Source organism: Brevundimonas intermedia (genome assembly GCF_027922165.1).
Classification (GTDB): Bacteria; Pseudomonadota; Alphaproteobacteria; order Caulobacterales; family Caulobacteraceae; genus Brevundimonas; species Brevundimonas intermedia.
The window spans coordinates 227,628-342,970 of the sequence record NZ_BSFD01000011.1 but is presented as its reverse complement, the minus strand read 5'-3'; the positions used below and the strand labels follow the sequence as shown (position 1 = coordinate 342,970).

Genomic DNA, 115,343 nt, shown 5'->3' with positions numbered 1-115,343 from the left:
GCCGCCTTCGCTTCACCGAAAAAACAACTGTTCGACAACGATCCGGAGATAGGCGGACGAAGCAATGCTTTTGTGAAGCTTATCTAAAGTGTTTCTGTCATGAAGTGGCGCACGCACGAGGATGCGCGGATAACGCGCGTTCTATCTCGTGAAGCGTGCGACCAACTGATTTGCGCCCGCTACGAGCTCTGTCGGCGACACCGGAATTCCCGTCGCGGAGGATATCAGCGCGCGTCCCTTGATCCAGAGTGCGAAGCGGGTTGCGGCCAGGCGTGTCAGGTCGAAGTCTGCAGGCCAGACGCCGAGGCTGTTGTAATAGGTGCCGCCGCCCTCCGGACCACGGAGCAGCATGGCCAGGTCGCGCAGTGACGGATCGCGCCGCGCCTCGACGCAAATGCTGGCGATCAGGCGGGCGTATCGGATGTAAAAGCCCTCCGTATCGGGCGGGATGGAGACCGTGGGCGCCATAAGCCGCGTCCACCGCTCCATATCTGCGCTTTCAGCGTCGCCTTCGGGGCGCTGGCCAGCCATATAGCGGGGCATGTCCCGGAACACGCTGTGCCAGACCGCGTCGAGAACGAAGCGACGCATATCGGGCCAATGATAGGCGATCGTTGAGGTGGAGGTGCCCGCAACGGCGCTGACGGAGCGATTGGTTATGGCCGTCACGCCGCCCGCAAGGATCTGGTCCGCCGCGATGTCCAGCAGTTTGCGTTGGATCGAGTCCGCCTCGAGCCCCTCGGCGGGGGCTTGAGGCAGGATCAGGTTCTCGCGATACCAAAATGTCGCCGTCGCCGGCCTTTCAGGCAGGCCAAGGCCATGGTCGATCAGCCCGCCGAGACCCTCTGCGGCGATGATTTCATATTCGGTCCGACCCTGAAGCGCGCCGGCGTAGAATTGTTCGATCGTCGTCCAGGCGATCAGGGGGGCGGCGTAGCGCTCCAGCCGAGGAATGGCCGCCAGATGCTCGCTCCAGGCCGTCTTGAGCATGGCGTCCCATCGGCGCATCAGGTCGAACCGCTCCGACGAAGAATCGCTTTCAAGCAAAAGGGCTTCCCAAACACGCGCAAAGCCGGCTTTGTCCGAGGCGCGCAGGCGTACATAGTGCTGGATCAAGGTCAGAAGGGTGTCGCGGTTCAACTCCAGTCCCGCGGCCGACTGGAAGAAGCGAACATGGAAGTCCGTATCCAGCCTCAGCGCTTCTTCGCCGACCGCCTGGATCAGGCCTGACTTTGTCCCAAACAGATTGACGATGACTGTCGTGCTCTTTTCGACCGCCTGGGCCAAGTCTCGCATCGTCAGGCTATGAAGTCCGTTCGCCGCAGCCTGGGCAATGGCCGCATCGACAATCTGCTGTGCGTCGCTGGTGCGGCTGGTCGCTTGGGATCTGAGCATGGGCTTAAATGCAGCCCTGTAGAATGGCTGTCGAGTGATCGAATGCGATACCTCCAGCATTCCTAGCCGTCGGCGATAGGGCAGGGTCGGCGTGTGACGCCTAACGAACTGGTATTTACAGCGGTCACAACCATCTCAGCTGCAAACTTGTTAGATCAACCCCTGAAATTGGCGGGGTAGGCCGCACGAAGCCCCGACGCTGCGGGATTTGGATCTCCGCTTTGGCCTTCGCGCTGCGCCGGCTGCATGTCAGCGTTCCTGAATCGTAAGACTCCAACTTGCTGAATTCTAAAGAACTGCAGGTTCCTGTTTCGTTGGAATCCAAGCTCAGCCAGAAGTCGCTGCCGCTGTTTCTTGGAGAGAGAAATGGCTGCCCGCATCTTCAGCGTTCCTAGTCCTAGGACGGGGATGTTCAGGATTCGCTTCACGTCACCCGTGTTCGACAGCAGCCAGGGATTGGCTCGCGCCAAGCGCCGTAACGACAAAATCGGTCATAGACGTCAGGGCTTCGAGCGGAGGAGCCGATACAATGTGCTGCGGATACGCCCAAGTTCGCTGCGATCTCACCCACCGTCTGATTGGACCGGCTCGACCGTTGGCAGGCCTACTTTGAGGGCGAGCGCTTCACATTCCATCAGCATCGGTGCGTTAGAAGGAATGGGTGACGCCGAATATGATCAAGCTCGTCAACGGCCTGACGACGCGAGTGCTAGACACACGCGGCGACAAGCCGACGTTGGTGCTGATCCACGGCCTCGCCAATTCGATCGAAATCTGGGGCCGGGTGCTGCCTCGGCTGACCGACCGCTTCCGGGTGGTCGCCTTCGACCTGCCGGGGTTCGGTCAAGCTGACCGGCCCGTCGCAGCCTATGATGCACCGTTCTTCGTGGAACAGCTGAAAGCCTTGCTAGATACGCTGGAGATCGCCAGGGCGCACCTCGTGGGAAGCTCGCTCGGAGCCAGTGTGATCGTGCGCTTCTCCGCCGCAAATCTGAAGCGAATCGACAGGGCGGTGCTCACCGCGCCTGGCGGTTTCGGCCGGGCGACTCATCCGTTGATGCGGCTTCCGGCCCTGCCCGTCGTCGGCGACTGGCTGGGCCGGCCCACGCCCGTCAACAATCAGCTTGCCTTGCGTCTGGCGATCCACGACCGGCGCAACGTGACGCCTGAGCTGGTCGAGCAAACCAACCGATATGCTCGCGCGCCGGGGAGTGATCTGTCGTTCGTGCGGACGCTCCAGACGGGCGTGGGTTTGCTGGGGGTGAGGGAGCGCGACAGTTTCGAGCGCCTGGCCCGTAAGTTCGATCGTCCGGCCCTGGTCGTTTGGGGACGCCAGGACAGGGTCTTTCCGTCGCCGCAGAGCGAGCGCGCCGCTGCGCTGTTGCCCCTGTCCGAGCGGATACTGATAGACGAATGCGGTCATTACCCGCAGTGGGAACAGCCCGATGTCTTTGCAACGGTTGTCGATCACTTCCTTATCCAAGGTTCGCAAACATGAAGGCGCGCATCGGTCTGGGTCTGTGCGTCCTGCTCTTGGCAGCGTCTGCACCCCTAGCGAGGGCGCCGGTCAGCGGGGCTGAAACCTTCGCTCTGGACGATTTCGGGGCCGTGAACTTCGGGTCGTTGAATACGGTGGCGGTGCCGTGGAAATTGGTCGCGGCGGCCTTGGTGCTGGACGATCCTCAAGGCGGAGATGTCAGCCAGGCGCGCCTCAAGGCGCGGCTTCAGACGTTCGGCTTCCTTTGGCCGGATCGGATCGACGGCGCTGACGTGCCGATCATGCCCAGCCGGGATCATCCGCTGGGGATAAGCGTCGGCGAAGTCACACCGGGCCTGCCGCCCGTAAAGGTGACGGTCGGCAATCTGGGTTGCGCTTCATGCCATGCGGGGCCTGCCTACGCCGCCGACGGCATGCCGCGGCCGGAGATCGCTTGGCTGGGCGCGCCGAACACCAGTCTGGATCTGGAAGCCTACACCCGGGCCGTGACCTCAGCCCTCAAACGCCGGACGGGCGATAAGGCCGAGCTTCTCAGGGCCGTTCGGACGCTCTTTCCAGAGACCGACACGTGGGAGATGGCCAGCCTGCGCTGGGCGGTCGTTCCGCTGGCCCGCCATCGACTGGCCGCAGTAAAGGATGGCGGCAGTCCCCTCCCGTTCGTCAACGGGTCGCCGGGTCTGACGAACGGCGTCGCCGCGCTGAAGCTGCAGGGCCACGCGCCATCCCACGCGGTCGAGGCGGGCTTTACTTCGATCCCGGACCTCGCGGACCGGAGTTTCCGCTCAGCGTTGCTCTATGACGGAGCCTATGCGCCACGGGGGCAGCCGCGCTGGCGGCCGATGGGGCGCGAGGATCTGACGCCGGCGCATCGGGATCGGCTTGCGGCCATCACCAGTTTCTTCACCGTGCCCAGCATGGGGCAGACTCCGCGAGCGGCCCATCGCGAGATTCCGACCGCGGAGCGCGCCTTCATGTGGCTGGAGACGCGGCGACCACAGGTATTTCCAGGTTTGATCGATCGCGTTGGCGCAGCCAGGGGAGCGGTGGTCTATGCGCGTGCTTGTTCCTCTTGCCACGGCGCCTATTCGGGGCCAGCAGAACGCCCGCGTCTTACACGTTTTCCGAACTGGCATGGAAAGGTGGGGTCCGACCCGGCGCGCGCGGCCGCCTTCACGACCGATCTCACGCGCTATGCCTCCACGGGTGGTTATGGCGAGGTCATGGACGCTAGGCCGACCGGCGAATACGCCGCCACGCTCCTTTCCGGCATCTGGGCGACCGCACCCTATATGCACAACGGCTCTGTCCCCACCTTGGCGCAGTTCCTGTTGCTGGAACCTCGCTCCGAACGGTTCCTCGTCGGCGGTCATCGGCTGGACTTCGAGGCCGTGGGCATCGCCGGGCAGGAGCAAGGCGGGGTTCGCGCCTATCCTGCAGGCTACCAGCCGTGGTCGCAGCCGGCCCTGTTCGACACCCGCATGCCCGGCCGATCCAATCGCGGCCATGAAGCCCAGGTCGAAGGCCTGACGGTCGCGGAGCGCCGGGACCTGATCGAGTATCTGAAGGGCCTCTAGCTCAAACGATCAGGGCATCCAGTCCAAGGCGGGGCTTGGGCGCCAGGTCGTGAGCCGGCGCGATCCCCAGCCGGAAGGCGGTGATCAGGCGACGGTGGCCGCCAATGCCGAAATCCGCCTGCAGGCGTTCGCGAGCCTCGACGTCGTCCGCCAGAACCGCCATTGGCGCAGCCGACAGTCCGGCCTGGGTGAAGCCGAGCCAGGCGCGATGAAACCGTCGTCCTGTGTCGAACGGCGCCTCGTCCGCAGGACGATGGAACAGGACGATGGCCGAGGCGCTGCACACGACCGCCGCTTCGGCGACCAGGGCGCCGGCCAGGCCGACCCGATCGAGCGTCTCGAACACGCCAGGCCTCAGCACGACGCCGGCTCCGACGGCCTCGATCCCTGACATTTCCATGGCCTCTGCGTTCAGCCCATCGAGCGACCAGGACGGATGGCGTCTCGACAGCCGCATCCATGACACCAGCTCCGCACGATAGGGGGCGTTGCGGAACCAGCGCAGGCTGGCCTCATCGTAAAGGCGCGCCAGTTCGGCGATGGGCTCCGGGGTTTTGACGATGATCAGGTCTTCGCTCCCCTCCAAACGGGCCAGCGCAGCGCGAGCAACCTCGCCGCCTTCAAACTTTCCGCGATAGGTGCGCCGCTGCGTCAAGAACACCGCCAGCGGATCGGAAATCCCGCCAGTATAAACGGTCAGTTCCGCAACGTTGACGCCGTCATGTCTGACATCGACGACCAAGCCGCGCCGTCCAGCGGCGAGACAGAAGCCCTCTACCGCCGAGCCATGGCTGACGTTCAGGTCGCGGCCTTCGGGATCGCCGATGGGCAGCCTGCGGCCGTCGTCCTCCAGCACCTGGACCCGTCCGTCGGGCGTCAGCCGCCACCGCGTCGGTTGAGTATTGTGGACGCTGGGCGAAAGGGCGGTTTCGGCCACGAGCGCCCGGAACGTGTCTGCATCCAGCGTCATCGCAGGTCTTTCCTGAACAGGTTCAGCCGCTGCAGCCGCCGCGCGAACAGCTTCTCCATCTGGCGCAATGAGGCGGAGTTCTCATCCGCGATCCACGTCACGCCGCATTGTCTGTAGCCGCCTGCGAACAGGGCCTTGATCACCTGATGCAGCATGGCGCCGTTCAGCCCTTGTCCGTGCAGGGCTCGCTTGACCGAATAGAAGATGATCACCGCGCGTCGCCGCCTCAGCCGCTCGCGGATGAAATGGACCAGGGCCATCGGTCCGATCCGACCGCGCGTCGCCTTCTGGAATGGGTTCAGATCCGGGATGCAGATCACCACCCCGGCAGGCTCGCCCCTGTAGTGGACGACGCAGGCGATGCGGGGATCCACGATCCACATCATCTCGCCGGCTTGGAAGTCGAACTCGGCCGGGGTCAGGGGCACAAACATCGGATTGTCGCTGAAACCGTCGTTGAGGCATTGTCGGGCCTCCTCGAACCGGGCCTTGAAGGCGCTGCGGCTGATGGGTTTCCACGTCCAGTCGGGATCCGACAGCACCGCCCGCTGTTTGTCGCCCAGCAGGGCGTCGGCGGTCTCCGGCCCGACATCGAACTCGAAAGTCGACATCGGAAACACGGGCGCATAGCCGCAGGCCTCCAGCAGGCGCGGCAGATGCGGGGCGCCCCAGATCATGTCGGTGTAGGGCTGGTTCTCGAACCCCTCAGTCAGGATGCCGGCCTGTTGCATGGCCGTCAGGTTGAAGGCGCCGACCAGTTCATCGCAGCCTTCGGCGTGCGCGAAGGTCTCAGCCGCGTCGAACAGAAGCCGCGCGGTTTCGACATTGTCCTCGCAGTCGAAATAGCCGAACTGACAGCGTTTTACGCCGTGGCGCGCATTCGACGACGGGTGGGTGTGGGCCGTCAGTCGCCCGATTGGACGCCCGTTTCGCCAGGCGGTGAAAAAGGTCAGGCGCCCGCCGTCGTCGCGCATCAGGGGGTTGCGAGCCGGATCCAGATACCGTTCCAGATCGGCGCGCATCGGCGTCACGTAGGGGCTGTCGGGGGGGTAGAGTTCGAACGGAACCTGGAAGAAGCCTTCCAGATCGCCCGCGCGAAGCTCTACGGCGGCAGCGGTCATGGGCGGCTCTCCGTCGTCAGCCGCGCCATTCGGAAGGCGAGCGCGAGATCGATCTCTGCCTCGGTGTTGCGCAACAGATCCGGCAACCGGACCAGACCGATCTGAACCGGCGACCGGCTCAGCAGCCCGACGTGGGTGGCGTCCGATCGCGCCAGAAGATCCAGCAGCGGCTCGCGCTCGGCCTCGTCGATCATCTCCGCACCGGCTTGCAGGGCGGCGGCGCTCCACAGAGGCTGACGATCCAGCGTCTGCGCCATCGCCTCGGGGCGGTAGTCGGCAAGATCATGTTCCGACAGGACCAACAGGTCCTTCAGCATCGGCTCCTTGGTCAGGTCGCCCAGAAAGCCGTCGAGGGATCGGGTGTTCGCCGAGGTCATGCGCTGACGAAGACGGGTGCGCCGACCGGCGGCGCCGAACGGCTGGATGCGGACCACCAGGGCCATGGTGATTAGCGCGGCGCCCACCAGGGCGAACAGGCGAACCCGGTCGTCGAGCGCACCGACATCCAACTGTTCGATCAGGCCGCAGGTCAGGGCCAGGGTCGTCGCCACGATCACGACGGCGTCGATCCAGACGTCGCGCGCATCGCTGACCCCGTTCGACAGGGCCAGCAGAACGATCACGAGGGCGGCGATGGGGCTGAAACCGATGGGCGAGGCCACCAGTTCAGAAAAGTCGGTGCCGATCAGTGGAATGACGATGGCCAAGCCGACGGCGAGGCGGCGAACGGCGCCGTTCTCTGCGCGGGACAGGGCCTTGCGATCCCTCGCCCACAACAGGATCAGGATGGCGACCAGAGATGATAGAATGATGGCGGCCAGTGCGAGGCGCGACCCGAAGGCGACGTGGCTGGTCGTGAACAGGGCGAAACCCAAACCCAGGGCGGAGGCCGCGAAGATGGCGATCTTCATCGCGCGCGGCGCATGACGGCGAAGAAGCCCTTCGGCCAGTAGGAGGGCCGCAAGGGGGGCGAGCGATATGGCGGCGTATGTCGCGCCCTCGAAGATCGGCAGGCCTGTCCGGACGGCCAGACTGCGAACGCCGTAGAATACGGACATGACGCCGAATAGAAACACCAGCCTCGGCGTCAAGGGACCGCCGACACGGCGCACGAGCAGAGCCGCGACATAGGCCGCCAGACCTGCCGCCGCAAAGCCGTCGAGCAGGGCCTGGGTCTCGACGCGGATCATGCGGCGGCCTTCAGAAGTCGGGCCATAAAGGCGCGCACGACCAGGCCCTTTATGGCGGCGACGGGCGCCCACAACGGCCTTTCGGTCCGGCCAGCGAACGCATTGAGGAACCAGCCTCGGCAGTCGGTTCTGGATCGGCGGCCCATAAGCAGCCACAGGGCTTCATAGGCCATCAGGCAGCCGGTCGAGATCACCATCGGCGCAAAAGACATCCGCTTGGCCGTTCCGGCGGCTAGGGCGGCGGCGGCGTCCAGATCGACGTGACGGGCCGACGACGAATGGACCATGACGTATTCAAGTTCCTTCATGAAGCATGCCCGCAGGTCTTCCGGTCGGACCGCGCCCAGCGCCTTGCCGCGCGTCGGATACCTGAGGCGGTCTTCGGGACGCGGGTCGGAGGGGCGCACCACGGTCACTGAGGGCAGGGGAGAGGCATAGGCGTCGATCACGGTCGCCCCCGCCGCCTTGGCGGCGCGATACAGGGCGATGCCGGCGGCGATGTCATCCGTTCCGTTGACGATTACCGGATAGCGCGCCGCCAGGTCCGCGATTTGATCCACCCACTCTGCGCCCAGGCGCTCGATCTCGACCTCGGGATTTATGCGCCGCGCCGCCGCGCAGGCGGCCGATGCCTTGTCGTGCCCGACGGTGTCGGTGAAAGCGAACACCTGACGGTTCATGTTGGAGGTTTCGAAAACGTCTATGTCGCAGACCGCGAACCGTCCGACGCCAGCGCGGACCAGGGCCAGGAAACAGGCGCCGCCCATGCCGCCGACGCCCGCGACAAACACGGCGCCAACTCTCAGGGCCGCCTGCTCCGCCTCGGTGACGAAGCCCAGATTGCGGGTGGTGAATTCAGCGTAGTCGAAGGCCGTCACGTCTTCCATGCGCGCAAACTTCCCCAGGGTTGAGAGTGGTCGAGCCAGTGCACCAGCGGCAGCAGGGCCGCCTGGATCATCAGCAGGGCGAACCGACCGAGCAGGCCGGTAACTGTATCGGGTGCGGCCACCTTGCCGAGATAGCGGCTGGCGGCGCGCATATCGATCTGGCCGATCTGCAGCAGATCGTCGCCGCGGCCATAGTCCAGCGCCGTGGCGCAGAGATCGTTGTAGATCGCGTCGCGATGTTTGGCGGCGGTCTCGAAGGTCTTCTTCAACTCGTCCGAACCGCCGGTATAGGCGTCGGTGATCACGAACCGATCCACGTCGAAACCGGCCTCCTCGCCGACGCCGAAGGCATGACGCCAACGCCCCATGATCTGTCGCGCCAATCTTTCGTGCTGGAAAGATCGTCTTGCAGCCGGCCTGCCGGGATAGACGTCGGAAAAGGTCTCGGCGACCATGCCGACGACGGCCGGCACCTGGGTCACGCTGGACACCCAGACGGCTCGGCATTGCCGACGCACAAACAGCAGGACGCAGGTCAAGCCATAGAGGGTGGCGGAAAGGCCGCTTCCACGCACATCTGGGCGCACCATGACCAGGCCCAGGTGCAGGATCTCCACCGACCGCCCGCCAAGGTCGGCGTCCAGAATGGCCAGGGCGTTGAACGCGACCGGACGTCCGCCGCGCTTCTCATAGACGACGGTCAGCACTGTCCGAGACAGGGTCTCTGGATCGCCAGAGAATATTCCATAGGTCAGGTCTCGATCACCCAGTACGCTGCGGGCGATGGATCTCACGTCCTCGACCAGGGCGACGAGATCGGCCTCCGCCAGGCCTATGCCCGGCCGCTCGACAATACGCGAGCGCAGGCCCGCGCCAGCTCCAACGGTCGTGTCCAGCAATCGGAGCGTCACAGGCTTGCTCATGGGGGCGATCTCGCTTCAGAACTCCACTACTAAGTACGTGCGACCTTCGCCTTTATGAACATCGAACGGATTAGCGACCGCCAACCAGTCCTGTTCGCGACTGTCTCGTCTAAGCTTCGCTACGTGATGCTGCATCAGATGCCACGCTTGGGTCAGTTGTCTCTGCTATGGGGCAGGGGGCCGCCCGCCCTTCCGGCCTCATTGATATCATTGAACGTGATTGTTCCAGGTCCTTTGGATTTCCAAGAGCTGAGCGCGGATCGATAGATCAGAAAATGCGGATCATATCAGTAGCGGCCGATGCGCCGATGCGCGGCCGCAAATAGCTCCGCTCTACAAAATCTATCTTGCGGTTCAACTCTGCTGAGAGTTCCCGCCTAATGCGCGCTTGATCAATCAGAGAGAACTTCATTTCGAACTCGGGCAGCACGTCAAACGCGAGGTCGATATCCGAAAGCTCGGTAGCCTCATCTCGGGCGAACGAGCCAAACAAATACATATGCTCAATGCCCTCGCGCGCCAGCTAAAGATAACGAGTTGGCGGAGCGAGATGGCCGTTTAGAACGTCGATCCATATCGTCGAGCAGTATCGAGGTAAGCCGAGATGATCGGCGCAGAATGGGCCCGTGAGGGTCTCGGGAAGATTGGGATGCATCGACAGAAGACACGCTGGGGAGGAGCAGGCGTGTCCCGTAAGGTAGACCTTGAATCAAGCCAAAATCGGTGAATGCGGACCGCTCAAAGCCCCGCTGCTGCGCGTTTTGATAGCTGCGCTGCGGGGGCTTTGCGCTCCAGAGCGATCGACCCCTGCAACTGTGAGCGCTCCATAATCCCAAGACTCTAACTGGTTGAATTTCCAACAGTGCCATGTTCCATAATCCCGAGAATCCCATAGTTCACCGCAAGCGATAGTGCTGCATTATTGGGATTCAATGCATGGCCATAGTCGGTGCAACGCCACGCTAGTGGCTAGTGCCACCACGCAGGATCGCGGGCCGCTGAGCGATAGTGATAGCTAGCGGAGCGGATTGCGGAAGCGTTTGCCTGATCGTCAGCCGGCACCGACGCGAGCTGTCCAGCAACATGTTCTTTAGGGCGACAGATATCGCAACAGTCGCATGCTGACCCAAAACAATAACACGCCCGCGATCACCCCGATTTTGATCTGGTGATCCATGAACCGAACGCCCAACACGGCGAAGAATGCGCCGGCCAGGCAAAGCACGGACAGGTTTCCCATCAACCTGGCGGTCATCTTGAGCCAGATGTCGTTTTGGTAAGGCGTCATTGGCGCGTTTCCATTCAAATCGCAGCCTACACCGTATCGACGGGATGGGAAGATGCATGAAATACATCCACGACCACCCGTAACTGGTGGACTGCAAGCCGCCTTCTCGGGACGGCAGGAGTGCCAGAACTATTTGCCGATCTGATCCGAAGTCCGGGCCAAAGCGCGATACAAAGTGCTGCGAGAAATCCCGAAAGTGGTCGCCACGGCCCCCATCGTCTGATCGGGATGCTGAAGTAAGAGACGTGCCTGCTCAAGCTGGCGAGCTGATAGGGCCCGCTTACGTCCGCCGGTTCGTCCTCTCGCTCGGCCGCCGTTTATCGGCGTCCCCTGCGTTGGCCCTGCGCGTTGACGTGGGCGACTCCGACGTCAACTTCCATTCCGGGGCGCGAGCGGGCCTCACGCGGGCCGGTCGCATGCCAGCTTCCCGACCTGCTGCGCCGATCAAGCTAGTGTCAGTAGCACCAGGCGGGCAAGGCAATCGCGCTACCTCCCCACGTTGGCAGGTTCGGGTCAGGTTCGTGTAAGCGGACTCGGATAATTGACTTTGCGAGCGGAGTGGGAATGCGACGATGCGCACAAGAAGCGGCACGGAGTGAGGCATGGCGGCTGTCTGTATAGCCATCGCCCTCGGTCTTGGCTCGACATCCGCGCTCTCAGGGGCAGAGCGCAGGGAAGTTGCTCCGTCAACAGAAGCGATTGAGGAAGCACGGGTATTGCCGAATGCTCCCGGCCAGACGAAACCGGCGGACGCATCTTCAACGGATGAGGTCGTGGTCCTTGACGACATCGAGGTAGTAGGCCGGCGCGGTGACACCGGGATCCTGCCGGAATTCGAGTATGACGCCGATCTCATCGACAGTCAGGCCGCCTCGAGCATCGGCGAGGTGATGGATAGGGCGCGCGACACGTTCAGCCCCGACGAAGCTCCGGTGATCATCATCAACGGCATGCGCGTCGCCGATCCGTCAATATACTATGCTCTGCCGCCCGACGCCCTATCCCGGTTGGAAGTCCTGCCGCCGGGATCTGCCGCAGGATTCGGGGGAACCGCGTCGGGCCGCGTGCTGAACCTCGTCACCGTACCTCGGTTCGTGGGCAAGGACGGTGAGTTCATGGGCCGGGCCCCGACCTCCGGTGGATTTACCCAGGCTCGCGTCGAACTGAGCCGTGCTCAAATGAATGGTCGGGACTTGGTCAATCTCAACCTCGGCCTCGATTCGTCTTCGGCGTTAAACGCTTCGGATCGGCCGGACTACTTGGTTGTTCACCCCGAAAGCACGGCGACGACGTTGCGCCCCGAGACGCGCAATCTGACGGTCAGATCGTCTATCGCTAAAGGACACGGCGACTGGTTCTCAAGCCTGAACTTCGACGGTCGACGCGGCAGCAACCTGATCTTCGCTCGAGGCATTGACGATGCCGTACGTCTGCGTTCACGCAACACCACTCTTCGGCTAGATGGCGGTCTGACCGGCACGGTCTCGGGCTGGAACGTTCGGCTCAGCCTATCTGGCGGACTCGATCGCTCTGCTATGTCGGGGCTGCAGACATCGACGGTCCACGTGCGGAACTTGTCTGGCGGGTTCGATCTGGACCGATCAACACCTGGCCTGCCCGCGGGGCCGATCCGGGTCAGCCTCTCCGGTTCAATGTCAAACGTCGCGTCGCAGATCGAGAGCGAAGGTGCCCGACGTCGGTTCTCACAGATGAGCCACATCGTTCGTGGGCAGCTTTCGATCCCCCTCCTGACTTCTGCGTCTGGTGTCGACAACGCTTCCGACGGAACGGGAAGGCGCTGGCCCGCGCCGCTCGGTGGTCTGGATTTGTCTTTAGGAGGAAGTTTTCAGGGCGGCGAGGACGCCGGGGGCAACAGCTCCGACATTGGCTTGAGCTGGGCCCCATGGCGGCTGTTGAGGGTGAACGGCGCCTGGGCGCACAACGAGACTGCTCCGAGCGATCGCGACCGGTTCGCCCCTATCGCTTTTGGCGCGCCTATCATCGTGTATGATTTCAGACGAGAAGAATCCATCGAGGTGTTGCCGTTGACTGGCGGCAACCCGGACCTGCAAGCGTCGCGATCCGACGTAAAACAAATCAACGCTGCTTTGGGCCCGTTTACCAAGCTGCGGCTGTTGGCCACCGTCGGACTTTCTCGTTCGGAGGCCCACGATGCGCCAGGAACACTGGCGCCGACTCTAGAGAACGAAGCTGCCTTTCCCGAGCGCTTCGTGCGCGATCAGGCCGGGCGTTTGATCCAGGTCGACCAGCGCTCGTTCAACCTTCGGTCCAGCCGCATCGACCGGATGACGTCGCGGCTTTCGCTGACCCGGCCATCGGGCATTGGCGCGCGCGCACTTAGCCTCAGCCTCAACCATTCTTGGCTACTCGCTGATCAAACAGAACCGGGCGGGGGATTGCCGGAACAGGACAGGCTCTCTGGCGACGGCGGGGGCGTCTCACCACAAACCCTAACCTTCCAGGCTAATGGTCGGCGCGGCCCGTGGGGGCTGGACGTTTCGGCGCGTTGGGCTGCACCGTACCGAATCCGAAGGACGAGTCGGGTCGATGATGGGGCGGACCTCAAGATCGCCGGATTCGGCGCCTTGGACTTCCGGCTCAATTACGCATTTCTTGGTGCGGTCTCGGCTGGCGCAGACGGCACCCCGGCTCGACGGGGCGCGGCGGCAAGCCTAGTGTTTGCAGTGGATAATCTGTTCGACACCCGGCCAAAAGCGCAGTTGGCAGACGGCCGACCGGCGCCCGGCTATGGCCGCAGCGAGCGAGACCCCGTTGGACGTACCGTCAGCCTGACGTTGAGGCGTCGCTTTTAGCATGAGGTCACGACCGAAGCCCACGCACTGGCTCTTCACGCCTAGCAGGGCGAAGGGCATTGACGTCATCCTATGACTGACCGTCATGAAGTCGATGCGGCAACCAACGTCGGTAGGCGATAACGCAACTGTTATCTTCGGCGACCATCATGCCAGCTTCGTGCAAGGTTTCCATGCCAGTTTCACTTGGTGGTTGCGCCGTCGCCCTGTCGGCACGCCATCGTCGGGGGACAATCCATTGGCATTCAGGTGCGGTCGCCTCACGTCCGAAGTAGGACACCCGGCTCAGAAGCGCCTCATGGCAGCTCTCGTCGCTCTGGTTGTTCTTTCTAGTGGTCCTGCGCTTGCCTTTCCGCAAACCGGATACACGATCGAGAATGGACAACTCCGCACACGGATCGAGTTGGAAAGCGACGCTTTCAAAGCGTCACCGTTTGAAGTCAGGAACAACGCCATCCTTCTGCAGGCGCAGATTGACGGACATCCGGTCACCGCCATGGTCGATAATGGCGCAGACATCAGCGTGATCGACGAGGCGACCGCACGCGCATTGGGCATTCGCCTATCCGAATGGACCGAGCAAGTTATCACTCCAACCTCATCCGAAGGAATAGTCAGACGTGCGCATGACGTTACGCTCGCAGTGCCAGGTCAGTTCTCCATCAATACTGAAACCATGGCCACCGACCTTTCGGCGCTCTCGGCACTTGTCGGCAAGAAGGTCGATCTCGTCCTTGGGGCTGAAATCGTATCTAATTTGACTGTTGTTCTCGACACCGGCAAAGGAAGCGAAATGTCAGAGCCTAGCATTAATATCAGATTTGCGGAAGCGCCGCCGAGTACGCTGATAGAAGTGGAGGTCGATATAGATAACCTTCGCACTTTCGGCGTTGTAGGTGACATCGCCACTTGGAAACTTACGAAAGCATACTTCAAGCTTTACGAGAATGCGACCGGAAATGTATTCCATGGGGAGGTCGATCTGCCGGGCGGAGCAGGATCTAGCTGGTCGTACACTTGGAATGGACGGATGTACAAAGAAGGCGGCGGTCAACAGATTCAGGTGCAAGTCCGGTTTGACACCACGGGCCCCGGCGTCAGGGTTCGATTTAATCTGTACTGGTAAGCAATCACGCGGCTCTTTTCCAAGGAGGGGATGAGCCGCGCGTGTCTGCGAGAGACAATGATGCAGTGGTTACTACAGCAACTGCAAGGCAATCAATTTCTGATGGCCGCACTGGTGGCGGTCGCGGGATTGGCCTTGCGAAATCTGCCCCTTCGCCTTGCTCGTTCGCTGCGCAATCTTGGAACCACAAGCCTCACACTCCAGAACGCCGATCAAATCTACGCTCAGGTCGATGTCGTTATGGCGCGTGCGGCCATGGGACACCGCGTTCAACGTCTCAGCATGGTGGAGGGCTACGATCAGGCGCGCGATGAGTGGGATTGGGAGTTTGCGCTCGGAGAAGGCCATCATTTCCTCTGGATTGACGGCGCGCTCGTGATCGTCACGCGCACGACGAATGAGCAGGGCGGCGAAGGCGGGAGAAGCCTTCGCCGCCCTGCCACCTTAACGATAACGACCTTGGGACGTTCGCGCGCCGTCATCGCGAAGATCATAGACGCGGCGCGCGCTATAAATAGGGATGAGACCCACCAGAGGATATTTTATTGGACCAAGGGGTGCTTTGTGGTCGCGGACCGAAAAAAGCGACGGAGCCTCGACACGGTCTTCGTGCCTCAGAAAATCAAGCAACGATTGCTGACGGACATGACCGACTTTCTTGAAGGGCGCGCGGAGTATCACCGTAGGGGAGACCCTTACCGTAGGACCTACGCCTTTGAGGGGCCGCCGGGGACGGGAAAGACGACATTGGTTCAGACTCTGGCCGCCCATTTTGATCGGGATGTTTATGTTATCAATCTATCTGGCGCGGACAGTGACGAGACACTTCAGTCCGCGCTTAACCAGATCGACAAATCCGGCGTCGGATTGATTGAGGACATAGACGCCAGCGACGTCACGCATCACCGGCAACCTTTTAGCGGGGAACTTCGTCCATCAGACGCTTATGGAATGCGCGACAGCTCAGGGCTGACGCTCAGCGGGATCCTAAATGCGCTTGATGGTGCCGTCGCGCGCGAAGGGCGGATTATGTTTGTGACGAGCAATCACATAGCCCATCTTGACGAGGCCCTCGTACGACCGGGTCGAATTGACGTGATCGAGCACATCGGCCTGATGCAGCCTTCGGAGGCATTGGCGATGAGCCGTCATTATTGGCCGTCGGATCCATCAATCGATGCTTGGTTTAGCGACCGCGTCCTGCCAATGCTCCCGATGGCACCGAGCCGTCTTCGTGAGATGTTGTTGTCGCGGAAAGCAACGCTGGAGTCGGAGCACCGCACGCATTCCGTACCGGTTGGGCCAAACCCCACCGCGCTGGCCACATTCCTGGGGTGATGTGGACATCCACGCCCACCCGTAACTGGTGGACTGCAAGCCGCCCTCTCGGGACGGCAGGAGTGCCAGAACTATTTGCCGATCTGATCCGAAGTCCGGGCCAAAGCGCGATACAAAGTGCTGCGAGAAATCCCGAAAGTGGTCGCCACGGCCCCCATCGTCTGATCGGGATGCTGAAGTAAGAGACGTACCTGCTCAAGCTGGCGAGCCGATAGGGCCCGCTTACGCCCGCCAGTTCGTCCTCTCGCTCGAGCGGCTGCCAAGCCTGCCATGGTCCGCTCGCGGATCAAGTCTCGCTCCATTTCGGCTAGAGCCGCCATCATATGGAAGAAGAACCGTCCTGCCGGTGTTGTGGTGTCGATGCCATCAGTCAGGCTTCGAAATTCAACGCCACGGCTCTTTAGCGCACTGACGAAATCAACAAGCTGGCCGACTGTGCGGCCTAGGCGGTCAAGCTTCCAAACGACGAAGACATCTTTCTCTCGGGCAAAGCTCAAAGCCTCGCCCAATGCCTTGCGATCTACCCGCGCGCCGGACGCAGCTTCAGAGAAGATCCGCTCGCAGCCCGCCTGTTTGAGCGCGTCAATCTGGAGATCGAGGTTTTGGTCCGCAGTCGAGACCCGCGCGTATCCGATCACGGCACGCCGGAGGTGTCGTAGCGACTGCAGATTGCGCTAACGCCGGAGGAGGGCGATGAGTCAGTCCAATTCCGTTTTTCAAAGCGGCCTGACGACCTGGAACCTGCCCGAAGGTGACAGCGCCCGGCAAGCCGTCGCTCCGTTGCGGGGCTACGTATATCAACTCGAGGCATCCCTGGCGCGCTGGCTGGTTCTGCCCACCGGAAGTGAACTGCTGCTCGAAGTCGCGGAAGACTACGCCGAGGTTGCCCGCAATCCGGGCTCGCTCGACGCGGTTCTGAAAGCAACCCAGATCAAGGACACTCGCGAGTCGGGGGCGGTGACCCTGGTCGTGCCGATATATCGCTCGATCAAGGCGCCATACCGCGGCTCCCTCACCGGTCGATGCTCTGAACCATTATCGGCGTGGACGAGCTCAGGAAACCCGTGACACGGCCAGTCCCAGTTCTGTCCGGCGTCCTCGAGCAGAGCCTCTTTGGGCAAAAAAGCTCTGAGCAGCGCCATTGCAGACTGGATTCGGGAAGGTTTACCGAGGCTCACATAACATCCGACGCACATGCGACTGAAAGCGTCGATGATAAGCGTGACCGTCGGTCGCCCAATCGGCTGGCGGAACCGCCGATCCACCAGAATGATATCTCCTTCGGTGTGATCAATCAGCCAAACCTGATTGGGGCGCTCGACGACGAACTCCCCCGGGCGCGACGTCGCAATTTCTGCGGCGTTCTTGCCATGACGGGCCTTCAGCCGGTCGTAAAGATCCAAGGCCTGGATGCGTGTTTTGACGCCCTTTCGGCCAGGGGGATTTAGACCGGCCCTCCTACACCGGGCGCGAACTGTGTTGAGTACCGCCGTTTCGCTTGGGCGCTGTTCGGCAACATAGTCCCGCTCCAAGACCTCGCGGATGATCTCGTCTATGTCCGCTGCATACATCGAAAGCCCGGCGGGACGGCCTGACTTGGCGGGCAAGAGAGCTGAAGTGCGCTCATCCTCTTTGAGCCGCGCAATTAGGCGGTATGCCTTTGTCGTGGATATGTTGAGCGCAGCGGCGGCCGCATTGACGTCCGCACGGCGCTTCTTTTCCATTTGGGCCAGTGGAAGAAGGACTCGCCTCGCCGCTGTCGCAGCACGCCACGCAGCGTCCGGCTCCTCGGGGTCTTCCGCATCATGCTGGCCGACCGACATTTCAGTAATCCTAGGAACCTGAAACCTAAGAAAATGAAAGTTTGCTCTTTATCTCCAGCGCGGCAAGCAATTTTTTGGAGCAGTTCATGTCGTCGATCGACATCAGTTTCCTAGGACGAAACGCGCAACTTCGAACCGTTGGAACCAATACCTACAATGACCTCGAGACTATCGTCATGACGAGACGAGATGTGCGAGCCGTCGCCGGACGGGAACCGATAGCCAGATTTCAGATGCTGATTGGGCGCACTGCCTACCGAATTTTTACAGATGCGCCGTCCAATGTTCTTCAGATACGATCGAAATCGCACTGCCATCGTCGCGCCATGCCGACGCCTGGATCCGCGCGTACAGAGTACGGATGACCGGTTGGTCGCTGACGACCGTATTGGCCGCCAACCACTTTTGCAGGAACTCAACCTCGGCCTGGTTCAAGTCGCCGTCTGCGGCGATCCCCCGCGCCAAACCTACCAGTTCGTCGATCTGACGTGCGGTGATCCGGTCGCTACCTAGCTGGTTGATCAGACTGTCCATATTCGTGTCCTATGTTGAGAGGCGCTGGAGGGACGGCGCCATGTCGATCAGCCGCACCGCCTGTAAGGCGACTTCGGGGAGTTGCGTGACATAAGCCTCGTGGCGGCGTTCCCACAGTCGGCGCAGCACCGCCTGCGGCGCATAGGCGTCGAACTTGGCCTCGCTGAGATTGACTACGAAGGCGCTGAGCTCGGCCGCCGAAGGAGCCCGAGCTGCGACCGTCTCCAGCAGAATCCGCGCGTGATCGGTCGTCGTATTGGTTAGGGTGACGCCCAGGTCGTGAACCTCCGTCTCGGCCCCCATAGCCAGAAGCGCGACGGCCATGACGCCGTTCATCTCTCCGCCCCGCCACAGCAGCACGTGAGTGTCTGGGCCGTCAGCTAAGACCGCACGGCGAGACAGGTCGAAAGCGGCAAAGGCGTCACTCCCCTCCTGCAGCAACGCGGTCGCGGCAGGATCCGCATAGGCAGGCAGATCCTGCGCGAGATAGACCGCTCGCATTTCTTGAGCGAGGCGATCGCCTAGAGGTTCGACCGCTTGTCGTTCGAACAGGGGAAGTCGTCCGGACCGATGAGGCTCAACGTTCAGCACCTTCGCCCGATCATCGACGGCGATTACGCGCCACCGGCGTCCCGCAAAAGCGAGGATACTGCCGACAAAGAGGACATTGGAGATCGGAATCTGCCCAAGCGGGCGCGCGCCATGCCGCAGGGACCATTCCTCGTCGGTTTCGAAAATGGCGTAAAACTCTCGATCTGAAGTCAGCCGCTCCCCAAGTACTCCCAGCATGATCTGTCCGTCCGGCGCCTGTTCGATCAGTCCAACCGCCGGGTCGCCCATTGCGCGCAGCAAGCCGAGAAACATCTCCTGATCCAGAGCGACGAGAGGTCCCGCGCCGAAGAGGGCGTTGAAGAGCCCACCCGCCGACATGCCCCCGCGCTCCACGATTAAGGACAGAATCTGATGGATCGCTACTGTGGCCAAGCCAACACCGTGTCGCGGCGACTCCACATACCGCTCAAGCAGCAACCGGACGGCGGCCACAGCGCGAATGGTTTCGGGACGAAGCGCGTCAAGGGGGCCGGAGGTGCCGGTCAGGGGCTGCTCGCGCACATAGACCCGCAGAACAGCTGGCGCGCCCTTGCGCCGACCGCTTCGTCCGCGCCTCTGTCTCAGGCTGGCGAGGGAGCGCGGTGCACCCAACTGCGCAACTGATTTTACCCCGCCGAGGTCGATGCCCAGTTCCAGGGTGGTCGTGGCCACGGCTGTTGTTGGCAGGGTTGCCGCCTTCAGCAACCATGGCGCTATGCCTGCGATAGCCGATTTCGTGACGCCAGTGTCGCCGTATCAGAACTCGAATCTCAGGTTTAAGGCACCGAAGCGCTCGAAAACTCTGGAATCCCAGGGTTAGAGACAGCTCACACAACAGCGCGGATATGTCTTCGTTTCGCATAATATATCTTAGGCGAAGAACGGGCATCTTCGACCAAAGTCGCCCTGACGCTTGTTCGCCCGCTGCGCCACTGTCTCCCGTCAACAAGCGCCGTTCTGCGGTGTGAAAACGGTCGGAAAGACCTGATAGCTGGGAGGCTACGCAATGACGGACAGCGCCACGGGTGCGCCGGTCGATGAGTATGTGGTGGGTAAGAACGACAAGCTGGTGATCCTGGCGTCGTCGGTCGGCACCGTTATCGAGTGGTATGATTTCTATCTTTACGGGTCGCTGGCCGCGATCATCACGGTTCAGTTCTTTTCAGGCGTCAACGAGACGACCGGCTACATCTTCGCCCTCATGGCCTTCGCCGCCGGGTTCGCAGTGCGTCCCTTCGGGGCCATCGTGTTCGGGCGTCTGGGCGATCTTTGGGGCCGCAAGAACACCTTCCTGGTGACCATGCTGCTGATGGGGCTTTCGACCTTCGTGGTCGGTCTATTGCCGCCCTATGCGGCGATCGGCATCGCCGCGCCGATCATTCTGGTGCTGATGCGCCTGATCCAGGGCCTGGCCTTGGGCGGTGAATACGGCGGCGCCGCCACCTATGTGGCCGAACATGCGCCGCATGGTAAACGCGGCTTCTACACCTCCTTCATCCAGATCACCGCGACTGCGGGGCTGGTGCTGAGCCTGGTGGTCATCCTGGGCGTTCGCGTCGCTGTGGGTGAAGACGCCTTTGCGGAATGGGGCTGGCGTATTCCGTTCCTGGTCTCGATCCTGCTGCTGGCGGTATCGTTGTGGATCCGTCTGAAACTGTCCGAAAGCCCGTCGTTCAAGCGGATGAAGGCCGAGGGCAAGGGTTCCAAGACCCCGCTGAAGGACTCGTTCGGCAAATGGCCCAATCTGAAGCTGGTGCTGATCGCCCTGCTGGGTCTGACTGCGGGCCAGGCGGTCATCTGGTACACGGGCCAGTTCTACGCCCTGTTCTTCCTGGAACGGGTGATGAAGGTGGATGCGACCCTGGTCTATGTGATGCTGACCATCGCTCTGGTCGCGGCCTCGCCCTTCTTCATCTTCTGGGGCTGGCTGTCGGACAAGGTGGGACGCAAGCCGGTCATCCTGGCCGGGTGCCTGATCGCCGCCCTCACCTATTTCCCGCTGTTCAACGCCCTGACCCAGGCCGCCAATCCGCGCCTGGCTGCGGCCGCCGCCTCGGCGCCGGTCGTGGTCTACGCCGACCCGGCGGACTGCAATGTCCAGTTCGACCCCATCGGCAAGACCGTGTTCAACCAGTCCTGCGACGTGGCCAAGTCGCACCTGGCCAAGGCCGGCGTCACCTATACCAATATTGAGGCGCCTGCCGGCACGGTGGCCGAGGTGCGGATCGGTGATCAGGCGGTCGTCCAGAGTTTCCGCGGCGACGCCATGACGACGGCCGACTTCGCGGCCCAGAAGAAGACCTGGGACAAGGACATGAGCGCCGCCCTGACCGCCGCCGGTTATCCGGCCAAGGCGGACAGCGCCCTGGTCAACAAGCCGATGGTGGTGCTGATCCTGTTCATCCTCGGCTTCTATGTGACCATGGTCTACGGACCGATCGCGGCGGCCCTGGTCGAGATGTTCCCGACCAATATCCGCTACACCTCCATGTCCCTGCCCTATCATATCGGCAACGGCTGGTTCGGCGGCTTCCTGCCCACAACGGCCTTCGCCATCGTGGCGGCGACGGGGAATATCTACTCCGGCCTCTGGTATCCGATCATCGTGGCGCTCGCGACGGTCGTGCTGGGCGTCCTGCTGGTCAAGGAAGGCAAGGACGTCGATCTGAACGCCTGATCCTGCTTTCGGGCGTGAATGAGGGGCGGGTCGTCGCGAGGCGGCCCGCCTTTCGCTTGTTAAAGCCCCCCTGCCCGGTTCAGATGCCGCCATGTTCAGCCTGATGATCCTCGGCCTGGTGGTCGCCTATATGGCGGTTCTGTTCGCCGTAGCCTGGCATCAGGAACGGCCAGCGGCGCGGGCGCGGGGACGCGGACTGGGGGCGTCGGTCTATGCCCTGTCGCTGGCCATCTATTGCACCTCCTGGACCTATTATGGCGCGGTCGGCACGGCGGCGCGGGACGGTTGGGAGTATCTGCCCATCTACATCGGGCCGGTTCTGGGCCTGACGGTCCTGTTTCCCCTGTGGCGTCGGATCGCCGCGGCGGCCCGGCGCGAGAATGTCGGCTCAATGGCCGATTTCGTCGCCTCGCGGTATGGCAAGAGCCAGACCTTGGGCGCAGCGGTCACCCTGGTCGCCATCCTGGGGTCGCTGCCCTATATCGCGCTTCAGCTGAAATCCTTGTCGATGGCCGGAGCGTTGCTGACGGCCGGGACGCCGGTGGCGGGGTCGGAGAGTTTGACCGTCCTGGTTCTGGCAGGGGTTCTGGCGGGTTTCGCCATCCTGTTCGGGGCGCGGCGGCCCGACCTGACCGAGCACAACCGAGGACTGATCCAGGCGATCGGCCTGGAATCCCTGGTCAAGCTGGGCGCCCTGCTGCTGGTGGCGGTCTTTGCGCTCGTTCTTCTGGTTCAGGACGGATCTCCGGCGCGCAGTCTGGAAGGCCTGGGCGCCCTCGCCGCCCCGCCTGAGCTGACGCCCCGGTTCTTGGCCATCGCCTTGATCGCGACCCTGGCCATCTTCTGCCTGCCCCGTCAGTTCCATGTGGCGTTCGTCGAGGGGGCAGACCCCAGCCATGTCCGGCGCGCGCGCTGGATTTTTCCGGCCTATCTCGTGCTGACCAGTCTGGCGGTCCTGCCGTTGGTGGCTGCGGGCGCCCTGTTCGCGCCGTCGACCAATCCCGATCTGCTGGTCCTGGCCCTGCCGTTCGGGCGGGGCGAATCCCTGCTGACCGCCGTCGTCTTCGTCGGCGGATTCTCCGCCGCGACGGCCATGGTCATCGTCGAGGCGGTGGCTCTGTCGGCCATGGTGTCCAACAGCCTGATCCTGCCCTTCCTGGCGCGGGACCGCTGGCGGCTGCGCGGCGACGCCTCGGACATGTCGGGCGTAATCCTGCAGGTGCGGCGCGGGGCCATCGTCGCCGTTCTGCTGCTGGCCTGGCTCTATTATCAGGCGACCGATCAGTCGCGTGGCTTGGCGGCCATGGGCCTGGTGTCGTTCGCCGCCATGGCGCAGCTGGCGCCGGCGCTGTTCGGGGCCGTGCTGTGGCGCGGCGGCCATGCCCACGGGGCGCTGGCGGGGATGACGGTCGGGATCGCGGTCTGGATCGTCATGCTGGCCCTGCCCCAGCTGGCGCCCGGCGCGCCCTGGCATCCGCATGTGATGCTGGGGGTCAAGGATCCGCTGGCTCTGGGCGTGTTCGTCAGCCTGGGTCTGAATCTGGCAGCCTATGTCGGGGTGTCGCGCTTCGCTCAGCCCAGGCTGATCGACCGGGTGCAGGCGCGGGCCTTTGTCGATCGGCTGGGTCCGGACTGGCTGGATGCCAAGCCGTCGCCGTCCGGCGCCTCGGTCGGCGATCTGCGCGCCCTCGTCGCCCGGTTCATCGGCGACGAGCGGGCCGAGCGGGCCTTCGCAGCCTGGAGCGCAGAAACCGATATTCGACTGCGTGACGCCGATCCGGCCGACGCCGGGCTGGCGCGGGCGGCGGAACGGATGCTGGCCGGCGCCATCGGCGCGGCCTCGGCGCGCCGGGTCATCGCTGCGGCTCTGGCGGGGGGCGGCCGCGCGCCCGAGGATGTGGTGCGGATGCTCGACGAGGCGTCCCAGGCCGTCCAGTTCAGCCGCGATCTGTTGCAAACGACCCTGGACAACATCGATCAAGGAGTGATCGTGGTCGATGAGGATCTACGCGTAACGGCATGGAATAGAAGATGTGTTTCCATGTTCGACTTGCCGCTCGGCTTTGTTCATGTCGGCCTGCCCATCGCCAGCATCTATCGGCTGAACGCAGAACGCGGCGAGAGCCCCGACGATATCGACGCTTGGGTCGAGCGCCGGCTGGAAGCGCTCAGCCGCCGCATTCCGCATGATCACGAGCGGCTTCAGCCGGATGGACGCGTGTTGCGGTCGTCCGGCGCCCCTATTCCCGGCGGGGGCTATGTCACCAGCTATACGGACATCACCGCCCTGCGGCGGGCGGCCAGTCAATTGGAAGAGGCCAACGAGAGGCTGGAGGCGCGGGTCGCCGATCGCACCGCCCGGCTTGAGGAAGCCCGGCGCGTGGCCGAGGATGCGACGGCTTCGAAGACCCGCTTCCTGGCCGCCGCCAGTCACGACCTGCTGCAACCGTTGCACGCCGCCCGGCTGTTCATCGCCGCGCTTAAGGAGGAGCCGGCCGTGTCCGGTCCGGACGCCGGACCGGCCAGCCGCACCCTCGCCGTCAACGCCGACCGCGCTATCGACAGCGCCCACCGCCTGCTGACCGCCCTGCTGAACTTGTCGAAACTGGAGGCCGGCGGGGTCAAGGCGGCGGTCACGCGCCTATCGCTGGACGGTCTCTTCGACGAGTTGAGGCGCGAATACGCCCCCGTGGCCGAGGCCAAGGGTCTGGCCTTGACCCTCGTACCCAGCGGCCTATGGGTGAGATCTGACCGCGATCTGTTGCGGTCCATGCTACAGAACCTGATCGCCAACGCCATCAGATACACCGACAAGGGCCGGGTTCTGGTGGGCGCGCGACGGCAGGGCGAGAGGGTGCGGCTGCTGGTGTGCGACACCGGGCGCGGCATTCCCGACGCGGACCAGGAGACGGTCTTCGGGGAGTTCGTACGGTTGCCCGGCGCGCCGGTCGATGAACCGGGCGCCGGTCTTGGGTTGGCTATCGTGCGGCGTCTGTCCAGCCTGCTGGATCACCCGCTGGAGCTGAACTCGCGTGTCGGACGCGGCTCCATCTTCCGCATCACCGTGCCGCGCGGCGTCGCGGACGCGGTTGTTGAAGTCGTTTCGACCCATGAGGTGCGACTGCCCCTGGCGGGTCTGCGGGTGCTGTGCGTGGACAACGAACCGGTGATCCTGGAAGCCCTCGACGCCCTGCTGACGCGATGGGGCGCACGGCCGACGCTTGTGTCCGGGGTGGATGCGGCCCTGGATGCGGCGGGACCATTTGACGCCGCCGTCGTGGACCTGCACCTGGGCGACGGGGCCGACGGATTTGCGGTCATCGACGGCTTGAGACCGCGCGGCGTGCGCCGGATCGCCCTGGTCACCGCCGACACCCGCGATGGTCTGAACGAAAAGGCCAATGCGGCAGGGGCCGTGCTGCTGCCCAAGCCGATCAAACCGGCTGCGCTGAAGGCCTTTCTGTCGAGCTAGGCGGGATCAAGCTGTTTCGCCAGGATCACCGCCTGGGTGCGGTTGTGGACGCCCAATTTGCGGAAGACGCTGGTCAGGTGGGCCTTGATCGTCGCCTCGGATACGCCGAGGTCGAAGGCGATCTGCTTGTTCAGCCGTCCGGCCTTCAGGCCCTCTAGAATCCGTAGTTGCGACGGCGTCAGGCTGGCGACCCGGGCGGGTAGATCATCATCGACGTCGCCCTCCGCCGTCTCCGGGGCCCAGCCGTCGCCGGCGAGAATGGCGGTGATGGCCTCGACCATCTGCGGCAGGCTGGCCGATTTGGGGATGAAGCCCGCCGCGCCCAGGCCCAGCGCATGTCGAACGACCGACGCGTCCTCGCTGGCAGAAACCACGGCGACCGGCACGGCCGGATGTTCGGCGCGGATGGCGGCGAGGCCGGCCATCCCTTCGCTGTCCGACAGTTTCAGATCTAACAGCAGCAGATCGACCGCCGCCGCCGCCAAGGCCAGCCGGGCCTCGGCCAGGCTGGCGCACTCATCAATCACAGCGCCGGGGGCCGCCTTGTCGACCGCAGACCGCAGAGCGGCGCGAAACAGCGGGTGATCGTCGGCGACGACGATACGGTCCATCAGGCGTCCTTCCCTTGCGCGGCATGCTTTTCGGCCCCGTCGGCGACAGCATGGCGCGGTTCGACTTTCGTCGAAACTAGACGAATGGCTAATGGCCGCATACGCCCCTTGGGGAAAAGGTTCACCCGGACGCTCGCATCAGACGAGCGCGGGAGGTACCATGATGATCAAGTCCAGCCTGGCGGCGGGATGCGCGGCTGCGGCCCTGCTTCTGGCCCCCGGCGTCGCCTCGGCGCAAGACGCCCAGGCCGCCCTCGAAGCTCGTATCGCTCAACTCGAAGCCGAGTTGAACGCCCTCAAATCCGAAGTCATCGCCGCCCGCACCCAGCAGGCGGCGCAGCAGCAGGACATCATCCGGCTGGAGACCCGCCCTGCCCCGCCGCCCCCGGTGCAGCAGGCCGCCGCGCCCAGCGACGGTTTCCGCATCGGCGATCACACGGTGAAGTTCGGCGGCTTCGTCAAGGTCGACGCCTCGGCCTCCAGCTATTCCGGGGGCGATCCGATCAACGGCGACGCCCTGCGCGAATTCCATATCCCCGGCTCCATTCCCATCGGCGGCGCGGACGAGGATACGGCGACCGACTTCAATGCGCGCCAGACCCGGTTCTGGTTGACGACCGACGGTCTGGTCGGCGGCCGCAAGGTCGGCACCCGGTTGGAGATGGACTTCCAGACCCTGCCCGGCACGGCGGACCAACGCACCACCAGCCCTGCCAATCCCGCCCTGCGCCGCGCCTTCGTCACCATCGACAACTGGCTGATCGGTCAGGAGTGGACCAACTTCCAGAACACCGCCGTCTTGCCGGAATCCGCCGACTTCATCGGTGCGGCCGAGGGCACGGTCTTCGCCCGTCAGGTCCAGGTCCGCTACACGCGTGGTCCCTTCTCGGTCTCGGTGGAAAATCCCGAAACGACCGTCACCCCGTTCGGCGGCGGCGCCCGGGTCATCGCCGACGACAACAGCCTGCCGGACTTCACCGCTCGTTACGCCGTGTCGCGACCCTGGGGGGATCTGCAGTTCGCCGGCCTGCTGCGCCAGCTGAAATACCAGAACCCGGCGACGGACATCGATTCCAGCGCCACCGGCTGGGGGCTGTCGGCCTCGACCAAGATCAAGGTCGGGTCCAAGGACGACGTCCGCCTGATGGTGACCGGCGGCGAAGGCATCGGCCGCTATGTCGGGCTGAACTTCTCGAACGACGCGGTGCTGGACGCCTCCGGCGAGCTGGAGGCGATCGGCGTCGTCGCCGGCTTCGCCGCCTATCGCCACGTCTGGGCGCCCGGCTGGCGCTCCAGCCTGATCTGGTCGGCCCAGAAGGTGGACAACGACACGACTGTGACCGGCCTGGCCGTCAATCGGTCTGCCCAGAGCATCCACGCCAACTTGATCTGGTCGCCCGTTACGGCGTTTGATGTAGGCGCCGAACTGATGTTCGCTGATCGCGAAATCGAATCCGGCGCGAGCGGCGACATGACCCGACTGATCCTGTTCGCCAAATACGGATTCTAAAAATGCTGGAGACGTCTCGCGTGCCCGATTCCGACCTTTACCCCGTTCCCTCAGACTTCTCCGCCAGGGCCCATATGGACCGGCGAGCCTATGAGGCGGCGCGGGTCGCGGCGCGCGAGACGCCCGAGGCCTTCTGGTCCGAACAGGCCAAGCGGCTCGACTGGATCAAGGCGCCGACGAAGATCAAGGACGTCTCTTTCAAGAAGGAAGATTTCCGCATTCGCTGGTTCGAGGACGGCGTCCTGAACGTCGCCGCCAACTGTATCGACCGGCACCTGCCCCATCGCCGGGACGAGACGGCCATCATCTGGGAAGGCGACGACCCGGCCGACAGCCAGCACATCAGCTTTGGCCGCCTGCACGAAGAAGTCGGCCGCATGGCCAATGTGCTGAAATCCCATGGCGCCAAGAAGGGCGATCGGATCACCATCTATATGCCGATGATCCCCGAGGCGGCCTACGCCATGCTGGCCTGCGCCCGCATCGGGGCGGTCCATTCCGTGGTCTTCGGCGGCTTCTCGCCCGACAGCCTGAGCGGCCGGATCGAGGACTGCGGCTCCAACCTGGTCATCACCGCCGACGAGGGCGTGCGCGGCGGCAAGGTCGTGCCGCTGAAGGCCAATGTCGATGCGGCCCTGGAGAAGGTCAAGGTCGACACCGTCCTGGTCATCCGCCGCACCGGCGCAGATGTTCCGATGATCGAAGGTCGGGACGTGGACTATGCGATCGAGGCGGCCAAGGCCTCGACCGACTGCCCGCCTGAGCCAATGAACGCGGAAGATCCGTTGTTTATCCTCTACACCTCAGGTTCCACTGGAAAGCCGAAAGGCGTCCTTCACACGACCGGCGGCTATCTGTTCTGGGCCGCCTGGACGCATGAGCTGACGTTCGACTATCGCCCCGGCGAGGTCTTCTGGTGCACCGCTGACGTGGGCTGGGTCACGGGCCATTCGTATCTGGTCTATGGGCCGCTGGCGAATGCGGCGACCACCCTGATGTTCGAGGGCGTGCCCAACTATCCCGACGCCAGCCGGTTCTGGCAGGTGGTGGACAAGCACAAGGTCGAGGTCTTCTACACCGCCCCCACGGCCCTGCGCGCCCTGATGCGTGAAGGCGACGCGCCGGTGAAGGCGACGTCGCGCAAGTCTCTGCGGGTGCTCGGCACGGTCGGCGAGCCGATCAATCCGGAGGCCTGGCGTTGGTATCATGAAGTCGTTGGGGACAGCCGCTGCCCCATCGTGGACACCTGGTGGCAGACCGAGACCGGCGGGCATCTGATCACTCCCCTGCCCGGCGCGACGGACCTGAAGCCCGGCTCGGCCACCCTGCCCCTGCCCGGCGTCGAACTCCAGATCGTCGATGCGGAGGGCCAGGAACTGGTCGGCGCGGTCTCGGGCAATCTGTGCATCACCGACAGCTGGCCGGGGCAGATGCGCACCGTCTATGGCGACGACCAGCGGTTCTTCGAGACCTATTTCTCGACCTATCCAGGGCGGTATTTCACCGGCGACGGCTGCCGCCGGGACGCGGACGGCTACTACTGGATCACCGGCCGGGTCGACGACGTCATCAATGTCTCGGGCCATCGGATGGGCACGGCCGAGATCGAGAGCGCTCTGGTGCTGCACGACGACGTCGCGGAAGCGGCCGTCGTCGGATATCCTCATGATATCAAGGGTCAAGGCATCTATGCTTATGTGACGCTGAACAAGGGGGTCGAGGCGACCGAGGATCTGCGCAAGGCCCTGGGCGCCCATGTCCGGCGCGAGATCGGCCCCATCGCAGCGCCCGACGTGATCCAGTGGGCTCCCGGCCTGCCCAAGACCCGATCGGGCAAGATCATGCGCCGCATCCTGCGCAAGATCGCCGAGAACGAGATCGGGGCTCTGGGCGACACCTCCACCCTGGCCGATCCGTCCGTCGTCGAGGATCTGGTCAAGAACCGCGCGGGCTGATCAGGACCGACTTGTGCGCCGCCTCGAGCCTCGTCAAAACCGGATGAAGGGGCCGGCCGTGAAGCCGTAGGCCTCAGTCCTTGGGTGGAGACGACGAGATGACGATCCGGTTTGACGGTCAGGTGGCCATTGTGACGGGCGCGGGCGGCGGTCTGGGGCGGGAGCATGCGCTGTCCCTGGCGGCGCGCGGGGCCAAGGTGGTGGTCAATGATCTGGGCGGCGCCCGCGACGGTTCAGGCGGTTCCGCAACCGCCGCCGAGGCCGTCGTAGCCGAGATCGAGGCGGCGGGCGGAGAGGCCATGGCCAATGCGGCCTCGGTGACCGACTTCGTCGCCGTCCAGGCCATGGTCGATGCGGCCATGGCGAAATGGGGCCGGGTCGACCTGCTGGTGAACAACGCCGGAGTGCTGCGCGATCGCACCTTCGCCAAGATGGAGATCGAGGATTTCCGCTTCGTCGTCGATGTGCACCTGATGGGCGCGGTCAACTGCACCAAGGCGGTGTGGGAGATCATGCGGGGCCAGAACTACGGCCGGATCGTCATGACCACCTCGTCCTCGGGCCTGTACGGAAACTTCGGCCAGTCGAACTATGGCGCAGCCAAGATGGCCCTGGTGGGCCTGATGCAGACCTTGGCGATCGAAGGGGGCAAGAACGACATCCGCGTCAACTGCCTGGCCCCGACCGCCCATACGCGCATGACGGAAGACCTGGGCGCAGCCTTGCCGCTGGAGGCTCTGGCGCCGGAACTGGTGACGCCGGGCCTGCTGTATCTGCTGAGCCGTGACGCGCCCAGCCGCTGTATCCTGGCGGCGGGCGCCGGCGGGTTCGAACGCGCCTATGTCACCTTGACCGAAGGCGTCCACATCTCGGGCGAGGATGCGCCGGAACAGGTGGCGGCCCAGTTCGACGCCATCTCCGACCGGGCAAAAGAAATCGTGCCGGAGATGGGCGCCGCCCAGGGGATGATCGAACTGACGAAGGCTCAGAAGGCTCACGCCTCCTGATCGAAAACCGTCGGCGCGGTCAGCCGATCGCCCCGACGCAGCCTTCCGCCTCGCCGGGGGTCAATTCCGCCTCGGTCAGGGCGATGGTCCAGCCGTGGTGGGTGTTCAGGCCCCAGCGCCGCGCGCCGCCGCCGTCGCCGGCGTCCCCGCCGGCCGTCACCACGACGCGGCGGCCCGTCGGCAGGGCGGGCGGATCGATCTTGCCCACGGCGAGAGACGTCGGCGTCTCGCCGCCGTAACCGTCGAACACGCTCAACATCGACCATTCGCGACGCAGGCCCATCCACCAAGCGTCCTCGGTGTTGATGGCCAGGACGGCGACGCCGTGCCCCTCGGCCGCGAAGGCCAGGGCCTTTTGCGGGTCTCGCACCATCTTGATATCAGCGGCGGCGCCGAAGCGCAGGCGGGCGCCGTCATAGGCCCGGGTCGGTTCGATCGGCGCCCAGACCTGGACCTGGAGCCGCCCTTGGCGCGCTAGGCCCCAGCCGACGATCTCGCGCCACAGGTGTTCAACGGCTTCGGCGTTCTCGGGTTGGGCCTTGGACAGCATGCGCGAGAGGACCGTCTGTTCGCGGTCGGGGCGCAGCTTGGTGTGGGGGCCGGTGGGGGCGTCCTTGGCGCGGCCGACGGTGGCGGCGACGGCGAGGCGTTGCTCGAACAGGGCCAGGATCTGATCGTCTATGGCGTCGATCTCGGCGCGCAGGGCGGCCAGGGCCTGTTGTTCGGGGGTCAGTTCGGCCACGTCAGGCCACACTTTCTGGACGTTGGAATTGGGCATGGGATTAGGCTTTCGGCAAAGGGGGATTTCGATGTGCAGGGGCGGACAGCCGCTCTGGTCCAGAGCGGTCGCCGGCGAGACAGTCAGGGACGGAAAGCGCCCGACGCCTCAGCCGGCGTATCGAAAGCCGTAAAAGCCGTAGCCGAAATAGAGGCCGGAAACCGCGCGCGAACGGTCGAAAGAAACAGAAAGAACGCGCTGGCGGGACATGGGTCCGGGTCCGGTTATGCGGATCGATTGCGATCCGTGGGGCCTTAAAGCACGCAATGACCGTGCGCCGTCAACCCCTTCAGGCGGACAACAAGACGAAACGCGTCCGGTTATCGCTGGAATCCTGAAGATCGTTGCGCAGGATCGACAGGCCATAGACCTCCGCCGCACCCACCGGCGCTATGGCCGCCTGGGTCGGATCGCCCGCTTCGGCGACGTCGCGGGCGGCGCCGGCGGTGTCGAAATGCTCGACGACGTTCAGCCTCAGGCCTTTCAGCGTCTGCTCGCACTGGGCCAGGGCGATGGGGTGGCTGAGCACCTGCTTCAGATCGGCGATCCGCGCTCCATCCAGGCCCATCAGCGCGTGTCGGATCGGCCGCCAGGCCTCGGCGACCACCTTGAGGCCCGACTCGCGCACCAGGGTCGCCGCCGGCTCCACCACCCCGATGGAGGAGTTTTCGACCGGGATCAGGGCGCAGTCGCAATCGCCGGTCCTCAAAGCATCGAGCGCCGCCGCAAAGGTCTCGAACGGCACAGCCGTGTCCCAGGGCCGCAGAACGGCGCAGGCCTCATGGCTGAACGCGCCCGGCGCGCCCTGATAGGCGACCCGGCCGGGCTTTTCGTCTTGGTGCGGTTGGTTCATGTCCGTCACTTCCGGCGTCTCGGCCGAAAGCCTTCCTTGTCGTTCTCGACCGATCAGACGGAACGTCCTTGTCCGAGCCGTGACCGTTTCGAAGCGTATCTGCGGCGCCGCTCCTTTTCCGACAAGCCGAATGTGACGGGCGCCCGCTATCGAACGGCCTGTGGTCGCGCTAGCCTGATTGTTCTCATCGCCTTCGGAGGCCCCATGTCCGTTGTCTCGAACGCCAGCCGTCGCGCGGTCCTGACCGGCCTGGCGGGAACCGTGGCGGGGTGCGCCGTGACGCCGGCGACGCCTGTGACGGGATTCGCCCCACGCCGGATCGCGCCGATCTTGATGGCCCCCGAGCGGATCATCCGCATCACCGTCTGCACCCGTCCTTTCCGCGCCACGGGGCCGCGCCTTGATGTGGAATCGGTCGGCGAGACCAAGGTGGTGCACAACTACGGCCATGGCGGCAGCGGCTGGTCGCTGTCGTGGGGTTCCAGCGCCATAGCGGGGCGCAAGGCCATGGCTCTGGCCGGCCTGGCGGGTGGGCCGCCTGTCATCGCCGTGATCGGCAGCGGCGCCCTGGGCCTGACCTCGGCGCTCCAGCTTCAGCGGATGGGCGCGCGGGTGACCATCTATGCCCGTGAACGCGCCGCCTTTACCCGGTCGATGCGTGCGACCGGTAGCTGGACGCCGGACAGCAGAATCGCCGACGCCGACCGCGTCTCCGCCGAATTTCCGGCGCTGTGGGAACAGATGGCGCGCGAGACCTATGCGACCCACCAGACCTATCTAGGAACAGAGGGCGACCCCGTCGTCTTCAGCGACCGTTACATGCTGTCCGGCGGCGCGGACCTGCCCCGTTCGCTAGAGCCGCCGCCGATCCGCACCGGCCCCGGCGTGAAGCCGATCCGCTTCGCCGAATACAGGCTGGACGGGCTGGCGCCGCGATCCTTCCCCCTCCCCGCCTCAGCCTCGCCGTTCCCGGTCGGGGAGACCCGGATGGTCAGCGCCATGCAGTTCAACGTCGCCGAACTGGCGCACCGGCTGGAGACTGAGTTCCTGGCCCATGGCGGGCGGATCGAGACCCGCACCTTCAACACGCCGGCGGATATGATGACCTTGCCCGAAAAGGTCGTCGTCAACTGCACCGGCTATGGAGCCAAGGCCTTGTTCGAAGACAAGGAGCTGATCCCGGTGCGCGGTCAGATCGCCTGGCTCGCGCCCCAGCCGGAGGCGAACTACGGCCTGCATTTCCGGGGCGTGACCGTCCTGTCGCGCCCGGACGGAATCGTGGTTCAGGCCACGCGCAACGACATGAACGGCGTCGGCATCGACGACGAGACGCCGGACCGCGGCGAGGCGAACGCGACCATCGGCCTCGTCGCCCCGTTGTTCCCGCCGATCAGGCGGCTTCCGAGCGGCTGATCCGGCCCGACTTCAACCGCTCAGCCACCAGGAAGGCCAGCTCCAGCGCCTGGTCGGCGTTCAGGCGCGGGTCGCAGTGGGTGTGATAGCGGTTGGACAGGTCGTCCTCGGTCACGGCCTGGGCCCCGCCGATACATTCGGTGACGTTCTGGCCGGTCATCTCCAGGTGAACGCCGCCGGGGTGGACGCCCTCGGCCTCCGCAACATCAATAAATGTCCGCACCTCGCCCAGGATCCGGTCAAACGGCCGGGTCTTGTAGCCGTTGCCGGCCTTCAGCGTATTGCCGTGCATCGGGTCGATGGACCAGATCACCTTGCGGCCCGACGCCTTCACTTCCCGCATCAGCCTGGGCAGGCGTTCGCCCACCTTGTCGTGACCGAAACGGCCGATCAGGGTCAGGCGGCCCGAGATATTGTCGGGGTTCAGGGCGTCGATCAACGGCAGCAGGTCGTCGGCCGTCATGGTCGGTCCGCATTTCACGCCGATGGGGTTCTTGATCCCCTTCATGAACTCGACGTGGGCGCCGTCCAGCTGGCGCGTGCGCTCGCCGATCCACAGCATATGGGCCGAGGTGTCGAACCATTCGCCAGAACCGCCGTCAAGCCGCGTCAGGGCGCTCTCGACGTTCAGCAGCAGGGCCTCGTGGCTGGTGAAGACCTCGACCCGGCTCAGGTCCGGATGGGTCTCGGGCGTGACGCCGACTGCCTCCATGAAGGCCAGGGCCTCCGTGATCTTGTCCGCCAGCTCGCGGTACTGGGCCCCGGCGGCGTTATCGCCCGCGAAGCCCAGGGTCCAGCGATGGATATTGTACAGGTCAGCATAGCCCCCACCGGCGAAGGCCCGCAGCAGGTTCAGGGTCGAGGCCGACTGGTTATAGGCCCGGATCAGACGCTGCGGATCGGGCGCGCGCTCTTCCGGCGTGAACCCCATGCCGTTGATGATGTCGCCGCGGTAGCTGGGCAGTTCGACGCCGTCGATCTCCTCCAGCGGCGACGAGCGCGGCTTGGCGAATTGGCCGGCGATCCGGCCTACCTTCACGACCGGCTTGCGCCCGGCGAAGGTCAGGACGACCGCCATCTGCAGGATCAGGCGGAAGGTGTCGCGGATATTGTCGGTCGAGAACTCCTTGAAGCTCTCGGCGCAGTCGCCGCCCTGGAGCAGGAAGGCCTCGCCGCGCTCCACCTGGGCCAGTTTAGACGTCAGGCGCCGCGCCTCGCCGGCGAAGACGAGCGGCGGCAAGGCGCGCAACTCGTCTTCGACGAGGGCGAGGGCGTTGGGATCCGGATAGTCCGCCGGCATGTGCAGGGCGGTCTTGGTTCTCCAGCTTTCGGGGGTCCAGCGTGTCATCGCGCAAGAATAGGGCTTTGTGACCGCTCAAACAACGAAAACACGAATAGATTTTGCCGTTCAGCCTCAGTCCTCGTCGGACGGCGCCTTTTCAGCCGCCTCGGCAGCCTTGCGTTCGGCCTTGGCGGCCGCCTTCTCCGCCGCCTTGATGGCCGCCGCGCGCTCCCGTTCCTGACGTTCGAAACTATAGTTGGGTTTGCGGGCCATCGGCATCCTCGTCTGATCTGTCTTGGCGGCGAAGGTGGCGCTCCGCCGCGCATGACGCAATCGGCAATTCGCTCAGCCTGCGGATTACGCCCTTCAGTGGGAGCGATTGGGGCGTGAAATTTCTACGACACCCCGATCGCGAGACTGGCGCCTTAGGCGCCCCTCCCCATCTCCTTGGTCGGGGGCCGAAACCAAGAGCTGGAGCTGTATTATGGCGCCGTGCGACCTGACCCTTGACGAGATTTTGGCCGATCCCATCGTGCGTCGTCTGATGGAGCGCGACGGGGTCGATGAGGCCGAAGTGCGCGGTCTGTCCAACTATGTGCGGCGACGGCGGGGGCCGCAGATCAACCATCGCGATCGCGACCGGCTCGGCGAGGAGTCGCATAGTTTCATGCGGTGAGCCTGTCGCCGCTCGCAAGCTTCTTGCTTTGACAGGGCTGGACCGGTGATGCGCCACAAGTTTTCGCCATTTATCGGCGTCAGCCCTCATCTTTCTGTTTCGCAGAGCCTGCATCGGTGGCATCGCTGGCGCCCCGCAATCCTCAAGCCACGAAAATCGAGATGTCCGAAGAATTCTATCGCATGAAGCGCCTGCCTCCGTATGTCATCGCGGAGACCAACGCCATGCGAGCCGCCGCCCGTCAGGCCGGCGAGGACGTCATTGATCTCGGCATGGGGAACCCCGACCTGCCTCCGCCGCCGCACGTGATCGACAAGCTTTGCGAGGTGGCGCGCAAGCCCGACGCCCACGGCTATTCGGCCTCCAGGGGCATCCCCGGCCTGCGCCGCGCCCAGGCCAATTATTATGGCCGTCGCTTCGGCGTCGAACTGGACCCCGAGACCGAGGTGATCGTCACCATGGGCTCGAAGGAGGGTCTGGCCAGCCTGGCCACCGCCATCACCGAACCGGGCGACGTCGTCCTGGCGCCCAATCCGTCCTATCCGATCCACACCTTCGGCTTTATCATCGCCGGCGCCGCGATCCGCAGCGTGCCGACCACACCGGACGAGCGCTATTTCGAGAGCCTCGAGCGGGCCATGGCCTACACCGTGCCGCGACCGAAGGTCCTGGTGATGAACTATCCGTCGAACCCGACGGCGGAGACGGTCGATCTGGCCTTCTATGAGCGGGTCGTCGCCTTCGCCAAGGCCAACGACCTGTGGATCATCAGCGACCTCGCCTATTCTGAACTCTACTATGACGGCAAACCGACCGTCTCCATCCTTCAGGTGCCGGGCGCCAAGGATGTGGCGATCGAATTCACCTCGCTGAGCAAGACCTACAGCATGGCGGGCTGGCGGATCGGCTTCGCCGTGGGCAATCCCAAGCTGATCGCCGCCATGGCGCGGGTGAAGTCCTATCTCGACTACGGCGCCTATACGCCCATCCAGGCCGCCGCCGTCGCGGCGTTGAACGGGCCGCAGGACATCGTCGATCAGAACCGCGCCCTGTATCATCGTCGCCGCGACGTTCTGGTCGACAGTTTCGCCCGCGCCGGCTGGGAGATTCCCAAGCCCGCCGCCTCAATGTTCGCCTGGGCGCCTCTGCCCCCGGCCTTGGCGCATCTGGGCAGTCTCGAGTTCTCGAAGCAACTATTGACCCACGCCAAGGTCGCAGTCGCTGCTGGCGTCGGTTACGGCGAGAACGGCGAGGGCTTCGTCCGCATCGCCCTGGTCGAAAACGAGCAGCGCATTCGTCAGGCCGCACGCAATATCCGCGCCTATCTGAAATCGATGGGCGTCAACGTGCCGCCTGGGCGCGAAGTGCCTGACGTGTGATCGTTGGCGAGATCGCCAAATCTGGATCCATCGGGGCAACAGAGACGATAGATGAGACCACCACTTCTCTTGGCCTTGGCCTTGGCCTTGTTGGTCATGGCCTTCCCCGCCTATGGCCAGACGCCGGTCCAGGCCCACGGGGCGTTGGCCGTCGAGGCGGGGCGGGTCGTCGACTCAAGCCGGCGTCCGGTCGTGCTGCGAGGCATGTCTCTGTTCTGGAGCCAGTGGCAGCCGCAGTTCTATAATCACGACGTGGTACGGTGGCTGAAGGACGACTGGAAGATCTCGGTGATCCGCGCCGCCGTCGCCGTCGAGCACGGCGGCTATCTGGATCATCCCGAGCGGGAGACCGCCAAGGCCGAGGCCGTGATCGACGCGGCCATAGCCGAGGGCCTCTATGTGGTTGTGGACTGGCATGCGCATCAACCGCATCCAGAGGAAGCAATCACCTTCTTCACCCATATCGCCCAGAAATACGGCGCGTATCCGAACCTGATCTACGAGATCTACAACGAACCCCTGCCCGAACACGGCTGGGCCGAGGTGGTTCGGCCGTACCATATGCAGGTCGCCGCAGCGATCCGGGCCATAGACCCCGACAACCTGATCGTTGCCGGAACGCCAAGTTGGTCGCAGGACGTCGATATAGCCGCAGCGGATCCCCTGCCCTTCTCCAACCTGGCCTATACGCTGCACTTCTACGCGGCGTCGCATCGCCAGGAACTGCGGGACAAGGCCCAGGTCGCTCTGGATCGCGGCGCCGCCCTGTTCGTCACCGAATGGGGGACGAGCGAGGCCGACGGCGCCGGGGCCTTCGATCCCGACGAGACCCGCCTGTGGTGGGCGTTCATGGAGAAGAACGGGCTCAGCTCGCTGAACTGGACTATCGCCGACAAGCCCGAAACATCAGTCGCCTTGCGGCCAGGCGCCTCGGCGCATGGCGGTTGGTCAGAGACTTGGCTCACACCGTCAGGTCAACTGGTGCGCGATCATCTGCGCGAGATGAACCGATAATCGCTGCGCCCTATTCGGCGTGGATCGACAGCCGGAAAGGTCCCAGGGGCAGGCCTGCTGCGTTGAACAGGTTCAACACCGGCGCATCGTCCCAACCGTATCGCACCACGGCGTCGGACGAACCGAGACCCGCGATCATCAACGCGTCGCCTGTGACCCGCCCTTGCGCATAGCGACAGTCGCTCTCGTCGGCGTTGCACAGTTCCAGACCGATCGCCTGATCGGAACCCACGCTCCTCAAGCCCAAAGCGTCGCGCAACCGGATCTGCAGTCTGTCGCCAACCCGAACGGCGGTCTCGGCCGCCGGCCCCGCCTTCGAACCCCTGCTCGCGTCGGCGTCGCGATAGATCACCGCCTGCGCCGCTTGCGCCAGACGCCGCCCCACCTCACGCTTCTGCGCCGGGTGGATGTCGTGTCGATCACCCAGGTCGATGGTCACCGCCATCCCGGCGTTCGCATCGGCCTCGACCGCACGGCGCTGGGCGTCGCGAATCTCGGCCCAGCCGGACGGCCCCCCTTCATCCGGCAGGGCGCCGAAATCGGCCAGTTGCGCCACAAGGAACGGCAGGTCCGCTCGACCGAAGCGGGCGCGCCAGTCGGCTATTAACTCGGCAAGGTAGTCCTGATAACGGTCTTGCCCGTAACCGACGTTTGACTCGCCCTGATACCAAAGCACGCCCCGCAGGCCGTAGTCATGGAGGGGTGCGATCATGGCGTTCGATAGGGTCGAAAGGCCGAACAGGGCTTCCCATGGCGCGCGAGGCGGTTGGCCGACGCCGGCGTCGACGGGACGGTAACGCCAGCCGAAACCGTCCAACGCCACTTCGGCGCCGTCGCCCAACCGCAGGACGCGCGTGTCCGCCGATCCGAACACGCCCCCGTCGCCCCAGCTGTCGAGAACATTGATCATCAGTTGGTTCCGGCCAGGCTTCAGCACACCCGCCGGTATGGCGTAGGTCTGGTTTCCCGCCTCGCCGACACCGATGATCTGGCCGTTCAGCCAGGTCAGGTTGATCTGATCGACCATGCCCAGCGAAATTGCCGCGGCGCCGCTTCGGGCTTGGGCGGAGGTAAGTTCGAAGTCCAGTCTATACCACACCATGCCGTCGAAGGCGGCCAGCGAGGGCACGCCCCACTGTTCCCAGGGCGTCATGGCCGGAACCGGGATCCAGTCGCCGCCTCGCTCCAACCATGGCCGATCGCCGGACGCCTGCGTCCACCAGTCCTGCCAGACGCGGCTCCAGAGCTGAACACCCTCGCGCCGGTCGCGCGCATAGACGGTCAGCGCATCCAGCGCCGCCTCGTTTCCGCCCAAGCGGCGCAGGTGGTCTGAATCAATCCAAGCCTGGATCGAAGACCCGCCCCAGGAATCCGCGATCAGTCCAACCGGCACGCCTTCGGCCTCTCGTACGGCTTGGCCGAAGAAGAAGCAGACTGCGGAAAATTCCTCGACCGTCTGAGGGGTCGCCGGGGTCCAGCGGACAGGATGGGCTAGGGCGTCCAGCGGCGCAGGCGCCCTGTCCTTGGTCACGGTCAGAAGACGTATGATCTTATCCTTGTCTCCGGCCACGGGATCCCAGGCTCGCTGCGCATAGCGAACGGGCTGCTCCATGTTGGACTGGCCGGAACAGAGGTAGACGTCGCCGACCATGACGTCCTGAAGCGCCTGCACCGCGCCGTCGCTGCTTTTGGCGGAAAGCACATAGGGACCGCCCGCCGGCGCGGACGGCAGCAGCGCGCGCCAACTACCGTCGGGACCAGCCTGCCCGTGGGTCTTTAGCGCGCCCAATGAAACCTCGACTGCGACGCCGGGCGAGGCTTGTCCCCAGACAGAGATCGGATGATCGCGCTGGAGCACCCCATGATCAGTGAACAGGCTGGCCATCAGCGGCCGAGCCTGCCCGGGGCTCGCGACCTGCCCTTGGCCCTCGCTCTGGACGTTGGGCGTCGCCGACGCGACCGAGCCGCCGCCCAAGCCTGCCAAGATCGCACTGGCTGCGGCGCAGAGACGAACCTTTCTCATCGGACTTCTCATCGCCTATTCCAACGTCAGCACGACCAGCGACTTGGCGGGAAGCGTGGTCGTTAGGCGACGGCCGGACACGCGTGCATCGCGGAAAGGCGCCGGTTGGACGACCGGCGCCGTATCGAATCCATTGTGACCATCCATCTGGCCCGCCGTCAGGACCTGACCGGTGACCGCGCCCAGCTGTGCGCCGTCCAGATCGATAGACACCGGTTGGGCGTTGCGAGGATCGAGGTTGACCAGAGCGAGGTGAACCTTTCCGTCCGTTCCACGCGCCGCCGTCCCGTCCACCACCTTCACCGTCCCATAGGATGGCGCCTCGAGGCTGAGCGGCAGCACCGTCGCGCCCTGGAACGGGCGATACATCTGGAAGGCGTAATAGGTGGGAGTCAGCACCATCTTTTCGCCGTCCGTCAGGATCATGGCCTGAAGCACATTGACCATCTGGGCCACATTGGCCAGCCGCACCCGGTCGGCATGGCGATGGAACATGTTGAAGTTGACCGCCGCCAGCAGGGCGTCGCGCAGGCTGTTCTGCTGTTGCAACCAGCCGCCGGGCGACCCCGGCGTGGGGTCATACCAGGCGCCCCATTCATCGACGGCGAGGATCTTGGCGCCCGCTGGATCCGTCTCGTCCATGATGGCGTCGTGCTCGCGGAGCATGTCGGCCATGCGATAGGTCTGCTCGAAGGTGGCGCGCCATTGCGCCTCGTCGAAGCCCAGCGCCGGCCCTTTCGTCGTCCAGTCGCCCGTCGGCAAGGTGTAATAGTGCAGGGACAGGGCGTCGAAGTCCTTGCCCGCAACCGTCATCAGGGTGCGCGTCCAGTCATAGTTGGTCGCGTCCGGTCCTGCGGCGACCACGATCGAGTCGTTGGGTTTGACGAAGCCGACATACTGTCGGAACAGGTCGGCGTAATAGGCGGGGCGCATCCGCCCGCCGCATCCCCAGGGCTCATTGCCGACGCCCAGATAATCGATCTTCCACGGCTTTTCGCGGCCGTTGGCGCGCCGCTCCTGAGCCAGTCGAGAGCCGCTGGGCGAGGTAATGTATTCGATCCAGTCGGCTGCTTCGCCCGGCGTGCCCGTACCCAAATTGATGCTGAGATAGGTCTTGGCCCCGATCAGCTCGGCGAATTCGAAGAATTCATGTGTGCCGAAGGCGTTGTTCTCTTCCTTGTTGCCCCACCAGCGGTTCAGCGTGACGGGGCGCTCCGCCCGCGGGCCGACGCCGTTGCGCCAATGATAGATGTCTGCGTAACAACCGCCCGGCCAGCGAACGACCGGCACGTCCAGCGCCTTCAGCGCGGCGACCACGTCGTTGCGGAAGCCGTGGGTATTAGGGATGGCGGAGTCCGGACCCACCCATACGCCTTCGTCGATGCCGGTCCCCAGTTGTTCCATGAACTGGCCGTAGACCTCGGGCGCAATAACCGGGCCGGATTGATCCATTTGCAGACGCCCAGCGGTCTGCGCCGAGGCCGCTGTCGCGCCAAGGACCAGCAAGGCCGCACAGGCCGTTGTTATCGCCTTGAATCCCATACCCGTTCCTCCATGCGCGTTAAGCCGCATTTGGTTAGCCTTGAACCACTCCCGCCTTCGCAGGCGTAAGCCGGATTCATCGACCGGCCCATAGGTCGGCGTCCATATCCAGTATGGCGGCTACAGCGGCTGCGACGGCCCGGTCGTCGGCTAGGTCGGGATGCCAGTGACAAGCGGTCAGCCCCATCCCCGCAACAGGCGCAAAGACGATGCGCGCGTCCCCCTCTGCTCTCAGACGCGCCACCACGCGCTGGGAGGCCGCCGCCATTTCGCTGCCCTCCCCGCCCCACGCCACGATGTGCGCATCGGGCGACCTCAGCCGGAGCCCACGCAGGAAGGCGGCGTAGGCGATCTCATAATCATTCGTCAGGGCCTCTCGGCTTTTCCACCGCTCGTCAGACGTCAATTCGGTTGAGAAGTCATTGGTGCCCAGGGCTACGACGATGACCTGTGGCCGCCACGCTGCGTCGGCGTACCAGACCTGCTTGTCGAACAAGGTGAAGGGATAGGCTTGCGGCAGGGTGTCCCGCGCCACGCCGCCATAGTTGCGCACCACGCCTCGGCCCGAAATGGCGTTCACCTGGTAGTCGGCGTCATATCGCCTGGCCAGAACGCCTGCGATCCCGGCGCCGGTGTCCGTGGTCTCCCACACGGCCTCATCGGAGCAGTCGCGCACCGATGAGGTGTTGGCGTAACCCACCGTGTGGGAATCACCGATGAATTCGATCTGCCGAGCGCGGGGGGCGACGACCTTGGCACGGGCCGGAACGCCGAAGACCCCTTCGAAATTGATAGGGGCGGTCTGGTTCTCGCTGACGATTTCGATGCGCAGACGGTGGTCGCCGTCGGCCAAGCCGCCGATTCGATGCAGGCCGTGGCCCGGCCTCAGGACCGAGACCGCCTGGCCATCTACCGTCACACGCAGATGAACATCGCCCTCCCCTGTGCGGAAAAACACCTCCCGGCCGCTGAAGGCGGCTTCGAAATAGGCGCCGGGCCATTGGCTCAAGTAAGCTCCGCCTCGCTGCTGCACTCTACCGCCGACATGTAGAGGAAGGGACGCACTGCCCGCCTGAACCTCGATCGCCGGGGAAACCTTCAGGGTCTGGGCGCAGGCTGCGACGGGCACGCTCAAGGCGACCGAGAGCAAGGTCGCGCACCAAAGCCTTTTCACCGTGTCCATTCACCACTCCCTCGTCAGCGTCTGCGCGCCATACGTCCAAGCTTGAATTGCTTGGAAAGGGCAAGAAGCACGATGCGGCAAAAAGTAAAATTGAAATATCAATTCTTGACGCAGCCCTTCCCCTCCCGTTGGTTGCGCTCAATCACAAAGGTCGAATGGGAGAGGCCGAATGCACATCAATGCGATTATTGGGGCCAGTTTGATGGTTCTTGCACAGGCGGCGACACCGGCCTTGGCTCAAAACGCCGCCGCGCCTTCCGCCACCGCCCACCCTGACCAGTGGCCGGCCTTGCCTCCAGCCAGAGCCCGCGACGCCGCCGTAGAGGCTCGCATCGATGCGCTGATGTCGCGTATGGCGATGGAGGACAAGGTCGGCCAACTGATCCAGGTCGATATCGCCAGCATCACCCCCAAGGACCTGGAAACCTACAAGTTCGGTTCGGTGCTCAACGGCGGCAACTCGGCCCCTAACAATGATGAATATGCACCGCCGGCCGAGTGGCTGGCTCTGTTTGACGCTTTCTACGACGCCTCCATGAAGCGATCGGACGACCGTCCAAAAATTCCCGTCATCTGGGGTACGGATGCAGTGCACGGCCACAACAACATCGTCGGCGCGACCCTGTTTCCGCACAACATCGGCCTGGGTGCCGCACGCAATCCCGACCTGATCGAACAGATCGGCGCCGCCACCGCGCTGGAGACGTCGGCGACTGGATTGGACTGGAGCTTCGCCCCCACTGTCGCGGTGGTTCAGGATGACCGCTGGGGCCGCACCTACGAAAGCTACTCCGAAGACCCGGCCGTCGTCGCGAGCTACGCCGGTCGAATGGTTCAAGGCCTACAGGGGCGAGTGGGCGTAGATTTCCTGGCTCCGGGCAAGGTGATCTCGTCCGTCAAACACTTTCTGGCCGACGGCGGCACCGGCGGTCGCGACCAAGGGGATGCGCGCATCGACGAAGCCACCCTGCGCGACGTCCATGCGGCCGGCTACACAACCGCCCTTCCCGCAGGGGCGTTGACCGTGATGCCGAGCTTCTCGAGCTGGAACGGGGTCAAGATGACCGGCAACGCCAGCCTTCTGACGGGCGTGCTCAAGGATCGCTGGGCGTTCGACGGCTTCACTATCGGCGACTGGAATGCGCACGGCCAGGTGCCGGGATGCACCAATGAAGACTGTCCTGCGGCCATCAACGCCGGTCTCGACATGTTCATGTATTCCGGCCCGAACTGGCGGCAGCTCTACGACAACACCCTGGCGGCCGCCCGCGACGGTCGCATCCCGGAGGCGCGGCTCGACGACGCGGTTCGTCGCATACTGCGTGTGAAGATCCTGGCGGGGACGTTCGAAGCGGGCCGCCCCTCTTTCCGCCCTATGGCGGGTCGTTTCGAGGTTCTGGGTTCTGCCGCACACCGCGCCCTGGCGCGCCAGGCTGTGCGCGAATCTCTGGTGCTCCTGAAGAACGACGGCGGCGTCCTGCCCGTTCGCGCCGATGCCCGCATCCTGGTCGCCGGGCGCGGCGCTGACGATATCGGGCAGCAGGCCGGCGGCTGGTCGATCACCTGGCAAGGCACGGACGTGACCAACAGCCATTTCCCCAATGGTCAGTCGATCTGGGCCGGGATCGAGCAGGCCGTCGCGGCGGGCGGCGGCCAAGCCGTTTTATCGATCGACGGCCGTTTTGATCAGAAGCCGGACGTCGCCATCGTCGTCTTCGGCGAGACGCCCTATGCCGAATTTACCGGCGATCGACAGACCCTGGAGTATAGCGCCGACGACAAGTCCGACCTCGCCCTTCTGCAGCGGCTGAAGGCCGAGGGCGTGCCGGTCGTCGCCGTCTTCCTTTCCGGTCGTCCCCTGTGGGTCAACCCCGAGCTCAACGCCGCCGATGCCTTTGTCGCCGCCTGGTTGCCGGGCACGGAAGGGGGCGGGGTCGCTGATGTGCTGATCGCGGGGGCTGACGGCAAGCCTGCGCACGACTTCAAGGGCAAACTCAGCTTCTCTTGGCCGAAACGGCTGGATCAGTTCGTGCTGAATGCGCGAGATGCGAACTATGACCCGCTGTTCCCCTTCGGTTACGGCCTCACCTACGCCGACGGGCCCAGCCGCCTTGGCGCTCTTGATGAGACACGGCCCGAGGTCGTCGCCAACGATAGAACCGCCGTTTTCGTGCGGGGGCGCACCGCCGCCGGCGCGACATTTGATCGTGAAGGCGCCATACGCTTGGCCCGCACCGACCGTACCGCACAGGAAGATTCGTTGCGTCTCACCTGGACGGGGCCGGGCGGTCTGTCGGTCAGGGAAAACGGCTCGGCCGATTTCACGCGCGAGAGCAATGGGCAACTCAGCCTGATCGTCGATTATCGTGTCATGGAGGGGGCTGCGGGAACGGTCACCCTGGGCATGGCCAGTGCAGAGCGGCAGGTCGATCTGCCGCTGACAGGCGCTGTCAGAACCACGGGAGACTGGACGACGGTGGCGACGCCGCTGCGCTGCTTTGCGGACGGCGGGGTGGACATGGCCGCCGTGACCCGTCCCTTCATCATCGCCGCGACGGGACCGATGGCGGTGGACATTTCGTCGATCCGCATCGCCAGCGCCCCGCCTGGCCCCGTGCAGTGCGGCGTAAGGTGAGAACTCAATCGCGCAGGACGGCGATGTCCGTCCTGCGTCCTTCGCCGTATCGTAATCCAACGGCGCGGCCGCTGATTACGACCAGAGCCGTGCAGCGCCGCGGACCCCTGACGAGTCGCCCCAACGCGCCTTGACCACACGTCCCTGCCACAAACCGCCGAACGCATACTGGGCGATTACAGGGGGCAGAAGATCATAGATTTCATCGACGTTCGACATGCCCCCGCCCAGGACGAAGACGTCGGGATCCACGATATTGGCGATCATGGCGAGGGCGCGCCCCAGGCGGCTGATGTAGGCGTCCAAGGTGGAGACAGCATCCGGCTCCCCGGCCCTCGCCGCTTCTACGATCAGCGGCGGATCCATGGCGACGCCGGTTCTGCGTTCGTGATCCAGCCGAACGCCAGTTCCCGAAACCAGCACGTCCAGGCAACCGCGCTTGCCGCACCAGCAGGCGGGTCCGGGGAATTCGTCCTGAGTCATCCACGGCAGAGGAACATGGCCCAACTCGCCTCCCATGCCATTGGCGCCCTCCACGATCCGGCCATCGACCACAAGACCGCCGCCGACACCGGTTCCGACGATGACGCCGAAGGCCGACCGCGCGCCTCCAGCGGCGCCGTCGAAAGCTTCGGACAAGGCCATGCAGTTCGCGTCGTTGGCCAGGCGGATAGGGCGACCGAGCGCCGCCTCAAGGTCGGATTGGAAGGGGCGGCCATTCAAGAACGTGGCGTTGGCGTTGCGCATCATGCCGTCCCGAGGCGATGGCGAACCCGGTGCGCCGATGCCGACCGTGCCCTTTCGCCCCGATTCCTGCTCGACGCCCTGAATCAGGTCGCGAACGGCGCGAATAGCCTGCTCGTATCCGCCTGGATTCGGCGTTCGCAGACGCGACAAGAATGCGCCGGACGGATCGAGCGCCGCCGCCTCGATCTTAGTCCCGCCAAAATCGATACCGATCTGGATCATTGCCTACTCCTTGGGCCGCCCAATATAATACCTGACGCCCTTCCCAAACCTTATCGTTCGGGTAAAAGTCAATTTCATTTATTTATTCGATTTTCTTGTTTGTCGATCACGGGCGCGCCAGACAGTTCCGGATCAAACGTCGTGCGGAATCATGACCCTCAAAACCGCGGCCCAGAAGAAACGCGTGTCCAAGACGCCCCCCAAGGACCCGAACGACTCTCGGTCGCCGCGAACCCTGTCGGGCACTCTTTCGGGCACCAATCTGGAACGGGCCGGCGACTACAATCTGCGCACGGTGCTTCAGGCCATTCGGCTTCAGCCGGATGTCACCCGGATTGAAATTTCCCAGCTGACGGGGCTGACTGCGCCGACCATCGCCAATATCACCCACCGCCTGATCGAAATGGGGCTGGTGACGGTTGTCGGGCGTCGCAAAGGCGTTCGTGGCCATCCCGCCCTGATGCTGCGCGTCGTGCCTGAGGGCGCCTTCAGCATAGGGTTGAACATCGACCGTGACCACCTGACCATTCTCATCCTCGACCTGGAGGGCGTGGTCAGAAGCCGGGTCTCTCGGGAAGCGGCGTTTGCGATGCCCGAAGAGGTCATCGCCTTCGTGCGTGACGAACTGGACGGCGTCATTACCTCCGGCAAGGTTGATCGTACCCGCATTCTGGGCGTGGGGGTCGCCATACCGGACGACCTTGGGCGTATCAGCCTGGCCCATCGTCCCCCCGGCTATGAACGCTGGAGCGACATCGCCATAGACAAGGCGCTGGCCGACCTGATGCCCTGGCCGATTCACTGCGACAACGACGCTGCCGCGGCCGCTTTGGGCGAGGCTGAGTACGGCACCGCCTTCGACAACCCCAGCTTCTTCTATCTGTTGATCAGCGCCGGCCTGGGGGGCGGTTTGGTGATCAATCGGAACTATCATCGCGGCGCCGCCTCCCGGAGCGGAGAGATTGGTCTGATGCCCGACCCGACCGCGATCAGCCCCCACATGCTGGTGCAGGACACAGTCTCCATGTCGGCTCTGTTGGAGCGGCTTGAAAAGGCAGGCCTGGCCTCCCCCTCGATCACCGACCTCGCCGCCCCCTGCCCTGAAGTCGAGGCCGTGATCGGGCGCTGGCTCGAGGATTCGGTGCGATCGCTCACTTTGCCTTTGGTCAACCTCAGTTGCCTGATCGATCCGCACGCCGTCTTGATCGGCGGCCGTCTGCCTGAGGGGTTGATCACCCGACTGGCGGCTGGCCTGACAGAAGCCTTGAGCAGGATGGCGCTCCCGTCCACGCCCAGGATCATGCCAGCCGTAATCGCTCAGGACGCTCCCGCGATTGGCGCGGCCATCTTGCCTTTCCTTGACCAGCTTCTGCCGTCTGACGCGATACTCATGCAGGCGGGTCGCAACTAATCCGCCGAAGACCCCGCCCGCATGGCGGGATCTTCGGTTGACCATCAGACGGTCAGTGCGCGCATGGCGGCGGCGTGCGTCCGAATACGCGCACGGGTGGAGGTGTCGGTGTCGAACACGCCGTACCAACCCTGCGGCTCATGCGGCGGATCGCCCAGCCAGGCCGTGTCGCCGCTCTTGAAACGATGGTCGGGATGAGCCGCGCGACCCTCGCCGTTCCAGGCCCAAAAGTTGGTCCCTGCGACCGGCCCGCCGGCGCGCGCATCGTTGAGCGCCGCCTGGTAGATGGTCTCATAGAAGTCGTCCCGCATGGTCGTGGGAACCGACGGATCATACAGGTCGCCGTCGCGGGGATATCCGAACTCCTCGATCACCAGCGGCTTGTTCAAGCCGCGAGCGATATTGACGTGCTTGGCGATATAGTCGGCGGTCTGCGCCTTAGCGTTGGCGTGGGTGCCGGCCATGTTTTGCCGATCCAGCCAACCCCAGTTGCCGGGCCAGATGTGGGTCGTCACATAGTCGATGTCGGCCGAGCGGTGGGTATCGGCGACGATTTCGGCCCTCTCGCCCGAGCCTTTCAGCCCCTCGCTGCCCGTCGAAACCAATTGGTTGGGGGCGATGGACTTGATCAAGCGCGCCGTGCTGTTGACCCAGGTCAGGAAGGCCGGCTGGTTCTGGCGCACCTTTTCCAGATCCCCCGCCGCCCGGGGTTCGTTCGACAACTGCCAGCTCATGATCGTCGGATCGTCGCGATAGGCGCGGCCCGTCAGCGTATTGGTGCGACCGACCACAGCGCGAATGTAGTGGTGATAGAGGGCCACAGCCTCTGGGCTGCGATAGAAGTCCGCGTTCATGTCGGCGAATTCCGGCCAGGGGTGGGCCGGATCGTTCATGTTGATATAGCGACCGCCATTGACCCAGTGGAGGTAGGTCATCATCCCGCCTGACCACTCCCAGAAGTTGGTCAGATATAGAACCGCCTTCATGTCCCGCCGGGCCATCTCTGCCAGGGTCCGGTCCAGACCGACCAACAGGGTCTCGTTGTAGTCCGTTCCGCGGTCACGGAAGGCCGGCCGCACCGAATTCGTCAGCGGGGACAGTTCGGCGGAAGCGGAAACGCGGATGTTGTTCACCCCGTCCGCCTTCAAACGATCCAGCTCACGTCCCAGCCGGGCGTTATCGCCATAGTCGGCCGCTGCGCCCAGCCACGGCAGGTACCAAGCGTTCGCGCCCGTGTAGCGATAGGGCTTGCCGTTCAATGTGAAGGAGACCCCTTCGCGCCGCACAAATCCGGTGGGTGAGGCCGAGCCCGGCATGGTGGCGCAGGCGACGGCGCCTGGAAGGACAGCCGCCGCTGCGGACGCGGAGAGGATTTGTCGGCGAGTGAACATGGAAACTCCTTGGCGTTTACGAAATTGGCTCAGTCGGCTGCAGCGGGCGACGGCGCGTTCAGCCCCGCCTGCATCAAGTACTGATCGTGAAGGGGCATAGCGGCGGCGCGCTCCATGACGGCCTGCTGGATCTGCACCAAAGTCGAATCCAACTGGGAGAAATCCCGCTGATCGGCGACGGGATGATATCCCTGCGGCGCCATCCCCATTCCCATCAGCACCGAAAGCCAATTGGATTCCTTGAACAACTCCTGATGCCGCGCCAGCACCTCTCCGCGCGAGGCGAACAGGTCGAGGCGCGCCTGAAGCGAGTCCGGCACGGCCATGTCGCGACAGTGACGCCAGAAGGGCGTGTCGTCCCGCTCGGTCAGCTTGTAATGGGCGATCAGGAAGTCGCGAATGCCTTCGTAGTCTTCGGCCATTTCGCGGCTGTATTTCTCGGCCAGGCGCGGTTCGCTGCGGCGCTGTGGGAAATGGGCCAGGAGCTTGGCCACGCCGGCCTGGATCAGGTGAATGCTGGTGGATTCGAGTGGCTCCAAAAACCCGCTGGAGAGGCCGAGGGCGACCACGTTTCGATCCCAGCTCTTGATGCGACGTCCGGCGGTGAAACGCAGGACGCGCGGGTCTCCCAGGGGCTCGCCGTCCAACCGCTCCATCAGGCGCGCGCTGGCCTCGTCCTCGGATAGAAAAGCGCTGCTGAACACATAGCCGTTGCCGGTGCGATGCTGCAGCGGAATGCGCCACTGCCAACCGGCCTCAAGCGCCGTGGCCCGCGTATAGGGCGTCATGTCCGACACTCTTGTGCACGGGACCGCGACGGCCCGGTCCGTCGGCAGCCAGTGGGTCCAGCTCTCGTAGGGGGCGCCCAGGGTTTCCCCAATGAGGAGGCCGCGAAAGCCAGAGCAATCGACGAAGAAGTCGCCGTCGATAACCCGTCCGTCGTCCAACACCAGAGCGTCTACGTCGCCCGTCTCGCCGTGCCGACCAACCTCGACGATCCGCCCCTCTTCGCGAACCACGCCCCTTTCCTCGGAATAGCGGCGCAGGAAGGCGGCGAAGAGGCCGGCGTCGAACTGGTAGGCGTAGTTGACCGGGGGCAGTCGGCGCGGCCGCTCGTCGGCGACCCGCATGAAGCGATTTCGACCCGCCGCCTGGGTTTCGGCGCTGAACAGATCGTGGCCGCCGCCGCCGCCGTTCGCCTTCCACCTCAGCCAGAAATGCTGGAAGGGTATGCCTTCCATATCAACGCCATAATGGCCGAACGGATGGAAGTAGCTGTGGCCCAGCCGACGCCAGTCGGCGAACTCAATCCCCAGTTTGAAGGTCGCCTGCGTGGCGCGGATGAAGTCATCCTCCTTGATGCCCAGGATGCGATTGAACAGCAGGATCATCGGAATAGTGGCTTCACCCACCCCGACCGTGCCGATCTGATCCGACTCGATCACGACGATCTGCCGATCTCGAGTTCCCAAGGTCTTGGCCATCGCGGACGCGGCCATCCACCCGGCGGTTCCTCCGCCGACGACGACGATCTTCTTGATCTCGCTCATGCCGCGCCCCTGGATGATCGCCACGCCTCAACCGACGGCAAACCCGCCGCCTCCTCCACGTTCCGCTGGATAATTCCTAGCAGCCGCTGCCTCTCGACAGCGTCATCAAGCGACTTGCCGGCTGGGTTTGCGTCGGTGGGGATCAGGCCATGCCCGAGCAACATCATGCGCCAGTCATCGGCTTGAAAAACCTCGTCTTCAAAAGGCGGCAGTGCGCCGCGCAAGGCGAACAGATCCAGGCGCGCCTGCAGTGAAGACGGAACCGGCGCCCGCGCAGCCTGACGCCACTTCGGTTCGCTACGGTTCGACAGCCGGTAGTTGGCGGTCTGGTAGTCACGAACCGCTTCGGCATGTCGCCGCACTGCCGAATTGAACAGACGGGCCTCGCCGGCCATATCCTGACAGAGAGGAAAGTTGGCGATCAAATGGCTCAGCCCGATCTGGAGCCCGAGCAGCCACCCGCCCTCCAAGACATCGGTCCTGATCGCCGATCGCCCCAAGGAGACGCAGTTTCCGACCCAGCCGTCTCGCATCCCAGGGCGGGCGGCCGTGTACGCGCCCGAATGGGAGAGCGAGCCGCCAAGAACCGCCTCAAGTTCCATCTTGGCGGTGTCGCCAGAGATTTGATCCTCCAAGACCGCCGCTATGACACGCGTGGCGGCTAAATCCAGAACAGCAGCCCAACCGCTTGGGAAGGCGACATTTTCAGTCAAGGCCTCAAGTTGGTCCGTCCTACTCGCTGTAAAATAGCCAAGCTTGGGGAAGGGGAAGCAAGCAGACCAGTCCTCCCAGGATCCAGCGAGAGCGAGGCGCGCATCTTCGCCGGTCGCATCAATATACAGATCTGCGCTCACGCAGCTGTCGGCGATATCCAGATGCTCGACGCCGCCCTCACGGCGATGGACGGTGAGCGACTGGACGGCCCGTAGGGTCACCCCTGCCGCCAAGGCCTTGCGCTGGAGCAGTTCGACGTAAGCGGCGCCATCGAGATGATAGCCATAATCTGCGCCGTTCCATTCTCCCTGAATCGGCGGCCCCCGGCGCTTTGCCGCAGCAACACCAGCTGGGCTGAAGTCGCCGAAGCTGGCGGTCATGCCCAAGGTCCGCGCGCGCAGCCAGTGCTGGATGAATTCAAGGTGCGACCCTCCGTCGCCGACGCTGGCGTAGGCCCGCACGAACGGCGGCTGATCCAGGTTCCAGCCCGTGAACCTCTGTCCAACGACGGGCACGGCCCCACACTGGGTCACCAGAGCTTGTTCATCCACGCCCAGCAGGCGATGAAGCGCCCGCAGGGCCGGCAGAGCGTCCAGAACGACGGGGGTGGGATTAGTCGGCGTCTGCAAAACCTTGATCGCCACCCCCAACGGCCCCACAGCCCGCGCCAGGGCCAATGCCGTCAGCCAAGCGTCGACGCCTGACCCGACGATCACCACGTGCGAGATAGGCGCGCCCTTCATGCGGCGCGTCCCAGAGCATTGCGCATGACATAGTCGGCGTGGAACGGCATGGCCGCGACTCTCGCCACCAACCGCGCGCGCTCATCCTGCAAGGCCGAAATGACCTGCGCCAACGGCATGTGATCCGCGAGACGATCATAGCCTTGGGGCGGGGCTCCCTGCCCCGTCATCACCGAAATCCAGCTCGGCGCAGCAAACAAGCCGTTGCGATAAGACGGCGCATGGCCGCGGCTTTGGAACAGAGCCGCCGTCTCACGCAGGCTGGCCGGCGGTTCTGTTTCGCGGCGCTCGCGCCAGAAGGGCTCCGGGCGATCATTGAGCCAGTAGTGCAAGATGAGGAAGTCGCGAACGCGGTCGTACTCCAGATCAATAGTTGAGTTGAAAGCGTCGCGCAGGACCGCGTGGCCATTGGCGGCGCCGGGCCAGAATTTGACCAGGTTAGTCACTGCTGCCTGGATCAGATAAATGCTGGTGGATTCCAGCGGCTCGAGGAAGCCGCTTGAGAGCCCGACGGCCACGCAGTTGCCCAGCCAGGAGGCACGGCGGCGTCCAGAACGAAACCGCAGGAAGCGAGGCTCCGCCAGGACGTCCCCGTCAACGCCCGCCAACAGGGCGGCCGCCGCCTCGTCGTCCGATATGTGGGCGCTGGAATAGACATGACCGTTGCCGGTGCGATGCTGCAGCGGAATACGCCACAGCCACCCCGCGCTGGATGCGGTCGATCGCGTGAAGGGCGTGAACGCTTCGGAGCGGGCCGTCGGAACCGCCACGGCTCGGTCGCAGGGCAGCCAATGGCTCCAGTCTTCCCAAGCGTCGCCGGGCTGTTCGCCGATGGCGATGGCGCGAAATCCGCTGCAGTCGATAAACAGATCACCCTCGATCCGCTCGCAGGAGGCCAGCCGAAGGGCGGTGATATGGTCGCCGGTTCGCTCGACCGCCTCTACCCGCCCCTCCGTCCGCAGTAGACCCCGACCCTCGGCGACACGCCTGAGGAAGCCGGCATAAAGGCCCGCGTCGAAATGATAGGCGTAGCTGTAGGTGGACTCGACGCGGCTGGTGTCGAGCGAAGGCGGCTCGAAGCGGTTTTGCCGACAGGCTTCAATCGCATAGGCGTAGTCGTCGATGGGTCCGACCGGAGCCCCCGCCAATCGCGCCCTGTTCCACTGGTGGTGAAACGCCGCTCCTCCCAGCGGACGACCGTGCGCGCCGAAAGGATGGACATAGCGCGAACCGATCCGTCCCCAGTCGACGAATTCGATCCCAAGCTTGTACGTCCCTTGGGTCGCAGCGAGCATGTCGCGCTCGGCAATGCCAGCGAAGGCGTTGAACTCACGAATGGCCGGAAGCGTGGCTTCGCCCACGCCGACGATGCCTATGTCGTCAGATTCGACCAGCCGCACCCGTACCTGCTCGGGATTGAATACGGCGGTCAAAGCGGTCGCAGTCATCCAGCCCGCAGTTCCGCCGCCCAGGATGACGACGGTCTTCGGCTGCCCTTGCGCGGTGTTTCGCATGTCTTCCCTCGGGCAAGGAAGGACGCGCCCCGCCCAGGCGGGGCGCGTCGATGTCGATCAATAGCGCAGGCGCAGGGTGACCATGAACCGGCGATCGGTACGGTTCCAGGAGTAGTCCTTGAGCAGCCCGCCCTCCTCGGCGTCGGTCACCTGTTGCTTGAGCACAGACTCGGTGTCCAGAAGATTGGATGCCTGGAGGTTGAGTTCGGCGTGATCGTTGATCTTGTACCGCACGGACGCATCCAGATAACCCGCTTCCTCCTGCCAGATCGGCAAGCCGATGCAGCAGTCGATCGCTGAGAGCAAGAACTCTGAGCGCCAGTTGTAGGCGAGACGTCCGGCCCAAGGCCCGTTCTCGTACAGGCCTACAAGGTTGAAGCTGTACTTCGACAGACCTTCCAGCTTGTCCGTCGAGATACTGTCTTCGGCCTGGTTCACCCCATTCCCGCTCGTATTAGGATTGCCGCTGCTCGAGACATTGGTGAGGTTCGAGTTCGAAATGCCGGAGTTTTCGACATAGGTGAAGTTAGCCTGTACGCCGAGACCTTGGAACGGCTCAGGCAGAGACTTGAAGAAGGTTTGGAACGCTAGTTCCGCCCCATGGAGCGAGGCGCCGTCTCCATTGACGGGTCCTCTGACCAGCACATCGCGGGTGACCCCGTTGGCGGTGATGGTCTGGTTGTAAGAGCCATACTGAATGTAGTCGTTGAACTTCTTGTAGAAGATGGCCAGCGAGAAGCTGCCGACGTCAGAGAAGTAGTTCTCGAGCGTCAAGTCGAACTGATCAGCGGTGATCGGCTTCAGGTAGGGATTGTAGGCGTCAGCCGTATAGCGCGGCGTTACGCCAACAATCGTGCCGGAGGAGTCCCTCACCCAGCGCTCATCGGTCGGATCAGACGTGCTCGGCAGGTTTACGGCGAGCTGAAGATAGTTCTTCAAATAGCCGATGTCGGGCCGCGACATCGCGCGCGACGCGGCGAAACGCATCAGCCAAGTGTCGTTCAGATCCACCCGCAGATTGAAGCTCGGCAAGAAGTTCTTGTGCTTGGCTTCAGCGGTGCGCTGCTCCGCCAGGCCGTCGGAGAAGGCGATGTCGTCCGCACTGACGTAGCAGCCGATTGTTTGCGGCACGACCGGCGTGGTCGACCCCGGGGGCGGAGAGTTGGGCCGGCAATCCAGAGACGTGGAACGCAGCAGATCAGCATGCGTGAGGTAACCGTCGCTTGTGTCCTTGGTTTCAACATAGCGCGCGCCGATGTTGCCGGAGATTCTATAGCCGCCTATTCTTGTTTCCGGCCCGCCGAACTTGAGCATTGCGTAGACGGCTGCCGTCTCTTCCTGAATCTGGGAAATTTCCTGCGGAAGGTAGCAGCCGTCGACCTCGCCTGCCCGACGGCAGATCGGGGTCCACCGCGAAGAGCCGACACCCACGCTTTCGTAGGCGAAGGCGTCCGAGAAGGCTTCGTGATCTTCCAGGAAACTCCAGCTCGTGAAGGAGTAAGGGCCGCCAGACACCAAGCCGCCGCCGAACACGCCGGGCATCTCCTGCACCGACGCAAGCCCGGCGCTCCAACCCGCAAAGGTCGTGTTCGGAGTCGATGCGTTGCAGTCGCCGTTCACGCTGGCGCCGCCGGTCGTCCGATCCACATTGTACCAAGCGCTGGCTGTGCTGGTGGCGTCGAAGCCGTCGCAGCCCCAGGCATTGGCGACGCCGCCCCAGTTGTAGGTGCTCCAGCGAACCGTCTGTTCTCGATCCGCATATCGGACGCCAGCCTTAAGGCTATCGAGCCAGCCTCCGCCCTGGAAAGCATACTCCAGATCACCGCGTACCGCGAGCTGGTTGCCTTCGCTGTCTTCGGTGTGATCGTTGATATTGTTGAAGCGCCAAGCATTGGGGTTCGACAGGAAGCCGGCGGCGTAGTTGTTATTCGTCCCCGGTGTAAACGTCATCGTCGGGTGCTCGCCCGTCGCGTCGATCCCAATATTGGCGTAGGCGACTTGGCTCACGTCCTGATCGAGGTTGGTCACGGTGGCGTTCACATACTGGACGTCCGCAGAGAACCTCAGACTGTCGCTTACCCGCCACTTCATGTTTAGAGACAGATCTTCTGTCATCTGTTCGTTACGGTTGTAGCGCGTGGAGGACTCCACCTCGCCGCCTCTCGCCTCCGGGGAGCAACCCGCCCAGCTGTAGCAGGCATTGATGATCGGCGTGCCGTCGGACGTCACGCCAATGCCGGCGCCAGACGCGGCGTTATCAAGGCCAACCCATCCGAGAGGGCTGTTCAACACGCCCGTTTCGAAGTTGCCCTCGTCATCGAAGGTCAAGGTCGAGCCGGGCGCAATCGCCAGGGTCGTGCCGAAGCTGCCGTCGTTGATCACATAGTCGCTGGGACGCGCAAACAAGTTAAAGGCGCTGCCCTTGATCGACTGCTCGTGCCAAACATTCTCATAGGTCGAGCGATTGTACTGGAGCGACGCTTCGAAGTTGCCGGCGGTGTCACGATACTGGACGGCTGCGGCAATGCCCTCGCGCGTCCGATCGAACTCCGTATTGCCCAGTCGATACCAGGAGGGGATATATTTCGTGCCGCCGCCGAGGGCTGCTACGTCTTCGAACACGCCCATCCGGCCGTATTGGGCGCTTTCGGAAACACTGCTCAGCTCCGAGTAGGCCAGATTGGCCATGACGCCGAACTCGCCGATCGACGTATCGAACCGGTCGCTGAAGATGGCCGAGACTTCCGGTGTTATCTTGTCGGCCAGATCTCCATAATTGCCCGTCAAGGTCAGAGCGGCGACGCGGCCGGTCGAGTCGAACGGCAGGCGGGTACGTAGGTTGATGGAGCCCGCGATGCCGCCCTCGATCAACTCGGCGGTCTGGTTCTTGTAGGTGTCCACGCCCGACATTAGCTCCGGCGACACGTCACCCCAGCTCAGGCCTCGTGACGAATTTGCGCTGAAGGTGTCGCGGCCATTGAACTCGGAACGCACCTGCGAAAGGCCCCGCACGAGCACGCCGGAGGGCTCGTTGGAAAAGTGGGTGGTGTCAGACGTTGCGGCGTAGCGGTTGACGGTAACCCCAGCCACCCGCTGCAGGGCTTCCGCCACGGACTTGTCCGGGAAAGAACCAATATCTGTGGCGGTGATGGAATCGACCACGGTGTCGGCATCTCGCTTGATCCGCTGGGCCGAGCGCAGAGCCCCGCGAATGCCAGTGACCACGACCTCATCGACGACGGTCGCGTCATCGGTTTGGGCGGCGGCGGCTTCGCTCTGGGCGAAGGCGGTCGTCGGAGCGCCCAAGGTAAGGACGAAGCCGACGGCGATCGCCGAGGTGCCCGCCATCAGAGCCGCAGCCCGTGAAGAACGCGAATTAGTCATTGTTCAGCCATCGCGCCTAAGCGCGCCCCCTGCCGGGCCGAACCGCTCCGCGATCGACCTCTGTTTCCAAACCCGGGGTGCGATCAAGCATTAACAAGCGCTCTCGCAGCCCCTCCCGTCTAACTGCGGGATTGCACACCCGACATTAGCTCGAGACATTTCGAAAACGCCAGCCTTAAATGAAATCTTTTTTTCTATTCCTTGGTGACATGATCTTGCGCCTTTGCTGCGGCAGGCGGCATCAAGGTCTAGGCAGCCGCACGGGCGGTTCGAAGGAGGTCTGAACATGGCTTTGGTCGCGCGCATTCTGGCCGTTATGACGGTCGCAGTTGCGGCATTCGCTTCGACCGCTTCCTTTGCGCGTCCGCTAGGAGCCAAGACGGTCGTGGTTCTGACATATGATGACGCCCTGCCCTCTCAGCTGAGTACAGCCGTACCGGCGCTTAACGCAGCAGGCCTTTCTGGCGTCTTCTTCTTGAGCAATCTCAAGCCTGAGGCTGTGGAGGCCTGGCGCGCGGTGGCTGCGGAAGGACATGAACTGGCCAATCACACCCTGTTCCACCCTTGCCTTTCAGCGACCTTCTCGGCGAGTCCGCGCAATACCCTTGAGGCCCATACGCCCCAAAGTCTGCTCGAAGAGATCGCCCAGGCAAATACCCTGCTGGCGGCGCTCGACGGCAGGAAACGCCATGGTTACGCCATGACCTGTGGTCAGACGTTGGCCGGAGGACAGGACTATATCGAGCCCCTCCGTCGATCCGGGCTGGCCACCTACGCACGCGGCGTGTCGGCAAGCGCGGAAGATCTTCGCCGCGATATCGCCAGCTTGGATCGGATGCATGTGCCGGCCCGCGGCTTTGCGGAAGACGCCACCGCCCAAGACCTGATCGCCTTCGCCGAGGAAGCCCGCGCGGGCGGTGGAATGGCGGTCTTTCTATTCCATGGCGTCGGAGGCGATCATCTCGCCGTCAGCGAAGCCGCGCATGCGGAGCTGCTGGCCTGGCTCGTGTCGCATCGCGACACGATCTGGACCACCACCCTCCAACAGGCTTTCGATTGGAGCGACGCTGCGACCGCAGGGTCTGAGAATCCTTGATGGCGGCATCGGCTCCTGCGCGAAGCGTCGTCTTCAACTATCGAGAAACTTCAGCGCCTTAGGCACGAAGGCCTCGTGGTACTGGAAGATGCCGCCGTGGCCTGCGTCTGGGTAGAGGACCAGTTCGGCGTTCGGCAGGCGGTGCGCCAGCTCGATCGAGTTGCCGCTGGGCACCATTATGTCTTGATCGCCGTTAGCGACGAGCACGGGCTGCCGGATGGCGGCAAGATCCTGCGCCGGCAGGTTTCCCCAAGCCTCGATGGCCTTCAGCTGGCGACGGAAGGCGGCGATGGTGATGGGCTTGTCCTTGTCGCTGCGGCGTTCCTTAAGCCTTTCGAGAAACGCCTTGGCTGCGCTACGGCCGGTTTGGCTCGAGGTGAAGAACAGATAGGTCTTCGGATCCTTCAGGGTCAGCATGCCCTTGATGATCAGAGGGGTGGACACCGCCCCGACCTTGTTGATGCCCTTTCCACCGGCCGGGCCGGTGCCGGTGAGGACGACTTTGCGCACTAGATCGGGGGCCTGGCGAAGCATGTCCAGGGCCACGAACCCGCCGAGCGAGAAGCCCATGAGATCGATCCGGGTCAGGCCCAGCGCACTGACGGCAGCCAGCATGTCGGCGGCCATCTCGGCCACCGTCAGGGGCGCCTGTCCGCCAGAAGCGCCGACGCCCCGATAGTCGAGGGCGAAGACGGTGCGGTTCGTCGCCAGGCCGTCCAAGATGCGCGGATCGAAATTATCCAGCGTCGCCCCCCAGTGATTCAGCATCACTAGCGGAAGGCCGTCGCCTGATCCCAGCCGACGGTAGGCGAAACCTGTTCCCGCCGCATCGACCATCCGGTTGGGGGTGGTGCTCCAGGTGTCTGCAGACGCGGCGGTCAAGGGGGCGACGCTCATTGCTCATCCGCCTTGACGGTGACGACGACCTTGCCCCTGGCGCGGCCGGTTTCGATATAGGCGAAGGCGGCGTTGAGATCGGCGAAGGCGAAAATGCGATCCAGCACGGGGCGGATGTCGCCCGCCTCGATCAAGGCGGTGATCCGACCCAGCTGTTCGCCGCCTGCGCGCATGAACAGGAAGGAATATTCGATGTCCTTCGCCGCCGCCTCGTGCCGGATCTTGCGGCTGATCAGGCGCAACACCAGTCGAAGGACCGGGTTGAGGCCTTGGGCCTTGGCGAAGGCCGGATCGGGCGGCCCGGAGATCGAGATTAGCTTGCCGTCGGGCTTCAGCACCTCGAGCGAACGCTCGAGCGCCTCGCCGTCGAGGCTGTTCAACACCACGTCGTAGTCCGTCAAAAGCGCAGCGAAGTCCTGGCTCTTGTAGTCGATAACCACATCGGCCCCTAGGCTGCGGACCAGATCGGCGTTGGCGGCGCTGGTCGTCGTGGCCACCGTGGCGCCGAGGTGTTTGGCCAACTGGATGGCGACCGTGCCCACCCCGCCGGAACCGGCGTGGATCAGGACCTTCTGACCGTGGCTCAGGTTGGCGCGATCCACCAGCACCTGCCAAGCGGTCAAAGCGACCAAGGGCATGGAGGCCGCTTCCTCCATGGTCAGGTTGCCGGGCTTCGGCGCGATATCCGCTTCATCGACCGCGATGAGCTCGGCGAAGGTTCCGATCCGGCCGTCTCGCGGCCGGCCATAGACGGCGTCGCCGACCTTGAATCGACGCGCATTCGGGCCGACGCGCACGACCTTGCCCGCCACGTCGTGGCCCAGCACGAAGGGCGGACGATACGGCAATATGGGCTTGAATTCGCCGTCGCGGACCTTGGCGTCGAGCAGGTTCAGCCCAGCGGCGTGGACTTCTATCAGCACATCGTTGTCGCGTAGCGCCGGGTCAGGACGTTCGCCGAGACGCAGAGCGCTCTTCTTGGCGTAGCGGTCGAGGATGTAGGCTTTCATTTGGACATTCCTTCGCGCAGCTCAGCGGTCGGTCAGGCGCGAGGGGCGTCGAACCGGGGATAGTCGGTGTAGCCCTCAGCGCCGCCGCCATAGAGGGTCGCCGGATTGATATCCGCCAAGGCGGCGCCGCTTTTCAGCCGTTCCACAAGGTCAGGGTTCGAGATGAAGGGCCGACCAAAGGCGAACAGATCAGCCTCGCCCGTGCTGAGCCGCGCCTCGGCCAAATCACGGTCGTAGCCGTTGTTGGCGATGTAGGTGTTCTGGAACCGGCGGCGCAGCGATCCGTAGTCGAAGTCGGCGTTATCGCGTGGGCCGCCGGTCGCGCCTTCCACCACGTGGATATAGACAAGTCCGAGCCCGTTCAGCTGATCGACGATATAGTCGAACTGGGCCTGAGGGTCACTGGACGATATGGCGTTGGCAGGAGAGGCGGGCGAGAGCCGGATGCCGGTACGGTCGGCTCCAATCTCGTCGGCGACCGCAGCGGCGACTTCCAGCATAAGGCGTGCGCGGTTCTCAACCGATCCGCCGTAAGCGTCGGTGCGGACATTGGCGCCGTCCTTGGCGAACTGATCAAGCAGATAGCCGTTGGCGCCATGGATCTCGACGCCGTCGAACCCAGCCGAGATGGCGTTCGCGGCGGCCCGTCTGAAATCTTCCACAATGCCCGGAAGTTCTTCCAGCTCAAGCGCGCGCGGCTCGGACACATCGGCAAAGCCGTTGTTCACAAACGTCTTTGTCTCTGCTCTGATCGCGGACGGGGCGACCGGGGCCGTCCCGCCGGGTTGCAGATCGACGTGCGAGATGCGACCCACGTGCCAGAGCTGCAGGACGATGCGGCCGCCTTCATTATGGACGGCCTGGGTCACCTTGCGCCAGCCTTCGACCTGGGCTGCGTCATAGATGCCGGGCGTGTCCTGATACCCCTGCCCTTGTTGAGAGATCTGCGTCGCCTCGGCGATGATCAGACCCGCCGTGGCGCGCTGCCGATAGTATTCCACGGCGAGGTCGCCGGGCACGAAGCCCGGCCCCGCCCGATTGCGCGTCAAGGGCGCCATGACGATGCGGTTAGAGAGTGTAACGGGGCCGAGGTCGTAGGAAGAGAATAGTGCGGTGGTCGTCATGGGGTGTCTCGCAGTCTGGAACAGTGGACGCCGTGTCGGGATCAACCGCGGTAGCGGTCCGCCGGGACTGTCGTGGCGAATCCAGGCAGCATCACTTGTCGGGCGCCCTGGAACGCCTCCCACAGGCCGGCGTCCTGAAGCGGTGGAATGGTGACGGGCTCGCGACGGTCGAAGCCGACCATGGCGGCGTCCACTAGATCCGCGACCTCCATCAGCGACGGCAGGTTTGCGGGGTCGGCGCCCGACCGGTCCCAGATTTCGGTTCGGGTGCCAGACGGCAGGACGGCCTGAACATAGACCCCCTTGGGGCCCAGCTCGAAGGCTAGGCCTTGCGAAAGGAAGAGAACGAACGCCTTGGTCGCGCCATAGGTGGTCAAGCCAAACTCAGGCGCGAGACCCACGACGGAGCCGATGTTGACGATGGCTCCGCTTCCAGCTTGGACCAGACGGGGCGCGATAGCGTTGGCGAGTTCAAGGACCGCTGCAACGTTCAGGGCTACAAGGTTTTGCTGCGCGATGCTGGATTGCTCTACGAACACACCGCTGAGGCCGGCGCCGGCATTGTTGATCAGGACGCCGATGCGGTCGTCTTCGCGCACACGTTTGGAAACGGCTGCAAGGTCCGCAGCCTGGGTCAGATCCGCCTTCACGACGTCGATGGAAACGCCGGTTTGGGCGCGAAGTTTGGACGCCAGAGCTTCCATGCGAACTTCGTCACGAGCCACAAGCACCAGGTCTTGGCCTCGGCGCGCGAAGCGGTCTGCATAGGCGGCGCCGATGCCGCTGGAGGCTCCGGTTATCAAGACGGTCGGTTGGTCGGACATTGCTGCAACTCCTTGCTGGTCGTTATTTATGACGATTATCATCTGAGTTGCGGAATATGATACCCGTCATGTATAAGTCAACAGGCATGTAGGAGTTTTGAAATGAGAGTGACGCGCGAACAGATGCAGGCCAACCGGACGCGGATCCTGGACGCGGCCGGCAGCCTGTTCCGTGAAAAAGGCTTCGACGCCGTCAGCGTGGCCGAGGTCATGAAGGCCGCCGGCCTGACGCACGGCGGTTTCTACGGCCACTTCGAGTCCAAGGACGATCTGATCGCCAAGACGATCGCCCACATATTCGCCGCAGGGGCCCAAGGGCCGGATGATCTGACGACCTTTCTCGACGCCTATCTATCGCCCTTACACCGCGACAGCATCGCCAAGGGATGCCCCACGGCCGCCCTGGTCGCCGACGTGCGACGTCAGACGCCGGCGGCGCGTGTCGCCATGACTGCCGGGTTTAACGCCCAGATCGACCGCATCACCTCTGCGGTCGCCCAGACAGAGTCCTGCCACGCCCGACGGGCCGCGATCGGCGCCTGGGCGGCGCTGGTCGGCGCCATTGTGTTGGCGCGCACTACTGATGACCCGGCCCTATCTGATGAGATCCTGAAGGAGACGCGCGATTGGATCAGCAACCGGACGACAGAGCCGCAGACTGATGGCGACACAGCCTTGGCGCCTTCTGAAGCCTAGATCGAGCCGCCGGCGGCTGCGGACGCTCCTATACCGAAGTCTCGTCGCCACGGTCGCTGCGGATCAAATCTTTCTCGCACTGACGAGCAAGAGGCTCGCGGAGAGGCCTAAAAAGGCTCCGCCGAGGATCAGGGCTTGCGCCGAGCCTGTATCCTGCACGAGCAGCGCCGCACACAGCGGGCCGAAAGCGGAGCCCAGCAATTGCGCCGCCCCAACCTGAAGCGCGGCGCGCCGTGTGGGATCGATTTCGATCATCCTCTGCGTCTGGATCGGCAGGGCGAACATCCAGAGGAACCCGAACACGGCCATGGCGGTCATGAAGACAAGGGGCGACGGCCGACTGGCCAGCACAAGCAGCACGGCGGCGTAGATCACGACGACACCCAGCAGCACAGGCAGGCTTCGCCACCGTCCGCCCAGGGCCGTTGCGGCCGCCCCGCCCGCCACCTGAGCGCCCAAGGCGATCGATATGGTCAGGCCGGCCGCCTGGGGAGTCAGACCGGAACGGGCCGCCAAAGGTTCCAGATAGACCCATGTGGCTACGATGAAGGCCATGAACAGGAAGATGGAGACCAGCCCGGCGACTGCGGCGGCGTTGATCGGTCCTTTCCCGCCGGACGACGACGGCAGACGATCATATCGGCTCGGCCCGACGCCGGCGACCAGCGCCGCAAGGACCGACAGGCCGGTCAGGGCTATGAGCGCGCCGTTGACGCCGAACTGAGGCACGATGAAGAGGGCCAGGCCTGAGGCGGCGACGAGTTGGCCCAGGGTCTGCGTCGTGGCGAAAACACCGGCCACGCGTTCGGGATTGTGGGCGCGAACGATCATATTGATCGTGCCCCACAGCATCAGTCCTTCGAATACGCCCGCGGCCGCGCGATCGGCGATGATCCACAAGCCGGTCGCGCCGACGCCAGCCAGGGTGACCCCGGCGTGGGCCAGGGCGGCGAGAATCAGACGAAGACGAATGTGTTCAGGCTTCAGTCGGGCCGCCGCAACGCCGCAGGTCAACCCGAGCGTCAGCAGCTCGACCATCGCCGTCAGGCCGATTTCCGCTTCGGTCAGGCGAGCTTCACGCAGAAGACCGCCAAGGACCAGCGGCTGAAGGCCCGCGATCAAAAGGGCGACAATGCCGACGGTCAGGCTGGCTGCCGTCGCGCGTGGGGAGGTTTGCATACTGGCGGCCGGCGGCGTCATTGCTGGCCGTACTTTCTAAAAGCCTGAAGGATGCGCGCCATTTCCGTTTCATCCAGCAGTTTTGCGCCGCCCAGGGCCGCAGTCCCCCAGAAGACGGCGGCCTGCTCCTCCACTTCTTCAGCGATCAGCAGCGCGAGGTCGAGACCGGGGGCGACGACCACCTGGCCGTGGTTCGCCATCAGCGCCGCATACTGCCCGCCCAGGGTCTCGACGACGGCGTCCGCCAGCGCCTCCGACCCGAAGGTGGCGTAGGGCGCGACCGGAATGGAGCCGCCGCCTCCGACCGCGACCATATAGTGCAGGGGCGGTATGGGCGTGCCCGCGCAGGCCAGAATGGTGGCGTGGCGTGAATGGCAGTGGACGACGGCGGACGCGTCCGGCCGCCGCTGCAACAGCCGCTGGTGCATCCGCCACTCGCTGGACGGCTTGAGCGCTCCGGCCCCAACCGTGCCGTCGGCGTCCACTCGCACGATCATGTCGGCGGTCATGCGCAAGGGCGGCACGCCGCTGGGCGTCACCAGCATCGCATCGCCCAGCCGCGCCGAGACATTGCCGGATGTTCCGCGGTTCAGACCGCGGGTGTCCATCGCCTGCATGACGGCGACGATGCCGGCCCTCAGTTCCGCCTCATCGGGATGGGTCATTCGCTCACGGCCCTCGGCGACAGATTGCTCATCGCGGCCGTAACATCGTCCGCCGTCGTCAGAACACCCAGCGTGCCGGCCCCTTGGGCCACAAGAGCGGCCGTGGCGCTGGCGAAACGACAGGCGTCCAGCGCAGAGAGACCTCGGTCGAGACCGGCGATAAAGCCTGCGCAGAAGGCGTCGCCGCAGCTGGTGGTGTCCAACGGACGAATATCATAGGCCGGCACGACGATTATCTCGCGGTCAAGACAGGCGACGGCGCCCAGCGCGCCAGCCTTGATGATGCAGCCCCCCGCCCCGCAGTCCACAAAGAACCGCGCCGCATCCACCAGATCCTCACAGCCTGACAGCATAACGGCCTCGGTGGCGCTTGGCAGGAAATAGTCCACCGCCGGCAGAAGAAGCCGCAACTCCTCCATGGCGGTCGGTTGGGGCGCGATCAGGTCACACGTGACGACGGCGCCGCTCGCGCGCGCCGACGCGACCAGTTGCGCCCCCGATCCGCCGTCAAGCAGCGGGCCGCCGACCCCGGCGTAATGCAGAAAGCGCGTGTCGCCCGCAGCAGCGGACGTCGCCGCCGAGACCCCGGCGAAGAGCCCGGCCCCCATGGCGTGGAAATTGGGACGTTCCCCCCGTGAGTTCACGGCCAGCACCGTGGTCGAGGTCGGAAGGTCAGGCAGGGTTTCCAACAGGGACAGATCGACGCCCCGCTCTTCCAGCCCCAAACGCACCACCCTGCCCGCCAGATCTCCGCCGACCGCCGACGCCAGGCGTGTAGGCACCCCCAGAACGGAGGCGATCAACGCCGTCCCTCCCGCCGTTCCGGCGGGCGCCACGACGATGCGTTCGACCAGGATGGTCCCCTCATCCGCCGGCAGGGCGTCGATGGGCAGAGCCACCACATCGAGGGTCGTCAGTCCCAGACATATCAAGCCGCTCGACATGGTCACACGCCCCTTCGCTCAGAGTGGCTGAATCGAGTGGATGGCGTGGTGGGCCATCTGCAGTTTGGCCACCGGCTCCAAGGGACCGGCCGCCTTGAGAAGCTTGAAGCTCTCGTCCGCAACCTCCAGCGTGAAATCGATATCGGCCTCGGTCATTGCGGCCGAGAAGAACATGTTGTGCCAGGGGTGGAAGTAGACGCCGCGCCGGATCAGGGCGTTGCACCAGAAATAGCCTTTGGCCATGTCGGCATCCTCTTCGAACATGATCAAAGGCAGCTCTTCAGGCCCGGTCTGGCGAAGCGCGAAACCGTGCCGCCCTGCCGCTTCGTCCAGTCCAGACCGCAGCCGCTTGCCCAGGGCCAGGTTTGTCTCGAGATAATCGGTCTCACGAATGTGCTTGAGGGTCTCCAGCGCCGCCGCCATCGGGGCCGCCGAGAACCAGTAGGAGCCCGTGACATAGACGAAGGCCGCTGCGCCCCGCGCCTTCTCCGACCCCAGAAGCGCCGAAATGGGGTGGCCGTTGGCGATGGCCTTGCCCCAGGTCGATAGATCCGGCTGAACCCCGACCAGCGACCAACTGCAGTCCCGCGCCAGTCTGAACCCTGCACGGACGTCATCGACGATCAGCAAGGCGCCATGCTCATCACATAACTCACGCGCTCGCGTGGCGTAGGCGGTCGTCGGCCGCTCCTGATCGACGAAGGTGTCGTGCTTGATCGGCGAGGCGAATATGGCGGCCAGATCGGAACCGGCGGCGGCCACCGCCGCCTCCAGGCTTTCGACGTCATTATAGTCGTAGAAGATCTGATTGGCGCGATCCTCGGTCGTAACGCCGAGCGACAGCGGCGTGCACCAGGGCGCCGCGCCGTGATAGGCGCCGCGCGCCCGGACGATGGTCTTCTTCTGGGTATGATTGCGCGCCACCATCAGGGCCATGGTGGTGGCGTCGGTGCCGTTCTTGCAGAACATCGCCCAGTCCGCGTGAGTCACTTGGGCGGTGAAGGCCTCGGCCAACTCAACCATCACCTCAGCAGGGCCGGTCAGGGTGTCGCCTTGGGACATCCGGCGCACATAGGCCTGGTCGATCGCCTCTACGCCATAGCCGAAAAGGCTGGGGCCGTAGCCGCAAAGGTAATCAATGTAGCGATTGCCGTCGGCGTCCCAGAGGTAGGGGCCCGAGCCTCTCGAGAAGAACTGGGGATAGTCGTCCGGCAAGAGCATCACCGACTGGTGCCCATACATCCCGCCTGGAATCACGGCTTCCGCACGCGCACGTAGCGCCCGGTCCGACGTATTGGTCCAAGTCATGCCATGCCCCGTGCATAAAAGTAGTCTTAACTACCTTTACGGCGCGCCGGATCACCGTCAAGACAGCTATTGAACAGACGCGCATATTTTCGGAATGGAGCCCATGGACACGCTCGAACAGGAACTTGCTTCCATCCTCCAAGCCATGAAGGCCAAAACGTCGAGCGAGGGTCTGCCTGACGCTTCCGTCCGTATCGACCGTCTGGACCGTTGCATCGGCCTACTGGTCGATCATCAGGACGCATTGATCGACGCCATGGCCGAGGATTTTGGGACACGGGCGAGAGAAGCCTCCCGACTGACCGACATCGCCGCCTCCATCGGCGCGCTGAAACATGCACGCGCCCATGTCCGCCGCTGGATGCGGCCAGAACGGGTCTCGACCACGCCCGCCCTGCTGGGTCTGTTCGGCGCCCGGGCGCGGATCGAGGCGCAGCCCAAGGGCGTCGTCGGATTGATCGCGCCGTGGAATTTCCCCGTATTCCTGGTCTTCGGTCCCCTCGCCGGCATTCTGGCGGCAGGCAATCGCGCGATGATCAAGCCGTCCGAGCTGACCCCGCGAACGTCCGCCCTTTTGAAAACCCTGATCGAGGCCGCCTTCGCCCCCGATGAAGTCGTCGTCGTCACCGGCGGCTCGGACGTCGGTCAGGCGTTCGCCGCGCAGGCGTTCGACCATCTGGTGTTCACCGGCGGCGCCCGCGTCGGTCGGATGGTGCTGGCGGCCGCCGCCAAGACCCTGACGCCGGTCACGCTGGAGCTGGGCGGCAAATGCCCCGCCATCGTCTCGAGCGGCGCCGACCTAGGCGTGGCCGCTGCACGGATTATGAACGGCAAAACATTGAACGCCGGTCAGATCTGCCTCGCTCCAGACTATGCGTTAGTTCCGGCGGATCGGGTGGACGCCTTCGCCGACGCGGCGTCCCAGGCGGTTGCGGCCATGTTCCCCAAACTGACGGACAGTCCGGACTACGCCTCCATCATAGACGCGCGCAGTTTCAGTCGGCTTGCGGCCTATGTCGAAGACGCGCGCGCCAAAGGGGCGCGCATCCTGGAACTCCGCCCTGAGGGACAGCCGCCCGCCAGGCCGGAGACCCGCCAGTTCCCGCCGACCCTGATCCTGGACGCGACGCCCGAGATGGCGGTGATGCAGGAGGAGATTTTCGGCCCGATTTTGCCGGTCGTCGCCTACGACCAGATCGAGAACGCCGTGGCACACGTCAACGCTCGTGACGCGCCCCTCGCCGTCTACTGGTTCGGCTCGGATCGACGCGAAAGGGATTTCGTCCTGTCCCACACGCGCAGCGGCGGTGTGACGATCAATGACGTCATCTTCCACGTCGCCCAGGAAGGCCTGCCGTTCGGCGGGGTCGGGCCGTCCGGATTCGGCGCCTATCAGGGGCGCGACGGCTTTCTGGAGTTCAGCCATCGCCGTTCGATCTTTGAACAGGTTCCGGTCGAACTCGGCCCGCTGCGTGATCTTCGCCCGCCGTTCGGTCCTGCGATCCGAAAATATCTTGCTGGGCGGATACGCCGTTAAGCCGGCGCACCTTCGGAGGAAGGCGCCGCCTTGCCGCCTACAAATCGGGAGTAATAGAGGCAGACCATGCTGCACACTTCCCGGGTCACCAAAGCCTCATCGACGTCAGGTTCCTCGAGCACCATTTCCGTCGCGGCGAACATCAGCTCCGTGGTGATCCGCGTCGCCGCATAGACCTCCTCCGTGCTTGACTGCGGATGCTGTTCCAGCAGGCGTTCGGCCGTATGGCGCGCCACCTTGTCGCGCGAAGCGATCCGGATGTCCTGTAGCAGCGGCACCGCGCGCATCGCGCGTAATATCCAGACGCCGCCGGGCATGTCGCGCGTGATCTGATTGACCGTTTCCTGAATACGCCGGTTCTGATCAATCGCCTCCTCGATGGTGTCCGCCTCGAGCCCGCCCCCCTCGATCCAGTCGAACACCGCCTGATCCTGAGCCTCCATCAGCCGTCGCCCCAGTTCGCCGAGAATGGCGTACTTGTTGGGGAAATAGCGATAGAGGGCCGGCGGCGTCAGGCCGGCCCTCTGGCACACCAGGTTCGTCGACAACCGCTCAAAACCGACTTCCGCCAGCAGATCCCCGGCGACGGCGAGGATCATTTCGAAGGTGTGCTGAGAGCGGGCTTGAGACGGCTTGACCTTGGTGTCGAGCGACACCTCGACCGCGCCGACGCTCTTGTCCGCCTCCTTGTTACGCTTCGCCATGGGTTTTCGCAGGTCCGATGAGTCTGCTGCACTAAACCGGATGGGCTACAATGGCCATGCCTGCGGCTCGGACGGTCAGTATTTGTATTTCAAGAAGACGCCCAGGCTGCGAGGCTGATTGTAGATCACCTGATCAAACCCCAGGCTATCGATCGGCGACATGCTGACCACCCAGTCCTCATCGAAGACGTTCCGGGCGAAGACTCCGGCTTCCAGTCCCGTTGCGTCGGCGCGCCAGCTGATCTGGCCCCCGGTGTTCCACACGCCGTCCTGCGACAGCCGCTCACGGTTGGAGTTGTCGAAATAGACCTTGGACGAATAGGTGGTGTTCAGATTGACCATCACCTCGTCGCCTGAGGCCAGCGGCCACGTATAGGTGGCGGAGGCGTTGAAGGTGACCTTGGGCGACTGGGGCAGCCAGTTCCCGCCATAGTCCTCGCCCTCCGAGACGAACTCATCATATTTGGCGTGAAGCAGCGACACGCCGGCCGACAAATCGAGGTTGTCGATCGGGATCAGGCTAGCCTCGATTTCCGCTCCGTAGATCGTCGAGTTCCCGGCGTTGTCCAGCACCTGAACCGTCAGCCCGTTGCGCAGCACCTGGGCGAAAACCTGCTGGTCCTTGTAGTCATAGAAGAAGGCGGACGTGTTCAGCCGCGCTCGCCGATTCCAGAACTGGCCCTTGAAGCCGACTTCGTAGGCGTCGAGCTGTTCATTGTCGTAGGGTTCGAGCTGTTCCACCGTCGTGGCCAGGCCGCCGAAGAAGCCGCCGCTCTTAAAGCCGCGATTATAGGTGGCGTAGAGGTTGGCCTCGTCGCTCAGCTCATAACGCAGCCCCAGCCGACCAGACCAGGCCGAGAAGCTCTTGCTTGCCTGGTAGGTGAGGATAGTGGCCAGCCCATATTCGATCTCGCTGCGATAATCGAAGTCGCGATCATCCGACGACCATCGCACGCCCGCAGTGCCGGTCAGCTTGTCGCTGAACTTGTAGTCGGCCTGACCGAACAGCGCGTAGCTCTTGGTCTTCTGGGTGTACGGATAGCCGAAAACGCCGACGCTGTTCTCGGGACTTAGGCCCAGCGGATTGTCGGGCGTGATGAACAGCGGGCGCAGGTCGCGCAGCACGTCCTGGGTCGAGTTGTCCTTGATCGTCTCGTCCATGAAATAGACGCCCAGCACCCATTTCAGATCGGCGGCGGGATCATTGCTTTGAACGCGCAGTTCCTGGCTGAAGGCTTCGGACTCGGACCTGTAGTTGATTTCGATCATCCGCAACGGGCTGACGTCCGTGTTCTCGAACGCGTTGCGCTTGGCGTTCTGATAGGCGGAGATGGCGACCAGATCCACGGCCCCCAGGGTCCAGTCCAACTGGATGGAGGCGCCGTTCAGCCGCACCTTATCCTTGCCCGCTTCAGGACCATAGTCGCCGGCCCGGATGTCATTGTCCGTGTCGGCATAGCCCAATAGATCCGTACACATGCCGCTTGAGTAGACGCCGGCCGCGCACAGACCGTCGGCGCCCGTCGCCTCGGCTGTGGCCGGAAACAGGGCGCGATGTTGCGGCGTGGTGGCGTCCCCGTGGTTCTCGAAATGATTGATCTGGGTCAGGACGCTGATGTCGCTGTTGGGCGTGTAGAGCAGCGACAGGCGACCGCCGTAGTATTCGACGGCGTTCAGATCCTCGCCGGTGACGCGATCATGCGTGTCGCCGTCACGGGACACATATTGGCCGGCCAGTCTGAAGGCGAGAACATCGTCGACTAACGGCCCTCCGAAGCCGCCTTCCAGATTGACCCCATTGTCGCTGGCGTACTCGGTCCGGACGTCTGCCGCCCAGTCGAACGTCGGGCGGTTGGTCGTGATGTTTATCGCGCCGCCATTGGTGTTGCGGCCGTAAAGCGTGCCCTGGGGACCGCGCAAAACCTCGACTTGAGCCAGGTCGTAGAAGCCCGACATCTGCGCCAGGGGCGAGCCGATATAGACCCCATCGACATAGATGCCGACGCCGCTCGACGCATTGGGATTGAAGTCGCTCAATCCCACGCCCCGGATATAGATCTTGGGGCTGGCGGCGGCGTCGCCGCTGGAAACCCGCAGTCCAGGCGCCAGATTGTTCAGGGCGAGGACGTTGTTGACGCCCTGAGCCTCAAGAGCTTCAGTGTTCAGGACGCTGATGGACACAGGTACGTCCTGCAACCGTTCGGATCGTTTCTGCGCCGTGACGACAATGTCGTCCACTCTCGGAGCGTCGTCTTTCAGCGGCGGCTCAGTTTGAGCCAAGGCGCCTCCCGCGATCATGGAGACGATAGAGACGGTTGTCAGAAAGTGGGTCTTCACGGCTAGGATCCCCAAACTGGCCCTGCGAAGCTGCACGACAATCGTGTGACCATGGAGAAGATAGTCAAGACTATTCTATATTCATCGCTACTATTTTTTGGGCTCTGAAGCGGATTCGACGCACACAAGCCACGTGTCGGATTGTGGCGAGCCTCCTTGCGGATCGGCGATCTGGTTGTCGATTGATGCCGGCGCGCGCATTCATGACTTGGCGCTGATAGGCGCCGCTGGTGAAGGCTGGGCCTATAGGCAGACGCGCTTCGCGCCTGTGGTCACAAGCGCGTCAAAGGCGATTTCAGGCCGCCCGCAGGTTTAACGCGCCGACCAATGGACTAATTTGGGGAGAAGAATGGTGGATGCGACAGGGATTGAACCTGTGACCCCCTCGGTGTGAACGAGGTGCTCTCCCGCTGAGCTACGCATCCATGCCTTGCGGAGGCGGCGACATAGCCCGGTCGTTCGCGCCGCGCAAGCGTCCGTTTCAGATTCCGGCGGCTTGCACGGCTTCCGGCGTCTCGGCCTCGGGATCGCCGGGCAGCCAGGCGACGTGACCGTTGTAGATGTCCTCGTCCAGAATGCCTTCCTCCTTGGCCACAAGCACAGGGACCAGCATTTGGCCGGTGACATTGGTCGCGGTGCGCATCATGTCGATGATCCGGTCGATGGCGACGATATAGCCGATGCCTTCCAGCGGCAGACCGGCGGTGGACAGGGTCAGGGTCAGCATGACGATAGAGGTGCCCGGCACGCCGGCCGTGCCCAAGGACCCCAGCACCGCCGTCAGGCCGATCAGGATGTACTGCGTCACTGTCAGATCGATCTGGAAGTACTGGGCGATGAAGATGGAGGCGATGGCCGGATAGATGGCCCCGCACCCGTCCATCTTCACATTGGCGCCCAGGGGCACGGCGAAGGCCGCATAGGCCTGGGGCACGCCCAGCCGCTCAACCGTCTGGCGAAGGGTGATCGGCAAAGTCCCGAGCGACGATGAGGTGGCGAAGGCCGTCTGCTGGGCGGCGAAGGCGCCGCGGAAGAAGCTGGTGACCTTCAGGCCGTGCACCTTCAGCAGCCCCGAATAGACCACCAGAATGTGGAACAGGCAGGCCGCATAGATGGCGCCGATGAACTTCAGCAGGGGCAGTAGCGCCTCCCAGCCATAGCCGCCGACGACCGAGCCAATAAGGCCGAACACGCCTAAGGGCGTCAGTTGGATCACCCAGCGGGTGATGCGGAAGATGACTGCAGCCCCCTCGTCCACCAGCCGCCGCACGCCCTGGGCCCGGTCGCCCAGCGCGACCAGAGCCATCCCTACCAAGGCCGAGAAGAAGATGATCTGCAGCACCTTGCCTTCGGCCAGGGCGGCGAAAGGATTGGTTGGCACCACCCCGATCAGCACCTCCAGCGGAGTCGGGATCACCCGCTCCTTGACCTCGCCAAGAGGCAGGTTCGACAGACCCACGCCGGGATTAATGATATGGCCGAAGGCGAAACCGACCAATACGGCTAACAGGGACGTGACGGCGAACCAGATGATGGTCCGCACGCCCAGCCGCACGGCCCCCGCTCCCTCCCCCAACTTTGCTATCGAACTGGCGATGGTGAACAAGACCAGAGGCGCCACCACCATGCGGATCAGGTTCAGATAGACGTCGCCGATCGGTTGGAGCCAGACCCCCGCCCGCTCGCGCAGAATCAGGCCCGCAATAACGCCCAGAGCCAGGCCGGCGAAGGTGCGTTGCCACAGGGGGATTTTGAAGAAACGGGCGAACATGGAAAGCGCTTTCGATGGGGTGCGCCAAACTGGCCATCGCGCCGGATATCCGCAACCGCGCAAGCACGGGTTCAGACCCCAGATTTACTGTCCGGCGCCCTCAGAATTTCAGCGCTCTCATCACATAGAAGTCGGACAGGACGCCGTCGATCGCCTCCTCAACATCCTCGAAGGCGTCGATCAGGACGTCGCCGCCCAGGGTATCGACGGGTACGGGCGTATAGCCGAAGGTCGTCAGAATACAGGGCATGCCTGCGTCCCGGGCCGCCTCGGCGTCCGGTGCTGCGTCTCCCACCATGATGGCCCGCTCTGGATCGCCGCCGCCCTTGACCACGGCCTCCTTCAGATGGGCGCCCGAAGGCTTTCGCGCGCTGACCCGATCCGGTCCGACAATGGCGGCGAAATGCCGGGTCAGGCCCAGCTTATCGAGCAGCAGTTCCGACAGATCCGACCGCTTGTTGGTCGCCACCACCAGGATGGCTCCGCGCTCCGTCAGGCGTTCCAACGTCTCGACCACCCCGTCAAATTCGCGAGACCCGTCCGCGATATGGGCGGCGTAGTCGACCAGGAACCGCTCAAACAGTTCCTCCGACTGGGCCCGCTCTACTGGCGCGCCCGCCGCCTCGAAGCCGTGGACTAGCAGCGCCCGTGCGCCAGATCCGATCAGGGTCTGGGCCGCGCTCATCGGGACAGGCGGCAGCCCCTCCTCAACCAGCAGGCGGTTCAGGGTTCCGACTAGGTCCGGAGCGGAATCGACCAGCGTCCCGTCCAGGTCGAAAGCGATGGTCCAGCCTTCAAGGTCGCGATCGGTCATGGTCACTCTCGTTTCGATTCGTCATAGCGCACCAAGCCTGAGGATGACGGAATGGCGGGGGCGCTGTAGACGGCGAACGACGACTAGACGCCGGAACGATTCATGACCAGCCAGACGCGCGCTCGCGCCGCCATCATTCTCGCCGCCGGCCAGGGTACGCGGATGAAGTCGCCCCTGCCCAAGGTGCTGCACCCCGTCGCCCATCGCGCCATGCTGGACCACGCCATTGATGCGGCGGTGGGGCTGAGCTGCGAGCGGATCGTCGTGGTGGTCGGAACTCATTCGCCCGAGGTCCGAGCCCATGTCGTCAAGCGTCTGGGCGAGGCGGCGATCGCGGTTCAGGATCCGCCCTTGGGTACGGGCCACGCCGTCCGTGCCGCCGAACAGGCGCTGACAGGTTTCGACGGCGATGTGGTGGTCACCTTTGGGGACGTGCCCCTGCTGAAGGCGGCGGATATCGCGCCGGTGTTTGCGGGCGAAGGCGTGACCGTGATCGGCTTCGAGGCGCGCGATCCCGGCGCCTATGGCCGTCTGATCATCGACGGCGATACCCTGACCGCCATTACGGAAGCCAAGGAGGCTTCAGCCGAGGTTCTGGCTGTCACCGCCTGCAACTCCGGCGTCATGGCCGCCCCCGCCGCCCTGCTCTTCTCGCTGCTGGCCGAGGTTCGCAACGACAACGCCAAGGGCGAATATTATCTGACCGACGTGGTGGAACTGGCCCGCAGGGCCGGTCACCCGACCCGGGTGGTTTTTGCCGCAGAGGATTCCGTCATGGGCGTGAATTCCCAGGCTGAACTCGCCCAGGCGGAGAGCCTGTTCCAGAGCGTCCAGCGCGAGACCTTCCTGGCCGCCGGCGTTACCATGAGCGCGCCCGACACCGTCCATTTCGCGTGGGACACTCAGGTCGGCGGCGGGACCGTGATCGAACCCTATGTCGTCTTCGGCCCCGGCGCTGTGATCGAAGGCGGAGCCCGGATTCGCAGCTTCAGCCATGTGGAGGGCGCCCACGTCGCCTCCGGCGCCGAGGTCGGGCCTTATGCCCGCCTGCGACCCGGCGCGGATCTGGCCGAGGGGGTCAAGGTCGGCAACTTCGTCGAGGTGAAGAATGTGAAGATGGCTGCCGGGGCCAAGGCCAATCACCTGGCCTATCTGGGCGACGGCTCAGTCGGCGCGGCCGCAAACATCGGGGCCGGGACCATCTTCTGCAACTATGACGGCTTCAACAAGGCCCGGACCGAGATCGGCGCCCGCGCCTTTATAGGCTCGAACTCCAGCCTGGTGGCGCCGGTCTCGGTCGGCGCCGGGGCTATCGTCGCCTCGGGCTCCGTGATCACGGAGGACGTGCCGGAGAACGCCCTGGCCTTTGGTCGTACCCGCCAAACCCTCAAGCCGGACGCCGGCGCCGCCTTCCGCGAGAAGGCCAAAGCCAAGAAGGATGCGGCGAAGGCCGCCAAGCAGAAATGAGCGACCTACAGAAGAAGAACGCCGGTGAAGCCGCCGCCGCCCATGTCGAGGCCGGCATGGTGGTCGGCCTGGGCACTGGCTCCACCGCCGCCTGGTTCGTCAAGGCGCTGGCGGCGCGCGGCCTGTCGGGTCTGCGCTGCGTCCCGACCTCGGAGAAGACCGCCGACCTGGCGCGTGAACTGGGCCTGACCCTGTCGACCCTGGAGGACACGCCCCGCATCGACCTTACGGTCGACGGCGCCGACGAGGTCGGTCCCGGCCTGGCCTTGATCAAGGGCGGCGGTGCGGCCCTGCTGCGCGAGAAACTGGTGTGGGAGGCGTCCAGCCGGTGCATCGTCATCGCCGACGCCGCCAAGGTGGTGCCGGTGCTGGGGACCTTCCCCCTGCCGATCGAGGTGGTCGCCTTCGGACACAAGACCACGGCCAATCGCATAGCCGACGTCCTGATCGACCACGACATCAGCCAGCCTGCCCGCGTCCGCCAGGCGGATCGAGGCTTGGTGCGGACCGACGGCGGCAACCTGATCTATGACGCAGGTTGCAAGGCCATCCACGATCCGGTTCGTCTCGCCGACGATCTGAAACTGATAACCGGCGTGGTCGAACACGGACTGTTCCTAGATCTGGCGGATCTTGCGATCATCGGCACAGACGCGGGCGTCGAGACGATCACACCCTGACGATTGAGATTCCACCGCAGCGATGTGGTCCACCCGCGTGCCTTGCCCCAAAGCATAGCGGCGCCTAAGTCCGGCGTCCTGAATCCGGCTTGACCGGGACTGATTCCAAACGATTCAGGCGTGATCCTCGCATCTGAACGGAGTGCACCATGGCCGATTACGACTACGACCTCTTCGTTATCGGCGCCGGCTCCGGCGGGGTCCGAGCGGCGCGTCTCACCGCCCTCGGCGGCAAGAAGGTCGCGGTGGCTGAAGAGTATCGCGTCGGGGGCACCTGCGTGATCCGCGGCTGCGTGCCCAAGAAGTTCATGGTCATGGCGTCCGAGGTCAGCCACGCCCTGGAGATCGCCGAAGGCTACGGTTGGTCGTTCGACAATGCGAAGTTCGATTGGCCGACCTTCCTGGAAGCCAAGGATGTCGAAATCGCCCGCCTGTCCGGCATCTACGCCGCCAATCTGGGCAAGGCCGGGGTGGAGTTGGTTCATGGCCGCGCCGTGCTGAAGGACGCCCATACGGTCGAGATCATCGGCAAGAACCAGACATTCACCGCCGAGAAGATCCTGATCGCCACCGGCGGCCGTCCGTGGAAGCCTGAAAGCCTGCCGGGCATTGAACACGCCATCACCTCGGAGGAAGCCTTCCATCTGCCGCAACTGCCCAAGCGAATCCTGATCGCGGGCGGCGGCTATATTGCGGTGGAATTCGCCGGCATCTTTGCAGGCCTGGGCGTCGAAACGACCCTGATCTATCGCGGCCCCAACATCCTGCGGGGCTTCGACGACGACGTGCGCGCCCACTTGGCCGGCGAAATCGAAAAGCGCGGGATCAAGGTGGTCCTGGGTTGTCAGCACGAGAAGATCGAGAAGACAGCGACCGGCCTGGTGAACCACCTCGAAAACGGCATGAAGCTGGAGACCGACGTGGTGATGTTCGCCACCGGCCGGATCCCTCATGTGAAGGACCTGGGCCTGGAGGCGGCCGGCGTCGAGCTCAACGATGAAGGCGCGATCAAGGTCGATCCCTATTCCAAGACGACCGCAGACAACATCTGGGCCATCGGGGACGTCACCGACCGGATGAACCTGACGCCCGTCGCCATCCGTGAGGCGGTCGCCTTCCATCAGACCGTCTATCGCGACAATCCCCAGCATTTCGACTACGAGGCCGTGGCGACCGCCGTCTTCAGCCAGCCGCCGGTCGGGGTGGTCGGCTTGTCCGAGTCGGAGGCCCGCCGTTCGTGCTCGGCTGGGGTCGATGTCTATGTGACCCGGTTCCGACCGATGAAATACGCCTTCACCGGCTCGGAAGAACGCGTGCTGATGAAGTTGGTGGTCGATGCCCAAAGCCAGCGGGTTGTAGGCGTCCACATCGTCGGCCCGGACAGCCCGGAGATGATCCAATTGGCCGCCATCGCCGTGAAGGCCGGCCTGACCAAAGCCCAGTGGGACGCGACCTGCGCCGTTCACCCCACCATGGCGGAGGAACTGGTTACGCTGAAGGAGAAGCAGTCGGGCGCGACGTCGGCGGGGTGACGGCCGGCTTGCTGATAAGGTGCGGCCGTTCGCGGAACATCTCGATCAGGTCGAGTCGCCCCGCCTCCGGAACCGCCGTCGCGGCGGGACCGTCGTTGCGGAACTGCATCAGCTGGGTTTCGCCGTCCTCGGCCAGGGGCCATTCCGGCCGTCCGACCCCATTTGGGTCGCCTGATCTGGCGAAAGCAGTCCAGTAGCGGGTCATCGCCTCTGAGGCCGCGCGATCCGCGTCCCGCACCGGATAAGGCAGCAACGGCAGCGTCCCGAACACATAGGGGCGTTCGATGGCGTGGGTGGCGCCGCCGTGCGGCTCTGGATTGTCCGGCGAGGAGACGTCGAACCGGTACAGATAGGCCGGATGTCCCGCCGCCGTGTGCAACCGCGCCAGTCGTCGCGCAGGCTCGGTGAAGACGGCGTCGGTGATGAAGCCCCGGTCGAAGCCCGCCTCTCCGCCATAGGCCGCCGTGATCATGGCCCGCTCCAGCCAGGTCATGTCGTCGTCGATCATGCCGTAGCCGTTGCGGTCCGTGGGTTTCATCCACCAGAATTCGGCGCTGTTGGTCCCGATCATCATCGGAACGGGCGCCTGCCTTCCGGCGCGGAAAGCGGCCTCGACGGTCGAGGTCAGAATCCGGCCGTCGATCAGGCTCAAGTCGCCATTGGCGAAGACGGGTGCAGGGGTCAGAAGTTGCTCCACCGGGGCGGCGCGTAGGTCCGCTGCTGTGAGGAGATTGTGTCCATGGGCCCAGACCTCGCCCCGCTCGCGCGCCGACGGAAGATCATAGGCGCCGCGACGGTCCAGCGGCGTTTGCAGCTCGCGGCCCAGACCCGACTGGACGACCGCCCTTTCAAACAGGCCCCGCGCCGGCGGTGAAATCATCATCCGGGTCACGATGGCCCCGCCGGCCGACTCGCCGAAGATGGTCACATTGGCCGGATCACCGCCAAAGGCGGCAATATTGGCCCGGACCCATTTCAAGGCGGCGATGACATCCATCAGGCCGTAGTTGCCCGCCGCCTCCTCCGACGGCCGCTCCGCCGCCAAGGCCGGGTGATCGAAGAAGCCCAGACGGCCGAGGCGATAGTTCAGCGTCACCACCACCATCCCCTGTCGCGCCAGATGGGCGCCGTCATAGAGGGCGGCGGTGCCTGATCCATTGACCAGTCCGCCGCCGTGGATCCACACCATGACCGGGGCCGGATCGATCACGTCCAGAGGGCGCCAGACGTTCAGGTTCAGACAGTCCTCGCTCATCGGCAACGGGCCGACGCCGGGATCGCCCTGCGGTGTCGCCTGGATGCAGATGGCGCCATAGGTCGTAGCGTCTCGTTGGCCTTCCCAGCGCGGAGCCTCGCCCGGTGGCCGCCAGCGCTGTTCTGCGACCGGAGGTGCGGCATAGGGGATATTCTTGAATGAGGCGACGGTGTCCTCAGTCCGGCCGGCCAGGGCGCCTTGCGCCAATTGGACGACAGGCTGATCCACCGGCGGCTGATCTGTCGGTTGAGCCATCATAAGGGAGAGGGTGGCCAAGGCGCCTACGAAAGTCATGCCCCGTCCTTAGCAAATTCTCCCAACAGGCCAACGACGAACGAATAATGAGGGAAATTCTGTGTTCGGTAGCGAACCCTTTCCCCAATTGCGCATTCTAGCTTCGCTAAGGTTGGGGCTTCGATTGAATACACAGAAAAGAACGCGCGCCTCACTTGCAGAGGCGGCGAGCGCCTTTGAGGCCTCGCCCAATCCCTATCTTCTGCTGACTCCGGACCTGCGCATCGTCGAGATGAACCAGGCCTATATCGATGTCACGGGCGCGCGCCGCGACGAGATCTTAGGCCACTCGCTCTTCACCGCATTCGATTCCGGCCCGGGCGAAGATGCGCCCGAAAACGTGCGGCAGGTGAAAGCCTCTTTGGAAAAGGCGCGCGATACGCGCCAACGCGACCACCTTGCAGTCGTCCGCTACGCCATGCCACGAGTGCGTGAAGACGGAAGCGAGGTGTTCGAAGAGCGGATCTGGAGCGCGACACATACGCCGTTGATGAATGCAGAGGGCGAGGTCGTCCTTCTTCTCCAACATACGATGGACGTCACCGACCTGTCTCCGGCGGTGCGGGCAGACGAACCGACGACTGCGTTGGACGCGCTGATCGGCGGGTCGGTTCTCCGTCGCGCTCAATCCGTACAGGAGGACAACCGGCGGCTGGAGACGGAACGTAACCGTCTGGTTGAGATGTTCATGCAGGCGCCGGGATTCGTCGCCATTCTGACTGGGCCCGATCACCGTTTCCAAATGCACAATCAAGCCTACGGCCAGTTGATCGGTCATCGGGACATAGCGGGAAAGCCGCTCCGCGAGGCCCTGCCGGAACTGGCCGGTCAAGGCTATTACGAGTTCCTGGACGCGGTGTTCGAAACCGGCGAGGCCTATGAGGGACGAGAAAGCCAGGCGCTGCTGCAGCGGACGCCCGGCGGTCCGCTGGAGACCCTGTATCTCAACTTCATCTACCAGCCGATTCGGGACGAAGGGGGCGCCGTCGTCGGCGTCTTTGTCCAGGGTCACGACGTCACAGAGAACGTAAAAGCCGCTAGACTACAGAAGCTTATGATTGATGAGCTTAACCATCGCGTAAAGAACACCCTCGCTACGGTCCAGTCCATCGCTATTCAGACGGCGCGATCCCACAGCGACCCGGCCAGTTTCGCCTCGACCTTCCAATCCCGCATTTTGGCCTTGTCTCACACCCATGATCTCCTGACTCTCAGCCACTGGGAGGGCGCCGATCTACAGGCCATCCTAATGCACGAAACGGAGGCGTTTGGGCCTAGTCGTATCAGTCTGAACGGTCCCGTGACCGGCCTGATGCCGGCTACGGCCTTGTCCCTCGGCATGATTTTCCACGAGTTGGCGACCAACGCCGCGAAATACGGCGCCCTTTCAGGGCCTGACGGCCGCGTCCTGATCGATTGGAACCTTAAGGACCAACCGGAACGAATTCTCAAGCTGACCTGGCGGGAAATCGGCGGTCCGAAAGTTACGCTACCGGACAGAAGAGGTTTCGGTAGTCGATTGATTGAACGAAACATTCGCCATGATCTGGCGGGCGAGATCGATCTGGTTTACGCCAGCGATGGATTGATTGCGGAACTGACGGTTCCACTCGACAGGACGCATGCCCAATGACCCAACCCTTGAACGGCCGACGTGTCTTGGTGGTGGAGGACGAGTCGCTCGTCGCCATGCTGCTCGAGACCATCCTCGAAGACATGGAGTGCATCACCATCGGTCCAGCGTCGAACATCGACGAAGGCGAGGCCATGGCGCGTGACACAATCGATCTCGACGCCGCCTTGCTGGATGTCAATGTGGCGGGCCGGCAGGTCTTCCCGGTCGCGGAGGCCTTGAGAGCCCGCGGCGTGCCCTTCGTCTTTTCGACCGGATATGGCGAAGGCGGCCTGCCGGAGGAATGGCGGGGCTCCGCCACTGTACAGAAGCCCTTCACCGAGGCGGCGATCCGGGACGCCCTGATGAAGGCTATGGGCGTCGCCCAGGTCTAGGCTTCAAATCGGCGAGGATCGCCCTTGCGGCGTTGTGCCCCGGCGCCCCAGTGACGCCTCCCCCGGGGTGGGCCCCTGATCCGCAGAGATAGAGACCCGGTATCGGCATTCGGTAGTCGGCATGGCCCAAAACCGGACGAGCGCTGAACAGTTGGTCCAGGCTCAGTCGGCCGTGGAATATGTCGCCTCGGACAAGACCGAACTGGCGCTCCAGATCCCGAGGCCCCAGTGCCACACGCCCGAGTACTGACGCCTTGAAGCCCGGCGCATGCGCATCGACCGTATCGATCATAAGATCGGCGACCGTGTCGCGATGCGCATCCTCCAGGTCGGGCGAGACATGTTGACAGAACAGGCTCGCCACATGGGCGCCGGCCTGCGCTAGACTGTCGTCCAGCGTCGAGGGGATCAGCATCTCTACGATCGGCTTCGACGACCAGCCGTTCAGCCGGGCCTCGGCATAGGCGCGATCCATATAGCCCAGACTGGGTGCGATGATGATGCCCGCCGTCAGATGATCGCCGGGTTCAGGCAGGACGGTGAACTTCGGCAGTTCCGAAAGCGCGACATTCATTCTGAATGTGCCTGATCCAGAGGCGTATCGTCCCATCCGCTCCATGAAGTCCCTCGGAGCCGCCGAGGGGGCGAGCAGTGTGTCGAACAACAGGCGTGGGTGCAGGTTGGAGACCACGGCTTTGGCGCGCACCACGGCGCCGTCCCGGGTTACCGCGCCGACCGCTCGCCCTTTCTCGATCAGAACCTCTGTGACGGCGGTGTCCAGCCGCACCTCGACACCCTGTTCAGCGCAGGCCGACGCCATAGCCTGCGTGATCGCCCCCATTCCGCCCAGGGCGTGGCCCCAGACGCCCCTCCTGCCGTTCAACTCGCCAAACACATGGTGCAGCAGCACATAGGCCGAACCGGGCGTGTAGGGACTGGCGTAGTTCCCCACCACGCTGTCGAACCCGAACAAGGCCTTGATCGGATCGCTTTCGAACCAGCCATCCAGCCAGTCGCCCGCCGACTTGGTGAACAGGTCCAGCAGGTCGCGGCGCCCTGTCTGGTCTAGCCCGGCCATGCGACGCCCCAGACTTCCCGCCTTCAGCATCTCCGGCAGGGCCGCCGACCAACCGCCCTCGACCATGTTCGGCGGCGTTTTCAGAGTCAGATCCCGCAACAGGGCCGCTATCGTCTCCAGTCGAGCCTCATACGCGGCCAGCCGCTCGGCGTCCTGCGGCGAGAATTTCGCGACTTCTGCCCGCGTTTTACCCGGGCCCGCCGCGAGATAGCGCCCATCGTCCAACGGCAAGAAGTTCGACATCCGCCGCTCGACCATCTTCAAACCATGGCGCGGCAGATCCATGTCGGCGATGACGCCGGGACTGAGCAGGCTGACGGTGTAACTGGCGGTCGAGTTGCGAAATCCAGGATGGAAGGTCTCGGTCACCGCCGCGCCCCCGACAACCGAGCGGCGCTCCAGCACCGTCACCTTCAATCCCCTTCGAGCGAGATAGAAGGCGCAGACCAATCCGTTGTGGCCTCCACCCAGAATGACGACGTCGGTTTCTGTCCTGGCCATGGCCCCTCTCTGACCAAGCCATAGCACCGTTCGCCTGTTCAGCCAGCGCCCGAGCGCCGTGGCGCAAACCAACCGTTTTCTGATCGTTGGACCGCTCCCGAAACCGCCAGGGCGGCCAGCGTGTGCTCAATCGTCCGTCGCTGGCGAACCCCGCCCACGTCAAAACCTGTAGCCAGATCCTCCGGTCGCATCGGTACGCCTGATCGACGCAAGCTTGTCAGTAGAGCGGCGGCCAGTCGGCCTGGGTCCTCTGGCAGACGCGGCAGAACCGCTTCGGCGGCGAGCATGGCTTCGACCTGGGCGGGCGCCGACGGAGCTCGCACCCGTCCGGTCTGATAGGTCGGACGAATGAACCGGACCTGTCCCTGCGCCTCCTCCGCCGCCCGTGCCTGATTGAGCTCGCCCAGCCGCCTCGCCGTGTCGGCGTCGCACAGGTCAATGGACCAGCCATAGGCTTCGGCCGTGACCCGGTCGATCATGCGGTGAATCTGGCCGAGGATGCCGATGCGACCTGCTTCGTGAACCGCGCGGTCGACCGCGCTCATCACCATCGGATCGCCGAGGCGCGCCCGTGCATTATAAAGGCCAGTCATCGTCAGGTCGGCATGCTCGGCCAACACACTCGCCCTCGTCGCGTCTAGTTCCTCGCCCAGCGCCCTCAGCTCCGCCGCCTGTGCTGGCGTCAGATCGGGAAACGGGAAGCGGTCGAAACAGACGCCTTTTACATAGACGGCCTCGCGTCTGTACTCGCCGATCCGCCCGGCGTGGGCCGCGAACCATGCGCGATGCTGGCGGGACGACAGTATGGCCAGGACGGCGGGATCATCGCTGGCGATGACCACCAGCTTGTTATCCGGCAGAACGGCAGAATCGAGAAAGCGAAACCAGCGGTGTTTGGCCGTCTCGACGGTGACGATGTATCGGTCGAGCCCTTCCAACGCCGCTCTGAGATCCCGACGAGGTTCACCGAAGGTCCACCAGTTTTCCCGGTAGGAAGTGCGGTTGTTACGGTCACGCTCAGGCTTAACGCTCTCCAAAAGATGCTGGTAGATCAAGGGGTGGCGACGCCGCGCCTCGGCTTCGTCCCAGCCGAACAGATCGATCGCCAGGAGATCACGCGCCCGATCCGCCAGATCTCGTCCATTACGGTAGTTGCGAAGTGGGGACTGGGCGCCCGGTTCGGATGCCTCGAGCAAGGCCCGGCCTTGCGCCGGGGTGACAAGAAATCCGGCTCCCATCAACTGAACGCCACGATACGCAAGCGCCGTGTTGGCCTTCAAATCGACGGCCTGGGTCACCCCTGAATCGATCATCAGATCAGCACCGATGACGCCTTCCCTTTCGCGAAAGCTTAGCTTCGGCAGATCAGTGTGAAGATCTTGCTCGTCGACGATTTCCAGCCACCGCCCGCGGTCGTCAGGCTCGCCGCGTTCAGCGACAGACATGGCGATCCGCACATCGGCGCGTCCGACGCCCGTGACCCAAGGATGATCGGGAATGGCGAAGACTATGCGGATTGGTGATCGGCGCGTCAGATGATGCTCGATCACCCGCCGTGAGAAGGTCTGGGTTACCGAGTTGGTCGTGATAAAGCCGAACCGCCTGAGGATCGATCCCTCGCGGGTCAGGATTTCCGCCGCTCGATCCCACCACGCCGTCACAATGTCCGCCGAACGGAACCGTCCGCCTCTGACCCTGTCCAAGGCGTCGACATAGCCGTCGCCCAGCTCCACACGCAGATCCTTGCCGGCTATGAAGGGCGGATTGCCGACAATGAAATGCGCCTCCGGCCAAGGCGTGGGGTAAGGGTCGACATAGTGTTCGACCTCTCGCTCGGCTGCCCCGTCCGTCAATCGCCCAACGGGCCGCGTAATCACCCGCCCTTGTGTGTCACGGGCCAGTTCTAGGCGCGAGCAACTAACCAGGGCGTCCGTTCGAACGACGCGTTGGAAATCCTTTAGGATCGGCTCCGACGGCTTGGCTTCCCCGAACAGATGGAAATGCCATTGCAAGTAGCCGATCCACATCACCATTTCTGCGATCCAGGCGGCGTAGGCATTCTTTTCCAGTCCATAGAATTGTTCCGGACTGACGACGTGGCCCTCGATGCCCAACTGCCCCTGGGTCTCGCCCATCTCGCTGAGGACCCCCAGAACCTCGCCCTCGAGCTCCTTGATCATCCGCATGGCGACGTAGAGAAAATTACCTGTGCCGCAGGCGGGGTCCAAGACCCGGACACGACAGAGCTGATCATGAAAGGCGCGGACCATACGCCGCGCGCCCACGACGTTGCCTTCTAGATGACGGCCGATGGCCTGGGCCTCGACCGCTTCCCAGTCGGCGCGCAAGGGCTCCATGATCGTCGGCTCGAGCAGCCGCTCGACGTAGGCGCGCGGTGTATAATGAGCTCCCAGCTCCGCCCGCTCAGATGGATCCAGCGCCTGTTCCAGCAAGGCGCCGAAGATGGCTGGCTCCACGAGGCTCCAATCACATTTCGAGGCCTCGATCAGGGCCGCCAGCTCCCCCTCAGTGATCGGCATCGGATCGACCACCTTGAACAGCCCGCCATTAAATTGGCGGATACGCCGTTGGGTCGCCAGACAATGGCCGCCCCTATCCATAGCGCTGAAAAACACTCGAGCCGCATCGTGGAACCGGTTCGCTTTTCCGCGATAGGACTCGAGGAAGCCCTGAAAGCCCCGCTCGTCGATCAGCCCGACGCTATCGGCGAACATGGCGAAGATGCACTGCATGACGAATAGCGCGATCCGCCCCGCCCTCGCCGCCCGCGCCGCTTGATCGTCCGCCGGCTGCGACTGCCTTTGGCGGATGGATCGGACCAACAAGGCCAGACGCGCGGCGATGTCCATGGTGACTTCCGCCACCCGGGCTGCGGGATTCAGCGACATCGGATCTGTCCAGACCCGACGCAACCGTTCACGCACCTCCGGCTGGCGCAACTGGTCCAGTTCGATGCGGTAAGTCGCGCGATCCGGAAACTGCGCATAGGCCTTGCCCTGTCGCGCAAAGTCGGACCACAGCTCTATGGCGCGTCCGACATCGACCACGATCAGAAACGGCGGCCATTCGTCGAGCGCCTTGGCGTAGTTCTCCGCTTGTCGCTTCGCCGCCCGCATCAACCGATCAAGGGCGTCCGGCGAAGGCGCCCGGCCCTTGCGTGACGGATGGACGAACCGGGCGAGTTGCACCATTGGATCTAGTGGCCCGCCGTCCCGCCGTTTCAGCGACTGCTTCGCCTCCAAGACGAAACAGCCCCGCTTGGCGCAGTCGATATAGCCGGGATGGCTGACCCCATCTTCGTGGACGAACCGGACCGGCCTTTCGAAACAATAGTCGAGGTCTCCCATACGCTCGTCGTCCGGCGCCGGGGCGCCGATGAGACGGCAGAGCTGGATGATGAAGGTCTGGTACTGAGCCCGCTCGCTGATCGGAACTTGAGCCCAGTGAGCGATGAAGGCGTCGACATCGTGGGATTGCTTTCCGACCATGAAAGCAACCTAAGGTTATTTCTCGGACAGATGCAATCTAGGATCGTATTCCAGAGATCCAACGCGCGTGCAGCATCGGCTTGCCCAGCCAGTAGGCCAGTTCTGCGGGCCGCGAGATGTCCCAGGCTGCCAGGTCAGCCGCTCGACCCGCCTGCAGCACGCCCGCCTGGTCCTGCAACCCCAGCGCCCGCGCCGCTTCGCGCGTCGCCCCAGCCAGAGCCTCCTCCGGCGTCAGGCGAAACTGCACGCAGGCCAGGTTCAGGGCGTCGGTCATGGAGACGACGGGCGAGGTTCCCGGATTGCAGTCGGTGGCGACGGCGATGCGCACCCCATGGGCCCGCAGTAGATCGACCGGCGGGGCCTGGGTCTCTCGCAGCATAAAGAAGGCGCCGGGCAGCAGGACCGCGACTACGCCGGCCTTGGCCATGGCCGCCACGCCAGCCCCCGTCACATACTCAATATGATCGGCTGACAGGGCCCTGTAGCGGGCCGCCAGTTCCGCCCCGCCGCCGTCCGACAGCTGGTCGGCGTGCAGCTTGAGCGGCAATCCCAACGCCTGCGCTCGATCAAACAGGCGCGAAACCTCCTCGCGCGAAAAAGCGATAGGCTCACAGTAGGCGTCCACCGCATCGACCAAGCCCTCGGCGTGGGCGGCGGGGAGCATGTCATTTATGGCCTTGTCGATATAAGCACTACGGTCCGACCTGTACTCCGGCGGCACGGCGTGCAGACCAAGATAGGTGGTGCACACGCGGACCCCGCCCTCGCGACCGATGCGCTTCGCGACTCGCAGCATCTTCAACTCGGACTCGCGGTCTAGGCCATAGCCGGACTTGATCTCGACCGTCGTTACCCCAGTCGCCTTCAGCCCCTCAAGCCGAACCCTGGCCGAAAGGAACAGATCCTCCTCGGACGCGGCGCGTGTGGCCTGAACAGACGCGACAATGCCGCCGCCCGCGCGTGCGATATCCTCATAGGTCGCCCCGCCCAGCCTCTGCTCGAACTCGCCCGACCGGTCACCTCCGAAGACCAGATGGGTGTGGCAATCGATCAACCCCGGCGTCAACCAGCGTCCATCCAAACGCTCAATCGTTTCAGCCTGGACCGGGGGAAGGTCAGCCCGCGGGCCGATCCAGGTGATCCGCCCGTCCGCGATGACCACGGCGGCGTCTTTGATCGCGCCGTAAGGAACATCGCTCTCCGCCATGGTGGCGGCATGACAATCGATCAGCAGACAGTCAGCCTTCATCAAACCTGATCCTTTGCATGAACAGAGGAAAACAAGGCGACAAGATCATAGCGATCGCCAGGAAAGATCTGGCGAACCCGCGTCACTCCTTGTCCGTCGCGCCACGTTCGCCGTTCGACGCACAGACAGGCGGCGCCCGTGCGGATCTGTAGCAGACGCGCTGAAGCTCTGTCTGCTTCAACGGCGCCGATCCGGTTCTCCGCCTGAGTCCAGGGCTCTGAGTCCAGAAGCCAGGTTCCGGGCGGGATGGATTGAAAGTCCATGTGTTCAGCCTGGGGCGCGGCCGTGAGCGCGATCAGCCGGTGTTCCAGAGCCAGGGGGATAGAATCCGCACTGTGCAGGCATGTGAGCGCCAGCAGGCCTCTCCCGGCCGCAAGTTCGGCCTCGTCTGGATTCCGGGGTGACCGAACGAGGCGTTCTAGCAGCTGATAATCATAGACTTGCCGGCGGTCATTGACCTCAGCTCTTAGATCAGGAATGGCGAGAAAGGCGGCGTGGGCCTTGGGCTGGGCGACGAAGGTGCCTGCACGCCGCCTGCGCACCACCAATCCCCTGCCTGCCAGTTCGGACAAGGCTTTAGACACGGTCGCTCGCGAACAGCTGTAATGATGCGTCAGTTCGTGCTCGAACGGAATCCGATCACCGGGGGCCAGTTCTCCCGACAGGATTTGCGCTTCCAGATCGGTAAAGATCCGTCGGTGGAGAGCATCCGCCGTCATGCCATGACGACCTTCAAAGCCGCACGGCACCGCGCCTCCAGGGCGTCGCGGGCCACATGTCGCCCCTCGCGCACGACTTCCCGACCCGCGCGCCAGACCGAGGCGATCGATCCGGTCGGGGCGCCGAAAATCCAGCTGTCCAGCAGCGCGTCGCCTGAACGGCCGGCGAAGGCGAACCGGCGCGTGTTCAAAGAGATGATGTCTGCGGCCTGCCCCACTGCCAGACCGGCCGAAGCTCCACCGGCCTGCGCCCCGCCCACCAGAGCGCGCTCGAAGAGGGCGCGTCCCGTCGAACGCGCCGAGTCCGCTGTCAGGGCGCGTCCCCGCAGGCTCAGGCGTTGGCTGTACTCCAGCATCCGCAACTCTTCCGCCAGTCCAATCTGTACATTGGAATCAGTGCCGACACCGAACCGTCCCCCGGCCTGCACATAGGCCGCCGCCGGAAAGACCCCGTCGCCCAGATTGGCCTCGGTGATCGGGCAAAGGCCGACGACGGCGCCGCGCGCGACGACCGCGCGCCACTCGGCTTCGTTCACATGGGTGGCGTGAATTAGGCACCATTGATCATCGACTGGCGCGTGGTTCAGCAGCCACTCGACAGGACGAGCGCCGGACCAGGCCAGACAATCCTCGACCTCTTTGGTCTGTTCCGCCACATGGATATGGATCGGTCCGCCCTGCGCCAAACCGGGCAGAAGCGCCAGTTGGTCGGCGCTGACGGCGCGCAGGCTGTGGGGCGCCACCCCGAACCGGGCGTCGCCCATGTCGGCCGTCAGGCGACTGCAGGCCGCCGCCAAGTCGGCGAACCGGTCCAGATCCGTGATGAACCGCCTCTGTCCCTGAACCGGCGGCAGAGCCCCGAACCCGGAATGAGCGTAAAACACCGGCAGCAAGGTAAGGGCAATCCCGCTGGCCGCGGCGGCCGCCACGATCCGGCCCGCGATCTCGCTGTGGTCCGCGTAGCCCGCGCCGGCAGGGTCGTTATGCAAATAGTGGAACTCGGTCACGCGGGTGAAGCCGCCTTCCAGCATCTCCGCGAAGGCTAGAGCGGTGATGGCCTCGATCTCGTCAGGGCCGCCCCGGTCGAGGAAGCGGTACATCAGCTCACGCCACGTCCAGAAGTCGTCGTCGGAAGGTCCGCGCGCCTCGGTCAGGCCGGCCATGGCGCGTTGAAATGCGTGGCTGTGAACATTGGTGACGCCAGGCAGGCCGACGCCGCCGCCCGCGTCTGCAGCCGCCCGACCGACGCCTCTCTCAATGGATACAATCCGTCCCGATCTGACGCCGATACGCACATCTTTCGCCCAGCCGTCCGGCAGAAGGGCAGCTTCGAACCAGAGGGCGAGGTCCACAGTTTCCGGCGCTGGGCTCACTGGACAGGTCCATCTTGTTGCGATCAATATGTCTAGACATAAACCTAGCGGTTTGATTTGGCGAGGGAGGCTCAGATGACCGACGACTGGCTGACCATCGAGGAAGGCTCTGCGCCCCTGGTGATCGGTCTGCCGCACACGGGGACCGACATCCCTGACGCCATTCTGGCCCGGATGACCTCGCCCTGGCTGGCGCGCAAGGACGCGGACTGGTGGGTGGACCGCCTCTACAGCTTCGCAATCGATATGGGGGCGACGGTCGTGCGCACCGGCGTCTCTCGCAGCGTCATCGATGTCAACCGCGACCCGTCAGGCGCTTCCCTCTATCCTGGCATGACGACGACCGGCCTCTGCCCGACCGAGACCTTCGACGGCGAGGCCCTGTATCGCCTCGGCCAGACGCCCGACGCGGCCGAGATCGCCGAGCGGCGCGCGACCTGGTTCGATCCCTATCACGCGGCGCTTCAGACCCAGATCGACCGGCTGCGTTCACAGGGACCGGTTGTCTTATATGACGCCCATTCGATCCGCTCGGTCGTGCCCCGTCTGTTCGACGGCGAACTGCCGCAGTTCAATATCGGCGACAATGACGGCGCCGCCTGCGCGCCCGGCCTCACCCGTGCGGTGGAGGCCGCCTGCGCGGCCAGCGGCGACAGTCTGGTCGTCAATGGCCGCTTCAAGGGCGGCTGGACCACTCGTCACTATGGCCGACCCGAGACCGGCGTCCACGCCATCCAGATGGAGTTGGCGGACCGGGGCTATATCGTCGATCCGCCCGGGCCGGTAACGCCGGACAACTGGCCGAGCCCCTACGAGTCCGAGCGCGCCGAGCCCATGCGTCGCCATCTGCGGCGCATCCTGACCGCCTGTATCGCCTTCGCACAGACCGCACCTTGAGAGGCCAACCGGTGACCGCCCGATGAACACGCCCAATGCTCGCATCGTCCGCAGCCCGCGCGGTCCGGAAAAGACCGCCAAGACCTGGGTCGCCGAGGCGGCCATGCGCATGCTGATGAACAATCTCGATCCCGAGGTCGCCGAGCGGCCACAGGACCTGGTCGTCTATGGCGGCATCGGCAAGGCGGCGCGCGACTGGCCCGCCTTCGACCGGATCGTCGAGACCTTGAAGACGCTGGAGGCGGATGAGACCCTGCTGGTGCAGTCGGGCAAGCCGGTCGGCGTCTTTCGCACCCATGCCGACGCGCCCCGTGTCCTGATCGCCAATTCCAATCTGGTGCCGAAGTGGGCGACCTGGGAACATTTCTCAGAACTCGATCGCAAGGGCTTGATGATGTACGGCCAAATGACGGCCGGGTCGTGGATCTACATCGGCACCCAGGGCATAGTTCAGGGCACCTACGAGACCTTCATGGAGGCGGGTCGCCAGCACCACAGCGGCGACTGGGCCGGCAAATGGATCCTGACCGCCGGTCTAGGCGGCATGGGCGGCGCCCAAACCCTTGCGGCGACCATGGCGGGGGCGTCCTGCCTGGCGGTCGAATGCCAGCGCAGCCGGATCGAGATGCGGCTCAAGACCCGCTACCTCGACGTCATGGCCGATACGCTCGACGAGGCCCTGGCCCTGATCGAAACGGCCAATGAAACCAAAAAGCCGATATCGATCGGGCTGTTAGGCAATGCTGCGGACGTGCTGCCTGAGATGGTGCGTCGGGGCGTCCGGCCCGATCTGGTCACCGACCAAACCAGCGCCCACGATCTGGTCAACGGCTATCTGCCCTCAGGGTGGACCGTGGCCGAATGGGAAGATCGGCGGGTCAGCGATCCCGCCTCGGTCTCGGCCGCCGCTCGAACCTCCATCGTCGACCATGTCCAGGCCATGCTGGACTTCCAGACTGCGGGCGTGCCCGTCGTCGACTACGGCAACAATATCCGACAGGTCGCCTTCGACGAGGGCGTGGCGAAAGCCTTCGACTTCCCCGGTTTCGTGCCCGCCTATATCCGCCCTCTGTTCTGCCGCGGGATCGGACCCTTCCGTTGGGCGGCCCTGACCGGCGATCCGGACGATATCCGCAAGACTGACGCGGCCATGAAACGGCTGTTCCCGGAAAACGCGGGCCTGCATCGCTGGCTCGACATGGCCGGTGAGCGGATTGCATTTCAGGGACTTCCGGCTCGTATCTGCTGGATCGGATTGGGTGATCGCCACCGCGCCGGCCTGATGTTCAACGAGATGGTGGCCTCAGGTGAACTGTCCGGCCCCATCGTCATCGGTCGCGACCATCTCGACTCCGGCTCGGTCGCCAGTCCGAACCGTGAGACCGAGGCCATGTTGGACGGGTCGGACGCCGTGTCCGACTGGCCTTTACTGAACGCCCTGCTGAACACGGCCTCGGGCGCCAGCTGGGTGTCCTTGCACCACGGCGGCGGCGTCGGCATGGGCTATTCCCAGCATTCGGGCGTGGTCATCGTCGCCGACGGCACGCCCGAGGCCGCGCGTCGGTTGGAGCGGGTGTTGTGGAACGACCCCGCCACAGGCGTCATGCGTCACGCCGACGCCGGCTACGAGATCGCGCGCGCCGCAGCCCGCGAGCACGGCCTGAACCTTCCCAGCCTCAAGGTCTGAGCCATGATCCAGATCGACATCGGCCAATCCCCGCTGACCCTCGCCCAGTTGCGCGCCGTGCTGGACGGCCCGGTGACGGTCACAATCACCCCCGCCGCCTGGGCCGATGTCGACAGGGGGGCGGCTGTCGTCGCCGCCATCGTGGCCGAGGGCCGCACTGTCTATGGGATCAACACCGGCTTCGGCCTGCTGGCCAATACCTCCATTGCGCCTGAGGACCTGGAGACGCTGCAGCGGAACCTGGTGCTCAGCCACGCCTGCGGAGTCGGGCCGCTGCTGCCCGACGCCGTAACGCGGCTGCTGATGGTGCTGAAGATCGCCAGCCTTTCGCGCGGCGCCTCGGGCATCCGCCGTCAGACGTTGGAGGCCCTGGTCGCCCTGGTGAACGGCGACGTCCTGCCCTGTATCCCGTCCAAGGGCTCTGTCGGCGCCTCGGGCGATCTCGCGCCCCTGGCCCATATGAGCTGCGTGCTGATTGGCGTCGGCCAGGCCCACGTAAGGGGCGAAGTCTTTGAGGCCGAGGCGGCCCTGGGTCAGGTCGGACTGACGCCCCTGACCTTGGGGCCGAAGGAAGGCCTTGCCTTGTTGAACGGCACCCAGTGTTCGACCGCACTGGCCCTGGCCGGTCTGTTCGCTACCGAGGCGGTGTTCGCTGCGGGTCTGGCGGCCGGCGCCCTGTCGGTCGATGCGCTGAAGGGGTCCGACGCGCCGTTCGACCCTCGCATTCATGCCCTGCGCGGCCAACCCGGCCAGATCGCCGTCGCGGCGCAGCTGCGCGAACTGATGACGGGTTCGGCCATTCGCGACAGTCACCGCGACGACTGCGCCAAGGTGCAGGACCCCTATTCCCTGCGCTGCCAGCCTCAGGTCATGGGGGCGATCCTGGACATTCTGACCGCCTCGGCTGCGACCCTGGCGCGCGAAGCCAACGCTGTCACCGACAACCCCCTGGTCTTCATCGAGGACGGCGACGTCATATCAGGCGGCAATTTTCACGCTGAACCCGTTGCTTTTGCAGCAGATCAGATCGCTATGGCCTTGTGCGAAATCGGCAATATCTCCGAACGCCGCACCGCCATTCTGGTCGATCCGAAGATGAGCGAACTGCCGGCCTTCCTGGTCAGGGAGAGCGGTCTGAATTCGGGCTTCATGATCGCCCAGGTCACGGCGGCCGCCCTGGTCGCCGAAAACCGCATGGTCGCCCATCCGTGCAGCATCGACACTGTCCCGACCAGCGCCAACCAGGAGGACCATGTCTCCATGGCGACTCACGGGGCGCGCCGTCTGCTCGACATGGCCGAGAACACAGCGACCGTCGTGGGCATCGAACTGCTGGCGGCCGCCCAGGGGCTGGAGTTCCATCGTCCCCTGACCAGTTCGCCGGCTCTGGAACAGGTTCTGTCCATCGTTCGGCAAGCCGCCGCCCCCTACGCCAGCGATCACTATTTCGCCCCGGACATCGCCAGGGCGACGGACGGAGTGCGAGCGGGACTTTATCGCCGGTTCGCGGAGGACCTGCTGCCCTCCGCCTGACGGGGTCAGAGGGCCAGGACGCCCAGATGCTCCAGCAGGATCATCGTGCCCAGACCGATCAGAGCGACACCGCCGATCAGTTCGGCCGCCTTGCCGAACTTCAAGCCGACGGCCTTGCCGATCAGCATGCCGATCGTCGTGGAGACGAAGGTGGTGAAGCCGATCGAGGCGGCGATCACCCAGATATTGGCGCCCAGGAAGGCCAGGCCCACGCCCACGGCCGCCGCGTCGATGCTGGTGCCGACGGCGGTGGCGATCAAGGCCCAGGGTCCGGACCTACGCGGGGTCTCGTCTTCTTCGGCCTCGCGCGGTTTGGCGCCTTCCCAGATCATCTTGCCGCCGACGATCGCCAGCAAGACGAAGGCGATCCAGTGGTCGATCCGCTCCACCAGACCGGCGGCGACCAGACCGAGACTCCAACCGATCAGAGGCGTGATGGCCTCGATGACGCCGAACACCAGACCGGCCTTCACGGCCTGAGGCACGGAGGGGCGATGCGAGGCGCCGCGGCCCACGGCGGCCGCGAAGGCGTCCGTGGACATGCTGAGCGATAGAATGGCGATGGTTCCTGGGGTCATGACGACATCAATCCACCGGACGCAAGACAGCGGCTCCACGCCGGCCGGTGCGGCGGTGGAGCGCGCTGGTCTCGCTAGGCGGTGTTTCCGCTGGTCGGACCACGCGTCGAACGCGAGTGTGTTGACCCGACCCCGGCGAACTTACGCCGGAAGCTACTCCCCAACAGGAAGCGGTTCCGTACACGTCTACCCGGTTGATTGGCAACCGCGGCAGATCGCCCATAACCCTAGAACCATCCGTCGGGCGCGACGCCCCGACCGAAGGATCAATCGAAAGGTTGAAGCGGTGCGCGACGAAGCTGCGCCAGGTTCGCGGAATTGGTGCAGAAACAGACGGTGCGGAGTTGTCGAAGCACGGTCTGGAAATGCTCGACCACGGCGTCGGTGGACACCGTCGCGGCCTTCAGCACCCCGGCGGCCTGTCCGACGATGTCGGCCCCCAGTCGAATAGCGCGGGCGACGTCCACCCCGTCACGCACCCCGCCTGACCCGATCACCACGGCGTCCGGGCAGGCGCGGCGCACATCGACGATGGCCTGAGGCGTGGTCACCCCCCAGTCGGCGAAGGCGGCGGCATGAATCCGGTCGAGCGGATCGGTCGCCCGCTCGCCCTCGATCAGGGCCCAGTTGGACCCGCCCGCCCCGGCGACGTCCACGGCGGCGGCGCCCATGTCGATCAGGCGGCGTGCGGTGCGGCCGGACAGGCCGGCCCCGGTTTCCTTGACCACGACAGGAACCTCGATCTTGCGGATCAAGGCTTCCAGCGCCGCCCCGACTCCCCACCAGTCACGGTCCCCCTCAGGCTGACAGGCTTCCTGGAGCGGGTTCAGATGCACGATCAGGGCGTCGGCCCCGATCATGGCCACCGCGCGTCGCGCCTCGTCCGGACCGAAGCCGCGCGTCAACTGCGCCGCGCCTATATTGGCCAGGATCGGCGTATCAGGCGCGCGCCGCCGCAGCCCCATGTCCAGACCGCCGCTGGCGACGCCCTCGATGGCGGCGCGCTGAGACCCGACCGCCAGGGCGATGCCCAGATGCTGGGCCGCCTCGGCCAGACGCGCGTTGACATCATCGGCCCGCGCCGGCCCGCCCGTCATCGCGCTGATCAGCAGCGGCGCCTTCAGCCGGCGGTCCAGAAAGTCCGCCCCCAGGTCGATCTTGTCGTGATCCAGATCCGGCAGGGCCTCGTGGACGAAGCGGATGGAGTCAAACCCGGCGTCGCGGGCGTGGCGCCCGCGCCCGGACAGCACCACATCGAGGTGCTGGTCCTTGCGGCCGGGCGAAACAGCGTCGGTCATTCCCCTCGCCTAGGACCTGATCGTGGCCCGGATGGGGCGATCAGGGCTGGCGTTCGACGGTCAGGGCATAGGCGCCGGTTTCATTGGGGCCCAGCGACCGGGCCCGAACCACGTACCAGCCGTCCTCCGGCGCCGTCCAATCCAGCTTGGCGTGGGTGTCCGATAGGCTGTCGTCGTCGGAAGCGATGCTGGTGAAGTCCTCGCCGTCCTCGCCCAGATCGATGAAGGCGTCGAAGGCGTTCGAGACCAGGGTGATCCGCAGCTTCTCGTCCTTTTTTGCCTGGAACCTGTAGGCGTCATAATAGGCGCCTTCGTCCGTCAGGGCGTCGGCGACGCTCAAGGTCCCGCGCGCCGTAGCGCCGACCAGAACACTACCCGGCTTGGGCTCGGGGCCGCGGTCGATCAGCTCCAGCGAATAGAGGCCCTTCTCGTCCGCCGTCAGGGGCGAGGCGCGAACCAGATAGTCGCCCGTTGACGGCAGGGTGAGGTTCAGCCGCGAATCCGTCCCCTCCCCCAGGCCGTCGTCGTCGGTGGCCAGGGCGGTGAACTCGTCCTCCGCAGATCCGATCGCGAGGACGGCGTCGAAATCGCCTGACCGCAGGACGGCCTGAACGCGCTGGCCTTCCGTCCCACTGAAGACATAGGCGGCATAATGTTTGCCGTCGTCGTCCTGGGGAGCGTCGGGCGTGATCTCGCCCTCGACCGTCTGACCGAAGGTCAGGGCGGACGGCGCCGGCGGCGGCGCGACCTCTTCGAGCGTCAGCTTGAACCGCCCCTCGCCGTCGCCGCTGAAAGCGCGGGCCTCGACCACATAGTCGCCGGCCTCTTCCAGGGTCTGGGCGATCCGGGAATCGGTGCCCGATCCGGCCCCGTCGTCATCCTCGGCCACGACCGAATTGTCCGACGCCTTGCGCAGGGTCAGATAGGTGTCGAAATCCTTGGACGACAGTTCAATGGCCACCCGCTGACCAGCCTCGACCGAGAACCGATAGAATTCCGCGCGCTGGCCCTCGTCGTTCGTGCCCGTTTCGTCGTCCAGGTTTCCATCGACGCTGTCGCCGATGGCGATGGGCTTGGCCGGTGGCGCCGGCGGCGCCTCCGTCAGACCGACCGTATAGCGGCCCTCGCCATCCTGAAGCGCGGTAGCGCGGATCACATACTCGCCCGCAGCCGGCGCCGTGAAGACCAGGCGCGAGTTCAACCCGTCGTCGGGTCCGTCGTCGTTCTGGCCCAGCTCGACGAAGTCCGATCCGTTCATCCGCCCGACCAGGACTTTCGGGTCAAAGGCTTCCGACTCCAAAGTGACGATCACCCGTTGTCCGGCTGCGGCGCGGAAGGCGTAGGCGTCATAGCGGCCGCCGTCCTCCTGTCCCGGATCACGCGCGGTCAGGTCTCCGGTCTGTTCGCCGCCGATGCGGAGCCCGGACGGACGCGGCGCACGCGGCGGGGCCGGGCGTTCCCGAAGCGACAGGCTGTAGTCGCCGCCGTCGAGGCTCGACAGGGTTCTGGCGCGCAGGATGTAGTTTCCGCTGGCCTCGGGCGTGAACCGCAGCCGCGCGTTCGTGTCTTCGTTCAGCCCGTCGTCGTCCTCAGCCAGCGGGGTGTCGGAACCCTCGGCGTAAAGGCCCAGATAGGCGTCGAACGCCTCCGCCCGCAGGACGGCTTCTAGCCGCTGGCCCGCGCGCGCTTCGAATCGGTAGTCGTCGTAGCGGTAGGCCTCGTCTCCGCTCGTGGCCGCGTCTCCATCGGTCAGGGCGCCGTTCACCGACGCCCCGACCCGCAGCGCCTGAACGTCCTGGGCCAGGGCGGGCGAAGCGGCCCAGACCAAGGCGATGGCGCTGACGGCGACGACGAGGGACGAACGGTTCATCGAGAAGACTCCAGAGTTTGAAGCCGATCATAGACGCCGAACCATGACGGCTGTAAATCGCCGCCATTCCCCTTTTGCATTCCCGGAGCCCCCATGTCGGCCGAGCCCACACGCGCGACCCTGATCGACGGCAAGGCCTTTTCGATCGCCCTGGTGGACCGCGTCGCCGCCGCCGCCGCCCGCTTGGAAGCCAGCCAGGGCGTCAAGCCGGGCCTGGCCGTCATCATCGTCGGCGAGGACCCTGCCAGCCAGATCTACGTCCGCAACAAGGGCGAGACGACCCTGCGCGCCGGCATGCGGTCCGACACCCACCGGCTGGACGAGACCACGACTCAGGACGAACTGCTGGCTCTGATCGCCCGTTTGAACGCCGATGCAGGTATCCACGGCATCCTGGTTCAGTTGCCCCTGCCGAAACACATCGACTCTTCTGTGGTGTTGGACGCGATAGATCCTGACAAGGATGTTGACGGTTTTCACGTCGTCAACGCTGGGCGCCTGGCCGTCGGCCTGCCGGGTCTGGTGCCCTGCACCCCCCTGGGCAGTCTGATGCTGCTGAAGGACCAGTTGGGCGATCTGACAGGCCTGAACGCCGTCATCGTCGGCCGGTCCAACATCGTCGGCAAGCCGATGGCGCAACTGCTGCTGGCTGAGAGCTGCACCGTCACCGTCGCCCATTCCAGAACCCGCGACCTGCCCGCCTTGTGCCGGACTGCCGACATTCTGGTCGCCGCCGTCGGCCGGCCGGAGATTATCAAGGGCGACTGGATCAAGCCGGGCGCGACCGTCATCGATGTCGGCATCAACCGCGTGCCTTCGGCCGACCCGGTCAAGGCGGCGGAGGGCAAGACCCGCGTCGTCGGCGATGTGGCTTTCAAGGAGGCGGTCGAAATCGCCGGCCGCATCACCCCCGTGCCTGGCGGCGTCGGGCCGATGACCATCGCCTGCCTGCTGGCCAACACCTATTCAGCGGCCTGCCGCTCCATCGGGGTCGAACCGGAGCCATTGGACGCTTGAAGCGTTGCGGTCCTGAGGCGATAGTCGCCGCACCGGCGCAACCGCCGACAGGGGAAAATCCATGGCTCGTCCAACCGCTCGCGCTCTGGCTCTGACCGCCGCTCTTGTCGCGGCGCCCGCCGTCACCGGATGCGGCTACAACACCATCCCGACCAAGCAGGAACGGGCTGAGGCGGCCTGGGCCGACGTCCAGGCCCAGTACCAGCGCCGCGCCGACCTGGTGCCCAATCTGGTCGCCACCGTCCAGGGCGCGGCGATCCAGGAACGCACCACCCTGACGGACGTGATCAACGCCCGCGCCCGCGCCACCTCGGTCAATGTCTCCGCCGCCGACCTCAGCAATCCGCAGGCCTTCCAGCAGTACCAGCAGGCGCAGGGCCAGCTGTCCGGCGCCCTGTCGCGCCTGCTGGTCTCGGTCGAGGCCTATCCGCAGCTTCAGGCCAACCAGAACTTCCTGACCCTCCAGTCCCAACTGGAAGGCACCGAGAACCGGATCACCATCGCGCGGCGCGATTACAATGAGGCAGTGCGCGACTACAACACCACCCTGCGCACCTTCCCGAACGTGATCTGGGCCAAGACGGCTCACGCGGGCTCCCAGCCGATGCAGCTGTTCACCGCCACGGCCGAGGCCCAGTCCGCGCCCCAGGTGAACTTCAACCTCGGCGGAACCCCGGCCGCGGCGCCGGGCGGCGGCGCCGCGCCGGTTACGCCGGGTTCGACCCCGCCGGCCCAGTGAACGCCCTCCCCGTTCGGACACGGCGTCCAGCGGGCGTCGTAGCGGTTCTGTTCGGTCTTATGACCGCCCTGCTGTTCGCCCTGCCGGCGAGTGCGCAGACGAAGCTGGACTTCCCGCCTCTGACTGGCCGGGTGGTCGATCAGGCTGATCTGCTGGACGCCGCGACCGAGCAGACGCTGACGGAAAAGCTCGCGGCGCTCGAAGCCAAGTCCAGTGATCAGTTGGTCGTGGTCACGGTCCGCAGCCTCCAGGACCAGGAGATCGAAGACTATGGCTACCAACTCGGACGGGCCTGGGGCATCGGTCAAAAGGAAGGCGACAATGGCGCCCTGCTGATCGTCGCCCCCACGGAACGCCGGGTGCGGATCGAGGTCGGCTACGGGCTCGAGCCCATTCTGACCGACGCCTTCTCGTCCATGATCATCCGCAATCAGATCCTGCCGGCCTTCCAAGAGGGCGATTATCAGGCTGGGATCGTCCGAGGCGTGGACGCCTTGATCACCCAGTTGGAACTTGATCCGGCCGAGGCCCAGGCGCGAGCGGCCGCCGCAGCGCAGGAAGAAGATAAGGCCGGCGCCGCGCCGATCCTGCCTATCGTGATCATGGCGGTGATCTTCATCCTCTTCCTTCTGGCGGCTGTCGGTTCGGCCGGACGCGGGCGTCGCCATCGCGGCGACAGCGTGACGCCCATTCTGCTATGGGCGGCGTCGGAAGCCCTGCGAAACGCCGGACGCGGCGGCGGAGGCGGTTTCGGCGGAGGCGGCGGTGGATTTGGCGGAGGCGGCGGCAGCTTCGGCGGCGGCGGCGCTTCGGGGGGATGGTGATGCGGTTCACGGACGAAGATCGGACGCGGGTCGCCGCCGCCATTGCTTCGGCCGAGGCCGGAACCTCGGGCGAAATCTTCTGCGTCGTCTCGCGCGGCGTGTCTTCTTACATGGACGTCAGCCTGGCCTGGGCGGCGGGCGCGGCCCTGCTGGCGCCCACGGTCCTGATCCCCTTGGGCTTTGATCTGTCCTGGCTGGTGGGCGACGCTTGGGAAGCCGCCCACGCCTCGGCCCAGTCTGCCAGCGTCGGCCAGGCCTTGGCGGCCTACGCCTTGATCCAGGCGGCGATCTTCGTCGGCGTCTTCCTGCTGACGCGGCTGCCGCCGATCCTGCGCTGGGTTACGCCTCGCGGTCTGCGTCGGGCCCGGGTACGCAAGGCGGCCCTGCAACAGTTCCTAGCCCACGGCGTCCATGTCACGCGGGAACGCACCGGCGTCCTGATCTTCGCCGCCCTCAAGGAACATCAGGTCGAGCTGATCGCCGACGAACTGATCCACCAGAAGGTCGACGAAGGCGTCTGGGCCGAAACTGTCGCTGTCCTGACCCGAGAGCTCAAGGCGGGGCGCCCCGTCGCCGGCTTCCAAGCCGCGGTCGAACGGTGCGGACAGATCCTGGCGGCCCACTTCCCGCCCCGCGCGACCAATCCCAATGAGTTGCCGGATCACCTGATCCTGCTCTGATCGTCGCATCGGGGTCGCAATCCGCGCCCAAAAGGCTTAGCCCTTCGCCCAAGTCTCGGCACGTTCTCGGGAAGCCATGCCCCGCCTTCTGACCTATAACGTCCATCGCTGCGTCGGCACGGACAAGCGCCTTGACGTTGATCGCATCGTCGCCGTCATCGGCGAACACGAACCGGACATCGTCTGCCTCCAGGAACTGGATGTCGGCCGCGTCCGCACGGGGAAGATCGATCAGGCCGAGGCTATCGCCGAGGGTTTGGCCATGACCTCGCGCTTCCATCCTGCGATGCGGGTGGAGTCCGAACTTTACGGCGACGCCATATTGACGCCCCATCCCGAGCGGTTGATCCGCGCCGACGCCCTTCCCACTGTTCGAGGCATTCCAGGGCTGGAGCCGCGGGGCGCCATATGGTCCGAGGTCGAAATCGACGGCGTCGCAATCAATGTGCTGAACACCCACCTTGGCCTGGTCCCGCGCGAACAGAGGCTGCAGGCGGCCGCTCTGGCGGGGACCGGCTGGCTGGGGGGCTGCGTCGGGCCGACGTTGTTGGCCGGCGACTTCAACGCCACCTCCATCACCCGCCCCTATCAGACCCTGGCGCGAAAGCTCGGGGACTGCCAGCGGCTGCTGAACCTAAAACCGTCGGTGAAAACCTTCCCCTCCGGCTTTCCGGCCATCCGCATCGATCATTGTTTCGTCAGTCCGGAACTCCATATCACGGGGGTCAAGGCGGATTTTTCCCCCCTAGCCCGCGTGGCCTCGGATCACCTGCCGTTGATCATCGACTTCGAGCTTGTTCAGCCTGGGGCCTGACCGCCTTCCGACATTGGTCGGGTCCGTTGCGACCGGTTCAGTCGTTTCCACGGACGCCAGGCGTCGGTTGAAGAGGTGGGGTCGCCCAACTGCCATTCGGCGAAGATCCGCTGGATCCGCGTCGGCGGGTCCGACCCCAGCGGTTTCAACCGATCGCTGACGAAGCTGCAGATCGCGGCGCCGGTCGACCCCATGACGGCCTCGACGGCCGCAAAATCCTGAGCCGGCACGCCGATCCAGTGTCCTATGGTGCGGTGGCGATGATTGGTGATCACTTCGCGCCCCGCCGCATCGGTCGGCTCGGCGGCGATGTCGCACTCGGTGTCCAGCCCCATCGACCGGTTGTTCAGATTGGAAGATCCGATGCGCAGCAGCCGGTCGTCGATGATCGACACCTTGGCGTGGACGATGATCCGGTCGCCCTCGGCCGTCAGGGGGGCGAAGGCGAAGAAGCGGTTGTACTTGTCCGCCTGTTCCAGTCGGTACAGCACCTCGGCGCGCGCCGTATCCATGGTCATGCTGTCGAACCAGCTGGGGCTCTTGCCGGTCGAGATCACCACCACCTCCGGCCCGTCCACCTCAGCCAGCCGCTCGGCCAGCGCGGCGGCGATCACCGGCGAGGTGAAATACTGGTTCTCGAAATAGATCAGCTTTTTGGCCCGCCGGATGGACTCCAGGTGTAGAGCCTCGTTTTCACGAACCTCGTGCCGTCCGCTCCATTTCGGTTCGGTGCGCGCGATGCCCACAGGGACCTCGGTCATCTGTACCGGAACGCCGTCCGGCCAGGGGTCGCTATCGACCTCATCGGGTATGGTCCGTTCCCAGGTCGCCTTGAACCAGCGTTCCCGCGCCAGATCGCCCAGAGCCCGGGCCGCCGAACCGTCCATGACGCTCATCACCTCATGGCGGGCCTTGCAAATCAGGCCGTTCGGCAGGGCGCGTCGCGGATCCCCGTCAAAATGATCTTCTGAATCCCACCGGTCGGTCGAGATGTCGCCGCCGCCGCAGAAGGCCACACGATCGTCGATGACAATCACTTTCTGATGGTGACAGGCGCCGATCGGTCCTGGCGAATCCATGCGGAACTCGACCATGCGCTTGCGAAACCAGCGCTGCGCCCTGTGGGGATAAAAGCCCTGTGACGCCGCGATCAACAGCGGCGACTTCCAGATCAGCAGCCGGATATCCAGATCCGGCTTTCGTTTCACAAGCATTCGCAGCTGATGACCGATCTCGAACTGTTTATCGCTCGGTCGTGTCTCGGGATCCAGATGGGTGCGTGGGTCGAACTGCCAGCCCAGCACGACAATGGATCGCTCGGCCTTGTTCAGCGCCGAGGACAGGGCGTCGAAATAGGCCTCATTCTCCATCAGGACGGAAAATCGGTGCGCGACTTCGCTGCGCCAGACGCCCGCTCCCGGGGTCAGCAGACTGCCGTCATAGCTGTCGCTGTCTTGGGTCATTCAGCCTGCCTGCCCGATTCGCATGACACTGCGATGGGGACGCCTCGCCTCCTCCGTTTCATGCGCGCCACGTTCGGTCAATCTTTACGCGGCGGGATTGTGACGTTCGCCAAAAGAGCGCATAAGGCTGGCGGCCATGGGGGCTGTGGGAGACGCCGTCATGCAGGCGCTGGTGGAACTGATTGCGGGCTTCATAGCCTTGCTGGCCGCCGCCGTCCTGTCGCAATTCGGCGTCGATATTCACTCGCCGCAATCCGCAGAGCGTGAAGTTCACCGCGTGTCGGACTGCCCTGCCGAGAAAGCCGCGACCTTCGCCGCTGACGCCGACCGCGACTGCTAAGAACGAACAGTCCACGGCTCTAAGATCTCTACGTCTTGGACCTTGCGTTTCAAGCCGCTAGGGTCGAATCGGCGCGTTTCGCGCGCCGCGCGCATGAATCGAGCTCGACGCCTGATGAAATCCCGTAACCGGCCGCCGCTGAAGCTAACAGACGAAGACGCCGTCGCGCCCGTCGAGGCGCCTGACGACGCAGCGGTTGAGACGGAGGTCGAACAGACGCCGATCGAGGCGGAAACGCCGCCCGAGCCGTCTTTGGAACTGGATCCCCTGCCCGCGCCGCCGCCTGAACGCCCGATCTCGGAACGTCGTCGTCGTCGCATGGCGGAGGAGGCGCGTCAGGCCCAGCTACGCGCCGCCGCTCCTCCGCCGCCCCTGCAGCAGCCCGCGCCCGAAGACCTCGTGGCGGAGGCTTCGGAGGAACCGCCCCTGGCGTCCCCCGAGATCATCGCCGAGCCCACGCCGGACTCGACGGCCGCCGTCGAGATGGCCGTGACCGCCGGTCAGCCGCCTGCGCCCTCTGATATGACTTGGCCGCCGATGCTGCGCTCCAGCGTATCGGAACGCGCCTCGACCGCAGCGCGCAGCCAGACCGCATACCTGATCGCGGCCCTGGCCTCGACCCTGTGGGTCGGCGGGGTCGCCTCCTGGGCCGCCTTCGAACTCGGGGCGAGCGGCGCCGAACTGGATCCGCTCCGGCTGGCCATCTATGGCCTGATCGCCCTCGCGCCTGTGGGATTGGTCATCATGCTGGCCCACGCCTTGCGCCAAGGCGCCGGATTGGCGGCCGAGACCCGCCGCGCCCGCGATCTCGCCGAGGCCCTGGTCGCCCCCACTGCTCTCGCGGCCCAACAGACAGGCCAGGTGCTGAGCACTTTGCGTTCCGACATCGACCATGCTGCCTTGGCCGCAGAGAGCGCTCGCAACGACATGGCCCTGCTGCGTCAGGCCCTGATGGAAGAGACCAACCGTTTGAACGAGGCGGCCGAAAACGCCGGCCGCACCGCCCGCCGACTGACCGAGAACCTGGCTCGCGAACGCGATCAGATGCAGACTCTCGGCCTTCATCTCGATAGCCAGGCCACCAGCGTCATCGACGCCGTCGAACGCCAGTCCCGCATGGTCGCCGACGCCTCCGACCTGGCCCAGGCCCAGCTTCGAGAGGCCGAGGCCGCTCTGGCTGCGCGCGCCGCCGACCTGGCCGCCGCCGCCGGCGAGGCCCAGGACGCCGCCCGCGTCGCCGCCGACGACCTGGCCCGCCAGACGATCCGCTTGGAGAACGCCGGCACCGGCGTCGCCGAACAGATTCAATCGGTCGAAGAGGGTCTCAGCCAGCAACGCGCCGCCCTGGTCACCGCCGCCTACGCCCTGCGCACTGACCAGGAAGACTTTTCCGCCCAGGTCGAAAGCCAGCGCGCCCAATTCGTTGAAAACCTGTCGGCTACCCGCACCGCGCACGACGAGATGAACCGAACCTCCCAGGTCTCGATCGAGAGCCTGCGCGAAATCCTGGAAGCCGCCGGCGACCAATTCCGGGCCCTGGTCGACATGTCTCAGCGCGAGGCCGACGGCTTCGACGCCGCGACAAAGGTTTCTCTGGACCGGTTTGAGGCCCTGGCGGCCGACGCCCGCGACACCCTGATGGAAGAGACCCGCCGCGCCCTGGAGCAGATGCGCGCCACGGCCGAGGATTCCCGCGCCGCCGCCGCCGATGCCTCCGAACAGGCCCGTCTCCGCGCTGATCGCCTGGGCGAGGCCCTGTTCGAGGCGGCGCAGAAGGCCGATCAGGCCGCCGACGCCCGCATCGAGGACGCTCGCCGCATCGTCGGCGAAACCTCCGGCTTGGTCGACAAGGCCGGCGAGCGGATGGTCCAGCGGCTGGAAAGCCTGGTCGACCGCTTGAACTCGGCCCTGTCCGAGATCGACACCGCCGTCGCCGACGTGGACGAACGGGCGGCCCGCCTCCCGGAACAGGCTCGCGCCAGGGTCGAGGCCGTACGCGCCAGTGTCGAACAGGGCCTGTCATCCCTGGCCGCCGCCTCGCGTAAGGCGGCCGAGGATACCGAAGCCCTGGACATCGGCTTCCAGGAACGGGTCCGCCGCAACTACGACATGCTGACGGAAGCCGTGCGACTGATGGGCGTGGTCTCCGGCGACGCGCCCGCTAGCCGTCACCGCGAGCCCCTGGCTGAACCCGAACGCACCCGCCCGTCCCGACCGTCGCTGGACGAGTCTTCGCAGGAGCGGGCCGGCGACCGGAGTTTCGGTCTGCGCAATCGCCTTCGTTTGTCCCCGGCCGAGGCGCCGCGCCCGACGCCCGCTCCCGAAGGCGGTCTGGACTGGAACGATCTCGTCTCCGATGGTCAGGACGAGGCCCCGCTGGAGCTGGAGCGTCCGGCCGTCGACGCCGCCGACTCGGTCGCCCTGTCTGATCGGGTCGCCGCCGCGATCCGTCGGATGGGCGTCGATCCCAACGCGCTTCTGCCGCGTTCGCGCGTCGAGGAGGCGGCCCGGTTGTTCGGCGGCGGCGACCCCGACGGCGCCCGTCGCATTGTCCGCCGCGTCGCGCCGGCCGCCGTGCGCAGCGTCTCGCGCCGCGTGCTGAGCGACCCTGAGCTGCGCGCCGACGCCGAACGCTATGTGGTCGTCTTCTCTCAGGACCTCGCAGCCTACGCCCGAAGCGGGGACGCCCAGGCGGTTCAAAACCGGCTCGCCTCCGACAGTGGCCGCGCCTTCATGCTGCTCGACGCGGCGGTCGGCGATCTCGGTTGAGGCTTGACGCCGCGATGAAGTTCACGCCACCTAGCGAACGTCACGAAAGCGTCATGCTGGGTGAGGGTAAGGTCTGAATGACCATCGAGATCGACAGCTCAGGCCGACCTGACCGACGCCCCGGTATCGCGATCTGCGCCTATGACGCGGATTCCGGCTGGGACATGGTCGAAGATCTGTCGGGCGAGGCCTGGAACCCGCCCGGCGCCCGCACTGTCAGCATCTCTTCTGATGATCCGGCGCGTTTGGCGGAACGATTGGGCGATCATCTGAGAAACGGTGATTGCCGCGCGGTCCTGCTGGTGGGAAGGGCCGCCAAGAGCAATGGTTTTCGTATGCAGATGCGGGCAGAGAACCGCGCTCTCGATCAGGAAGAGCGCCTATCGCAAACCGGGCCCGGTCTGGCGCGCACGACGGCCCCGGTCGCCGACATTGTCCGAGCCATCAATGCCACCGGCATTCCCGCAGATGCGACGTCGGAGGCAGAGGCGGACGTCGGCTCCTACCTGCTCTATCGCGTGCTGGTCGAACTCGCCGACGGTCCGCACACGCCCGCCGTCGGTCTGCTGCGCACCCCGGTGACGGCCGACGAGAACACGGTTAAGCGAGCGATCAAAGCTGCGGCCTCCGTCATGGCCGGCCAGATGGCCCTGCTGCCCCGCGCCTAAGCCCGCGCGCTGAGCATCGGCTTCAGCGCCAACCCCGCCAACAATCCCAGGCCGGCAAGCCCTGCCATCGCCAGATATCCCCCCGCGCCCCCGGCGTCGTACAGCGGACCACTCGCCAGGGTCGCGACGCCGATCAACACCCCCGCCGAAAGGGTGGAGTTCAGAGTTTGGGCGGCCGTCTGGCTGTCGCGCGGCGCCAGTCGTTCGATAAGCTCGACGCCGGCGAGGTAGTTGGCGGCGAAGCTGACGGCGTGAAGCGCCTGAAGCGGCCACAGCGCCCACAAGGGCGGTGCGGCGGCCATGAACACCCAACGCACCATCGCCGCCCCCGCCGCGATCATCAATATGGGCCACGCCCCTATGCCCCGCCGCCGTCGCCACGGCTCGAAAAACCACATCAACGCGATCTCTGCGACGACGGCGAAGGCCCACAAGATGCCGGTAAGATGCGGTTCAATCCCCTGCTCGCGCCACAGGATGGCGGAGAATCCGTAATAGAAGGCGTGCGCCGCCTGCACGGTCCCAATGGCCGCAAGCGCGGTTACCAGCACCGGGTCCTTCAGCAGCCGACCCATGCCGCGAAACCGGTCCCACCCGGCCAGCGGCGGTCCGTCATGGACGGGCTCCTCCGGCAGCACCCGCCAGGCCGTCACCCCAATGCCGACGCAGATCAGGGTTACGCCCACGATGACCGCATCGCTGCCCGCCGTCCTCAGCACGAACCCCATGGCGATATTGGCTGCAACGAAGGCGGCAGAGCCGAAACCGCGCGGCACGGCGAAGGCGAAGCCTTCCCGCCGCGCCCGTCGCAGGACCAGCACATCGGTCAACGGCAGGATCGCCGCCGCGCCGGTCGCGGCGATAAACCAGCAGGCCGCCCAGGCCAGGAAGCCGTCCACAAGGCCCGCCGAGGCGTACCCGAGGGCCGAGAGGCCCGCCAGCAGGGCGATGGGCGTCCTGCGATACTTGAACCCGTCGGCCCAGACGGCGATGGCCGGCCCCGTGACCAGCCGCCCCAGCATCGGCGCCGCCAGGAGAATTCCGATCTCCGCCCCGCTGAGTCCTTGCGCCTTCATCCAGAGGCCAGCGTACGGCAGGCTGACGCCCAGCCCGCCGTACATCAAGGCGTAGTGCGACGCCGCGCGCCATTTCGAGGCGAATCCCATAGCGGCCGCAATAGCAGAAGTTCCGGCCGTCTCGACCGGTTTGCTCTGCGGCCGTCGCAGTCTAGGGTGATTTCATGACAGCGAGTCGCAACCTGATCGTCTTCTCCGCCCTCAACGGGGCCATGGCCATAGGGCTGGGGGCTTTCGCCGCACACGGGGCTGGGCCGCAGGTTAAGACCCTGCTGTCGACCGGCGCCCACTACCAGCTGTCTCATGCCGTCTTCGCCTTCGCCTGCGCCCTTTGGACCAGCGGCGGAAATCTGGCGCGGCTCGCCGGATGGCTGGGCGCAGCGGGCGGTCTGATCTTCTGTCTGGCCCTGGCCCTGGTCGCTCTCCTCAGCCTGTCCGCCATGGGCGCCGTCGCACCGGTCGGCGGCCTGCTTATGATCGCCGGTTGGCTTTGCCTGGCCTTTGCGGCATTCCGTTCATAACGCTCAGTACGGCCAAGCTTGGGCCGAGTAGAAAGACCGCCACGCATGGCCTTTTCCGCGCCTCTCGAACCTCGCCGGGACCTCTATCCGGAGATCGAGCCTTTCGCGTCCGGCTGGATGACGTCCGACGACGTTCATGAAATCTACTACGAGGAAAGCGGCAACCCCCAGGGTCTTCCGGTCGTGGTTCTGCACGGCGGGCCGGGCGGCGCGGTCAATCCGGGCATGCGGCGCTTCTTCGACCCTGCCAAGTATCGGATCATCATGTTCGACCAGCGCGGCTGCGGCCAGTCGCGACCGAACGCCTCGCTCGAGAACAACACCACCTGGACCCTGATCGAGGATATCGAACGCCTGCGGGAACGTTGCGGCGTCGACAAATGGGTCGTGTTCGGCGGCTCGTGGGGTTCGACCCTGTCGATGGCCTATGCGATCACCCACCCTGAACGCGTCCGCGCCCTGGTGCTTCGCGGCATATTCTTGCTGACCAAGAAGGAACTGCACTGGTTCTACCAGGACGGCGCCTCGATGATTTTCCCGGACGCCTGGGAAAGGTTCGTCGCACCAATTCCGGAGGCCGAGCGCGGCGATCTGATGGGCGCCTATTACAAGCGGCTGATTGGCGACAATGTCGCCGAACGCGAAAGATGCGCCGTGGCCTGGTCCAGCTGGGAAGGCGAAACCGTCAGTGTCGAAGGCCCGAACGCCAGGCCCGATAAATTCTCCGAACCCGAGTTCGCCCTCGCCTTCGCCCGGATCGAGAACTGGTTCTTCACCAACGCGGGCTTCTTCCCGGAAGACGGCTGGCTCCTGAAGAATGTGGACCGGATGCGCCACATTCCCTGCTGGATCGCCCAAGGTCGGTTCGACGTGGTCACGCCTATCGCCAGCGCCTGGGCCCTGCATCGCGCCTGGCCCGAGGCGAAACTGGACATTGTCGGCGACGCCGGCCACGCCTCGTCGGAACCCGGCATCGTCGATAGCCTCGTTCGCGCGACGGATTGGGCGCTCGACGTCTGACGTCTCCTCCCCGCACAGCGGAGAGGAGACAAAGACTTAGCTCGCTTTACGCAGACGGGCGTCAACGCTCCACGAACCTGCGCCTGCGGCGAGCAGATACAGGAAGATGAAGCAGAACAGGATGGCCGCATCGCCGCCGTTCACCGCCGGATAGGGGCTGGAGGGGGCGTGGAACATCCAGTAGGCCACGGCCATTTCACCGGCGAGGATGAAGGCGACCGGCCGGGTGAAGGCGCCGAGCACCAGCAGAGAGCCGCCGACCAGCTCCAGGATCGCGCCGATCCCGAACAGCGACAGGATCTCGACCTGGCCCGGCTGGGCGCCTTCCGGGAATCCGAACAGTTTCACCACGCCGTGGGCCAGGAACAGCACGCCGGCGACGATACGCAGCACCGCACGAAAATGCGGCGACGAGGTTTCAAGTTGGTTGAACATCTGATGATCTCCTCCCCGATTGGGGACTGTCCCGCGTCAGGCGGGTTGTCCGACCGAACCTTGTTCGGCCGGACAGATTGATCCGAAAACGCTGACCGTGTCGATCAGGCCGCGTCCACCAGGACAATCTCGGCGTCCGAGATGGCCTTGACCGTGACGACGTCTTCCTGGGCGATGGCGGCGCCGTCGCGGGCGTTCAGGCGAACGCCATTGACCTCGATCTCGCCCTTGGCCGGCACCAGATAGGCCCGGCGGTTCGATCCCAACGCATAGTCGGCGCTGTCGCCGGCGTTCAGGGTCGCCGCCACGATCCGCGCATCGGTGCGGATCGGCAGAGCATCCGTATCGCCCTCAAAGCCCGAGGCCAGGACCACGAACTGGCCCGAGCGCTCGCCCTTGGGGAAGGGCTTGGAGCCCCAGCTGGGCGCCTCGCCACGCTTGGTCGGCTCGATCCAGATCTGGAAGATTCGGGTCAGTTCCGGCTCGGCGTTGTATTCGGCGTGACGGATGCCGGTGCCCGCGCTCATCACCTGGACGTCGCCGGCCACGGTGCGGCCTTTGTTGCCCAGGCTGTCCTCATGGGTGATGGCCCCGTCGCGGACATAGGTGATGATTTCCATGTCGGCGTGCGGGTGGGGCGGGAAGCCGGTTCCGGCGGCGATCTCGTCGTCGTTCCAGACCCGCAGATTGCCCCAGCTCATCCGCTTGGGGTCATAATAGTTGGCGAAGGAGAAGTGATGCTTGGCGTTCAACCAACCATGGTTGGCGCCGCCCAGCGATTCAAAAGGTCTGCGCTCGATCATCGGTCTATCCTCAGGCCGGGCCGTCCCGGCGTCATTGGCTTGACGCCAAGATAGAGATCGGCGACCGAACAGAAATAGAAACCCCTGAAACTCATCGTTTCCAACGCGGAGTCCGCCATGTCCCGCCTGCCCGATCTCGAGGCCATGGCCATCTTCGCCAAGGTGGCGGAGGCCCAGTCCTTCTCCGGCGCGGCCGACGCCATGGGGCTTTCCAAGGCGACCGTGTCCAAGGCGGTGACGCGGCTGGAGCAGCAGTTGAAGACCACCCTGCTCCACCGAACCTCGCGCCGCTTCGCCCTGACCGACGCGGGCCGCACCCTGGCGGCGCGCGCAGGCCTGATGTTGGCCGAGGCGGAAGGGGCGGTGTCCGAAGCCCTGGATATGTCCGTCACCCCTCGCGGACTGGTGCGGCTGGCCGCCCCCATGTCCTTCGGCATGGCCTATGTCGCCCCCGCCCTGCCCGAGTTTCTCGCCACCCACCCGGACGTCTCAATCGACCTGCACCTGTCGGATGAAGTGATCGATCTGGTCGGCGGCGGCTTCGACTGCGCCCTGCGCATTGCCGCCCTGCCCGACTCATCGCTGACCGCACGGCGGCTGCGGCCGGTCGAACGCTATCTGGTCGCCTCGCCCGACTATCTGGCCCAGCGCGGTCGGCCGAGCCATCCGGACGATCTCGAACGACATTCCTGCCTCGGCTACGCCTATATGCCGACGCCCGACGTCTGGCGGTTCGTCGACGATGCGGGCGAAGAGGTGGTGGTGCGGCCGCGCGGCCCGCTGCGCGCCAACAACTCCGACGCCCTGATCGCCTCGCTGTGCGCAGGGCTCGGCGTCTCGCCCTTGCCGGACTTCATCTACTGGAAGGACGTCGCCAGCGGCCATCTGGAGACGGTGATGACCGACTGGCGCCTGCCCCCCATCGCCCTGCACCTTGTCGCGCCCAGCAGCGGACCGCGTCCCGCGCGGGTCACGGCCCTGATGGACTATCTGGCCAAAAAGTTCAGCGCGCCTTTGTGGCCCGGCGACACCGCCGGCCGCTAAGGCCTCAGCCGCACTTGACCTGCTGGATCACGCCGGACGCCTCGTCATAGACGAAGTTCACCCGGTTCTCGCGATAGTCCATGGTGGAGGCGCAGGAGGTGCACAGGACGCGGAAGGTCTGACCTTCCGGCGCGCTCGGAACGGTCGAGCGGTTGCGGCCGACATAGGCCTGATAGTCCTCGACCTTGCAGGCCTTGAAGGCGGCGTCGCCGCCCGGGGTCCTTATGGTCACGGGCGCTTCCGTAGGCGCGCACGCCGACAGCGCGAAGCCTGCTGCCAACAGGGAGCTAAGGATCAAGGCGGTCTTCATGGTCGTCTCTCCTCGGGTCGCGGTTCAGCCGCAGCGGACCTGTTCAATCACGCCGGTGTCGGCATTGTAGAAGATGTTCAGCCGGTAGGCCGAGAAATCCTGGGTCACCGGGCAGGTAGTGCAGGTCACACGGCGGTTGACCACGTCCACCGGTACGGGAATCTCTGTGCGTTGCCTGCCGACCAGATATTGCAGTTCTCCGGCCTTGCAGACGTCGGTCGTCTGGGCGGTCGGCATGCGGCTGCCCACCGGCGGGTTCAGCTGCGCGCGTTCCACGGTGCGGGGCGCCGGCTGTTCAGCGACGGGCGTAGAACACCCCGCGAGCAGCACCAGGGCGATCAGGCCGCCTTTTCCCAGCGTCCCTCGTCCGTCTGGCGCCAATAGGCCAGATTGGCGCCGTCTGCTTTCAGCGCCTTCCAACGCGCCCGCGCATTCTGGAGCGCCGGCTCGTCCCGTCCGTCGAAAATGATGAAGCATCGTTCGAACCCTTCCGTCACGCCCAGTTCTGCGTCGTCGACGATGAACAGCGCCTGAGCGCCGTTCAGGTTCTCTCCCGATTCGCTCAACAGTACAGGCTGACGATCCGCGTTGGGCTGATCCGCCCGGCCATGCGGCAGGAAGCTTTCTTCGTGAAAGGTCCACAGACGCTCGTCGACATCGTCCAGCCGATGTGCATGCGACGACTTGATCATAGCCCGCCAGCCCCGCTCGAGCGTCTTCTCGAGCAGGGTCGGCAGCACCTGGTCCAGCGTGGAACGCTCCAGGTGGTAGAACCAGATTTCGGGCTTGCCGCTCATCCGGCTCTACCGTCCGGCACTCAGGCTTCGTAAGCGTCGGCCACCATACGATCCAGCGTGCGCACGGCAAAGCCGACGCCGCCTTCCGGCACGGTGGGACTGGGGCTCTTATTGGCCCAAGCGGTCGGGGCGATGTCCAGGTGCGCCCACGGCACGCCGTTGGTGAAGCGTTGCAGGAACAGGGCGGCGGTGATCGAACCGCCGGCGCGGCCGTTGCCGGTGTTCTTCACGTCGGCGATCTTCGAATCGATATGTTGTTCGTAGATGGCCGGGATCGGCATGCGCCAGAAGTTCTCGCCCACCTTCTTGGACGCAGCCAGGATCGGATCGGCCACCGCGTCGGAGTTGGAGAAGACGCCGGCGTAATCCAGGCCCAGGGCCACGATCATGGCGCCCGTCAGGGTGGCCAGATCGATCATGAATTTCGGCTTGAACCGCTCCTGCGTGTACCAAAGGGCGTCGGCCAGGACGAGGCGGCCCTCGGCGTCGGTGTTGATCACCTCGACCGTCTGGCCCGACATCGACACGACCACGTCGCCCGGACGCTGGGCGTTGCCGTCCGGCATGTTTTCGACCAGGCCCAGCACGCCGATAGCGTTCACCTTGGCCTTGCGCCCGGCCAGGGCGATCATGGTCCCAGTCACGGCTGCCGCGCCGCCCATGTCCCACTTCATGTCTTCCATGCCGTCGGCTGGCTTGATCGAGATGCCGCCGGTGTCGAAGCAGACGCCCTTGCCGACGAAGGCGATCGGCTGGCCGCCCGCCTCGCCACCCTTCCACTGGATCACGGCCAGCTGGCTCTCGCGGCGGCTGCCCTGGCCCACGCCCAGCAGGGTGCGCATGCCCAGCTTCTCCATCTCGGCCTCGCCCAGGATCTCGACCTCCAGGCCCAGGCTTTCCAGCGCCTTGACCCGTTTGGCGAACTCGGCCGGGTACAGGACGTTGGCGGGCTCGGACACCAGATCGCGGGCGAAGATCACGCCGTCGGCGACGGCCGACAGCGGCTCCAGCGCAGCCTCGGCGGCGCGAAGATCAGAGGTCACGACCCGGATCGCGGTGATCGACGGGATCTTGTCGGCCTTTTGCGTGGTCCGATACTTGTCGAACCGATAGGCGGCCAGACGCGCGGCGAAGCCGACGCGCGCCGCCTGTTCCGGCGTCAGGTTCGAGGCGTCGATGGTCAGGACCTCGGCGCCCGACAGTTTCACGGCCGCATAGGCGTTGCCGCCAAAGGCTTCAACGGCAAGGTCATCGACCTTGTCGGCCGCACCGGCGCCGACCAGCAGGATGGCGTCGGCGTTCACGCCCGACGGCGCGGCGACGCTCAGCGTCTGGCCCGGCTTGCCGACGAAACGGCCCTTGCTCATCGCCCGGGTCAGGGCGCCGCCGGACTTGGCGTCCAGCTCCGCACCAGAGCCCGCCAGGGTCCGGTCCTCATGGACCGGCACAGCGAGAATTTCAGCAGCGTCTACGGCGGCGACGAACTCGATCTTCATTCAGCGACTCCAGCCAGGCCCCACCCGGCGTTTACAACGTAAGAAAAAGACAAACGGCGCGTCTGCTTGTCGCGGACGCGCCCTCCTGTGCTACTAGATGCGCTTCATTATCGCCGCCTGCAACCGGGCGAAGTCCATCCGCCCATGACCCTGATTCAAAGATACCTTTTCCGCCAGATCTCGCTGCCCGTGGTTGCAGCCTGCGCCTCCCTGGCCGGGATCGGAATCCTGAGCCAGAGTTTGGACCAACTCGAGGTCATCGTCGAGCGCGGCCAGAGCGTGTGGGTGATGGTCAAACTGACCCTGCTCGCCCTGCCTCAGCTGCTGGCGGTGATCCTGCCGATCGGTCTCTTTGTCGGAGTTCTGATCGCCCTGACCCGGATGCAACGCGAGCAGGAACTGACGGCGGCCTTCGCCGGCGGCATGACGCGGTGGCAGGTAATTGCGCCCGCCGCGCGCCTGGCTGTTCTGGTGCTGATCCTCAACCTCTTCATGACCCTGTTCGCCCAGCCCTGGGCCCAGCGCGAGGCCCGCAACCAAGCCTTTGCCATACGCACGGACCTGGCGGCCCTGTTGGTCGAGGAGGGTCAGTTCGTCCAAGGGCCGGACGGTCTGACGGTCTATGTCCAGCAGATCGAACAGAACGGCCTGCTGAAGAACATGTTCGTCTATTTGGACGACGGCAAATCGACCCAGAACTGGAGCGCGGCCGAAGCGCGGTTCGGCCGCGACGCCGCTGATGAGCCGGTCTTGACCATGATCGACGGCTCCTGGCAAAAATACTCGTCGCGCGGCGTGCTGGAGACCCTTTCCTTCGACCGATACGACTTCCCCCTGGGTCAGTTTTCGGCCGTCACCGAACAAATTCGCTACAAGCCGGCCGACCTCTATCTGCGCCAGTTGCTGAACCCCACGCCCCGCGTCCTCGATACCGCAGGGTCACGCGGCGAGCTCCTGGCCGAGGCGCACGCCCGCATTTCGGCGCCGCTATATGCCTTAGTCGCTGTGGCCCTGGCCCTGGCCGCCATAATGGGCGGGTCCTTCAGTCGCACCGGCTATTCGCTCCGTATCGCCAAGGCCGCCGGCGCCTTCCTGCTGGTCCGGGTAATCGGCTATGGGCTGGTCGCCGCCAGCGCCTGGAACCCCTGGATGAACATCCTTCAATATCTGGCGCCCTTGATCGCTGTCGCCCTGTCGGCACGCCTGTTGTTCCGTGCGCTTAAGCCTGGAAGACGCCGCGAACACCCCATCCTTGACCGGATGCGGGCCCAATTCCGCGCGAGGTTCGCATGACCCTGGCCCTGCCGTCCCTCACC

The 115,343-nt window shown here is 64.8% G+C and carries 96 protein-coding genes and 1 tRNA gene (1 of these 97 only partly in view); 40 read left to right on the top strand and 57 right to left on the bottom strand.

The features are described 5' to 3' along the window. Positions 1–141: 141 nt before the first annotated feature. Positions 142–1,395: a TetR/AcrR family transcriptional regulator gene (locus PKE72_RS15165; protein WP_271166208.1), complete on the bottom strand. Its 1,254-nt coding sequence runs from the start codon at positions 1,393–1,395 to the stop codon at positions 142–144. Positions 1,396–2,068: 673 nt separating this feature from the next. Between PKE72_RS15165 and PKE72_RS15160 the strand changes: the two genes are divergently transcribed. Together PKE72_RS15160 and PKE72_RS15155 are read left to right on the top strand one after the other, a co-directional pair. Next, positions 2,069–2,893, top strand: a complete 825-nt coding sequence (locus PKE72_RS15160; protein WP_271166207.1) for an alpha/beta fold hydrolase — start codon at positions 2,069–2,071, stop codon at positions 2,891–2,893. Continuing rightward, complete coding sequence (locus tag PKE72_RS15155; RefSeq protein ID WP_271166206.1) at positions 2,890–4,467, top strand: c-type cytochrome; 1,578 nt, start codon at positions 2,890–2,892, stop codon at positions 4,465–4,467. Before PKE72_RS15160 ends, PKE72_RS15155 begins: the two co-directional genes overlap by 4 nt. Position 4,468: 1 nt before the next feature. Here PKE72_RS15155 and PKE72_RS15150 read toward each other — a convergent pair whose 3' ends face one another. From PKE72_RS15150 to PKE72_RS17530, 8 genes are all read right to left on the bottom strand, one after another. Next, a complete protein-coding gene (locus PKE72_RS15150) occupies positions 4,469–5,437 on the bottom strand; it encodes a nitroreductase family protein (RefSeq protein WP_271166205.1) in 969 nt (322 codons plus the stop codon). After that, complete coding sequence (locus PKE72_RS15145; protein WP_271166204.1) at positions 5,434–6,558, bottom strand: GNAT family N-acetyltransferase; 1,125 nt, start codon at positions 6,556–6,558, stop codon at positions 5,434–5,436. The genes PKE72_RS15150 and PKE72_RS15145 overlap by 4 nt, the downstream gene beginning before the upstream one ends. Beyond that, positions 6,555–7,748 carry a hypothetical protein gene (locus PKE72_RS15140; protein ID WP_271166203.1) on the bottom strand — a complete coding sequence of 398 codons (1,194 nt, stop codon included), beginning with the start codon at positions 7,746–7,748 and terminating at the stop codon, positions 6,555–6,557. Before PKE72_RS15140 ends, PKE72_RS15145 begins: the two co-directional genes overlap by 4 nt. Beyond that, on the bottom strand, positions 7,745–8,635 hold the full coding sequence (locus PKE72_RS15135; RefSeq protein WP_271166202.1) for a ThiF family adenylyltransferase: 891 nt from the start codon (positions 8,633–8,635) through the stop codon (positions 7,745–7,747). Before PKE72_RS15135 ends, PKE72_RS15140 begins: the two co-directional genes overlap by 4 nt. Further along, positions 8,623–9,558 carry a hypothetical protein gene (locus PKE72_RS15130; RefSeq protein WP_271166201.1) on the bottom strand — a complete coding sequence of 312 codons (936 nt, stop codon included), beginning with the start codon at positions 9,556–9,558 and terminating at the stop codon, positions 8,623–8,625. Before PKE72_RS15130 ends, PKE72_RS15135 begins: the two co-directional genes overlap by 13 nt. 268 nt (positions 9,559–9,826) lie before the next feature. After that, positions 9,827–10,066, bottom strand: a complete 240-nt coding sequence (locus PKE72_RS15125; RefSeq protein WP_271166620.1) for a nucleotidyltransferase family protein — start codon at positions 10,064–10,066, stop codon at positions 9,827–9,829. Between the two features lie 582 nt (positions 10,067–10,648). Continuing rightward, positions 10,649–10,846, bottom strand: a complete 198-nt coding sequence (locus tag PKE72_RS15120) for a hypothetical protein (RefSeq protein WP_267513276.1) — start codon at positions 10,844–10,846, stop codon at positions 10,649–10,651. Positions 10,847–10,975: 129 nt separating this feature from the next. Beyond that, positions 10,976–11,167, bottom strand: coding sequence for a helix-turn-helix domain-containing protein (locus PKE72_RS17530; RefSeq protein ID WP_373878111.1), 192 nt, complete (start codon positions 11,165–11,167; stop codon positions 10,976–10,978). A gap of 281 nt (positions 11,168–11,448) precedes the next feature. Here PKE72_RS17530 and PKE72_RS15115 point away from each other — a divergent pair, with 281 nt between their 5' ends. The 3 genes from PKE72_RS15115 to PKE72_RS15105 all read left to right on the top strand — a co-directional run bounded on the left by PKE72_RS15115 (position 11,449) and on the right by PKE72_RS15105 (position 16,144). Next, positions 11,449–13,680: a porin family protein gene (locus tag PKE72_RS15115; protein ID WP_271166200.1), complete on the top strand. Its 2,232-nt coding sequence runs from the start codon at positions 11,449–11,451 to the stop codon at positions 13,678–13,680. 298 nt (positions 13,681–13,978) lie between these two features. Continuing rightward, a complete protein-coding gene (locus PKE72_RS15110) occupies positions 13,979–14,806 on the top strand; it encodes a retropepsin-like aspartic protease (RefSeq protein WP_271166199.1) in 828 nt (275 codons plus the stop codon). Positions 14,807–14,863: 57 nt separating this feature from the next. Beyond that, positions 14,864–16,144, top strand: coding sequence for an AAA family ATPase (locus tag PKE72_RS15105; RefSeq protein WP_271166198.1), 1,281 nt, complete (start codon positions 14,864–14,866; stop codon positions 16,142–16,144). A 71-nt stretch (positions 16,145–16,215) separates the two neighbouring features. On the opposite strand, the gene PKE72_RS15100 is transcribed toward PKE72_RS15105, so the two are convergent. The 4 genes from PKE72_RS15100 to PKE72_RS15085 all read right to left on the bottom strand — a co-directional run bounded on the left by PKE72_RS15100 (position 16,216) and on the right by PKE72_RS15085 (position 19,797). Then, entirely contained in the window at positions 16,216–16,782 is a 567-nt protein-coding gene (locus PKE72_RS15100) for a recombinase family protein (RefSeq protein ID WP_271166197.1), read from the bottom strand. Between the two features lie 234 nt (positions 16,783–17,016). Then, positions 17,017–17,967, bottom strand: a complete 951-nt coding sequence (locus tag PKE72_RS15095; RefSeq protein ID WP_271166196.1) for a TnsB C-terminal domain-containing protein — start codon at positions 17,965–17,967, stop codon at positions 17,017–17,019. A 264-nt stretch (positions 17,968–18,231) separates the two neighbouring features. Then, complete coding sequence (locus PKE72_RS15090; RefSeq protein ID WP_271166195.1) at positions 18,232–18,501, bottom strand: hypothetical protein; 270 nt, start codon at positions 18,499–18,501, stop codon at positions 18,232–18,234. A gap of 9 nt (positions 18,502–18,510) precedes the next feature. Then, positions 18,511–19,797, bottom strand: a complete 1,287-nt coding sequence (locus tag PKE72_RS15085; protein WP_271166194.1) for a helicase-related protein — start codon at positions 19,795–19,797, stop codon at positions 18,511–18,513. Between the two features lie 301 nt (positions 19,798–20,098). On the opposite strand from PKE72_RS15085, the gene PKE72_RS15080 reads away from it, so the two are divergent. Together PKE72_RS15080 and PKE72_RS15075 are read left to right on the top strand one after the other, a co-directional pair. Beyond that, a complete protein-coding gene (locus PKE72_RS15080; RefSeq protein WP_271166193.1) occupies positions 20,099–21,769 on the top strand; it encodes an MFS transporter in 1,671 nt (556 codons plus the stop codon). 91 nt (positions 21,770–21,860) lie between these two features. Continuing rightward, the gene (locus PKE72_RS15075; protein ID WP_271166192.1) at positions 21,861–25,241 is read left to right on the top strand and encodes a hybrid sensor histidine kinase/response regulator; all 3,381 of its coding nucleotides are present in this window, start codon (positions 21,861–21,863) and stop codon (positions 25,239–25,241) included. On the opposite strand, the gene PKE72_RS15070 is transcribed toward PKE72_RS15075, so the two are convergent. Next, the gene (locus PKE72_RS15070; protein ID WP_271166191.1) at positions 25,238–25,852 is read right to left on the bottom strand and encodes a response regulator transcription factor; all 615 of its coding nucleotides are present in this window, start codon (positions 25,850–25,852) and stop codon (positions 25,238–25,240) included. The two genes, PKE72_RS15075 and PKE72_RS15070, sit on opposite strands and share 4 nt — an antisense overlap. Positions 25,853–26,012: 160 nt before the next feature. On the opposite strand from PKE72_RS15070, the gene PKE72_RS15065 reads away from it, so the two are divergent. From PKE72_RS15065 to PKE72_RS15055, 3 genes are all read left to right on the top strand, one after another. Next, positions 26,013–27,362: a DcaP family trimeric outer membrane transporter gene (locus PKE72_RS15065; RefSeq protein WP_271166190.1), complete on the top strand. Its 1,350-nt coding sequence runs from the start codon at positions 26,013–26,015 to the stop codon at positions 27,360–27,362. 2 nt (positions 27,363–27,364) lie between these two features. Next, positions 27,365–29,317: an acetate--CoA ligase gene (gene acs, locus PKE72_RS15060; protein WP_271166189.1), complete on the top strand. Its 1,953-nt coding sequence runs from the start codon at positions 27,365–27,367 to the stop codon at positions 29,315–29,317. Between the two features lie 98 nt (positions 29,318–29,415). Further along, positions 29,416–30,324, top strand: coding sequence for an SDR family NAD(P)-dependent oxidoreductase (locus tag PKE72_RS15055; RefSeq protein ID WP_271166188.1), 909 nt, complete (start codon positions 29,416–29,418; stop codon positions 30,322–30,324). 19 nt (positions 30,325–30,343) lie between these two features. Here the strand turns inward: PKE72_RS15055 and PKE72_RS15050 are convergent, their stop codons facing one another. Then, the gene (locus PKE72_RS15050) at positions 30,344–31,102 is read right to left on the bottom strand and encodes a chorismate mutase (protein WP_271166187.1); all 759 of its coding nucleotides are present in this window, start codon (positions 31,100–31,102) and stop codon (positions 30,344–30,346) included. Positions 31,103–31,391: 289 nt separating this feature from the next. Further along, on the bottom strand, positions 31,392–31,955 hold the full coding sequence (locus tag PKE72_RS15045) for a prephenate dehydratase domain-containing protein (protein ID WP_271166186.1): 564 nt from the start codon (positions 31,953–31,955) through the stop codon (positions 31,392–31,394). Between the two features lie 204 nt (positions 31,956–32,159). On the opposite strand from PKE72_RS15045, the gene PKE72_RS15040 reads away from it, so the two are divergent. After that, positions 32,160–33,368 carry an FAD-dependent oxidoreductase gene (locus PKE72_RS15040; RefSeq protein WP_271166185.1) on the top strand — a complete coding sequence of 403 codons (1,209 nt, stop codon included), beginning with the start codon at positions 32,160–32,162 and terminating at the stop codon, positions 33,366–33,368. On the opposite strand, the gene PKE72_RS15035 is transcribed toward PKE72_RS15040, so the two are convergent. Next, positions 33,346–34,716: a class II 3-deoxy-7-phosphoheptulonate synthase gene (locus PKE72_RS15035; RefSeq protein WP_271166184.1), complete on the bottom strand. Its 1,371-nt coding sequence runs from the start codon at positions 34,714–34,716 to the stop codon at positions 33,346–33,348. The genes PKE72_RS15040 and PKE72_RS15035 overlap by 23 nt on opposite strands. A 66-nt stretch (positions 34,717–34,782) precedes the next feature. Continuing rightward, positions 34,783–34,923, bottom strand: coding sequence for a hypothetical protein (locus PKE72_RS15030; protein WP_271166183.1), 141 nt, complete (start codon positions 34,921–34,923; stop codon positions 34,783–34,785). A 211-nt stretch (positions 34,924–35,134) separates the two neighbouring features. Here PKE72_RS15030 and PKE72_RS15025 point away from each other — a divergent pair, with 211 nt between their 5' ends. The 3 genes from PKE72_RS15025 (at position 35,135) to PKE72_RS15015 (ending at position 37,719) form a co-directional block, all read left to right on the top strand. Continuing rightward, positions 35,135–35,326: a hypothetical protein gene (locus tag PKE72_RS15025; RefSeq protein WP_271166182.1), complete on the top strand. Its 192-nt coding sequence runs from the start codon at positions 35,135–35,137 to the stop codon at positions 35,324–35,326. Positions 35,327–35,487: 161 nt separating this feature from the next. Further along, positions 35,488–36,705, top strand: coding sequence for an LL-diaminopimelate aminotransferase (locus PKE72_RS15020; protein ID WP_271166181.1), 1,218 nt, complete (start codon positions 35,488–35,490; stop codon positions 36,703–36,705). Positions 36,706–36,756: 51 nt separating this feature from the next. Then, positions 36,757–37,719 (top strand): glycoside hydrolase family 5 protein, encoded by a 963-nt coding sequence (locus tag PKE72_RS15015; protein ID WP_271166180.1) that lies wholly within the window; start codon positions 36,757–36,759, stop codon positions 37,717–37,719. A gap of 10 nt (positions 37,720–37,729) precedes the next feature. Here PKE72_RS15015 and PKE72_RS15010 read toward each other — a convergent pair whose 3' ends face one another. The 3 genes from PKE72_RS15010 to PKE72_RS15000 form a co-directional block, all read right to left on the bottom strand. After that, positions 37,730–39,742: a sialate O-acetylesterase gene (locus PKE72_RS15010; RefSeq protein ID WP_271166179.1), complete on the bottom strand. Its 2,013-nt coding sequence runs from the start codon at positions 39,740–39,742 to the stop codon at positions 37,730–37,732. 15 nt (positions 39,743–39,757) lie between these two features. Further along, positions 39,758–41,194 (bottom strand): alpha-N-arabinofuranosidase, encoded by a 1,437-nt coding sequence (locus tag PKE72_RS15005; RefSeq protein WP_271166178.1) that lies wholly within the window; start codon positions 41,192–41,194, stop codon positions 39,758–39,760. 166 nt (positions 41,195–41,360) lie between these two features. Next, complete coding sequence (locus PKE72_RS15000; protein WP_271166177.1) at positions 41,361–42,467, bottom strand: SGNH/GDSL hydrolase family protein; 1,107 nt, start codon at positions 42,465–42,467, stop codon at positions 41,361–41,363. A 169-nt stretch (positions 42,468–42,636) separates the two neighbouring features. Between PKE72_RS15000 and PKE72_RS14995 the strand changes: the two genes are divergently transcribed. Continuing rightward, entirely contained in the window at positions 42,637–45,102 is a 2,466-nt protein-coding gene (locus tag PKE72_RS14995; RefSeq protein ID WP_271166176.1) for a glycoside hydrolase family 3 protein, read from the top strand. 75 nt (positions 45,103–45,177) lie between these two features. Here PKE72_RS14995 and PKE72_RS14990 read toward each other — a convergent pair whose 3' ends face one another. Continuing rightward, positions 45,178–46,071 carry an ROK family protein gene (locus PKE72_RS14990; protein WP_271166175.1) on the bottom strand — a complete coding sequence of 298 codons (894 nt, stop codon included), beginning with the start codon at positions 46,069–46,071 and terminating at the stop codon, positions 45,178–45,180. Between the two features lie 151 nt (positions 46,072–46,222). Between PKE72_RS14990 and PKE72_RS14985 the strand changes: the two genes are divergently transcribed. Next, complete coding sequence (locus PKE72_RS14985) at positions 46,223–47,482, top strand: ROK family transcriptional regulator (protein ID WP_271166174.1); 1,260 nt, start codon at positions 46,223–46,225, stop codon at positions 47,480–47,482. 44 nt (positions 47,483–47,526) lie between these two features. Here the strand turns inward: PKE72_RS14985 and PKE72_RS14980 are convergent, their stop codons facing one another. From PKE72_RS14980 to PKE72_RS14960, 5 genes are read right to left on the bottom strand one after another with little or no spacing between them, the layout of a single operon-like run. Next, the gene (locus PKE72_RS14980; protein WP_271166173.1) at positions 47,527–48,873 is read right to left on the bottom strand and encodes a glycoside hydrolase 5 family protein; all 1,347 of its coding nucleotides are present in this window, start codon (positions 48,871–48,873) and stop codon (positions 47,527–47,529) included. Positions 48,874–48,902: 29 nt separating this feature from the next. Next, positions 48,903–50,423 (bottom strand): tryptophan halogenase family protein, encoded by a 1,521-nt coding sequence (locus tag PKE72_RS14975; RefSeq protein WP_271166172.1) that lies wholly within the window; start codon positions 50,421–50,423, stop codon positions 48,903–48,905. Next, entirely contained in the window at positions 50,420–51,880 is a 1,461-nt protein-coding gene (locus tag PKE72_RS14970; RefSeq protein ID WP_271166171.1) for a tryptophan 7-halogenase, read from the bottom strand. Before PKE72_RS14970 ends, PKE72_RS14975 begins: the two co-directional genes overlap by 4 nt. Continuing rightward, on the bottom strand, positions 51,877–53,394 hold the full coding sequence (locus PKE72_RS14965) for a tryptophan halogenase family protein (RefSeq protein ID WP_271166170.1): 1,518 nt from the start codon (positions 53,392–53,394) through the stop codon (positions 51,877–51,879). The genes PKE72_RS14970 and PKE72_RS14965 overlap by 4 nt, the downstream gene beginning before the upstream one ends. A 57-nt stretch (positions 53,395–53,451) precedes the next feature. After that, entirely contained in the window at positions 53,452–56,742 is a 3,291-nt protein-coding gene (locus PKE72_RS14960; RefSeq protein ID WP_271166169.1) for a TonB-dependent receptor, read from the bottom strand. 259 nt (positions 56,743–57,001) lie between these two features. Here PKE72_RS14960 and PKE72_RS14955 point away from each other — a divergent pair, with 259 nt between their 5' ends. Further along, positions 57,002–57,874: a polysaccharide deacetylase family protein gene (locus PKE72_RS14955; RefSeq protein ID WP_271166168.1), complete on the top strand. Its 873-nt coding sequence runs from the start codon at positions 57,002–57,004 to the stop codon at positions 57,872–57,874. Between the two features lie 33 nt (positions 57,875–57,907). Here PKE72_RS14955 and PKE72_RS14950 read toward each other — a convergent pair whose 3' ends face one another. From PKE72_RS14950 to PKE72_RS14935, 4 genes are read right to left on the bottom strand one after another with little or no spacing between them, the layout of a single operon-like run. Beyond that, positions 57,908–58,771 (bottom strand): alpha/beta fold hydrolase, encoded by an 864-nt coding sequence (locus tag PKE72_RS14950; RefSeq protein ID WP_271166167.1) that lies wholly within the window; start codon positions 58,769–58,771, stop codon positions 57,908–57,910. Further along, positions 58,768–59,781, bottom strand: a complete 1,014-nt coding sequence (locus PKE72_RS14945; RefSeq protein WP_271166166.1) for an NADP-dependent oxidoreductase — start codon at positions 59,779–59,781, stop codon at positions 58,768–58,770. The genes PKE72_RS14950 and PKE72_RS14945 overlap by 4 nt, the downstream gene beginning before the upstream one ends. Before the next feature lie 32 nt (positions 59,782–59,813). Further along, entirely contained in the window at positions 59,814–60,905 is a 1,092-nt protein-coding gene (locus tag PKE72_RS14940; RefSeq protein ID WP_271166165.1) for an alkene reductase, read from the bottom strand. 41 nt (positions 60,906–60,946) lie between these two features. Next, the gene (locus PKE72_RS14935; RefSeq protein WP_271166164.1) at positions 60,947–61,729 is read right to left on the bottom strand and encodes an SDR family NAD(P)-dependent oxidoreductase; all 783 of its coding nucleotides are present in this window, start codon (positions 61,727–61,729) and stop codon (positions 60,947–60,949) included. 102 nt (positions 61,730–61,831) lie between these two features. Here PKE72_RS14935 and PKE72_RS14930 point away from each other — a divergent pair, with 102 nt between their 5' ends. Further along, the gene (locus tag PKE72_RS14930; RefSeq protein ID WP_271166163.1) at positions 61,832–62,425 is read left to right on the top strand and encodes a TetR/AcrR family transcriptional regulator; all 594 of its coding nucleotides are present in this window, start codon (positions 61,832–61,834) and stop codon (positions 62,423–62,425) included. A gap of 63 nt (positions 62,426–62,488) precedes the next feature. On the opposite strand, the gene PKE72_RS14925 is transcribed toward PKE72_RS14930, so the two are convergent. From PKE72_RS14925 to PKE72_RS14910, 4 genes are read right to left on the bottom strand one after another with little or no spacing between them, the layout of a single operon-like run. Then, positions 62,489–63,604, bottom strand: coding sequence for an MFS transporter (locus PKE72_RS14925; protein ID WP_271166162.1), 1,116 nt, complete (start codon positions 63,602–63,604; stop codon positions 62,489–62,491). A 17-nt stretch (positions 63,605–63,621) separates the two neighbouring features. Then, positions 63,622–64,269, bottom strand: a complete 648-nt coding sequence (locus PKE72_RS14920; RefSeq protein ID WP_271166161.1) for a class II aldolase/adducin family protein — start codon at positions 64,267–64,269, stop codon at positions 63,622–63,624. Then, the gene (locus tag PKE72_RS14915; RefSeq protein ID WP_271166160.1) at positions 64,266–65,213 is read right to left on the bottom strand and encodes a carbohydrate kinase family protein; all 948 of its coding nucleotides are present in this window, start codon (positions 65,211–65,213) and stop codon (positions 64,266–64,268) included. Before PKE72_RS14915 ends, PKE72_RS14920 begins: the two co-directional genes overlap by 4 nt. 18 nt (positions 65,214–65,231) lie before the next feature. Further along, positions 65,232–66,521 (bottom strand): aminotransferase class III-fold pyridoxal phosphate-dependent enzyme, encoded by a 1,290-nt coding sequence (locus PKE72_RS14910; protein WP_271166159.1) that lies wholly within the window; start codon positions 66,519–66,521, stop codon positions 65,232–65,234. A gap of 94 nt (positions 66,522–66,615) precedes the next feature. On the opposite strand from PKE72_RS14910, the gene PKE72_RS14905 reads away from it, so the two are divergent. Beyond that, complete coding sequence (locus PKE72_RS14905) at positions 66,616–68,058, top strand: coniferyl aldehyde dehydrogenase (protein ID WP_373878105.1); 1,443 nt, start codon at positions 66,616–66,618, stop codon at positions 68,056–68,058. Here the strand turns inward: PKE72_RS14905 and PKE72_RS14900 are convergent. The 5 genes from PKE72_RS14900 to PKE72_RS14880 all read right to left on the bottom strand — a co-directional run bounded on the left by PKE72_RS14900 (position 68,055) and on the right by PKE72_RS14880 (position 73,684). Further along, positions 68,055–68,762: a TetR/AcrR family transcriptional regulator gene (locus PKE72_RS14900; protein ID WP_271166158.1), complete on the bottom strand. Its 708-nt coding sequence runs from the start codon at positions 68,760–68,762 to the stop codon at positions 68,055–68,057. The two genes, PKE72_RS14905 and PKE72_RS14900, sit on opposite strands and share 4 nt — an antisense overlap. A 75-nt stretch (positions 68,763–68,837) precedes the next feature. Next, positions 68,838–71,099, bottom strand: coding sequence for a TonB-dependent receptor (locus PKE72_RS14895; RefSeq protein ID WP_271166157.1), 2,262 nt, complete (start codon positions 71,097–71,099; stop codon positions 68,838–68,840). A 350-nt stretch (positions 71,100–71,449) separates the two neighbouring features. Continuing rightward, positions 71,450–71,524: transfer RNA gene (locus tag PKE72_RS14890), tRNA-Val, on the bottom strand. A gap of 56 nt (positions 71,525–71,580) precedes the next feature. Then, on the bottom strand, positions 71,581–72,870 hold the full coding sequence (locus tag PKE72_RS14885; protein ID WP_271166156.1) for a dicarboxylate/amino acid:cation symporter: 1,290 nt from the start codon (positions 72,868–72,870) through the stop codon (positions 71,581–71,583). A 100-nt stretch (positions 72,871–72,970) separates the two neighbouring features. Next, positions 72,971–73,684, bottom strand: a complete 714-nt coding sequence (locus tag PKE72_RS14880; RefSeq protein ID WP_271166155.1) for an HAD-IA family hydrolase — start codon at positions 73,682–73,684, stop codon at positions 72,971–72,973. A gap of 102 nt (positions 73,685–73,786) precedes the next feature. Between PKE72_RS14880 and glmU the strand changes: the two genes are divergently transcribed. The 3 genes from glmU (at position 73,787) to gor (ending at position 77,363) form a co-directional block, all read left to right on the top strand. Further along, positions 73,787–75,151, top strand: a complete 1,365-nt coding sequence (gene glmU / locus PKE72_RS14875; RefSeq protein ID WP_271166154.1) for a bifunctional UDP-N-acetylglucosamine diphosphorylase/glucosamine-1-phosphate N-acetyltransferase GlmU — start codon at positions 73,787–73,789, stop codon at positions 75,149–75,151. Then, positions 75,148–75,831, top strand: coding sequence for a ribose-5-phosphate isomerase RpiA (gene rpiA, locus PKE72_RS14870; protein WP_271166153.1), 684 nt, complete (start codon positions 75,148–75,150; stop codon positions 75,829–75,831). Before glmU ends, rpiA begins: the two co-directional genes overlap by 4 nt. A 149-nt stretch (positions 75,832–75,980) precedes the next feature. Then, the gene (gor, locus tag PKE72_RS14865; RefSeq protein WP_271166152.1) at positions 75,981–77,363 is read left to right on the top strand and encodes a glutathione-disulfide reductase; all 1,383 of its coding nucleotides are present in this window, start codon (positions 75,981–75,983) and stop codon (positions 77,361–77,363) included. On the opposite strand, the gene PKE72_RS14860 is transcribed toward gor, so the two are convergent. Beyond that, positions 77,320–78,912 (bottom strand): carboxylesterase/lipase family protein, encoded by a 1,593-nt coding sequence (locus tag PKE72_RS14860; RefSeq protein WP_271166151.1) that lies wholly within the window; start codon positions 78,910–78,912, stop codon positions 77,320–77,322. The two genes, gor and PKE72_RS14860, sit on opposite strands and share 44 nt — an antisense overlap. A gap of 61 nt (positions 78,913–78,973) precedes the next feature. Between PKE72_RS14860 and PKE72_RS14855 the strand changes: the two genes are divergently transcribed. Together PKE72_RS14855 and PKE72_RS14850 are read left to right on the top strand one after the other, a co-directional pair. Next, positions 78,974–80,545 (top strand): sensor histidine kinase, encoded by a 1,572-nt coding sequence (locus PKE72_RS14855; protein WP_271166150.1) that lies wholly within the window; start codon positions 78,974–78,976, stop codon positions 80,543–80,545. Further along, a complete protein-coding gene (locus PKE72_RS14850) occupies positions 80,542–80,919 on the top strand; it encodes a response regulator (protein ID WP_271166149.1) in 378 nt (125 codons plus the stop codon). The genes PKE72_RS14855 and PKE72_RS14850 overlap by 4 nt, the downstream gene beginning before the upstream one ends. On the opposite strand, the gene PKE72_RS14845 is transcribed toward PKE72_RS14850, so the two are convergent. The 5 genes from PKE72_RS14845 to PKE72_RS14825 are packed head-to-tail and all read right to left on the bottom strand — an operon-like array spanning position 80,897 to position 89,348. Further along, complete coding sequence (locus PKE72_RS14845) at positions 80,897–82,498, bottom strand: phytoene desaturase family protein (RefSeq protein ID WP_271166148.1); 1,602 nt, start codon at positions 82,496–82,498, stop codon at positions 80,897–80,899. The genes PKE72_RS14850 and PKE72_RS14845 overlap by 23 nt on opposite strands. Before the next feature lie 38 nt (positions 82,499–82,536). After that, positions 82,537–86,007: a class I SAM-dependent DNA methyltransferase gene (locus PKE72_RS14840; protein ID WP_271166147.1), complete on the bottom strand. Its 3,471-nt coding sequence runs from the start codon at positions 86,005–86,007 to the stop codon at positions 82,537–82,539. Between the two features lie 37 nt (positions 86,008–86,044). Next, complete coding sequence (hutI, locus tag PKE72_RS14835) at positions 86,045–87,256, bottom strand: imidazolonepropionase (RefSeq protein ID WP_271166146.1); 1,212 nt, start codon at positions 87,254–87,256, stop codon at positions 86,045–86,047. Next, positions 87,256–87,975: a histidine utilization transcriptional repressor HutC gene (gene hutC, locus PKE72_RS14830; RefSeq protein ID WP_271166145.1), complete on the bottom strand. Its 720-nt coding sequence runs from the start codon at positions 87,973–87,975 to the stop codon at positions 87,256–87,258. The genes hutI and hutC overlap by 1 nt, the downstream gene beginning before the upstream one ends. After that, positions 87,972–89,348 (bottom strand): formimidoylglutamate deiminase, encoded by a 1,377-nt coding sequence (locus PKE72_RS14825; RefSeq protein ID WP_271166144.1) that lies wholly within the window; start codon positions 89,346–89,348, stop codon positions 87,972–87,974. The genes hutC and PKE72_RS14825 overlap by 4 nt, the downstream gene beginning before the upstream one ends. A gap of 75 nt (positions 89,349–89,423) precedes the next feature. Here PKE72_RS14825 and hutG point away from each other — a divergent pair, with 75 nt between their 5' ends. From hutG to hutH, 3 genes are read left to right on the top strand one after another with little or no spacing between them, the layout of a single operon-like run. Next, positions 89,424–90,245 (top strand): N-formylglutamate deformylase, encoded by an 822-nt coding sequence (gene hutG / locus PKE72_RS14820; RefSeq protein WP_271166143.1) that lies wholly within the window; start codon positions 89,424–89,426, stop codon positions 90,243–90,245. A gap of 22 nt (positions 90,246–90,267) precedes the next feature. Continuing rightward, entirely contained in the window at positions 90,268–91,932 is a 1,665-nt protein-coding gene (gene hutU / locus PKE72_RS14815) for a urocanate hydratase (RefSeq protein ID WP_271166142.1), read from the top strand. 3 nt (positions 91,933–91,935) lie between these two features. After that, the gene (gene hutH, locus PKE72_RS14810) at positions 91,936–93,465 is read left to right on the top strand and encodes a histidine ammonia-lyase (protein WP_271166141.1); all 1,530 of its coding nucleotides are present in this window, start codon (positions 91,936–91,938) and stop codon (positions 93,463–93,465) included. Positions 93,466–93,470: 5 nt separating this feature from the next. Here the strand turns inward: hutH and PKE72_RS14805 are convergent, their stop codons facing one another. From PKE72_RS14805 to PKE72_RS14795, 3 genes are all read right to left on the bottom strand, one after another. Continuing rightward, positions 93,471–94,043: a manganese efflux pump MntP gene (locus PKE72_RS14805; RefSeq protein WP_271166140.1), complete on the bottom strand. Its 573-nt coding sequence runs from the start codon at positions 94,041–94,043 to the stop codon at positions 93,471–93,473. 266 nt (positions 94,044–94,309) lie between these two features. Then, positions 94,310–95,341, bottom strand: a complete 1,032-nt coding sequence (gene fni, locus PKE72_RS14800; protein ID WP_271166139.1) for a type 2 isopentenyl-diphosphate Delta-isomerase — start codon at positions 95,339–95,341, stop codon at positions 94,310–94,312. Positions 95,342–95,381: 40 nt separating this feature from the next. Next, positions 95,382–97,211, bottom strand: coding sequence for a PPC domain-containing protein (locus PKE72_RS14795; RefSeq protein WP_271166138.1), 1,830 nt, complete (start codon positions 97,209–97,211; stop codon positions 95,382–95,384). Positions 97,212–97,304: 93 nt separating this feature from the next. Here PKE72_RS14795 and PKE72_RS14790 point away from each other — a divergent pair, with 93 nt between their 5' ends. The 5 genes from PKE72_RS14790 (at position 97,305) to PKE72_RS14770 (ending at position 101,285) form a co-directional block, all read left to right on the top strand. Beyond that, entirely contained in the window at positions 97,305–98,228 is a 924-nt protein-coding gene (locus tag PKE72_RS14790; protein ID WP_271166137.1) for a bifunctional methylenetetrahydrofolate dehydrogenase/methenyltetrahydrofolate cyclohydrolase, read from the top strand. Between the two features lie 61 nt (positions 98,229–98,289). After that, on the top strand, positions 98,290–98,967 hold the full coding sequence (locus PKE72_RS14785) for a LemA family protein (RefSeq protein ID WP_271166136.1): 678 nt from the start codon (positions 98,290–98,292) through the stop codon (positions 98,965–98,967). A gap of 59 nt (positions 98,968–99,026) precedes the next feature. Then, a complete protein-coding gene (locus PKE72_RS14780; RefSeq protein ID WP_271166135.1) occupies positions 99,027–99,791 on the top strand; it encodes a TPM domain-containing protein in 765 nt (254 codons plus the stop codon). Further along, positions 99,791–100,471, top strand: coding sequence for a TPM domain-containing protein (locus PKE72_RS14775; RefSeq protein ID WP_271166134.1), 681 nt, complete (start codon positions 99,791–99,793; stop codon positions 100,469–100,471). Before PKE72_RS14780 ends, PKE72_RS14775 begins: the two co-directional genes overlap by 1 nt. A 76-nt stretch (positions 100,472–100,547) precedes the next feature. Continuing rightward, positions 100,548–101,285, top strand: a complete 738-nt coding sequence (locus PKE72_RS14770) for an endonuclease/exonuclease/phosphatase family protein (protein WP_271166133.1) — start codon at positions 100,548–100,550, stop codon at positions 101,283–101,285. Here the strand turns inward: PKE72_RS14770 and PKE72_RS14765 are convergent. Next, complete coding sequence (locus PKE72_RS14765; RefSeq protein WP_271166132.1) at positions 101,270–102,748, bottom strand: phospholipase D-like domain-containing protein; 1,479 nt, start codon at positions 102,746–102,748, stop codon at positions 101,270–101,272. The two genes, PKE72_RS14770 and PKE72_RS14765, sit on opposite strands and share 16 nt — an antisense overlap. 136 nt (positions 102,749–102,884) lie before the next feature. Here PKE72_RS14765 and PKE72_RS14760 point away from each other — a divergent pair, with 136 nt between their 5' ends. The 3 genes from PKE72_RS14760 (at position 102,885) to PKE72_RS14750 (ending at position 106,525) form a co-directional block, all read left to right on the top strand. Further along, the gene (locus tag PKE72_RS14760; protein ID WP_271166131.1) at positions 102,885–103,088 is read left to right on the top strand and encodes a hypothetical protein; all 204 of its coding nucleotides are present in this window, start codon (positions 102,885–102,887) and stop codon (positions 103,086–103,088) included. A gap of 114 nt (positions 103,089–103,202) precedes the next feature. Continuing rightward, positions 103,203–105,857 (top strand): coiled-coil domain-containing protein, encoded by a 2,655-nt coding sequence (locus PKE72_RS14755; protein ID WP_271166130.1) that lies wholly within the window; start codon positions 103,203–103,205, stop codon positions 105,855–105,857. 77 nt (positions 105,858–105,934) lie between these two features. After that, the gene (locus PKE72_RS14750) at positions 105,935–106,525 is read left to right on the top strand and encodes a C15 family peptidase (protein WP_271166129.1); all 591 of its coding nucleotides are present in this window, start codon (positions 105,935–105,937) and stop codon (positions 106,523–106,525) included. On the opposite strand, the gene PKE72_RS14745 is transcribed toward PKE72_RS14750, so the two are convergent. Continuing rightward, the gene (locus PKE72_RS14745; protein WP_271166128.1) at positions 106,522–107,691 is read right to left on the bottom strand and encodes an MFS transporter; all 1,170 of its coding nucleotides are present in this window, start codon (positions 107,689–107,691) and stop codon (positions 106,522–106,524) included. The genes PKE72_RS14750 and PKE72_RS14745 overlap by 4 nt on opposite strands. Positions 107,692–107,765: 74 nt before the next feature. On the opposite strand from PKE72_RS14745, the gene PKE72_RS14740 reads away from it, so the two are divergent. Then, complete coding sequence (locus PKE72_RS14740; protein WP_271166127.1) at positions 107,766–108,122, top strand: DUF423 domain-containing protein; 357 nt, start codon at positions 107,766–107,768, stop codon at positions 108,120–108,122. Positions 108,123–108,167: 45 nt separating this feature from the next. Then, positions 108,168–109,142, top strand: a complete 975-nt coding sequence (gene pip / locus PKE72_RS14735; RefSeq protein ID WP_271166126.1) for a prolyl aminopeptidase — start codon at positions 108,168–108,170, stop codon at positions 109,140–109,142. A 36-nt stretch (positions 109,143–109,178) separates the two neighbouring features. On the opposite strand, the gene PKE72_RS14730 is transcribed toward pip, so the two are convergent. Together PKE72_RS14730 and PKE72_RS14725 are read right to left on the bottom strand one after the other, a co-directional pair. Continuing rightward, complete coding sequence (locus PKE72_RS14730; protein WP_271166125.1) at positions 109,179–109,577, bottom strand: DoxX family protein; 399 nt, start codon at positions 109,575–109,577, stop codon at positions 109,179–109,181. Positions 109,578–109,681: 104 nt separating this feature from the next. Beyond that, on the bottom strand, positions 109,682–110,380 hold the full coding sequence (locus tag PKE72_RS14725; protein WP_267513234.1) for a pirin family protein: 699 nt from the start codon (positions 110,378–110,380) through the stop codon (positions 109,682–109,684). Between the two features lie 117 nt (positions 110,381–110,497). On the opposite strand from PKE72_RS14725, the gene PKE72_RS14720 reads away from it, so the two are divergent. Continuing rightward, positions 110,498–111,424, top strand: coding sequence for a LysR family transcriptional regulator (locus PKE72_RS14720; protein WP_271166124.1), 927 nt, complete (start codon positions 110,498–110,500; stop codon positions 111,422–111,424). A 4-nt stretch (positions 111,425–111,428) separates the two neighbouring features. On the opposite strand, the gene PKE72_RS14715 is transcribed toward PKE72_RS14720, so the two are convergent. The 4 genes from PKE72_RS14715 to PKE72_RS14700 all read right to left on the bottom strand — a co-directional run bounded on the left by PKE72_RS14715 (position 111,429) and on the right by PKE72_RS14700 (position 114,027). Beyond that, positions 111,429–111,656: a hemolysin gene (locus tag PKE72_RS14715; protein ID WP_271166123.1), complete on the bottom strand. Its 228-nt coding sequence runs from the start codon at positions 111,654–111,656 to the stop codon at positions 111,429–111,431. Positions 111,657–111,758: 102 nt separating this feature from the next. Continuing rightward, on the bottom strand, positions 111,759–112,010 hold the full coding sequence (locus PKE72_RS14710; protein WP_271166122.1) for a hypothetical protein: 252 nt from the start codon (positions 112,008–112,010) through the stop codon (positions 111,759–111,761). A gap of 62 nt (positions 112,011–112,072) precedes the next feature. Beyond that, positions 112,073–112,531: a DNA polymerase III subunit chi gene (locus PKE72_RS14705; protein WP_271166121.1), complete on the bottom strand. Its 459-nt coding sequence runs from the start codon at positions 112,529–112,531 to the stop codon at positions 112,073–112,075. Between the two features lie 20 nt (positions 112,532–112,551). Beyond that, positions 112,552–114,027: a leucyl aminopeptidase gene (locus tag PKE72_RS14700; protein WP_271166120.1), complete on the bottom strand. Its 1,476-nt coding sequence runs from the start codon at positions 114,025–114,027 to the stop codon at positions 112,552–112,554. 144 nt (positions 114,028–114,171) lie between these two features. On the opposite strand from PKE72_RS14700, the gene PKE72_RS14695 reads away from it, so the two are divergent. Further along, a complete protein-coding gene (locus PKE72_RS14695) occupies positions 114,172–115,320 on the top strand; it encodes an LptF/LptG family permease (RefSeq protein WP_271166119.1) in 1,149 nt (382 codons plus the stop codon). After that, positions 115,317–115,343 carry the 5' end (the start) of an LPS export ABC transporter permease LptG gene (gene lptG, locus PKE72_RS14690; RefSeq protein ID WP_271166118.1) on the top strand. It continues 1,110 nt past the right edge of the window, so the window shows 27 of its 1,137 coding nt (coding positions 1–27); the start codon lies at positions 115,317–115,319; its stop codon lies off the right edge, out of view. The genes PKE72_RS14695 and lptG overlap by 4 nt, the downstream gene beginning before the upstream one ends.

Excerpts from the sequence above, each read along its gene's own strand:
- PKE72_RS14970 (WP_271166171.1), bottom strand. The coding sequence starts at position 51,880 with ATGAAGGGCGCGCCTATCTCGCACGTGGTGATCGTCGGGTCAGGCGTC.
- PKE72_RS14745 (WP_271166128.1), bottom strand. The coding sequence starts at position 107,691 with ATGGGATTCGCCTCGAAATGGCGCGCGGCGTCGCACTACGCCTTGATG.
- PKE72_RS15045 (WP_271166186.1), bottom strand. The coding sequence starts at position 31,955 with ATGAACCAACCGCACCAAGACGAAAAGCCCGGCCGGGTCGCCTATCAG.
- PKE72_RS15070 (WP_271166191.1), bottom strand. The coding sequence starts at position 25,852 with ATGGACCGTATCGTCGTCGCCGACGATCACCCGCTGTTTCGCGCCGCT.
- PKE72_RS14985 (WP_271166174.1), top strand. The coding sequence starts at position 46,223 with ATGACCCTCAAAACCGCGGCCCAGAAGAAACGCGTGTCCAAGACGCCC.
- PKE72_RS14790 (WP_271166137.1), top strand. The coding sequence starts at position 97,305 with ATGTCGGCCGAGCCCACACGCGCGACCCTGATCGACGGCAAGGCCTTT.
- PKE72_RS15160 (WP_271166207.1), top strand. The coding sequence starts at position 2,069 with ATGATCAAGCTCGTCAACGGCCTGACGACGCGAGTGCTAGACACACGC.
- hutU (WP_271166142.1), top strand. The coding sequence starts at position 90,268 with ATGAACACGCCCAATGCTCGCATCGTCCGCAGCCCGCGCGGTCCGGAA.
- PKE72_RS14980 (WP_271166173.1), bottom strand. The coding sequence starts at position 48,873 with ATGTTCACTCGCCGACAAATCCTCTCCGCGTCCGCAGCGGCGGCTGTC.
- PKE72_RS15140 (WP_271166203.1), bottom strand. The coding sequence starts at position 7,748 with ATGATCCGCGTCGAGACCCAGGCCCTGCTCGACGGCTTTGCGGCGGCA.
- PKE72_RS14925 (WP_271166162.1), bottom strand. The coding sequence starts at position 63,604 with ATGCAAACCTCCCCACGCGCGACGGCAGCCAGCCTGACCGTCGGCATT.
- PKE72_RS15120 (WP_267513276.1), bottom strand. The coding sequence starts at position 10,846 with ATGACGCCTTACCAAAACGACATCTGGCTCAAGATGACCGCCAGGTTG.
- PKE72_RS14915 (WP_271166160.1), bottom strand. The coding sequence starts at position 65,213 with ATGTCGAGCGGCTTGATATGTCTGGGACTGACGACCCTCGATGTGGTG.
- PKE72_RS15050 (WP_271166187.1), bottom strand. The coding sequence starts at position 31,102 with ATGCCCAATTCCAACGTCCAGAAAGTGTGGCCTGACGTGGCCGAACTG.
- PKE72_RS14920 (WP_271166161.1), bottom strand. The coding sequence starts at position 64,269 with ATGACCCATCCCGATGAGGCGGAACTGAGGGCCGGCATCGTCGCCGTC.
- PKE72_RS14885 (WP_271166156.1), bottom strand. The coding sequence starts at position 72,870 with ATGTTCGCCCGTTTCTTCAAAATCCCCCTGTGGCAACGCACCTTCGCC.
- PKE72_RS14750 (WP_271166129.1), top strand. The coding sequence starts at position 105,935 with ATGACCATCGAGATCGACAGCTCAGGCCGACCTGACCGACGCCCCGGT.
- PKE72_RS15065 (WP_271166190.1), top strand. The coding sequence starts at position 26,013 with ATGATGATCAAGTCCAGCCTGGCGGCGGGATGCGCGGCTGCGGCCCTG.
- PKE72_RS14720 (WP_271166124.1), top strand. The coding sequence starts at position 110,498 with ATGTCCCGCCTGCCCGATCTCGAGGCCATGGCCATCTTCGCCAAGGTG.
- PKE72_RS14995 (WP_271166176.1), top strand. The coding sequence starts at position 42,637 with ATGCACATCAATGCGATTATTGGGGCCAGTTTGATGGTTCTTGCACAG.
- PKE72_RS15105 (WP_271166198.1), top strand. The coding sequence starts at position 14,864 with ATGATGCAGTGGTTACTACAGCAACTGCAAGGCAATCAATTTCTGATG.
- PKE72_RS14960 (WP_271166169.1), bottom strand. The coding sequence starts at position 56,742 with ATGGCGGGCACCTCGGCGATCGCCGTCGGCTTCGTCCTTACCTTGGGC.
- PKE72_RS14950 (WP_271166167.1), bottom strand. The coding sequence starts at position 58,771 with ATGAGCGTCGCCCCCTTGACCGCCGCGTCTGCAGACACCTGGAGCACC.
- PKE72_RS14760 (WP_271166131.1), top strand. The coding sequence starts at position 102,885 with ATGGGGGCTGTGGGAGACGCCGTCATGCAGGCGCTGGTGGAACTGATT.
- glmU (WP_271166154.1), top strand. The coding sequence starts at position 73,787 with ATGACCAGCCAGACGCGCGCTCGCGCCGCCATCATTCTCGCCGCCGGC.
- PKE72_RS15080 (WP_271166193.1), top strand. The coding sequence starts at position 20,099 with ATGACGGACAGCGCCACGGGTGCGCCGGTCGATGAGTATGTGGTGGGT.
- PKE72_RS14795 (WP_271166138.1), bottom strand. The coding sequence starts at position 97,211 with ATGAACCGTTCGTCCCTCGTCGTCGCCGTCAGCGCCATCGCCTTGGTC.
- PKE72_RS14860 (WP_271166151.1), bottom strand. The coding sequence starts at position 78,912 with ATGACTTTCGTAGGCGCCTTGGCCACCCTCTCCCTTATGATGGCTCAA.
- PKE72_RS14930 (WP_271166163.1), top strand. The coding sequence starts at position 61,832 with ATGAGAGTGACGCGCGAACAGATGCAGGCCAACCGGACGCGGATCCTG.
- PKE72_RS15165 (WP_271166208.1), bottom strand. The coding sequence starts at position 1,395 with ATGCTCAGATCCCAAGCGACCAGCCGCACCAGCGACGCACAGCAGATT.
- PKE72_RS14725 (WP_267513234.1), bottom strand. The coding sequence starts at position 110,380 with ATGATCGAGCGCAGACCTTTTGAATCGCTGGGCGGCGCCAACCATGGT.
- gor (WP_271166152.1), top strand. The coding sequence starts at position 75,981 with ATGGCCGATTACGACTACGACCTCTTCGTTATCGGCGCCGGCTCCGGC.
- PKE72_RS14805 (WP_271166140.1), bottom strand. The coding sequence starts at position 94,043 with ATGACCCCAGGAACCATCGCCATTCTATCGCTCAGCATGTCCACGGAC.
- PKE72_RS14900 (WP_271166158.1), bottom strand. The coding sequence starts at position 68,762 with ATGGCGAAGCGTAACAAGGAGGCGGACAAGAGCGTCGGCGCGGTCGAG.
- PKE72_RS15055 (WP_271166188.1), top strand. The coding sequence starts at position 29,416 with ATGACGATCCGGTTTGACGGTCAGGTGGCCATTGTGACGGGCGCGGGC.
- PKE72_RS15020 (WP_271166181.1), top strand. The coding sequence starts at position 35,488 with ATGTCCGAAGAATTCTATCGCATGAAGCGCCTGCCTCCGTATGTCATC.
- PKE72_RS14695 (WP_271166119.1), top strand. The coding sequence starts at position 114,172 with ATGACCCTGATTCAAAGATACCTTTTCCGCCAGATCTCGCTGCCCGTG.
- PKE72_RS15075 (WP_271166192.1), top strand. The coding sequence starts at position 21,861 with ATGTTCAGCCTGATGATCCTCGGCCTGGTGGTCGCCTATATGGCGGTT.
- hutC (WP_271166145.1), bottom strand. The coding sequence starts at position 87,975 with ATGACGGCGGATGCTCTCCACCGACGGATCTTTACCGATCTGGAAGCG.
- PKE72_RS15150 (WP_271166205.1), bottom strand. The coding sequence starts at position 5,437 with ATGACGCTGGATGCAGACACGTTCCGGGCGCTCGTGGCCGAAACCGCC.
- PKE72_RS15135 (WP_271166202.1), bottom strand. The coding sequence starts at position 8,635 with ATGGAAGACGTGACGGCCTTCGACTACGCTGAATTCACCACCCGCAAT.
- PKE72_RS15000 (WP_271166177.1), bottom strand. The coding sequence starts at position 42,467 with ATGGACACGGTGAAAAGGCTTTGGTGCGCGACCTTGCTCTCGGTCGCC.
- PKE72_RS14740 (WP_271166127.1), top strand. The coding sequence starts at position 107,766 with ATGACAGCGAGTCGCAACCTGATCGTCTTCTCCGCCCTCAACGGGGCC.
- PKE72_RS14705 (WP_271166121.1), bottom strand. The coding sequence starts at position 112,531 with ATGAGCGGCAAGCCCGAAATCTGGTTCTACCACCTGGAGCGTTCCACG.
- PKE72_RS15110 (WP_271166199.1), top strand. The coding sequence starts at position 13,979 with ATGGCAGCTCTCGTCGCTCTGGTTGTTCTTTCTAGTGGTCCTGCGCTT.
- hutH (WP_271166141.1), top strand. The coding sequence starts at position 91,936 with ATGATCCAGATCGACATCGGCCAATCCCCGCTGACCCTCGCCCAGTTG.
- PKE72_RS15005 (WP_271166178.1), bottom strand. The coding sequence starts at position 41,194 with ATGGATCAATCCGGCCCGGTTATTGCGCCCGAGGTCTACGGCCAGTTC.
- PKE72_RS14775 (WP_271166134.1), top strand. The coding sequence starts at position 99,791 with ATGCGGTTCACGGACGAAGATCGGACGCGGGTCGCCGCCGCCATTGCT.
- fni (WP_271166139.1), bottom strand. The coding sequence starts at position 95,341 with ATGACCGACGCTGTTTCGCCCGGCCGCAAGGACCAGCACCTCGATGTG.
- PKE72_RS14910 (WP_271166159.1), bottom strand. The coding sequence starts at position 66,521 with ATGACTTGGACCAATACGTCGGACCGGGCGCTACGTGCGCGTGCGGAA.
- PKE72_RS15095 (WP_271166196.1), bottom strand. The coding sequence starts at position 17,967 with ATGTCGGTCGGCCAGCATGATGCGGAAGACCCCGAGGAGCCGGACGCT.
- PKE72_RS15030 (WP_271166183.1), bottom strand. The coding sequence starts at position 34,923 with ATGGCCCGCAAACCCAACTATAGTTTCGAACGTCAGGAACGGGAGCGC.
- PKE72_RS14785 (WP_271166136.1), top strand. The coding sequence starts at position 98,290 with ATGGCTCGTCCAACCGCTCGCGCTCTGGCTCTGACCGCCGCTCTTGTC.
- PKE72_RS14700 (WP_271166120.1), bottom strand. The coding sequence starts at position 114,027 with ATGAAGATCGAGTTCGTCGCCGCCGTAGACGCTGCTGAAATTCTCGCT.
- PKE72_RS14935 (WP_271166164.1), bottom strand. The coding sequence starts at position 61,729 with ATGTCCGACCAACCGACCGTCTTGATAACCGGAGCCTCCAGCGGCATC.
- PKE72_RS14975 (WP_271166172.1), bottom strand. The coding sequence starts at position 50,423 with ATGAGCGAGATCAAGAAGATCGTCGTCGTCGGCGGAGGAACCGCCGGG.
- PKE72_RS14880 (WP_271166155.1), bottom strand. The coding sequence starts at position 73,684 with ATGACCGATCGCGACCTTGAAGGCTGGACCATCGCTTTCGACCTGGAC.
- PKE72_RS14765 (WP_271166132.1), bottom strand. The coding sequence starts at position 102,748 with ATGACCCAAGACAGCGACAGCTATGACGGCAGTCTGCTGACCCCGGGA.
- PKE72_RS14990 (WP_271166175.1), bottom strand. The coding sequence starts at position 46,071 with ATGATCCAGATCGGTATCGATTTTGGCGGGACTAAGATCGAGGCGGCG.
- PKE72_RS15010 (WP_271166179.1), bottom strand. The coding sequence starts at position 39,742 with ATGAGAAAGGTTCGTCTCTGCGCCGCAGCCAGTGCGATCTTGGCAGGC.
- PKE72_RS14850 (WP_271166149.1), top strand. The coding sequence starts at position 80,542 with ATGACCCAACCCTTGAACGGCCGACGTGTCTTGGTGGTGGAGGACGAG.
- PKE72_RS14945 (WP_271166166.1), bottom strand. The coding sequence starts at position 59,781 with ATGAAAGCCTACATCCTCGACCGCTACGCCAAGAAGAGCGCTCTGCGT.
- PKE72_RS14905 (WP_373878105.1), top strand. The coding sequence starts at position 66,616 with ATGGAGCCCATGGACACGCTCGAACAGGAACTTGCTTCCATCCTCCAA.
- PKE72_RS14845 (WP_271166148.1), bottom strand. The coding sequence starts at position 82,498 with ATGGCCAGGACAGAAACCGACGTCGTCATTCTGGGTGGAGGCCACAAC.
- PKE72_RS15155 (WP_271166206.1), top strand. The coding sequence starts at position 2,890 with ATGAAGGCGCGCATCGGTCTGGGTCTGTGCGTCCTGCTCTTGGCAGCG.
- rpiA (WP_271166153.1), top strand. The coding sequence starts at position 75,148 with ATGAGCGACCTACAGAAGAAGAACGCCGGTGAAGCCGCCGCCGCCCAT.
- PKE72_RS14755 (WP_271166130.1), top strand. The coding sequence starts at position 103,203 with ATGAAATCCCGTAACCGGCCGCCGCTGAAGCTAACAGACGAAGACGCC.
- PKE72_RS14770 (WP_271166133.1), top strand. The coding sequence starts at position 100,548 with ATGCCCCGCCTTCTGACCTATAACGTCCATCGCTGCGTCGGCACGGAC.
- PKE72_RS15035 (WP_271166184.1), bottom strand. The coding sequence starts at position 34,716 with ATGACACGCTGGACCCCCGAAAGCTGGAGAACCAAGACCGCCCTGCAC.
- PKE72_RS15145 (WP_271166204.1), bottom strand. The coding sequence starts at position 6,558 with ATGACCGCTGCCGCCGTAGAGCTTCGCGCGGGCGATCTGGAAGGCTTC.
- PKE72_RS15015 (WP_271166180.1), top strand. The coding sequence starts at position 36,757 with ATGAGACCACCACTTCTCTTGGCCTTGGCCTTGGCCTTGTTGGTCATG.
- PKE72_RS15090 (WP_271166195.1), bottom strand. The coding sequence starts at position 18,501 with ATGGACAGTCTGATCAACCAGCTAGGTAGCGACCGGATCACCGCACGT.
- hutI (WP_271166146.1), bottom strand. The coding sequence starts at position 87,256 with ATGAAGGCTGACTGTCTGCTGATCGATTGTCATGCCGCCACCATGGCG.
- PKE72_RS14965 (WP_271166170.1), bottom strand. The coding sequence starts at position 53,394 with ATGCGAAACACCGCGCAAGGGCAGCCGAAGACCGTCGTCATCCTGGGC.
- PKE72_RS14730 (WP_271166125.1), bottom strand. The coding sequence starts at position 109,577 with ATGTTCAACCAACTTGAAACCTCGTCGCCGCATTTTCGTGCGGTGCTG.
- PKE72_RS14840 (WP_271166147.1), bottom strand. The coding sequence starts at position 86,007 with ATGGTCGGAAAGCAATCCCACGATGTCGACGCCTTCATCGCTCACTGG.
- PKE72_RS15130 (WP_271166201.1), bottom strand. The coding sequence starts at position 9,558 with ATGAGCAAGCCTGTGACGCTCCGATTGCTGGACACGACCGTTGGAGCT.
- PKE72_RS14780 (WP_271166135.1), top strand. The coding sequence starts at position 99,027 with ATGACCGCCCTGCTGTTCGCCCTGCCGGCGAGTGCGCAGACGAAGCTG.
- hutG (WP_271166143.1), top strand. The coding sequence starts at position 89,424 with ATGACCGACGACTGGCTGACCATCGAGGAAGGCTCTGCGCCCCTGGTG.
- PKE72_RS15115 (WP_271166200.1), top strand. The coding sequence starts at position 11,449 with ATGGCGGCTGTCTGTATAGCCATCGCCCTCGGTCTTGGCTCGACATCC.
- PKE72_RS15025 (WP_271166182.1), top strand. The coding sequence starts at position 35,135 with ATGGCGCCGTGCGACCTGACCCTTGACGAGATTTTGGCCGATCCCATC.
- acs (WP_271166189.1), top strand. The coding sequence starts at position 27,365 with ATGCTGGAGACGTCTCGCGTGCCCGATTCCGACCTTTACCCCGTTCCC.
- PKE72_RS14940 (WP_271166165.1), bottom strand. The coding sequence starts at position 60,905 with ATGACGACCACCGCACTATTCTCTTCCTACGACCTCGGCCCCGTTACA.
- PKE72_RS15040 (WP_271166185.1), top strand. The coding sequence starts at position 32,160 with ATGTCCGTTGTCTCGAACGCCAGCCGTCGCGCGGTCCTGACCGGCCTG.
- pip (WP_271166126.1), top strand. The coding sequence starts at position 108,168 with ATGGCCTTTTCCGCGCCTCTCGAACCTCGCCGGGACCTCTATCCGGAG.